At 72.7% G+C, this 112553-nt stretch carries 101 protein-coding genes, 1 tRNA gene, 7 pseudogenes and 1 riboswitch (1 of these 110 running past the window's edge); of the genes and pseudogenes, 59 read left to right on the forward strand and 50 right to left on the reverse strand.

Annotated elements, in window-relative coordinates; translation table 11 throughout:
* Positions 1-94: 94 nt before the first annotated feature.
* Positions 95-1690, reverse strand: coding sequence for an RNA polymerase sigma factor (locus tag ACZ573_RS05175; RefSeq protein WP_471299219.1), 1596 nt, complete (start codon positions 1688-1690; stop codon positions 95-97).
* A gap of 215 nt (positions 1691-1905) precedes the next feature.
* Positions 1906-2667: a methyltransferase domain-containing protein gene (locus ACZ573_RS05180; RefSeq protein ID WP_471299224.1), complete on the reverse strand. Its 762-nt coding sequence runs from the start codon at positions 2665-2667 to the stop codon at positions 1906-1908.
* 57 nt (positions 2668-2724) lie between these two features.
* Positions 2725-2827, forward strand: a riboswitch (ZMP/ZTP riboswitch).
* An 84-nt stretch (positions 2828-2911) separates the two neighbouring features.
* On the opposite strand from ACZ573_RS05180, the gene ACZ573_RS05185 reads away from it, so the two are divergent.
* Positions 2912-3757 carry a bifunctional 5,10-methylenetetrahydrofolate dehydrogenase/5,10-methenyltetrahydrofolate cyclohydrolase gene (locus tag ACZ573_RS05185; protein ID WP_471300591.1) on the forward strand — a complete coding sequence of 282 codons (846 nt, stop codon included), beginning with the start codon at positions 2912-2914 and terminating at the stop codon, positions 3755-3757.
* A gap of 112 nt (positions 3758-3869) precedes the next feature.
* Here ACZ573_RS05185 and ACZ573_RS05190 read toward each other — a convergent pair whose 3' ends face one another.
* Genes ACZ573_RS05190 through ACZ573_RS05205 form a run of 4 tightly spaced genes read right to left on the reverse strand, consistent with a single transcriptional unit; the run spans position 3870 to position 8269 of the window.
* Positions 3870-5078, reverse strand: coding sequence for an MAB_1171c family putative transporter (locus ACZ573_RS05190; RefSeq protein WP_471299226.1), 1209 nt, complete (start codon positions 5076-5078; stop codon positions 3870-3872).
* Positions 5075-6595, reverse strand: coding sequence for an NAD(P)/FAD-dependent oxidoreductase (locus ACZ573_RS05195; protein WP_471299229.1), 1521 nt, complete (start codon positions 6593-6595; stop codon positions 5075-5077). The genes ACZ573_RS05190 and ACZ573_RS05195 overlap by 4 nt, the downstream gene beginning before the upstream one ends.
* A 16-nt stretch (positions 6596-6611) precedes the next feature.
* Positions 6612-7247, reverse strand: a complete 636-nt coding sequence (locus tag ACZ573_RS05200; protein ID WP_471299231.1) for a toxin-antitoxin system, toxin component — start codon at positions 7245-7247, stop codon at positions 6612-6614.
* Positions 7244-8269: a hypothetical protein gene (locus tag ACZ573_RS05205; protein ID WP_471299234.1), complete on the reverse strand. Its 1026-nt coding sequence runs from the start codon at positions 8267-8269 to the stop codon at positions 7244-7246. The genes ACZ573_RS05200 and ACZ573_RS05205 overlap by 4 nt, the downstream gene beginning before the upstream one ends.
* A gap of 244 nt (positions 8270-8513) precedes the next feature.
* Between ACZ573_RS05205 and ACZ573_RS05210 the strand changes: the two genes are divergently transcribed.
* Together ACZ573_RS05210 and ACZ573_RS05215 are read left to right on the forward strand one after the other, a co-directional pair.
* Complete coding sequence (locus tag ACZ573_RS05210; protein WP_471299237.1) at positions 8514-8984, forward strand: hypothetical protein; 471 nt, start codon at positions 8514-8516, stop codon at positions 8982-8984.
* Between the two features lie 114 nt (positions 8985-9098).
* Complete coding sequence (locus ACZ573_RS05215) at positions 9099-9521, forward strand: hypothetical protein (RefSeq protein ID WP_471299240.1); 423 nt, start codon at positions 9099-9101, stop codon at positions 9519-9521.
* On the opposite strand, the gene ACZ573_RS05220 is transcribed toward ACZ573_RS05215, so the two are convergent.
* Together ACZ573_RS05220 and ACZ573_RS05225 are read right to left on the reverse strand one after the other, a co-directional pair.
* Positions 9507-10295 carry a helix-turn-helix domain-containing protein gene (locus tag ACZ573_RS05220; protein ID WP_471299243.1) on the reverse strand — a complete coding sequence of 263 codons (789 nt, stop codon included), beginning with the start codon at positions 10293-10295 and terminating at the stop codon, positions 9507-9509. The genes ACZ573_RS05215 and ACZ573_RS05220 overlap by 15 nt on opposite strands.
* A 24-nt stretch (positions 10296-10319) precedes the next feature.
* On the reverse strand, positions 10320-12110 hold the full coding sequence (locus ACZ573_RS05225; RefSeq protein ID WP_471299245.1) for a hydroxysqualene dehydroxylase: 1791 nt from the start codon (positions 12108-12110) through the stop codon (positions 10320-10322).
* Between the two features lie 173 nt (positions 12111-12283).
* Between ACZ573_RS05225 and ACZ573_RS05230 the strand changes: the two genes are divergently transcribed.
* Both ACZ573_RS05230 and ACZ573_RS05235 read left to right on the forward strand, forming a co-directional pair.
* The gene (locus ACZ573_RS05230; RefSeq protein ID WP_301364906.1) at positions 12284-12589 is read left to right on the forward strand and encodes a 4a-hydroxytetrahydrobiopterin dehydratase; all 306 of its coding nucleotides are present in this window, start codon (positions 12284-12286) and stop codon (positions 12587-12589) included.
* The gene (locus tag ACZ573_RS05235) at positions 12589-13353 is read left to right on the forward strand and encodes a class I SAM-dependent methyltransferase (protein WP_471299249.1); all 765 of its coding nucleotides are present in this window, start codon (positions 12589-12591) and stop codon (positions 13351-13353) included. Before ACZ573_RS05230 ends, ACZ573_RS05235 begins: the two co-directional genes overlap by 1 nt.
* Before the next feature lie 123 nt (positions 13354-13476).
* Here ACZ573_RS05235 and ACZ573_RS05240 read toward each other — a convergent pair whose 3' ends face one another.
* The 7 genes and pseudogenes from ACZ573_RS05240 to ACZ573_RS05270 all read right to left on the reverse strand — a co-directional run.
* Entirely contained in the window at positions 13477-14325 is an 849-nt protein-coding gene (locus ACZ573_RS05240) for an aldo/keto reductase (RefSeq protein WP_471299252.1), read from the reverse strand.
* 140 nt (positions 14326-14465) lie between these two features.
* Positions 14466-14684 (reverse strand): ABC transporter ATP-binding protein C-terminal domain-containing protein, encoded by a 219-nt coding sequence (locus tag ACZ573_RS05245; RefSeq protein ID WP_471300595.1) that lies wholly within the window; start codon positions 14682-14684, stop codon positions 14466-14468.
* A gap of 18 nt (positions 14685-14702) precedes the next feature.
* Positions 14703-15242 (reverse strand): annotated as a pseudogene (locus tag ACZ573_RS05250) (ATP-binding cassette domain-containing protein); the annotation flags it as partial.
* Positions 15239-17965, reverse strand: coding sequence for an ABC transporter permease subunit (locus ACZ573_RS05255; RefSeq protein ID WP_471299255.1), 2727 nt, complete (start codon positions 17963-17965; stop codon positions 15239-15241). The pseudogene ACZ573_RS05250 and the gene ACZ573_RS05255, both read right to left, overlap by 4 nt.
* Before the next feature lie 9 nt (positions 17966-17974).
* Entirely contained in the window at positions 17975-19243 is a 1269-nt protein-coding gene (locus ACZ573_RS05260; protein ID WP_471299258.1) for an ABC transporter substrate-binding protein, read from the reverse strand.
* 167 nt (positions 19244-19410) lie between these two features.
* On the reverse strand, positions 19411-21234 hold the full coding sequence (locus ACZ573_RS05265) for an AMP-dependent synthetase/ligase (protein ID WP_471299261.1): 1824 nt from the start codon (positions 21232-21234) through the stop codon (positions 19411-19413).
* A 103-nt stretch (positions 21235-21337) separates the two neighbouring features.
* Positions 21338-22016 (reverse strand): annotated as a pseudogene (locus tag ACZ573_RS05270) (LysR substrate-binding domain-containing protein); the annotation flags it as partial.
* Positions 22017-22018: 2 nt separating this feature from the next.
* On the opposite strand from ACZ573_RS05270, the pseudogene ACZ573_RS05275 reads away from it, so the two are divergent.
* Positions 22019-22237: pseudogene (locus ACZ573_RS05275) on the forward strand (bile acid:sodium symporter); the annotation flags it as partial.
* Between the two features lie 9 nt (positions 22238-22246).
* Positions 22247-22684, forward strand: coding sequence for a (2Fe-2S) ferredoxin domain-containing protein (locus ACZ573_RS05280; protein ID WP_471299264.1), 438 nt, complete (start codon positions 22247-22249; stop codon positions 22682-22684).
* Positions 22685-23143: 459 nt separating this feature from the next.
* Here the strand turns inward: ACZ573_RS05280 and fdhD are convergent, their stop codons facing one another.
* Positions 23144-23971 carry a formate dehydrogenase accessory sulfurtransferase FdhD gene (gene fdhD / locus ACZ573_RS05285; RefSeq protein WP_471299267.1) on the reverse strand — a complete coding sequence of 276 codons (828 nt, stop codon included), beginning with the start codon at positions 23969-23971 and terminating at the stop codon, positions 23144-23146.
* A 205-nt stretch (positions 23972-24176) separates the two neighbouring features.
* Between fdhD and ACZ573_RS05290 the strand changes: the two genes are divergently transcribed.
* Both ACZ573_RS05290 and ACZ573_RS05295 read left to right on the forward strand, forming a co-directional pair.
* A complete protein-coding gene (locus tag ACZ573_RS05290) occupies positions 24177-25118 on the forward strand; it encodes a beta-ketoacyl-ACP synthase III (protein ID WP_382541216.1) in 942 nt (313 codons plus the stop codon).
* 438 nt (positions 25119-25556) lie between these two features.
* A tRNA-Leu gene (locus ACZ573_RS05295) sits at positions 25557-25641 on the forward strand.
* Between the two features lie 401 nt (positions 25642-26042).
* Here the strand turns inward: ACZ573_RS05295 and ACZ573_RS05300 are convergent.
* Positions 26043-26762, reverse strand: a pseudogene (locus ACZ573_RS05300) (IclR family transcriptional regulator domain-containing protein); the annotation flags it as partial.
* A gap of 806 nt (positions 26763-27568) precedes the next feature.
* Positions 27569-28144 carry a sigma factor-like helix-turn-helix DNA-binding protein gene (locus ACZ573_RS05305; RefSeq protein WP_471299270.1) on the reverse strand — a complete coding sequence of 192 codons (576 nt, stop codon included), beginning with the start codon at positions 28142-28144 and terminating at the stop codon, positions 27569-27571.
* 508 nt (positions 28145-28652) lie between these two features.
* Between ACZ573_RS05305 and metG the strand changes: the two genes are divergently transcribed.
* The 3 genes from metG (at position 28653) to ACZ573_RS05320 (ending at position 34450) form a co-directional block, all read left to right on the forward strand.
* Positions 28653-30368: a methionine--tRNA ligase gene (metG, locus tag ACZ573_RS05310; RefSeq protein ID WP_471299272.1), complete on the forward strand. Its 1716-nt coding sequence runs from the start codon at positions 28653-28655 to the stop codon at positions 30366-30368.
* A gap of 214 nt (positions 30369-30582) precedes the next feature.
* Positions 30583-31842, forward strand: a complete 1260-nt coding sequence (locus ACZ573_RS05315) for a glycosyltransferase 87 family protein (RefSeq protein WP_471299275.1) — start codon at positions 30583-30585, stop codon at positions 31840-31842.
* A 40-nt stretch (positions 31843-31882) separates the two neighbouring features.
* Entirely contained in the window at positions 31883-34450 is a 2568-nt protein-coding gene (locus ACZ573_RS05320) for an MFS transporter (RefSeq protein WP_471299278.1), read from the forward strand.
* A gap of 70 nt (positions 34451-34520) precedes the next feature.
* Here ACZ573_RS05320 and ACZ573_RS05325 read toward each other — a convergent pair whose 3' ends face one another.
* The 3 genes from ACZ573_RS05325 to ACZ573_RS05335 all read right to left on the reverse strand — a co-directional run bounded on the left by ACZ573_RS05325 (position 34521) and on the right by ACZ573_RS05335 (position 38422).
* Positions 34521-35177, reverse strand: a complete 657-nt coding sequence (locus ACZ573_RS05325) for a response regulator (protein WP_471299280.1) — start codon at positions 35175-35177, stop codon at positions 34521-34523.
* A complete protein-coding gene (locus tag ACZ573_RS05330) occupies positions 35165-36475 on the reverse strand; it encodes a sensor histidine kinase (protein ID WP_471299283.1) in 1311 nt (436 codons plus the stop codon). Before ACZ573_RS05330 ends, ACZ573_RS05325 begins: the two co-directional genes overlap by 13 nt.
* Before the next feature lie 225 nt (positions 36476-36700).
* Positions 36701-38422 carry a serine/threonine-protein kinase gene (locus tag ACZ573_RS05335; RefSeq protein WP_471299286.1) on the reverse strand — a complete coding sequence of 574 codons (1722 nt, stop codon included), beginning with the start codon at positions 38420-38422 and terminating at the stop codon, positions 36701-36703.
* 115 nt (positions 38423-38537) lie between these two features.
* On the opposite strand from ACZ573_RS05335, the gene ACZ573_RS05340 reads away from it, so the two are divergent.
* Both ACZ573_RS05340 and ACZ573_RS05345 read left to right on the forward strand, forming a co-directional pair.
* Entirely contained in the window at positions 38538-39134 is a 597-nt protein-coding gene (locus tag ACZ573_RS05340) for a hypothetical protein (protein ID WP_471299288.1), read from the forward strand.
* A 70-nt stretch (positions 39135-39204) separates the two neighbouring features.
* Positions 39205-39987 (forward strand): bestrophin-like domain, encoded by a 783-nt coding sequence (locus ACZ573_RS05345; protein ID WP_471299291.1) that lies wholly within the window; start codon positions 39205-39207, stop codon positions 39985-39987.
* A 76-nt stretch (positions 39988-40063) separates the two neighbouring features.
* Here the strand turns inward: ACZ573_RS05345 and ACZ573_RS05350 are convergent, their stop codons facing one another.
* The 3 genes from ACZ573_RS05350 to ACZ573_RS05360 form a co-directional block, all read right to left on the reverse strand.
* Entirely contained in the window at positions 40064-41233 is a 1170-nt protein-coding gene (locus tag ACZ573_RS05350) for an MAB_1171c family putative transporter (protein WP_471299294.1), read from the reverse strand.
* On the reverse strand, positions 41230-41787 hold the full coding sequence (locus ACZ573_RS05355) for a toxin-antitoxin system, toxin component (RefSeq protein ID WP_471299297.1): 558 nt from the start codon (positions 41785-41787) through the stop codon (positions 41230-41232). Before ACZ573_RS05355 ends, ACZ573_RS05350 begins: the two co-directional genes overlap by 4 nt.
* A gap of 64 nt (positions 41788-41851) precedes the next feature.
* Positions 41852-42520 carry a helix-turn-helix domain-containing protein gene (locus tag ACZ573_RS05360; protein ID WP_471299300.1) on the reverse strand — a complete coding sequence of 223 codons (669 nt, stop codon included), beginning with the start codon at positions 42518-42520 and terminating at the stop codon, positions 41852-41854.
* 334 nt (positions 42521-42854) lie between these two features.
* Between ACZ573_RS05360 and ACZ573_RS05365 the strand changes: the two genes are divergently transcribed.
* From ACZ573_RS05365 to ACZ573_RS05380, 4 genes are all read left to right on the forward strand, one after another.
* Positions 42855-43727 (forward strand): helix-turn-helix domain-containing protein, encoded by an 873-nt coding sequence (locus ACZ573_RS05365; protein WP_471299302.1) that lies wholly within the window; start codon positions 42855-42857, stop codon positions 43725-43727.
* 133 nt (positions 43728-43860) lie between these two features.
* Positions 43861-45228 carry a 6-phospho-beta-glucosidase gene (locus tag ACZ573_RS05370; protein WP_471299305.1) on the forward strand — a complete coding sequence of 456 codons (1368 nt, stop codon included), beginning with the start codon at positions 43861-43863 and terminating at the stop codon, positions 45226-45228.
* Positions 45229-45348: 120 nt separating this feature from the next.
* Complete coding sequence (locus tag ACZ573_RS05375) at positions 45349-47409, forward strand: MDR family MFS transporter (RefSeq protein ID WP_471299308.1); 2061 nt, start codon at positions 45349-45351, stop codon at positions 47407-47409.
* Between the two features lie 102 nt (positions 47410-47511).
* Positions 47512-48174: a GOLPH3/VPS74 family protein gene (locus ACZ573_RS05380; RefSeq protein WP_471299311.1), complete on the forward strand. Its 663-nt coding sequence runs from the start codon at positions 47512-47514 to the stop codon at positions 48172-48174.
* Between the two features lie 137 nt (positions 48175-48311).
* Here the strand turns inward: ACZ573_RS05380 and ACZ573_RS05385 are convergent, their stop codons facing one another.
* Both ACZ573_RS05385 and ACZ573_RS05390 read right to left on the reverse strand, forming a co-directional pair.
* Positions 48312-48809 carry a nucleotide triphosphate diphosphatase NUDT15 gene (locus ACZ573_RS05385; protein ID WP_471299315.1) on the reverse strand — a complete coding sequence of 166 codons (498 nt, stop codon included), beginning with the start codon at positions 48807-48809 and terminating at the stop codon, positions 48312-48314.
* A complete protein-coding gene (locus tag ACZ573_RS05390) occupies positions 48806-49423 on the reverse strand; it encodes a helix-turn-helix domain-containing protein (RefSeq protein WP_471299318.1) in 618 nt (205 codons plus the stop codon). The genes ACZ573_RS05385 and ACZ573_RS05390 overlap by 4 nt, the downstream gene beginning before the upstream one ends.
* A gap of 66 nt (positions 49424-49489) precedes the next feature.
* Here ACZ573_RS05390 and ACZ573_RS05395 point away from each other — a divergent pair, with 66 nt between their 5' ends.
* Positions 49490-50467: an NAD(P)/FAD-dependent oxidoreductase gene (locus ACZ573_RS05395; protein WP_471299321.1), complete on the forward strand. Its 978-nt coding sequence runs from the start codon at positions 49490-49492 to the stop codon at positions 50465-50467.
* A 160-nt stretch (positions 50468-50627) separates the two neighbouring features.
* Positions 50628-52028: an FAD-dependent oxidoreductase gene (locus tag ACZ573_RS05400; RefSeq protein WP_471299323.1), complete on the forward strand. Its 1401-nt coding sequence runs from the start codon at positions 50628-50630 to the stop codon at positions 52026-52028.
* Between the two features lie 54 nt (positions 52029-52082).
* On the opposite strand, the gene ACZ573_RS05405 is transcribed toward ACZ573_RS05400, so the two are convergent.
* The gene (locus ACZ573_RS05405; protein WP_471299326.1) at positions 52083-53180 is read right to left on the reverse strand and encodes an ATP-dependent DNA ligase; all 1098 of its coding nucleotides are present in this window, start codon (positions 53178-53180) and stop codon (positions 52083-52085) included.
* Between the two features lie 75 nt (positions 53181-53255).
* Here ACZ573_RS05405 and ligD point away from each other — a divergent pair, with 75 nt between their 5' ends.
* A complete protein-coding gene (gene ligD, locus ACZ573_RS05410) occupies positions 53256-54275 on the forward strand; it encodes a non-homologous end-joining DNA ligase (protein WP_471299328.1) in 1020 nt (339 codons plus the stop codon).
* A gap of 13 nt (positions 54276-54288) precedes the next feature.
* Here the strand turns inward: ligD and ACZ573_RS05415 are convergent, their stop codons facing one another.
* Both ACZ573_RS05415 and ACZ573_RS05420 read right to left on the reverse strand, forming a co-directional pair.
* Entirely contained in the window at positions 54289-54696 is a 408-nt protein-coding gene (locus tag ACZ573_RS05415) for a hypothetical protein (protein ID WP_471299332.1), read from the reverse strand.
* Positions 54693-55127: a MarR family winged helix-turn-helix transcriptional regulator gene (locus ACZ573_RS05420; protein ID WP_471299335.1), complete on the reverse strand. Its 435-nt coding sequence runs from the start codon at positions 55125-55127 to the stop codon at positions 54693-54695. Before ACZ573_RS05420 ends, ACZ573_RS05415 begins: the two co-directional genes overlap by 4 nt.
* Before the next feature lie 275 nt (positions 55128-55402).
* On the opposite strand from ACZ573_RS05420, the gene ACZ573_RS05425 reads away from it, so the two are divergent.
* A complete protein-coding gene (locus tag ACZ573_RS05425) occupies positions 55403-56281 on the forward strand; it encodes an alpha/beta fold hydrolase (RefSeq protein WP_471299337.1) in 879 nt (292 codons plus the stop codon).
* A gap of 9 nt (positions 56282-56290) precedes the next feature.
* On the opposite strand, the gene ACZ573_RS05430 is transcribed toward ACZ573_RS05425, so the two are convergent.
* Positions 56291-56953, reverse strand: a complete 663-nt coding sequence (locus tag ACZ573_RS05430; RefSeq protein WP_471299340.1) for a TetR/AcrR family transcriptional regulator — start codon at positions 56951-56953, stop codon at positions 56291-56293.
* Positions 56954-57018: 65 nt separating this feature from the next.
* On the opposite strand from ACZ573_RS05430, the gene ACZ573_RS05435 reads away from it, so the two are divergent.
* Positions 57019-57162, forward strand: a complete 144-nt coding sequence (locus tag ACZ573_RS05435; RefSeq protein ID WP_471299342.1) for a hypothetical protein — start codon at positions 57019-57021, stop codon at positions 57160-57162.
* A 57-nt stretch (positions 57163-57219) separates the two neighbouring features.
* The gene (locus ACZ573_RS05440; RefSeq protein ID WP_471299344.1) at positions 57220-57468 is read left to right on the forward strand and encodes a WhiB family transcriptional regulator; all 249 of its coding nucleotides are present in this window, start codon (positions 57220-57222) and stop codon (positions 57466-57468) included.
* Here ACZ573_RS05440 and ACZ573_RS05445 read toward each other — a convergent pair whose 3' ends face one another.
* The 8 genes from ACZ573_RS05445 to ssgD form a co-directional block, all read right to left on the reverse strand.
* Positions 57469-58050 carry a hypothetical protein gene (locus tag ACZ573_RS05445; RefSeq protein WP_471299347.1) on the reverse strand — a complete coding sequence of 194 codons (582 nt, stop codon included), beginning with the start codon at positions 58048-58050 and terminating at the stop codon, positions 57469-57471.
* The gene (locus ACZ573_RS05450; protein ID WP_471299350.1) at positions 58047-58667 is read right to left on the reverse strand and encodes a hypothetical protein; all 621 of its coding nucleotides are present in this window, start codon (positions 58665-58667) and stop codon (positions 58047-58049) included. The genes ACZ573_RS05445 and ACZ573_RS05450 overlap by 4 nt, the downstream gene beginning before the upstream one ends.
* The gene (locus ACZ573_RS05455) at positions 58664-59797 is read right to left on the reverse strand and encodes a hypothetical protein (RefSeq protein WP_471299352.1); all 1134 of its coding nucleotides are present in this window, start codon (positions 59795-59797) and stop codon (positions 58664-58666) included. The genes ACZ573_RS05450 and ACZ573_RS05455 overlap by 4 nt, the downstream gene beginning before the upstream one ends.
* A complete protein-coding gene (locus ACZ573_RS05460) occupies positions 59790-60092 on the reverse strand; it encodes a hypothetical protein (protein ID WP_471299355.1) in 303 nt (100 codons plus the stop codon). The genes ACZ573_RS05455 and ACZ573_RS05460 overlap by 8 nt, the downstream gene beginning before the upstream one ends.
* A gap of 72 nt (positions 60093-60164) precedes the next feature.
* Complete coding sequence (locus tag ACZ573_RS05465; RefSeq protein WP_471299358.1) at positions 60165-61136, reverse strand: acyl-ACP desaturase; 972 nt, start codon at positions 61134-61136, stop codon at positions 60165-60167.
* 254 nt (positions 61137-61390) lie between these two features.
* Positions 61391-61750, reverse strand: coding sequence for a hypothetical protein (locus ACZ573_RS05470; protein WP_471299364.1), 360 nt, complete (start codon positions 61748-61750; stop codon positions 61391-61393).
* Complete coding sequence (locus ACZ573_RS05475) at positions 61743-63386, reverse strand: ABC-F family ATP-binding cassette domain-containing protein (protein ID WP_471299367.1); 1644 nt, start codon at positions 63384-63386, stop codon at positions 61743-61745. Before ACZ573_RS05475 ends, ACZ573_RS05470 begins: the two co-directional genes overlap by 8 nt.
* A 178-nt stretch (positions 63387-63564) precedes the next feature.
* Positions 63565-63981 (reverse strand): spore wall synthesis regulator SsgD, encoded by a 417-nt coding sequence (ssgD, locus tag ACZ573_RS05480; RefSeq protein ID WP_471299370.1) that lies wholly within the window; start codon positions 63979-63981, stop codon positions 63565-63567.
* Positions 63982-64345: 364 nt separating this feature from the next.
* Here ssgD and ACZ573_RS05485 point away from each other — a divergent pair.
* A pseudogene (locus tag ACZ573_RS05485) lies at positions 64346-64650 on the forward strand (amidohydrolase); the annotation flags it as partial.
* Positions 64651-64809: 159 nt separating this feature from the next.
* Positions 64810-65892, forward strand: coding sequence for a WD40/YVTN/BNR-like repeat-containing protein (locus ACZ573_RS05490; protein WP_471300598.1), 1083 nt, complete (start codon positions 64810-64812; stop codon positions 65890-65892).
* Here ACZ573_RS05490 and ACZ573_RS05495 read toward each other — a convergent pair whose 3' ends face one another.
* Positions 65893-66420 carry a GNAT family N-acetyltransferase gene (locus ACZ573_RS05495; RefSeq protein ID WP_471299373.1) on the reverse strand — a complete coding sequence of 176 codons (528 nt, stop codon included), beginning with the start codon at positions 66418-66420 and terminating at the stop codon, positions 65893-65895. It lies immediately after the preceding gene.
* A 251-nt stretch (positions 66421-66671) separates the two neighbouring features.
* Positions 66672-66971, reverse strand: coding sequence for a YciI family protein (locus ACZ573_RS05500; RefSeq protein WP_471299376.1), 300 nt, complete (start codon positions 66969-66971; stop codon positions 66672-66674).
* Between the two features lie 26 nt (positions 66972-66997).
* Here ACZ573_RS05500 and ACZ573_RS05505 point away from each other — a divergent pair, with 26 nt between their 5' ends.
* Entirely contained in the window at positions 66998-67675 is a 678-nt protein-coding gene (locus ACZ573_RS05505) for an endonuclease V (protein ID WP_471299378.1), read from the forward strand.
* Between the two features lie 85 nt (positions 67676-67760).
* Here ACZ573_RS05505 and ACZ573_RS05510 read toward each other — a convergent pair whose 3' ends face one another.
* Positions 67761-68960 carry a saccharopine dehydrogenase family protein gene (locus ACZ573_RS05510; protein WP_471299381.1) on the reverse strand — a complete coding sequence of 400 codons (1200 nt, stop codon included), beginning with the start codon at positions 68958-68960 and terminating at the stop codon, positions 67761-67763.
* A 318-nt stretch (positions 68961-69278) separates the two neighbouring features.
* Between ACZ573_RS05510 and ACZ573_RS05515 the strand changes: the two genes are divergently transcribed.
* The 5 genes from ACZ573_RS05515 to ACZ573_RS05535 all read left to right on the forward strand — a co-directional run bounded on the left by ACZ573_RS05515 (position 69279) and on the right by ACZ573_RS05535 (position 76216).
* Complete coding sequence (locus ACZ573_RS05515; protein WP_471299386.1) at positions 69279-70436, forward strand: CaiB/BaiF CoA transferase family protein; 1158 nt, start codon at positions 69279-69281, stop codon at positions 70434-70436.
* Positions 70436-71461 carry an LLM class F420-dependent oxidoreductase gene (locus ACZ573_RS05520; protein ID WP_471299389.1) on the forward strand — a complete coding sequence of 342 codons (1026 nt, stop codon included), beginning with the start codon at positions 70436-70438 and terminating at the stop codon, positions 71459-71461. Before ACZ573_RS05515 ends, ACZ573_RS05520 begins: the two co-directional genes overlap by 1 nt.
* An 82-nt stretch (positions 71462-71543) precedes the next feature.
* Positions 71544-72686 (forward strand): acyl-CoA dehydrogenase family protein, encoded by a 1143-nt coding sequence (locus ACZ573_RS05525; protein ID WP_471299391.1) that lies wholly within the window; start codon positions 71544-71546, stop codon positions 72684-72686.
* A 92-nt stretch (positions 72687-72778) separates the two neighbouring features.
* Positions 72779-73993: an acetyl-CoA C-acetyltransferase gene (locus ACZ573_RS05530; RefSeq protein ID WP_471299394.1), complete on the forward strand. Its 1215-nt coding sequence runs from the start codon at positions 72779-72781 to the stop codon at positions 73991-73993.
* Between the two features lie 51 nt (positions 73994-74044).
* On the forward strand, positions 74045-76216 hold the full coding sequence (locus tag ACZ573_RS05535; protein ID WP_471299397.1) for a 3-hydroxyacyl-CoA dehydrogenase NAD-binding domain-containing protein: 2172 nt from the start codon (positions 74045-74047) through the stop codon (positions 76214-76216).
* A 61-nt stretch (positions 76217-76277) separates the two neighbouring features.
* Here ACZ573_RS05535 and ACZ573_RS05540 read toward each other — a convergent pair whose 3' ends face one another.
* Together ACZ573_RS05540 and ACZ573_RS05545 are read right to left on the reverse strand one after the other, a co-directional pair.
* Complete coding sequence (locus tag ACZ573_RS05540; RefSeq protein ID WP_471299400.1) at positions 76278-76508, reverse strand: hypothetical protein; 231 nt, start codon at positions 76506-76508, stop codon at positions 76278-76280.
* A 22-nt stretch (positions 76509-76530) separates the two neighbouring features.
* Positions 76531-77274 (reverse strand): MerR family transcriptional regulator, encoded by a 744-nt coding sequence (locus ACZ573_RS05545; RefSeq protein ID WP_301364828.1) that lies wholly within the window; start codon positions 77272-77274, stop codon positions 76531-76533.
* Between the two features lie 85 nt (positions 77275-77359).
* Here ACZ573_RS05545 and ACZ573_RS05550 point away from each other — a divergent pair, with 85 nt between their 5' ends.
* Positions 77360-79201: an AMP-dependent synthetase/ligase gene (locus ACZ573_RS05550; protein WP_471299403.1), complete on the forward strand. Its 1842-nt coding sequence runs from the start codon at positions 77360-77362 to the stop codon at positions 79199-79201.
* A gap of 217 nt (positions 79202-79418) precedes the next feature.
* A complete protein-coding gene (locus ACZ573_RS05555) occupies positions 79419-79997 on the forward strand; it encodes a hypothetical protein (RefSeq protein ID WP_471299406.1) in 579 nt (192 codons plus the stop codon).
* Positions 79998-80090: 93 nt separating this feature from the next.
* Here ACZ573_RS05555 and sph read toward each other — a convergent pair whose 3' ends face one another.
* Positions 80091-81080 (reverse strand): sphingomyelin phosphodiesterase, encoded by a 990-nt coding sequence (sph, locus tag ACZ573_RS05560; RefSeq protein ID WP_471299410.1) that lies wholly within the window; start codon positions 81078-81080, stop codon positions 80091-80093.
* A gap of 130 nt (positions 81081-81210) precedes the next feature.
* Here sph and ACZ573_RS05565 point away from each other — a divergent pair, with 130 nt between their 5' ends.
* On the forward strand, positions 81211-82107 hold the full coding sequence (locus tag ACZ573_RS05565; protein WP_471299413.1) for an oxygenase MpaB family protein: 897 nt from the start codon (positions 81211-81213) through the stop codon (positions 82105-82107).
* Between the two features lie 69 nt (positions 82108-82176).
* Here the strand turns inward: ACZ573_RS05565 and ACZ573_RS05570 are convergent, their stop codons facing one another.
* Positions 82177-83724, reverse strand: coding sequence for a M1 family metallopeptidase (locus ACZ573_RS05570; RefSeq protein WP_471299416.1), 1548 nt, complete (start codon positions 83722-83724; stop codon positions 82177-82179).
* A 569-nt stretch (positions 83725-84293) separates the two neighbouring features.
* Between ACZ573_RS05570 and ACZ573_RS05575 the strand changes: the two genes are divergently transcribed.
* The 6 genes from ACZ573_RS05575 (at position 84294) to ACZ573_RS05600 (ending at position 90933) form a co-directional block, all read left to right on the forward strand.
* Positions 84294-85157 carry an SCO6745 family protein gene (locus ACZ573_RS05575; protein ID WP_471299418.1) on the forward strand — a complete coding sequence of 288 codons (864 nt, stop codon included), beginning with the start codon at positions 84294-84296 and terminating at the stop codon, positions 85155-85157.
* A 92-nt stretch (positions 85158-85249) separates the two neighbouring features.
* A complete protein-coding gene (locus ACZ573_RS05580) occupies positions 85250-87703 on the forward strand; it encodes a Tex family protein (RefSeq protein ID WP_471299421.1) in 2454 nt (817 codons plus the stop codon).
* Positions 87704-87974: 271 nt separating this feature from the next.
* Entirely contained in the window at positions 87975-88478 is a 504-nt protein-coding gene (locus ACZ573_RS05585; RefSeq protein WP_471299424.1) for a hypothetical protein, read from the forward strand.
* A complete protein-coding gene (locus ACZ573_RS05590; protein WP_471299429.1) occupies positions 88468-89643 on the forward strand; it encodes an MAB_1171c family putative transporter in 1176 nt (391 codons plus the stop codon). Before ACZ573_RS05585 ends, ACZ573_RS05590 begins: the two co-directional genes overlap by 11 nt.
* A 7-nt stretch (positions 89644-89650) precedes the next feature.
* Complete coding sequence (locus ACZ573_RS05595; protein WP_471299432.1) at positions 89651-90430, forward strand: SDR family NAD(P)-dependent oxidoreductase; 780 nt, start codon at positions 89651-89653, stop codon at positions 90428-90430.
* Positions 90431-90531: 101 nt separating this feature from the next.
* Positions 90532-90933, forward strand: coding sequence for a hypothetical protein (locus tag ACZ573_RS05600; protein WP_471299435.1), 402 nt, complete (start codon positions 90532-90534; stop codon positions 90931-90933).
* Here the strand turns inward: ACZ573_RS05600 and ACZ573_RS05605 are convergent.
* Positions 90920-92557, reverse strand: coding sequence for an ABC-F family ATP-binding cassette domain-containing protein (locus tag ACZ573_RS05605; protein WP_471299438.1), 1638 nt, complete (start codon positions 92555-92557; stop codon positions 90920-90922). The two genes, ACZ573_RS05600 and ACZ573_RS05605, sit on opposite strands and share 14 nt — an antisense overlap.
* 100 nt (positions 92558-92657) lie before the next feature.
* Between ACZ573_RS05605 and ACZ573_RS05610 the strand changes: the two are divergent.
* A pseudogene (locus ACZ573_RS05610) lies at positions 92658-92921 on the forward strand (DJ-1/PfpI family protein); the annotation flags it as partial.
* A 168-nt stretch (positions 92922-93089) separates the two neighbouring features.
* Positions 93090-93725 carry a DJ-1/PfpI family protein gene (locus tag ACZ573_RS05615; protein WP_471299441.1) on the forward strand — a complete coding sequence of 212 codons (636 nt, stop codon included), beginning with the start codon at positions 93090-93092 and terminating at the stop codon, positions 93723-93725.
* A 10-nt stretch (positions 93726-93735) separates the two neighbouring features.
* On the opposite strand, the gene ACZ573_RS05620 is transcribed toward ACZ573_RS05615, so the two are convergent.
* On the reverse strand, positions 93736-94530 hold the full coding sequence (locus tag ACZ573_RS05620; protein WP_471299444.1) for an enoyl-CoA hydratase/isomerase family protein: 795 nt from the start codon (positions 94528-94530) through the stop codon (positions 93736-93738).
* 57 nt (positions 94531-94587) lie between these two features.
* Here ACZ573_RS05620 and ACZ573_RS05625 point away from each other — a divergent pair, with 57 nt between their 5' ends.
* On the forward strand, positions 94588-94875 hold the full coding sequence (locus ACZ573_RS05625) for a hypothetical protein (RefSeq protein ID WP_471299446.1): 288 nt from the start codon (positions 94588-94590) through the stop codon (positions 94873-94875).
* A 142-nt stretch (positions 94876-95017) separates the two neighbouring features.
* On the forward strand, positions 95018-95512 hold the full coding sequence (locus ACZ573_RS05630) for an ATP-binding protein (protein ID WP_390798506.1): 495 nt from the start codon (positions 95018-95020) through the stop codon (positions 95510-95512).
* 67 nt (positions 95513-95579) lie between these two features.
* Here the strand turns inward: ACZ573_RS05630 and idi are convergent, their stop codons facing one another.
* The 3 genes and pseudogenes from idi to ACZ573_RS05645 all read right to left on the reverse strand — a co-directional run bounded on the left by idi (position 95580) and on the right by ACZ573_RS05645 (position 97815).
* Complete coding sequence (gene idi / locus ACZ573_RS05635; RefSeq protein WP_471299449.1) at positions 95580-96179, reverse strand: isopentenyl-diphosphate Delta-isomerase; 600 nt, start codon at positions 96177-96179, stop codon at positions 95580-95582.
* A gap of 216 nt (positions 96180-96395) precedes the next feature.
* Positions 96396-97262 (reverse strand): annotated as a pseudogene (locus tag ACZ573_RS05640) (class I SAM-dependent methyltransferase); the annotation flags it as partial.
* Between the two features lie 409 nt (positions 97263-97671).
* Positions 97672-97815 carry a hypothetical protein gene (locus ACZ573_RS05645; RefSeq protein WP_471299452.1) on the reverse strand — a complete coding sequence of 48 codons (144 nt, stop codon included), beginning with the start codon at positions 97813-97815 and terminating at the stop codon, positions 97672-97674.
* Between ACZ573_RS05645 and ACZ573_RS05650 the strand changes: the two genes are divergently transcribed.
* The 14 genes from ACZ573_RS05650 to ACZ573_RS05715 form a co-directional block, all read left to right on the forward strand.
* Positions 97810-99426, forward strand: coding sequence for a DUF5941 domain-containing protein (locus ACZ573_RS05650; protein ID WP_471299455.1), 1617 nt, complete (start codon positions 97810-97812; stop codon positions 99424-99426). The genes ACZ573_RS05645 and ACZ573_RS05650 overlap by 6 nt on opposite strands.
* Positions 99423-100175 carry a phosphocholine cytidylyltransferase family protein gene (locus ACZ573_RS05655; RefSeq protein WP_471299458.1) on the forward strand — a complete coding sequence of 251 codons (753 nt, stop codon included), beginning with the start codon at positions 99423-99425 and terminating at the stop codon, positions 100173-100175. Before ACZ573_RS05650 ends, ACZ573_RS05655 begins: the two co-directional genes overlap by 4 nt.
* Positions 100163-101224: an iron-containing alcohol dehydrogenase family protein gene (locus ACZ573_RS05660; RefSeq protein WP_301364807.1), complete on the forward strand. Its 1062-nt coding sequence runs from the start codon at positions 100163-100165 to the stop codon at positions 101222-101224. The genes ACZ573_RS05655 and ACZ573_RS05660 overlap by 13 nt, the downstream gene beginning before the upstream one ends.
* Positions 101202-101981 carry a CDP-alcohol phosphatidyltransferase family protein gene (locus tag ACZ573_RS05665; protein WP_314246496.1) on the forward strand — a complete coding sequence of 260 codons (780 nt, stop codon included), beginning with the start codon at positions 101202-101204 and terminating at the stop codon, positions 101979-101981. Before ACZ573_RS05660 ends, ACZ573_RS05665 begins: the two co-directional genes overlap by 23 nt.
* On the forward strand, positions 101978-102862 hold the full coding sequence (locus ACZ573_RS05670; protein WP_471299462.1) for a glycosyltransferase family 2 protein: 885 nt from the start codon (positions 101978-101980) through the stop codon (positions 102860-102862). The genes ACZ573_RS05665 and ACZ573_RS05670 overlap by 4 nt, the downstream gene beginning before the upstream one ends.
* Positions 102863-102956: 94 nt before the next feature.
* Positions 102957-103886: an ABC transporter permease gene (locus ACZ573_RS05675; RefSeq protein ID WP_471299465.1), complete on the forward strand. Its 930-nt coding sequence runs from the start codon at positions 102957-102959 to the stop codon at positions 103884-103886.
* Complete coding sequence (locus ACZ573_RS05680) at positions 103879-104661, forward strand: ABC transporter ATP-binding protein (RefSeq protein ID WP_030010274.1); 783 nt, start codon at positions 103879-103881, stop codon at positions 104659-104661. The genes ACZ573_RS05675 and ACZ573_RS05680 overlap by 8 nt, the downstream gene beginning before the upstream one ends.
* A gap of 409 nt (positions 104662-105070) precedes the next feature.
* Positions 105071-105964, forward strand: a complete 894-nt coding sequence (gene hpnC, locus ACZ573_RS05685; protein ID WP_471299468.1) for a squalene synthase HpnC — start codon at positions 105071-105073, stop codon at positions 105962-105964.
* Positions 105961-106923: a presqualene diphosphate synthase HpnD gene (gene hpnD / locus ACZ573_RS05690; protein ID WP_471299471.1), complete on the forward strand. Its 963-nt coding sequence runs from the start codon at positions 105961-105963 to the stop codon at positions 106921-106923. The genes hpnC and hpnD overlap by 4 nt, the downstream gene beginning before the upstream one ends.
* Entirely contained in the window at positions 106923-107171 is a 249-nt protein-coding gene (locus ACZ573_RS05695) for a hypothetical protein (RefSeq protein ID WP_471299474.1), read from the forward strand. The genes hpnD and ACZ573_RS05695 overlap by 1 nt, the downstream gene beginning before the upstream one ends.
* Positions 107168-108547: a hydroxysqualene dehydroxylase HpnE gene (hpnE, locus tag ACZ573_RS05700; RefSeq protein ID WP_471299477.1), complete on the forward strand. Its 1380-nt coding sequence runs from the start codon at positions 107168-107170 to the stop codon at positions 108545-108547. Before ACZ573_RS05695 ends, hpnE begins: the two co-directional genes overlap by 4 nt.
* On the forward strand, positions 108544-109710 hold the full coding sequence (locus tag ACZ573_RS05705) for a polyprenyl synthetase family protein (RefSeq protein ID WP_471299480.1): 1167 nt from the start codon (positions 108544-108546) through the stop codon (positions 109708-109710). The genes hpnE and ACZ573_RS05705 overlap by 4 nt, the downstream gene beginning before the upstream one ends.
* A gap of 120 nt (positions 109711-109830) precedes the next feature.
* On the forward strand, positions 109831-112179 hold the full coding sequence (shc, locus tag ACZ573_RS05710) for a squalene--hopene cyclase (RefSeq protein WP_471299483.1): 2349 nt from the start codon (positions 109831-109833) through the stop codon (positions 112177-112179).
* Positions 112179-112553 carry the 5' portion of a phosphorylase family protein gene (locus ACZ573_RS05715; protein ID WP_471299486.1) on the forward strand. It continues 291 nt past the right edge of the window, so the window shows 375 of its 666 coding nt (coding positions 1-375); the start codon lies at positions 112179-112181; its stop codon lies off the right edge, out of view. Before shc ends, ACZ573_RS05715 begins: the two co-directional genes overlap by 1 nt.

The raw sequence follows: 112553 nt of genomic DNA on the forward strand, positions 1-112553 counted from the left end.
CTGACCTGGCCGGCCCCGTCCTGGCACGCGGCCGGATGCAGAACGCCCCCGACCCGCGCGTCCGCAGGTCAGGGGCGTGCTGGAGGAGATCGGCTCAGTCGAGGTAGTCGCGCAGCACCTGCGAACGCGACGGGTGGCGCAGCTTCGACATGGTCTTGGACTCGATCTGGCGGATGCGCTCACGGGTGACCCCGTACACGCGGCCGATCTCGTCCAGGGTCTTCGGCTGGCCGTCGTTGAGGCCGTAGCGCATGGAGACCACGCCCGCCTCGCGCTCCGAGAGCGTGCCCAGGATGGACTGGAGCTGCTCCTGGAGGAAGGTGAAGGAGACCGCGTCCGCCGGGACGACCGCCTCGGAGTCCTCGATGAGGTCACCGAACTCGCTGTCGCCCTCCTCACCCAGGGGGGTGTGCAGGGAGATCGGCTCGCGGCCGTACTTCTGGACCTCGATGACCTTCTCGGGGGTCATGTCGAGTTCCTTGCCCAGCTCCTCCGGGGTGGGCTCACGGCCCAGGTCCTGGAGCATCTGGCGCTGCACACGGGCGAGCTTGTTGATGATCTCGACCATGTGCACGGGGATGCGGATGGTGCGCGACTGGTCGGCCATGGCACGCGTGATCGCCTGGCGGATCCACCAGGTCGCATACGTGGAGAACTTGAAGCCCTTGGTGTAGTCGAACTTCTCGACCGCGCGGATCAGGCCGACGTTGCCCTCCTGGATCAGGTCCAGGAAGAGCATGCCGCGACCGGTGTAGCGCTTGGCGAGGGAGACCACGAGGCGGAGGTTGGCCTCCAGCAGGTGGTTCTTCGCGCGGCGGCCGTCCTCGACCAGGATCTCCAGCTCGCGCTTGAAGGCGGGCTTGTGGTCCTCCTCCTCTTCGAGCTTGTACTCGGAGAACAGACCCGCCTCGATGCGCTTGGCGAGCTCCACCTCCTGCTCGGCGTTGAGGAGCGGCACCTTGCCGATGAGCTTGAGGTAGTCCTTGACGGGGTCGGCGGTGGCACCGGCCACCATGACCGTCTGAGCCGGGGCGTCGTCCTCGTCGTCGTCGGACAGGACGAAGCCCTGGGTGCCGCCGGCCTTGGGCGCCTCGTCCTCGGCCTCGTCGGCGAGGTCCTCGGCAGCCCAGTCCTCGCCCTCGACGACGGGGGTCTCGCCCTCGTCGGCGTCCTTGGCGCTGGTCTTCTTCGCCGCGGTCTTCTTCACGGCAGTCTTCTTCACGGCGGTCTTCTTGACCGTGCGCTTCTTCGGCTCGGCGGCGGCCTCGGCCGACGCCTCGTCCCCGATGGCTGCGGCCGACGAAGCGGATATCGCCGTGGCGGTGGTGGTGACGGCCGTCGCCGCGGCGGTGGCCGCGGTCTTACGGGCGCCGATGGGGCGCGGCGCCGCGGTGGCCTTCTTGGCCACGGTGCGGGCCGGGGCGGCGGCAGCCTTGCGGGGCTTCTTGGCGGCAGCCTTGGTGGCGGGGGCCGCGCTGACGTGGAGGGCGACACCCTCCTCGTCCAGGACCTGGTTCAGGCTGCGCAGGACCCGCTTCCACTGGTCCACCGGGATGCGGCCGGCCTCGAAGGCCTGGCGCACGTCGTCACCGTTGATGTGACCCTGCTCGCGGCCGCGCTCGACGAGCGCGACAAGGGCCTCGGATTCGGCGATCTCCGGAGGGAACGTACGGGACGGGCTGAGCGACACAAGGAGCCTCTCGTTGCGAACAGATTAAGGGTGGGCGGGACATCATCGCGCGAACTCGGGAAACAGACCCGAGGGGGGTCTGTATTCCGGGCCGCGCGAGGACACCTGTCGGTTCATCGCATGCCCGAGTCGATTCGTTACGCGCTGAATTGAGTGACCTGCGCCACGCTGTGGCCACGCAACCCGATCCGGAGCAGATCCGTCCGCCCTTCAGATCAGCCCGTTTTACGGGCCTCGATGAGGAAGCGGGCGGTGTGAGCGACGAACGGACCTTCGCGTTCGATCCGTTCGTGGAGCTCACGCAACCGGTCCCGGTACTGCCCGACCGTGAAGCCGGGCACCATCCAGATCACCTTCCGTAGAAAGTAGATCACGGCTCCGATGTCGTGGAACTCCGTGCGCAGACGTTCGGAGCGCAGATCGAGGACTTCGAGGCCGGCCGCGGTGGCGTCGGCGACCGCGTCGTCGGGGTGCCGGGCCCGCCGGATCTCCTCCGGCTGCGGGCCGAGGAAGTACTCGACGAGCTCGAAGACGCTCGCCGGACCGACCTGCTGCGAGAGGTAGCTGCCGCCCGGCGTCAGCACCCGCGCGATCTCCTCCCACCAGATGGTCACCGGGTGCCGGCTGGTCACCAGCTCGAAGGCCGCGTCACCGAAGGGCAGCGGCGGCTCGTCGGCGTCGGCGACCACCACCGCGCCCAGCGGGTGCAGCAGCCGCGTCGCCTTCCCGACGTTGGGCGGCCAGGACTCGGTGGCCGCCGTCAGCGGCGGCAGCGGAGCACACCCGGCCAGGACCTCGCCGCCACCGGTCTGGATGTCCAGCGCGGACCGGACCTGGGCCAGGCGCTCGGCCATCAGCCGCTGGTACCCCCAGGAGGGACGCTGCTCGGTGGCCCGGCCGTCGAGCCAGGAGAAGTCCCAGCCGTCCACCGAGACGGACTCGGCCTCGGCGACAAGATGGTCGAAAGTACGCGTCATGCATTGATCGTCCCAGGTCGGGCGCCCGACAACCACCGGATATGTCGACTACAGTGGTCGGCGGGCCGTGACTGGCGTTCGGGTGGATCACCACCGGGGAGCGGCCCGGCGTACCTGTGGACCTCCGGTACGTCGGCTGCCGCGCGCCTGGGCGAACCGCGATCCGCAGCGACGTTCAGGAGACCCCGTGACGACTGCCCAGACTGCCTCTGCCACCGCTTCTGCCGCCGGCTCCGCCCAGCTGATGGACGGCACGGCCCTCGCCCGCCGCATCTCGGAGCAGACCGCCGCCTACGCCGCGAAGATCACCGAGCGCACCGGCACCGCGCCCTGCCTCGCGACCGTGCTGGTCGGCGAGGACCCGGCCTCCGTGACCTACGTCCGCATGAAGCAGAACCGCTGCGCCAAGGCGGGGATCACCTCCCGCCACGTGGAGCTGCCGGCCGAGACCACCACCGAGGAGCTGGTGGCCACCCTCACCGCGCTGTCCGAGGACCCGGAGATCAGCGGCATCCTGCTCCAGCACCCCGTCCCGCACCACATCGACGAGCGCGCCGCCTTCGAGGCCATCGCCCCGGGCAAGGACGTCGACGGGGTCACCATGCACTCCTTCGCCGCCATGGGCTTCGGGCTGCCGGGCTTCGTCTCCTGCACCCCCGGCGGCATCATGCGCCTGCTCGCCGCCTACGACGTGGACCTGACCGGCAAGCACGCCGTCGTCGTCGGCCGCAGCGCGATTCTGGGCAAGCCGGCCGGGATGCTGCTGCTGGAGCGGAACGCCACGGTCACCTACTGCCACTCGCGCACCCAGGACCTGCCCTCGATCGTGCGCCAGGCGGACGTGCTGGTCGCCGCCGTCGGCAAGGCCGAGTTCATCCGGGGCGAGGACATCAAGCCAGGCGCGGTGGTTCTGGACGCCGGTTACAACGAGGGCAACGTCGGCGACGTGCACTTCGAGTCGGCCGCCGCCCGCGCCTCGTTGATCACTCCGGTGCCGGGCGGTGTCGGCCCGATGACCATCGCCGTACTGCTGGAGCAGACCGTGCAGGCGGCCGCCGCGCAGGCCGGGCTGGACCTCGCGGAGCTCTGATCCCACCGCGCGGATCCCGCGTACGGCGTACGCACGCGCTCGCACACGCATGCCCGCACGCCCCGGCCGGCTCTCGGTCCGGGGCGTCGCGTTTTCCCCGGGGCCGTGTGCCTCAGACGCCGACCGGCTCGGGGTTCAGGTCCGGCGTGCCGGCGCCGGCCGCCTCACGGGCGGCGACGACGATGTCGGACGTACGGAACGCGTCGGCCAGGGCGGTCAGGGGCCGCCGGCCCAGACGGTAGGGCTCCGGGATCGCGGCCGGCCCGGGCAGGGATCCGCGCGCGGCGGCGGCCTTGCGGTGGCAGGCGGCCGCCAGGACGGCCGCGTCCGCGACCGTGGCGGCCCGCGCCTCGCCCATGCCCCGGCCCCGGGCCTCCTCGTACGCGGCGCTGCGCACCCGGGGGTCGAACCAGCCGGCCAGCGCCAGGATGCCGTCGTCGATGACCGACTCGCGGTGGACGAGCCGGATCCCCACCGGGGACCACCAGGCCAGCGGGACGGTCCGCCCCTGGGTCGCGGCGACTTCGTGCAGGGCCTTCCACAGCGGGCGCAGCCGCCGGTACTGGCTGAAGGCCAGCCATGTCGCCGACCCGCCGACCAGCGGCACGACGAATCCGGCACCGAGCAGCAGCCCGGCGGCCCCGGCCAGTGGCGGCGCCACGTCCGTGGACAGGAACACCAGGTCGTGGCCGGTCCAGCGGGCCACGACCGAGGCCCACTTGGCGGCCAGGTAGGCCAGGTCCATCAGCCCGGCGACCACGATCAGGGCCAGGCCCGTGCGCAGCGGGCGCAGTGCGCGGTCCGCGCGCGTCAGCCACTTGCCGCACAGCCAGGTCAGCGCCGAGGTGCCCATGGTGTGCGCCACGAGGAAGCAGACGATCATCTCGCGGATCCAGGGCGTGGTCGCGTAGTACGTGTCCAGGTCCTGGAGCCGTTCCACCGGCGCGTCGCCGATCACGAACAGGACGACGATGGCCGCGGTCGCGGTGCCGAACAGGGCCGTGGTCAGCCGGGTGGCCCGGCGCACGGCCGCGGGCCGCCCGCCGCGCCACTGCAGGACCAGGACGACGCACAGCCCGGAGAACACCGTGCACAGGCCGAACACCAGGGGCGCGGAGAAGTTGACCACGCCGGTGCGGCGGTTCACCGAGGCGATGGTCGACGGCGATGCGAGGAAGTTGATGGGTGCCCCGACGGCGAGCAGCGCGCACGCCGTCCGGTTCAGCGGCCGGTCCCGGTCCCGGCGCAGCTTCGGCAGCTTGATCAGCAGCGCCAGGACCATCAGGGAGGCGGGCAGGAGCGGCAGGATCCTGCCGCTCATCGGGCCTGTCCGACGGCGTCGGCGGGGCCGACCGGGTCCGCCGACGGGCCGGTGCCGGTGGCGGTGGCAGTGCCGGTGCCGGTGCCCGCGCTGGTGTGGGTACCGGGCTTCGTGCCGGGCGCCCGGTCGAGCCCGGCGACGGCCCGCTCGGCGGCGGTGAGCGGCGGTGCCTTCAGCGCACCCCGGTCCGAGGCGCGCAGGACGTGCCAGACCACCGACGGACGGAGCCAGTGGGTGGGCGCCATGCTCATGGTGAGGACGTTGAGCAGGGCGGCGGTGAGCGCCTCGTCGGTGGTGGCTCCCGTCATCAGCCGGTTGACGTACCCGTTGAGCAGACCGCTGCCGGCGCGCGGCGTCATCCCGGTGGCCCCCGGATACAGGATGTCCTGCGAGGTGGCGAGCTCCCAGGCGGTGCTGACCTGCGGCGCGATGGCGCGCTGCGCCTCGCGGCCGATCCCGGGGTGCTCCAGTCCCTTCGCCCGCAGCAGGGTGCGTACGGCCAGGATCCCCTGGGCCGCGACGCTCATACCCTGTCCGTACAGCGGGTTGAAGGTGGCGACGGAGTCGCCGACGGCGAAGAAGCCGTCGGGCAGTTCCGCCTTCTCGAAGTAGATCCGGCGGTTGGCGGTGCCCTGGGTGACGGCGACGTCCGTCAGGGGCTTGCGGCCCTCCAGGAGCTCACCGACGATCGGGTCGCGGACGGCCTTGGCGAACGGGATGAACGCGTCGGGGTCGCTGGTCGGCTGGCCGCCGCGGGTCCCGGAGAGGGTGGCCTGCCACTGGCCGTTCTCGATGGGCACGATCGTGGCCGTCCTGCCCGGGACGGGCACCCGGGGGTCGGACTGGACGTTGACGATGGGGAAGCCCATCTCGTGGGCTCCGGGCGGGGCTTCGAAGATCCGCGTCGCGTAGACGAGGCCCGAGTCGACCTCGGCCTGCCGGATCCCGGTGACGCCGAGCGCCTGGAGCCAGGTCCGGGCGCGCGAGCCGCGGCCGCTCGCGTCGATCACGAGGTCGGCCGTCAGCAGCCGGCCCACTTCCTCAGAGGTGTCGACCAGCACGCCGGTGACCCGGGACGCCGTGCCCTCCAGGGCGCGGACGCGGCTCCGCTGGAGCGTGGAGACCCCCTTCAGCCCGGTCACCCGGGCGCGGACCACCGAGTCGAGGAGATCGCGGCTGCAGGAGATGTTGAACTGCTTCTCCCCGCAGCGCGGGATCCATCCGTGGGCGGTCTTGCTGACCAGGTCGGTGGGCAGGCTGCGGCGGATGGCCCCCGCCCTCGTCCAGTCGTCGGTGAGGCCGGGCAGGATCCGCTCGATGGCACGGGCGCCGCCCGACCACAGGAGGTGGGTGTGCCGGGCCTGCGGGAGTCCACGGCGCGGGGCCGGACCCTCGGGCAGCGGGTCGGCGTCGATGACGGTGACCGTGGCGTGCTCGGCGAGGACGGCCGCCGCGAGGAGGCCGGCCAGACTGCCGCCTATGACGATCGCGTGGCGGGGCGGGGTGGACTGGTTCATCGTGGCGTGCTCTCTGTCAGGGCCGTGCTGAGGGCATCGGCGTGAGGGATGCCGCGACCGGCTGCTGCGGGTCGCGGCGTGGCACGGGGCTTCCCCAGCCGAGTGAGGACTTGATGCGCTCGATGGCCTCGGGGAGCTGCTGTTCCCGGGGCGAGGGCAGGTAGGAGCGCAGGGTGTTGCCGAGGTGCAGGCCGAAGGTCTCGGCCCGGATCTCCGCCGGATCCCCGTGGTCGGCGCGGGCGGCGGCCTGCCGGACCACGGCCTCCAGCCCGGAGCCGGAGGTCAGCAGGTCGGCGAGGCGGCCGGGGCGTCCGGCCAGCCGGGCGGCCACCAGCATGCCCGGACCGAGGCTCTCGCAGGTGCCCTCGTCCAGGTGCCACAACTCGTGGCAGGCGATGACGAGCTGGTGTTCGGGCCGGGTGTGCTGCTCGACGACGATCAGGTCGACGTCGTCCAGCTCCAGCCAGAGCCCGCTCGCGGTGTCGGGCGGGAAGGAGGTGAAATGGACATCGACCTTCCGCTCTCCGCCACGCCGCTCGGAGTAGGCGGCGCACAGCGCCCCGATGATCTCCCTGGCATCGGCCGGCGGCGTCAGCCGCGCGCCCTCCAGCAGCTCGGAGCCCAGCTTGCGCATGGCCCGTGTGGTCCTCATGGTGTTTCTCCCTCGGCGGCGGCGCCCTCGGCCGGCGCCCCGCCCTTCGTGCCCGGAACTCCGAGCTGCCCCTCGCGCGCGAGGAGGTCGTCCAAATGATCGGCCAGCGACTTCCAGCCCTGGGGCGACAGCCGCCCGGCCCGCGTGACGATGCTGCGTAGGTCGTGCGCCCGCAGCACCGCCAGCATCGGGTTCTCCCGGTCGCGCACCGCGGACTCCAACTCCCCCTCGATCAGGGCGAGGGCGCTGGAGAGCGCCTCGGTGTCGTCCGCCAGCAGGAAGCCGCCCTCGACGCCGTAGAAGCGCTGGATCCCGGCCGCCGCGGCGAGGTTCGGCAGGCCCTCGCCCTGGGCGAGGCGGGTCAGCGACTGCCCCGACGCGTCGAAGGACTTGGCGATGGCCGCCAGCGAGTGGGGCTGGCCGTCCTCCCGTACGCGGGTGCGGCGCAGGTGCTCGAACCGCAGGTGCACCTGCTCCTTGAGCGGGAGCCGGGGCGGCTTCCCCTCGAGGGTGAGCCGGATGGCCTGCGGGGTCATGCCGGTGAGGTACGACAGGTGCTCCAGGTCGTCCCGGCCGTCCGAGACGGTGGTGGCGGACAGGGCGAGGGCCCGTTCCACGGCGCTCTTGCTGTCGGCCAGGAGGAAACCGGCATGGACGCCGAAGAACCGCTGCACACCGGCCGCGTGACCCATCCGGGGCAGCCCGGTCCCGGCGTTGAGCGGCCCGAGGGAGGCGCCGGGGGCGCCGAAGTCGTCGGCGATGGCCGCCAGCGACCACTCCCGGCCGTGCTTGTCGCGCCGGGTCGCACGAAGCCGCAGGAACCGCTGGCGCACCCGCCGCTCCAGCGGCGCCTCGACGGCGGTGCCCGCCACCACCTGGGGTACGCGCCCGGGTTCGACCCCGGACAGATGACTCAGCCGCTCCACCGAGAGCACCTCGGCCGGATCCTGCCCGTGCTCCTGCGCCAGTGCCCAGGTGCGGCGCCAGACGGCGGCGAGATCGGGTCGGGCGGCGGCTCGCACCGGCGGTTTCTCCATATGTCGACAAGACGTTCGAGTGATTCGGGCTCCGTGAAGCCTAGCCTCCCGCCCCTGGCCGAACCAGAGGAACCCCCAACGTTTCCTGCCGTACAGCTCAAAAAGGGTTGGCATCCCCCACCCCCGCAGCCGCACGCCAAACTCCGCCGGGACAACAGGTGTTGGACGGGAGTCCGGCCCGATCGGCAAGGCGCCCGCTAGGATCGCGCCATGACCTCACACCAGGCGGATGCCGCGTAGATCCCCGCGCGCGCCGAGGGCCACTGCGCCCCACAGCCGGAGCGACAGCACGACGAGCACGCTGCTCATCAGCGCGTGCCCCGGGCCGCCGGCGTGCGCGGCCGTCCACACCTACCTCTTCGTCGACGGCCTCGACGTGGTGACGCGCAGCGACATCAGGATGGCCGGCCTCGGCCCGAGGCAGCTGCTCCGCCCGGGCGGGCCGCTCCATCCGACGGACACACCGCGCAGCGCGGCCGTGGCGACCCAGGAACCACCCGAATCAGGCCCGGACCGGCTGACCATCCGGATCCGGCTCCGCGGCGGGACGGTCATCTGGTCCGACCTCATGTACCCGGGCCCCGACGGCACCACCGTAGAAGAGGTCCGCTTCGACCTGGAGCAGTACCTTGGCGAGATCGAGCGAGCCTACGCGGCGCTGAAGCACCACTCCTGGGACGGCCCGTTACCTCCGGGGTAATCGACCCTCCCCGCAGGCCCCGGCACAGTGGACGCATCGGGTTCCGGGGCCGCGCACTCGGTCCCGGGATCCGTGTCCCACCTGGCCGTTCGACCTCGATGGAGGCTGATTCCCATGTCCGCGACCCCGCTCGCCGGCTTCGCCCGCAACCGCGTCCCGCAGACCGCGCTGCGCCGGTTCCTCGCCCTCGACTCCGTCGTCACCACCGCCAACGGGCTCGCGTACGTCGCCTTCTCCGCCCCGCTCGGCCGGCTGCTCGGGGTTGGGCAGCCGCTGCTGCTCGAACTCGGGGTCCTCCTCGTCGCGTACGGGGCCGCCGTCGGATGGCTCGGCTCGCGGCGGCAGCCGCCCGTCCTTCCCGTGAAGCTCGTCATCGAGACGAACTACGCCTGGGCCGCCCTCAGCCTGGCGTCACTGGCGCTCTGGTTCGAGCCCACCACCGCCGGGATGCTGTGGATCCCGGTGCAGGCCGTCACGGTGGCCGGCTTCGCCGTGCTCCAGCAGCTCGCCCTGCGTTCGGGCTCAGCCGCCCAGTGAGCGCAGGTACTTCACCGTCGCCGGGTCGGCCGGGAGCATCGTCTCGATGGCCAGCTCGGCGACGGTCACGTCCATCGGCGTGTTGAAGGTCGCGATGGACGACACGAAGGACAGCAGGTGCCCGTCGTGCTCGATGACCAGCGGCAGCGCGATGTACGCGGTGGGCTCCTCCGGGGCGCTGTCGCCCGGGCGCTCGGCGACCGGATAGGCCGACACCTCCTCGTACAGGGCGCGCAGCGGCTCGGAGCGGGCCAGCGCGATCTGCCGCTCCATCTGCGCCAGCAGGTGCCCGCGCCACTCCTTGAGGTTGTGGATCCGCGGAGCCAGGCCCTCGGGGTGCAAGGTGATGCGCATGGCGTTCAGCGGCGGGGTCAGCAGGTGCTCCGGCAGTCCGTCCAGCAGCATCGCGATGCCCTGGTTGGCGGCGACGACGTTGTACACGGCGTCCACGACCAGGGCCGGATAGGGCTCGTACCCCGTCAGCAGGCGGGCGATGCCCTCGCGCAGCGTCTCCATCGCCGGGTCGTCCAGCGCGGTGTGCGCGTAGCGCGGGGCGTAACCAGCCGCCAGCAGCAGGGAGTTGCGCTCCCGCATCGGCACGTCCAGATGGCCGGCGAGCCGCAGCACCATCTCTTCGCTCGGCCGGGACCGGCCCGTCTCGATGAAGCTGATGTGCCGGGACGAGGAGTCGGCGCGGCCCGCCAGCTCCAGCTGGCTGATGCCGCGCCGCTCCCGCCACGCGCGGAGCAGTGGGCCCACACTCGTCGTCGTCATGCGCACGACGTTAGCCGAGGAGGGTCAGCCCAGGTCGAAGACGTTCCGCAGGCCGAGACGGTAGCGCCACCGGTCGTGCCGTTTGGCGGGCTCCAGCTCCGGCGCCCGGTACATCGGACGGACCGTGCACCGCGGTGCGCCGGAACCGTCGCGGTCCAGAAGGGAGTTGACGGCCGCGCGCGCCGACGCGTTGGCCCCTTCCATCGTCGCGAGGTCGATGTCGACGGCGACGTAGTCCCCGCTGAGGAAGAAGTTCGGGATACGGGTGCCCGCGCTCGGCCGGTTGTACAGGGTGCCGACCGGGTGGATCAGCAGCTCGTCCTGGTTGGTGGGGTGCGGGGTGCCGAGCCCGTCCACGCCCGGGTCCAGGAACCACGAGTGCAGCGTGGAGTCGCTCAGCAGGGTCCGCCCGGTGTCGTTGAGGGAGGCCTTCAGCTGCGCCCACACCTCGCGCGCCACCTCCTCGCGCGTGCACTGCTTGGCCGTCTTCCCGTACAGGATCCCCGGCTTGTCCCACTCGGAGATGTCCACCGACAGGCAGTCGACCGCCGTGCCGTCGCCGTAGTCGGCCGGGAAGTCACGGGACGGCCAGTGCTCGGCCTGCTGGATCGCCGTCAACGACCAGGGGGAGTCGATGCAGTTGAGGTGGCCGTGCACCAGCTCGGCCCGCTCGGTCAGATAGAACTGGATGCCGGTCATCCAGTCCGTCTCCAGCCTGTCGCAGCGCCCCAGCATCGGATCGGCGGCCCGCAGGGCGGCGCTCCACGTGCGGCGGGCGTGCTCGACGGGCAGCGCGCTCACGTAGTGGTCGGCGGTGACGGTCTGCGCGGCGCCGTCCGGCCCCTCGACGGCGACCCCGCTCACCCGGCCGCCCGCGTACCGCACCTCCCGCACGGTCCAGCCGATCCTGAACTCCACACCGAGGGAGCGCAGATGGGCTTCCCAGGGGTCGATCCAGGCCTCGTTGGTCGGCAGGTCGAGGATCCGGTCGGGCGGCCCGTCCGCCCCGCGCCCCAGCAGGTTGAGGACGAAGGCCTCGCCGAGGGTGCCGACCGTACGGGTGGAGGCCTCCTCGGCCTTGGTCGCCACGATGTTGCGGGTGATGCCGACGGCGAGGATGCGCCGGTACTCGTTCGACATCCGCTCCGCGCGGACGAAGTCCCACCACGGCGTCCGCTCCCAGACCTCCTCGCGACGCTCGTCGCAGCTGGTGAGGAAGACCAGCACGCGGTCGACGAAGTACGCCGTCTCGTGCGGCGGGAGCCGGACCAGCGTCTGCAGGATGCCGGTGAGGGCCCGCCGGATCTCCTCGGGCGTCAGCTCGGCGGGGGAGTGCCCGGGCCAGGGGATGGGTCCGCGCAGGTCCTCGCGCCCGGCCGCCCGGGCGAACATCATCTCGCGTGGGGCGACGAGGTTGTCCCACACCCCGGCCGCGTTGCCGGGGAAGGGGATGCGCCGCATGGTGTCGGGCAGGTTGTGGTAGATGCCGGGGATGAAGCGGAAGCCGTGCTCGGCGGGCAGCGGCCGGCGCCCGCCGCGGGCACTGCCGGGCACGTCCATGCTGCGCGCCTTGCCGCCGAGGGCCCGGCGCTCGTACACGGTCACGGCGTAGCCGCGCTCGGCGAGTTCGTGCGCCGCCGTCAGGCCCGCCACACCGCCGCCGAGCACCGCGACACGCCGTCCGGCAGGCGGTGGTCCGGCCGCGTCGGCCGCCGCCGCCGGCGTCGCCCCGGCCCCGGCGAGGACCGCCCCGGCGGCGGCCGCCGCGCCCGCGCCCGCGATGAACGTACGCCTGGAACTTCCTGTGCCGGTCATGGCGAATGCCCCTCGTTACCGCTGGTAACAGTGCGTTCGGCGCAGGAGCATATGGGGGGTGCGGCGGACCTGGAAGGCGTAGAAGTACCCGGGCGCACTATGGCGCGAAAGGATTGGTCCGGCGTGCACTGTGGGAACCTTGACTACACGTCACGGGGAAAAGGAGCCGGTGCATGCCGAGTGAGCCGCTGTCACAGAAGGAGATCGAGGACCGGTTGCGGGAGCTCCCCGGCTGGTCCTTCGAGGACGACCGGATCTTCCGCACCTACCGGCTGGGCACGCACTTCGCCGCGAGCGCCCTCGTCGTCCATATCGCCACCGTCCAGGAGGAGTTGAACCACCACTCCGACCTGACCCTCGGCTACAACACGGTCCGGCTCTCCGTGAACAGCCATGACGCCGGCGGTGTGGTGACGGAGTCCGACTTCGCCCTCGCCGAACGCGTCGAGGCCCTCGCCCCGGCCCACGGCGCGAGCTGATGACCACGCACATACCGTCCGTGAGATCCCTGCTCGACTACGACGCCGAGGCCGAGGCCTACGACACCACCCGCGGTGGCATCCCGCGCGCCGAGGCGGCTGCCGCCGCAGTCCTCGAACTCCTCCCCGCGGACGCGCACACCCTCCTCGACCTCGGCTGCGGCACCGGCATCGTCACCAGCCGGATCAGCCGCCCCGCCCTGCGCGTCCTGGGTGCGGACGCCTCCCACGGCATGGCCGCGATCGCGGCACGGCGCGGCATCCCGGTGACCCTCGCCGACGCGGCCCGGCTGCCGGTCCGCTCGGCATCCCTGGACGCGGTCAGCGCGGTGTGGCTGCTGCACCTGCTGCGCGAGCCGGGACTGGTGCCGGCGGTGATCGCCGAGGCCGCCCGGGTGCTGCGGCCCGGCGGCGTCTTCCTCGCCACCGTGGACAAGGACTCGGCACACGATGTCGGCAGCGACATAGACGCCGTCTTCGCCGCGCACCTGACCCCGACCCCCTCGGACGCCTCCGGGGAGGTCGAGGCCTACGCGGCCCGGGCAGGCCTGCTGGCGGTCGGCGAGGCCCGGTTCACCGGCCACGGCCAGGGCCGCACCCCGCGCGGCTCCGCCGAGTCCCTGCTCGCGGGCCGCTACGCCTCCCGGATCGTCCCGCGCGGCATCACCGCGCAGGAGCTGGCGGCCCGGCTGGAACTGCTGCCGGACCAGGACGTCCCGCGCGCAGAGCCGACGTACCGCATACGGAGCTTCGTACGCGTCTGACCCGCGGGCAGGGCCGCCCGCACCCGGACCCGGACCCGGACCCGCACCCGGACCCGCACCCGGACCCGCACCCGGGCCCGCACCCGGGCCGGGATCCGTGCCGGGACCCCGCCCCGGATCCCGTCACACGTCGAATTCGGCCGGGTCCGGCCCGATCCGGCGGCCCGCCGCGCCCGCGCCCAGGGCGTCCAGCGCCGCCATGTCCGCGGCCGCCAGCTCGAAGCCGAACACGTCCAGGTTCTCCCGGATGCGCGTGGGCGTCACCGACTTCGGGATCACGATGTTGCCGTGCTGCAGGTGCCAGCGCAGCACCACCTGCGCGGCGCTGCGGCCGTACGCGGCCGCGATCGCCGTCACGGCCGGGAGCGTCAGCAGCTCCTTGCCCTGGCCCAGCGGGGACCACGCTTCGGTGGCGATCCCGCGCCGGGCGTGCACGGCGCGCAGCTCGGCCTGCGGGAAGAGCGGGTGCAGCTCGACCTGGTTCACGGCCGGGACCAGCTCGCTCTCGGCGGCGATCCGCTCCAGATCGGCCGGGCGGAAGTTCGACACGCCGACCGCCTTGGCACGCCCGCTCGCCGCGATCTCCTCGAAGGTCTTCCAGATGGCGAGGAAATCGTCGCGCATCGGACGCGGCCAGTGGATCAGGTACAGGTCGACATGGTCGAGGCGCAGCTTGGCGAGGGAGTCGTCGAAGGCGCGCAGCACCTGGTCCCGGCCCCACTTCTGCTTCCGGCCGTTCCACAGCTTGGTGGTGACGAACAGCTCCTCGCGCGCCAGCCCGGAAGCGGCGACGGCCTTGCCGGTGCCCGCCTCGTTGCCGTAGACGGCGGCCGTGTCGATGCTGCGGTAACCGGCCTCGAGGGCGGTCCCGACGGCGCGCTCCGCCTCCGCGTCCGGCACCTGCCAGACGCCGTAGCCGAGCTGGGGCATGAGCGTGCCGTTGTTGAGCTTGATGGCGGGGACCTGGTTCACGTCTGGTCGTTCCCTCGGTTCGTCGCTTCGTCGCTTCGTCGCTTCGTCGGTTGGTGGTGCGGCGGCGGTGGAGCGTCGCACGAGGGGCGATAACCGGCCCCTCGTGCGACGTATTCCCGCCATCCCTTCCGTACGCACCCTCACGCGGACCCGAGGTACGCCTCCCGCACCAGCGGGTTCGCCCGTACCTCGGCCGCGGTGCCCTCGGCCAGCACCGTCCCGAGGTCCAGTACGACGACCCGCGCGCACAGCTCCATCACGAAGGCCACGTTGTGCTCGACCAGCAGCACCGCGCAGCCCTCCCGCTCCGCCAGCCGCCGCACGACCTCCGCGAGCCGGTCGCGCTCGGGCGCGGACATGCCCGACGCGGGCTCGTCCAGCAGCAGCACCCGCGGCGGATCGGCCACCGCGCGGGCCAGCTCCACCATCCGGGCCTGCCCGACCGGCAGCCCGCCGGCGTACGAGGCCCCGAGCGCGCCGATCCCGCAGTCGGCCAGCACCCCCTCGCCGCGGGCCCGGCGCTCGCGCTCCCGGGCCCGCCGGGCCGGGAGGGCGAGGAGATCGGCGGTCGGCCCGCCCCCGCCGCCCCGCCACTCCTGCCCCACCAGCACGTTGTCGGCCACGCTCAGCTGCCCGAACAACTGCTGCCGCTGGAAGGTCCGGCGGATCCCGTGCCGGGCCCGCCAGACGGGGGAGCGGCGGGTGACGTCCGACCCGTCCAGCAGCAGCCGCCCCTGGTCGGGGCGGCGGATCCCGGACAGCACGTCGAACAGCGTGGTCTTGCCGGCGCCGTTCGGTCCGATCAGCCCGCACACCTCGCCCGCGCGGATCCCGAGATCCACCCCGGTCAGCGCCCGGACGCCGCCGAAGCGCACGCCGACCCCGCGGGCCTCCAGTACGTACCCGCCCTCGCTCATGTCGCCATCCCCAGGTAGGCCTCGGTGAGCCGGTCCGCCTCCACCTCGGCCCGGGGGCCGCACCAGGAGACCCGGCCCTGGGAGAGGCAGGCCACGGTGTCGGCGATCCCGAGGATCTCGGCCGCCTTCTCCTCCACCAGGAGCAGCGCCGTCCCGGCGTCGCGGAGTTCGGTGAGCAGCTCGTACACCTCCTCCACCACGCGCGGGGCGAGTCCGAGCGAGGGTTCGTCGGCGATCAGCACCGCGGGCGGCCGCTGGAGCAGCGGAGCCAGGGTCAGCATCTGCTGCTCCCCGCCCGAGAGGGCTCCGGCGGGGATCCCGCGCCGTTCGGCGAGCCGGGGGAAGCGCGCGTAGACGGCGGCCCGGGAGCCGGCGTCCCGGAGGTACAGGGCCAGGTTCTCCTCGATGGTGAGCGCGGGGAAGATCCCGCGCCCTTCGGGGGCGAGCAGCACCCCGGCCCGCGACCGGCGTACGGCCCCGTCCCGCGTCGCGTCCCGGCCGCCTACGTACACCGCCCCGCCCGTTGCGGGCAGCAGCCCGGCGGCGACCCGGCAGGCGGTGCTCTTCCCGGCGCCGTTCGGCCCGAGCACGGCGAGGATCTCGCCCGCGCGGACGGTGAGATCGACCCCGTGCAGCACGAGCCCCCCGTCGTACCCGGCGGTGACGCCCCGTAGTTCAAGCGCGTACGCGGCTTCACCGGGCGGATTCGGCCTCGCCGGCGATTGTGGCGCGGGGTCCGGGGCGGAGCCCCGGGGATCGGCGGCGCGCTGTCCTGCCGGCCCCGGCTGCGCCGGTATCCGTGACGGCGGCGGTTTCGCGGCGCGCTGCCGCGCGAGCCGGACCGGCACCGCCGCGCAGTACCCGTCCAGGTCATTGGCCAGGGCCAGCCCGGCCAGGCCGAAGAGGATCACCGGCAGGTGCGCGGACCCGGTCACGTAGTCGGACAGCAGCCGCGGGGCGACGGCGAACACCAGCCCCGCCACCACCGCGTACTGCGGCCTGCGCACGCCCGCCGCCACGACCACCGCCAGCCACACCAGCCCCGTCATCGCCGTGAAGTCCGTCGCCGTGATCCGGGTGTTGTACGACGCGTACAGTACGCCCCCGAACCCGGCCAGCCCCGCCGACAGCGTGAAGAGCAGCAGTTTCGTGCGCAGTACGGAGACCCCCGAGGCGACGGCCGCCGCCGGGGCCGACCGGACCGCCAGCATCGCCCGCCCCGACGGGGAGTTCCGCAGCGCGGTCAGCCCGGCCGCCACCAGCGCGACCAGGACCACCAGGGCCACCCCCAGCGCCCGGTCGTCGGAGAGGTCCACCGGTCCGAACACCGGCCGCGGGATGGACCACCCCGCGTCGCCGTTGCGCAGCCAGCGCAGCTGGAACAGCACCTGATCGGCCAGGAAGGCCAGCGCCAGCGTGGCCAGGGCCAGCGACCTGCCCCCCAGTCGCAGCGCCGGCAGCGCGACGAGCGCCCCCAGCACGGCCGCCACGCACGTGCCCACCGCCAGCGCGGCCACGAAGGGCCAGCCCCGGCTCATGAGCAGCCCGGCCACGAGCGCGGCGCCGGTCACGAAGGTGCCCTGCGCCAGCGACACCATCGCCCCGAGCCCGGTCACCACCGTGAAGGACATGAACACGAGCGCGATGGCCAGCCCCTGCGCCAGCAGGCCGCTCCAGAAGGGGGTGGTCACGGTGTAGAGCGCCACGCACAGCGCCGCCGCGCCCGCCGCCCACACCCCCCACCGCCGCCCCCACGAGGCCCCGGCCAGATGGTCGGCCGGCGGCGCGTCCACGGCCGCGACCCCCGCCGTCCGCGCCGTGCGGGTCAGCACCAGCAGCCCGCCGAACAGGATCAGGAAGGGTACGGCCGTCCGGAAGCCGGTGACCGACTCGGCGAAGGACGTGTACCCGGCCACCAGGTTCTGCAGCACCCCGAGACCGAGCCCGCCCGCGAAGGCGAGCGGCACGGAAGCGAACCGCCCGATGACCGCCGCCGTGGCCGACACGAACAGGAACAGGGTGAAGTCGTGCGCCGACAGCCCCAGCAGCGGGGTCGCCAGCACACCCGCGAGCCCCGCCAGGCCCGACGCGATCATCCAGGCCACCGACGACAGCCGGTCGGCGCTGATGCCGCGCAGCTCGGTCAGCGAGCGGTTGTCGACGGCGGCCCGCAGGTGCAGCCCCAGGCGGGTGTGGCGCATCAGCACCCACAGGGCCACCGCCACCAGCGCCGTCACCACCCAGGTGATCAGCTGGTCGGAGTCGATGCCGACGCCGTCCGTGAGCTGCCAGGACCTCGCCGGGCTGGGCCCCACTCCCGGCAGCCCGAACTGGTTCTCCGCGGGCTTCACCGGCGCGCCCGCCTCCGCCAGCAGTTCCACCGCCCACAGCCCGGCGGCCGGCAGCGCCACCAGCAGCCCGATGGCGGCGACGATCTGCGCGGTCTCGCCGACCCGGGCGAGCCGCCGGAACATCAGCCGGTCCAGCCCCCAGCCGAGACCGGGGGCCAGGACGAGGACCACCAGCAGGGCGGCCGGGACGGTGGGCCAGCCCAGCCCCGAGCGCAGCTCGTAGAAGGTGAGCGCGCACAGGTAGGCGGTGGCCCCGTGCGCGAAGTTGAACAGTCCGGACGCCGAGTACGACAGCACCAGCCCGGTGGCGAGCAGGGCGTACAGGGCGCCGGAGACCAGACCGCTCAGCATGAAGACGAGCAGATCCCCCATGCCGCGGCCCTACTTGAAGGGGACGGGTTCGTAGCACTTGAACGGCACGGAGACCTCGTACGCGCCGTTCTTCAGCTGTACGAGCGCCCCGCAGCCGAAGCTGTCCTTCTGCCCCTTGGGCAGCGCGCGGTCGCCGACGAGCGTGCCGGTGTCGGAGAAGCCCTGCGCGGCGGCCTGGAAGGACTCGACGGTCAGGTTCCTGCCGGCTTTCTGCGCGATGGACAGGAAGAGGTCGGCCGACATGTACCCGGTGAGCATATGCATGCTGAGCGGCACGTCCTGGCCGCCCGCGGCCGCTTTGATGTCGGCCTTGAACTGCGCCATCTTCGGGTCGGCCGACTCGAACGGCTGGAACTGCAGCAGCACGTGCACCCCGTCGAGGGCCTGCTTGGTGGCGTCCTTGGCGAGCAGCCCGGGGTCGTAGTCGGTCGGGTCGGAGAGCAGCCCCCGGTAGCCGCTGCGCTTGAGCGCGATGAACAGTCCGATGTTGCTCGGGGTCTGCATGACGGAGACCACGGCGTCCGGGGCCTTGCCGTCGTTGCCGGTGAGGATCTCCTTCACGTACGCGGACCAGTCGCTCGGGACGGCGGTGGCGGGCACGGAGGCCTTGGCGTAGGTGACCTTGAACCCGGCGCTGGTGAAGCCCTGCTGGAAGGTCCGGATGCCGAACTTGCCGGCGTCGCTGTCGTTGGCGATGAGCGCGACCGTTTTGCCCTGGGCCCCGCCGAGGATCCGGCCGATGCCCTCGGGCCAGGTCTGGTTGAGGGTGCCGCCGGGGGTGGGGACCAGACAGCCGTTGAAGCCGTAGATGTGCTGGGGGCCGCAGAAGGCGGGCAGGGTGCCCCAGCCGAAGGTGGGGACCTTCTCCTGCTCCAGGAAGTCCGCGCCGGAGAAGGTCACCGAGCTCATGGGGGAGACGGCGAAGACCTTGTCCTGCTGGACGAGTTTGCGGGCGGCCGACAGGTTCTTGGCCGGGTCCTGGCCGTCGTCCTCCGCGCCGAGGTAGTCGATCTTGCGCCCGTTGATCCCGCCCTCGGCGTTGGCCCGGAGATAGCGGGCCTTGGCGCCGAGATCGGTGTCCTTCTTGCTGTAGCCGCTGGCGCTGGTCATCGACACGATCCCGCCGACCTTGATCGAATCGGCGCTCACCCCGCGGGAGTTGCCCGGCGCGTCGCCGGGTTTGCCGGGGGAGGTCCCGTTGGTGGAGGCGGAGTTGCAGGCGGAGACGAGCGCGAGGGCCGCCGCCGCGGCGGCCAGGGTGCGGATCGGTCGCGACATGTCGGGGATCCCCTCCGGTTGGAATCCCCGCATTCTGTGCGTGACCTGACGGATCGTCAATATTGTCGGCGAATGGAAATGACGATCCGTCAGTTTCGTGTACGCGCACCCGGTGGACGGCCCGGACCTGCCGCGACGGCCCGACGGCCCGCACCGCCGGACCCGGCTCAGGAGGAGTACAGCGCCGCGACCTCCTTCGCGTACGCCTTCTCGATCGCCCGGCGCTTGAGCTTCAGCGAGGGGGTTAGCAGCCCCCGCTCCTCCGTGAACTGCTCACCCAGCACCCGGAAGGTGCGGATCGCCTCCGCCTGCGAGACCAGGGTGTTCGCGGCCACCACCGCCCGGCGCACCTCCGCCGTCAGCTCGGGGTCACCCACCAGCTGCGCGGCCGGCAGCTGCGGCCGGCCGCGCATCGACAGCCAGTGCGCTATCCCGTCCATGTCCAGGGTGAGCAGCGCCGCGATGTACGGCCGGTCGTTGCCCACCAGCACGCACTGCGACACCAGCGGATGCGAACGGACCCGCTCCTCCAGCGCGGCCGGCGCGACGCTCTTGCCGTTGGAGGTCACCAGGATGTCCTTCTTGCGCCCGGTGATGGTCAGGTACCCGTCGGCGTCCAGCCGGCCGAGGTCCCCGGTGGCCAGCCAGCCGCCGCGCAGGACCGCCTCCGTGGCGCGGGGGTCGTTGAGGTACCCGGAGAAGATGTGGCTGCCGTGCAGCCAGACCTCCCCGTCGTCCGCGATGTGCACCGTGCTGCCCGGGATCGGCCGCCCCACCGTGCCGTACTTGGTCGCACCGGGCGGGTTCGCGGTGGCCGCCGCGCACGACTCGGTCAGCCCGTACCCCTCGAACACCGTGATCCCGGCCCCGTCGAGGAACAGCCCCAGGCGGCGCGACATCGCCGACCCGCCCGACATGGCGTGCCGCACCCGGCCGCCCATCGCCTCGCGGACCTTGCCGTAGACGAGCCGGTCGAAGAGCTGGTGCTCCATGCGCAGCGCGGCCGAGGGCCCCGGCCCGGCGCCGAAGGCCTTGCGCTCGCGCGCCTCCGCGTACCGCACGGCCGTCTCCACCGCCCGGTCGAAGGGGCCCGTACGCCCCTCCGCCTCCGCCTTGCGGCGGGCGCCCGCGAAGATCTTCTCGAAGACGTACGGGACGCCCAGCACGAAGGTCGGCCGGAAGGCGGCGAGGTCCGGCAGCAACTCGGCCGCTGCCAGCACCGGTTGGTGGCCCAGCTTCACCCGCGCCCGGACGGCGGCCACCTCCACCATCCGCCCGAACACGTGCGCCAGCGGCAGGAAGAGCAGGGTGGACGGCTCCTCGCCCTGCCGGGCCTGGAAGACCGACTCCCAGCGGCTGACCAGGGTGTCGGTCTCGTACATGAAGTTGGCGTGCGTGAGCACGCACCCCTTCGGCCGGCCCGTCGTCCCGGAGGTGTAGATGACGGTGGCGGTCGCGTCGGGCGTCACGGCGCCCCGGTGGCGGTGCACGACGTCCTCGGCGACCCCGCGGCCGTCGGTGACGAGCCCGTCCACGGCCCCGGCGTCGAGCTGCCACAGCCGGCGCAGATGGGGGAGCCGGTCGATGACCGACCCCACCGTCATGGCCTGGTTCTCGTCCTCGACCACGCAGGCCGTGCAGTCGGAATCGAAGAGGATCCAGTGGACCTGATCGGCGGAGGACGTCGGATACACCGGGACGGGCTGGGCGCCGATCGCCCACAGGGCGAAGTCGAAGAGGGTCCACTCGTACCGGGTGCGGGACATGACGGCGACCCGGTCCCCGAAGCGCACCCCCTGGGCCAGCAGTCCCCGGGCGAGCGCGAGCACCTCGGCGGCCAGCTCCCGGGACGTCACGTCCCGCCAGAGCCCGTCGGTCTTCCGGCCCAGAACCACCCGGTCCGGCTCCTCGCGAGCGTGCTGGAAGACGATGTCGGCCAGGCCGCCGACGGGTGCGCCCGTGACGACGGGTGGGACGGTGATCTCGCGCAAGGCCCCGCTCCTCTCCGCGCGCCGCGGTGAACGTACCGCACGGTCAACAGGGGGTGACCGGCCTTCGGATACCTCCACAAGACCTCCCCAGTGATCACGGTGTTCACGCCGTTGACGTGCGACTGAGCCGGTCGGCGCCGAAGAGCACGGCCGCCGCCGGCGCCTCGGCCGCGGCCGACGGACGCGGCCCGCGGAGCAGGGCGAACTCCACCGGCCCGAGCTCCGGCAGCCCGCCGACCCGCACCAGCCCCGGCGGGATCAGCCCCCGGGCGTGCGCCATCACGCCGAGCCCGGCCCGGGCCGCCGCGATCAGGCCGCTCAGGCTGCCGCTCGTGCACGCGATCCGCCACGCCCGCCCCTCGCGCTCCAGCACCTCCAGCGCCCGGGCGCGGGTGATGCCCGGCGGCGGGAAGACAATTCAGCGGAACAGGGCGCTCCGGGTCCACCCGCAGCCCGTCCGCACCGATCCACACCATCCGGTCCCGCCGGACGAGCCGGCCCCGCTCGTCCCCGGGCCCCCGCCGTTTCGCCAGCACCAGGTCCGGACGGCCCGCCTCCAGCCGCTCGTGCAGGGTTCCGGAGAGCTCCACCGACAGCTCCAGATCCACCTCGGGGTGCTCGTGCCGGAACCCTTCGAGGATCTCCGGAAGGCGCGTCAGCACGAAGTCCTCCGAGGCCCCGAACCGCAGCCGCCCGCGCAGCCGCGTCCCCGCGAAGAAGGCCGCGGCCCGTTCGTTCGCCTCCAGGATCGTCCGCGCGAAGCCGAGCAGCGCCTCGCCGTCCTAAGAAGAGCCTGGCCGCCGGACTTCCCATGGCCGGCGTGCTGTTCGGGGCCCATGCAGCCCTCGCCGTGCTCCCGCTGATGCTCTTCCACCAGATGCAGCTGAGGGTCTGCGCGGTCATCGCCCGGCGCCGCGCCCGGGACCCGCTGCCCGAACTCACCGCCGACCGTGTGGCGGACGTCTCGCCCGCGCGCCAACGGCCCGCGCCCCGGGCCCGTTAACGTTCGGTGGTGACCTGGATACGCCCGCTCGCCGCCCACGCCGAACGCCCCTGCACGCTGGTGGTCTGCCGTGGCTGCTGCTGCGGTGACCCGCGCAAGAACCCCGGCTCCGACCACGCCGGCCAGCTCGCCCGGCTGCGCGAGGCCGCCGCCGCTTCCGGGGGCCGCCTGGCCGTCCGTACGAGCGAGTGCCTCGGCCCCTGCGCCCAGGCCAACGTCATCGTGGTCCAGCCCACCACCGAGGCCCGCCGCCGCGGCGCCCGCGCGACCTGGTTCGGCTGGGCCCTGGACGACACCGCGACCGACGAGATCATCGCCTGGGCCGAGTCCGGCGGCCCGGGCACCACCCCGCTCCCGCCCACCCTGGACCTGCACCGCATCGACCCGCCGACCCCGAAGGCCCCCTCGCCCTCCGTCGCCTCCCGGCGCGCCCGCCGGGGGCGCTGACGTGACCAACCTCGCCCGGGCGGCGACCATAGCGCTCAGCGTGCTGTTCGGTCTGCTCTTGCTAGTGGCCCTGGCCTTCGGCCGGCTGGGCGGATCCTCCGCGCTCCGCTGACGGAGGAGGACGTCCTCGGTACCTGGCACGGCGACCGCGGCGCCGGGTTGGAGGTGCTGGCCGACGGCCGGGCCCGCCTCTCGGACGCTTCGGGCTGGCAGTGCGCCCGGGGCGGGCAGCCCGGCATGTTCACCGGCGAGGGCAACTGGACGCTCGGCCAACCCTCCGACGAGAACCCGGGGATCCGGATCCGGTTCAGCCCCGAGGGAACGCCCGAGATCCAGCAGTGCAACGACTGGTTCACCTCAGCGGCACCGGCAAGGGGAGCACCGGGGGAGACGGCAGCAGCGTGTGGGCCACCTTCTTCGGCTACAAGCGGGGAGCCGAGGAGCGGTTCCGGCGCGCGCCTACAGGGTGATCCGCTCCTCGCCCGCGTAGATGTTCATGTCCGGCCCCCGCAGGAAGCCGACCAGGGTCATCCCCGACTCCAGCGCCAGGTCCACCGCCAGTGAGGACGGCGCCGAGACGGCCGCCAGCACCGGGATGCCCGCCATCACGGCCTTCTGCACGAGCTCGAACGAGGCCCGGCCCGACACCAGCAGGACCGCGCCCGCGAGGGGGAGCCGCCCGGCCTGGTACGCCCGGCCCACGATCTTGTCCACCGCGTTGTGCCGGCCCACGTCCTCCCGCAGGTCGAGCAGCTCGCCCTGCGCCGTGAACAGCCCGGCCGCGTGCAGCCCGCCCGTACGGTCGAAGACCTTCTGGGCCGCGCGCAGCCGGTCCGGCATCGCGCTGAGGACCTCCGCGGGTACCCGTACCGGATCGGCGGTGATCCCCGGGAAACGGGTCGCCGTACGGACCGCGTCCAGGCTGGCCTTGCCGCACAGGCCGCAGGAGGAAGTGGTGTAGACGTTCCGCTCCAGCGTGATGTCCGGCACCGGGACCCCGGCGGCCAGCTGCACGTTCACCACGTTGTAGGTGTTCGACCCGTCCTCCGTGGCCCCCTCGCAGTACGTGACGGCCTGCACGTCCGACGCGGCCGCGAGCACCCCCTCGCTGACCAGGAAGCCCACCGCAAGCGCGAAGTCGTCGCCCGGCGTCCGCATCGTGATGGCCAGCGGTTTGCCGTTGAGCCGTATCTCCAGCGGCTCCTCGGCCACCAGCGTGTCCGGCCGGACACCCGCCGCGCCGTTCCGGATCCGGACGACGCGACGACGCTCGGTGACCCGTCCCATGGTGATCAGCACACCCCTTCTGTTCCCGCCCGTTTCCGACAAGCTCATTGTCGCGGTTCCGCTTCCCGTGACGCCCCCGGCAGGTGGATCCTCGGGAAGCTCCAAAATCCGGGGCGGGAATCCTGTCGGGTCACACGCACCCGTACCCACCAGTAGCAGGCAAAGCTGGGTGATCCTGACTTCCGTACAAGGGGGGACCCTGCCCATGACCGGTTCACGCGTGGTGGCTCTAGGGCACTACCAGCCCGCGAAAGTGCTCACCAACGAGGACCTCGCGGCCATGGTCGACACCACCGACGAGTGGATCCGTTCCCGCGTCGGCATCCGCACGCGCCACATGGCAGGCCCGGACGAACCGGTGGACGAGCTGGCCTACCAGGCGGCGGGCAAGGCGCTGGCCGGCGCCGGCCTGACCCCGGACGACATCGACCTGGTGCTGGTCGCCACGTCCACCGCGATCGACCGTTCACCCAACATGGCCGCCCGCGTCGCCGCCAAGCTGGGCATGGGCGGCGGCCCCGCCGTGATGGACATCAACGTCGTCTGCTCGGGCTTCACCCACGCTCTGGCCACCGCCGACCACGCCATCCGGGCCGGCTCCGCCACCCGCGCCCTGGTCATCGGTGCCGACAAGATGACCGAGATCACCGACTGGAGCGACCGCACCACCTGCGTGCTCACCGGCGACGGAGCGGGTGCGGCCGTCGTCGAGGCCTGCGAGGAGCCGGGCATCGGCCCGGTCCTGTGGGGTTCGGTCCCGGAGATGGGCAACGCGGTCCGGATCGAGGGCTCGCCGCCGGTCTTCGCCCAGGAGGGTCAGTCCGTCTACCGCTGGACCACCAGCCAGCTCCCGCCGCTCGCCCGCAAGGTGTGCGAGAAGGCCGGCGTCACCCCGGAGGAACTGGCCGCGGTCGTCCTCCACCAGGCGAACCTGCGGATCATCGAGCCGCTCGCCGCGAAGATCGGCGCCGTCAACGCCGTCGTCGCCCGCGACGTCATCGAGTCCGGCAACACCTCGGCCGCCAGCATCCCGATGGCCCTGTCGAAGCTGGTCCAGCGCGGCGAGATCCCCTCCGGCGCCCCGGTCCTCCTCTTCGGCTTCGGCGGCAACCTCTCCTACGCGGGCCAGGTCATCCACTGCCCGTAGGCGTCGCGCTGCAGCCCGGGGTCCAGCGGACCTCGGCTCCCAGCGGCCGGCCCGTCGAAGAACCCGGCGGCCAGCACCGGCACAGCGCGCACAGCATGGTGGGGAACGCGAACCAGAGCACTCCGAACCCGTGCGCCTGCGTGCAGGGCGCTGTGCACGAGGACCACGAACACCTACCCCAGGCCGAAGGCGATCCCGCCGGCGCCCAACGCGGTCGGCACGGCCGGCGCGCACACCAGGAACGCCCCCATGGCCAGCCCTGCGGACCGGCCCGCCCCCGACGGTGGCGAGACGGTCCGTCCCGCTACGGCCTTCGGTGCATGCGTGCAGGTCAGCCCGGCGTGGCGAAGGATCACCGCCCGGATAAGTGGTCGGAGCCACGCCGATCCTTTGCTATTGTTGTCCATGTCGCCGCGGGAAACCGGGGCCGACCACCTGGTCCGGGTGGCGGAATGGCAGACGCGCTAGCTTGAGGTGCTAGTGCCCTTTATCGGGCGTGGGGGTTCAAGTCCCCCCTCGGACACATGAAGCAGGAGCCCCACACATCGTGTGGGGCTCCTGCTGTTTTCCCGGACCGGCCGGGCAGGACAGGGGCGGTCACGGACCCAGGACCACCAGACCCGTCGGAGTGGTGAGGCTGCCGGGGACGACAGACGTGAACGTGTGGGGCATCGACAGGCGGGGCTGGTCGGAGTCCGGGGCGGCGTCGAAGAGATACGCCGCGCCGGCGGCGGTGTCACTGACCAGGTGCGGGCCGACCGCCGCGGCCGTGCTCCCGGTCAGCGGGGTACGGAAGAGCCGCCGCAGGTGCCGCAGGGTCTCCGGGGTGACCGGCGTGACCGGGGCCCGCATCGGCTCGGGCCGGTCGGCCGGAGTCTGCTCCGTGGCGGCCGGCGCCGGGGCGTCCGGGGGGATCGCACCGGTCAGGAGCAGGGCGAGGAGGACCGGTACGGCCTTGCGGCGCAGCGCCTCGGTGGCCGGGCGCAGCCGGTGGGCATGGGCCGCCGGCAGCGACAGCGCCAGGCTCCCCGCGGCGCCGCCCGTGGCGATGGGCACGGCCGAGCAGACGACCCCCGGGGAGTACTCGAGGAGGTCGAAGACGGGCGCGCCCGGAGCCACCGCGTCCAGCGCCGTGAACAGGGCCCGGCTGTCGGTGATGGTCTGCGGGGTGAGCCGGGCGGGCCGGTGCCGGGCCACGTGGTCGGCGCGGCGGTCGTGGTCGAGCTGCGTCAGCAGGCACTTGCCGACCGCGCTGGCATGCGCGGCGTCCCGGAAGTCGACCCACTCCCGGACCGGCGGGGTCGCCGGCCCGGCCGCCATCTGCGTGATGTGGACCTCACCCCCCGCGTACCGGCTGAGGTACACCGCGGCGCCCGCGCTGTCCCGGGCCAGGGACAGGGTGCGCTGGAGCTGCCCGGCCAGGCCGTGGCCGCCCGGGGCGGCGAGCCGGTCCAGGGCCGGGCCGCGCCCGTACACCCCCACCCCCGGCCGGTACGCATACTCCTCCTCGCACAGCATCGCCAGAAGGGGGCGCAGCTCCGCCTCCGCGAGGCCCGACTCCCGCGCGAGCCGACCGGTCCGTACGCCCAGCGGATGCCGCTCCAGGACGCGTACGACGGCCAGCGCGCGGCGGGCCTCCGCCAGCGCTTCGCCCGTACCGCCCTGTACGACGGTTCCACGGGCCGCGGCCGTCAGTGCCGGGTGGCGCAGCGGCCCGGCGGCCGGCCGGGCCGCCGGCCGCGGCACCGAGGCCGACGCCGTGACGGGCTGCGGCAGGAACGCGGCCAGCACCCCGGACAGCCCGGGCCTCGGCAGGGGCACCGGGCCCAGGTCGGGATCCTCGAGCTGGTCGACGTAGCGCAGCACGGCCGCCTGCGTGCACAGCCGGACCTCCCGCAGATCCCGCCGGCCGCCCGGCCGGAAGCCGCGCCGGCCCAGCTCGCGCGCCCAGTGCCGGGCGTCGTGGTGCTCGCCGCGCCGGGAGTGGTCGAGGAAGAGGCAGTACGCGGCCGCGGAGGTCCGCGGGCTGCCCGAACCGGCGGCGAACTGCCACCAGAACCGGGCCCCTTCGCGCAGACCGGCCAGGTGCAGCAGACAGCCGAAGACGACCGCCCCCGCCAGGTCGGTGTGTCCGTCGGTGAGGAACGAGTCGAGGTGCGCCCCGGCCTTGGGAGCGCACGCGGAGGCGAGGCAGACGGCCTTGAGGTCGCGCCGAGCCCGTTCGGCGTCGAGCGGGCAGTCCCGGGCGGGGTCGCTCCAGCCGTGCACCGACCGGCGCCGGGCGCGGTGCCCGGAGGCGGGCGGGTGCGGTGTGGCGCGCAGCAGCCGGGCCTCGGCGGCGCCGAGGTCGTAGTGCCGGTAGCGGTCGCGGACGCCCGCCCGGGCCAGGAACTCGGCGAGGGAGCGGGGGACCGGGTCGCCGTCCTGCAGCTCCTGCCGTTCGTAGTGCCTCATGATTCGGCTGATTCGGCTGATTCCGCTGATTCGGGCGATGCGGCGGAGGTGGCGGACGTGGCGAGCAAGCGGGCGAGCCGCCGGTGGGCCTGTCCGAGGTAGGAGCGGACCGTGGCCTCGTCGACGCCCATCACGGCTGCGGCCTCACCGGGGGTGCACTGGAGCCCGTACCGCAGCATTACGGAGTCGCGTTGCCGCTCGGCGAGCCGGGAGACGGCGGAGTAGAAGCGGATGGTGTCGGTCAGTACCTCGTACTGATCGGCGTGGGCCTCCTTGAGGGCGGCCTCGAAGGCGCTGATGTCCGTCGGCTCAGGCGGCTGCTGCCACGGATGGCGCCGGCGCTGCCGGTCGACCAGGCAGTGCTTGAGGACGGTCCAGGCGTAGGCGTCGAGGCGGTCCATGTGGAGCATCCGCAGCCACTCACCCATGATCGAGTCGAAGGCGGCGTCCACCGCCTCCTCCGCCGCCGCGTCGGAGCCCAGCTGCAGATACGCGAAGCGCATGTACGCGGGCCGCCGATTGGCGTGGAAGGCCCAGTACGACAGGCGCGCCGTCGGATCCCACTGGCTCATGGGAGTCGGCCGCCGACGCCGGCTCGGTAGTCCCACGGCCCCACCGGACTCCTCCGGTCCGCCATCGTTCACCGCTCCACCTCATCCCCTGTGCGCTGAACAGGAAAGCAGCGCGGGCGCACTCGGAGGGCGCAGAGAAGAAACCTGGAAGCAATGCGTCGCGGATGATCGACCCGTGATCGATCTCGATCGTGCACGGCTCCAGCCAGCACGTATGCATATGCCCGCAGCTGGTGCCATCGCAGGTGCCGCCGTCACCGCCGCCGTCACCGCCGCTGTCGCCGCTGCCGCTGTCGTCGCCCGGACACCGGTCGGGTGCGCCGCGGTCCGGCTGTAACATGGGCCCGATCGCGAGGGCCGTGACGGAGAGGTCACTGCCCTCGCTTTTGCTTTACGTCCACCCATGAACAAATGCGGCGCGTGGCTTCGCGGCGGTTCGATACGATGAACCGCATTCACAATCCGTTACGTCACGTTGTACCGCACATAGGAAATGGAGCATCCGAGGATGGCTCGACACCTGATCACCAGCGCGCTTCCGTACATCAACGGGATCAAGCACCTGGGCAACATGGTCGGGTCGATGCTTCCGGCGGATGTGTACTCCCGGTACCTCCGCCAGCGCGGCCACGACGTCCTGTACATCTGCGCCACCGACGAGCACGGCACCCCCGCCGAACTCGCCGCCAAGGAGGCCGGCATCTCGGTCGCCGAATTCTGCGCGCAGGCCCACGACGCCCAGAAGGCGGTCTACGACGGCTTCGAGCTGTCCTTCGACTACTTCGGCCGCAGCTCCTCCGCGCAGAACCGCGAGATCACCCAGCACTTCGCGCGGAAGCTGCAGGAGAACGGGTTCATCGAGGAGCGCGCGATCCGGCAGGTGTACTCGCCGGTCGACGGCCGCTTCCTGCCCGACCGCTACGTCGAGGGCACCTGCCCGCACTGCGGCTACGACAAGGCCCGCGGCGACCAGTGCGAGAACTGCACCCGCGTCCTGGACCCCACGGACCTGATCGAGCCCCGCTCGGCCATCTCCGGCTCCACCGAGCTGGAGGTCCGCGAGACCAAGCACCTCTTCCTCCTGCAGTCCAAGCTGCAGCACGAGGTCGAGGCCTGGGTCGCCGAGCACGAGGAGGAGTGGCCGCAGCTCGCCTCCTCCATCGCCCGCAAGTGGCTGACCGAGGGCCTGCACGACCGCGCGATCACCCGCGACCTCGACTGGGGTGTTCCGGTCCCGGCCGACACCTGGCCCGAGCTCGCCGCCGAGGGCAAGGTCTTCTACGTCTGGTTCGACGCCCCGATCGAGTACATCGGCTCCACCAAGGAGTGGTCCGACCTGGACCCGGCGAACCGCGACTACAAGTCGTGGTGGTACGAGGCCGAGGACGTCCGCTACACCCAGTTCATGGCCAAGGACAACGTCCCGTTCCACACGGTGATGTTCCCCGCCACCGAACTGGCCACCCGCGAGCCGTGGAAGAAGGTCGACTACGTCAAGGCCTTCAACTGGCTGACGTACTACGGCGGCAAGTTCTCCACCTCGCAGAAGCGCGGCGTCTTCACCGACCAGGCGCTGGAGATCCTCCCGGCCGACTTCTGGCGCTACTTCCTCATCGCCAACGCGCCCGAGTCCGACGACTCGTCCTTCACCTGGGAGCACTTCCAGGCCACGGTCAACAAGGACCTCGGCGGCACCCTCGGCAACTTCGTCAACCGAGTGCTGACCTTCTCCCGCAAGAAGTTCGGCGACGAGGCCCCCGCGGGCAGCCCCGCGGGCGAGGCCGAGGCCAAGCTCGGTGAGCAGATCGCCGAGCTGCTGGCCGAGTACGAGGGCCACATGGACTCCCTCCAGTACCGCAAGGCCGCGGCCGCGCTGCGCGCCCTGTGGTCGGCCGGAAACGCCTACCTCGACGAGAAGGCCCCCTGGACCGAGGTCAAGACCGACCTGGAGGGCGCCGCGCTCACCCTGCGCACGGCGATGAACCTCATCCACCTCTACTCGGTGGTCTCCGAGCCGTTCATCCCGGCCTCGGCGCGTACCATCCGCTCCTCCTTCGCGCTCGCCGACGACACCGCCACGTGGATCACGCCGGAGCAGGCCCGGTCCCTGGACGCTGTGCCGGCCGGCACCCCGTTCACCGTGCCGCCCGTCCTGTTCGCGCGCGTCACCGAGGAGGACCTGGAGTCCTACCGCGAGCGGTTCGGCGGTAACCCGGAGGCCTGAGCCCGAGGCCCGAGGCCCGCTCACGGCCCGGTGACATCTGGGTGAGGGGCACGACCCGACGGGGTCGTGCCCCTTTCGCATGCCCGGAGGGAGGCCGGAAGAAGGGAAAGGCGAAGAGGGGAAAGGCGAAGAGGGAAAAGGTAGGGGAAACCCCACCGCGGACCGTCCACCTGGCTGTGCAGACCCGGCGGGGCCGCGCGGCTGGAATGGGCCCATGACCCTTTCCCTTACCGCCCGGTGGGCCACCGGCTGGCTGCTCGCCGCCGCGTGGGCGCTGTCCTTCCCGCTGTTCTCCTCGCTCGCGCCGCACCGGCTGTGGGGATGGTGCGCCGCCGCCGGATACCTCGGGGCCGCCGCGGCCACCGCACTCGGCCGCCGTCGCGCGGCGCTCGCCACCGCCCTGGTGGGTGCCGTCGCCGTACCGCTCCTGTGGCTGGTGCTGACCGGACAGGGGCAGTCGGAGGTGACGGTCGTCGAACGGTCCGCGCGGCTCCTGCTGGAGTCCGGCCGGCTCTACGTCGACCGGCCCGCGCACGTCGGGGAGTACACCCCCTACCTGCCGGGCATGGCGCTGCTCGGCATACCGCGGGCGCTGCTCGGGGGCGGCGGCAGCGGTGACGGCTGGGCGGTGCGGCTGCTGGGGGACGCCCGGATCTGGTGCACGGCCGTGCTGTTCGGCTGCCTGTGGGCGGCCCGGCGGCTGCTGGGTGGCGGGCCGGGCCGTACACCCGGCGGTGCGCCGGGCCGGTTGCTGCCGGTCCTGGTGGCCTCGCCGGTGGTGGCGCTGCCCCTGGCGGTGAGCGGGGTGGACCTGCCGCTGGCCGGGCTCTGCTGCCTGGCGCTGGCGGCCGCGGCCGCCGGGCGGCCCGTCCTGGCCGGGGCGGCCCTCGCCGGGGCGTGCGCGCTGAAGTGGACGGCGCTGCCCGCGGTCGCGGTGGCCGTCGCCCTGCTCGCGGTCTGCCGGGGCGGGCGGCCGGCGGTGCGCTGCGCGCTGGTGGCGGCCGGCGGCACGGCCCTGCTGGTGCTGCCGGCGGCGCTGCTCCAGCCGGCGGAGCTGTGGCGCCAGGTGTTCGCCTTCCCCACCGGGCGGGCGGAGGTGCCGACCCCCGCGAGCAGCCCGCTGCCCGGGCACCTGCTGGCCGGACTGGGTCCCTGGGGCTGGTACCTGACGGTGGGCCTGCTGCTGATGGGAGGCCTCGCGGTGGCCCTCTCCCTGCTCGCCCGGCCGCCGCGTACGGTGGCGGCCGCCGCCGACCGCCTCGCCCTCGGCCTCACGCTGGCCTTCCTCCTGGCCCCTGCGGGCCGCTTCGGCTACCTGGCGCTGCCGGTCCTGCTGGTGGTCTGGGCCCGCTCGGTGGCCGTACCCGGTGTCTCGCGCGTGGTGACGGGCTCGTTCCGGCTCCGGCTCCGGCTCCGGCCGTCGGACGGGCGGCCGGAGGTACACGGCGAGCGGCCGGGAAGGCATTTCGCCTGATGGTCCCCGCATATTGGATAGTTGCCCTATCCTTCGGTCCGTGGATCAGCTGATCGCCGAAGACCCGAGCCGTATCGGACCGTACCGCCTGATCGCCCGGCTGGGCGCGGGTGGCATGGGACTGGTCTATCTGGGCCGCTCCGAGGGCGGCCGTACCGTTGCCGTGAAGGTGGTCCAGGCGGAGTTCGCCGGGAACCCGGAATTCCGCCGGAGGTTCGCCCGCGAGGTGGCCGCCGCGCGGCGGGTGGGCGGCAGCTGGACGGCGGCGGTGCTCGACGCCGACACCGAGGCCGCCGTGCCCTGGGTGGCGACCCAGTACATCCCGGGGCCCGACCTGCAGACCGTGGTCGCCCGGCAGTTCGGTCCGCTGCCCGAGGATTCGGTGCGGACCCTCGCCAACCGGCTCGCCCTCGCCCTGCGGGCCGTGCACGAGGCGGGCCTGATCCACCGCGACCTCAAGCCCTCCAACGTGCTCGTCACCGTCGACGGGCCCCGCGTCATCGACTTCGGCATCGCGCGGGCGATGGACAGCCTGACCGGGGACAGCCTGCACACCCGCACGGGCATGCTGATCGGGTCGCCGGGGTTCATGTCCCCGGAACAGGTCCGCGGTCTCGAACTGACCCCCGCCAGCGATGTCTTCTGCCTCGGTGCGGTCCTCGTGTACGCCGCCACAGGACGCATGCTCTTCGGCGCCAAGGACACCGGTCTGAACGCCCACCTCTTCCGGATCGCCGAGGAGGAGGCGGACCTGACCGGGGTTCCGGAGTCGCTGGCCGGCCTCGTCGGCGCGTGCCTGCACAAGGACCCGGCCCGGCGGCCCACCCCCGAGGAGGTGGCCGAGCGTACGGCGGAGGACGCCGCCGGGGAATGGCTCCCGGGCAAGGTGCTGGCCCAGCTGGGCCGGCATGCCGCGCAGTTGCTGGACTACGCCCCGGCGTCCCCCGTAGGAGCCGGAGCCGGCGGCGGGGCCCCGACCGAGGAGTCTCCCGCCGAGAAGGCGCCGGCCGAGAAGTCCCCCGTCGAGAAGACGCCGGATCCCCGCCTCGTGCCGTCGCAGTCCCGGCAGGACGCCTCCCCGTACGGGACACCGCCCCCGCCGCCCGCGTACGCCCCCACGGCCCCCGGCCACTTCGGTCCCGCGGACGGCTTCGGCCCGCCCCCGGGCCCCGTCCCCGGCGACCCGTCCGTCCCCGCGCCCCCGCACCCGAGGCGTTGGTGGGGCCTCGCGGTCCTCGCCCTGATCCAGCTGCTGGTGCTGGTCGAAGCAGCGCAGTTCAACCTGCTCGGACCGCGGATCCATGCCGAATTCGGCCTCGGCTACGACGGCCTCGGCCCGCTCTTCAGCGCCTACCTGGCCGCCCTCGGCGGACTGCTGCTGCTCGGCGGGCACCTCGTCGACCTGCTCGGGGCCCGGCGGATGCTGGTGACCGGCCTGATCGGATGCGCGGTGGCCGCCGTACTCGGCGGCGCGGCCGGCGGCTCCGGGCTGCTGATCACCTCCCGTGCCCTGCAGGGCGCCTTCGCCGCCCTGCTCGTCCCGGCCGCGCTGTCCCTGGTGGCCACCGGATTCACCGACCCGCGGGAACGCGGCCGGGCCTTCGGGATCTACGCGGCGGTCGCCGCGGGCGGCGGTGCACTCGGCGTGTTCACCGGCGGGTGGCTCACCGAGACCCTGGACTGGCGCTGGGCCCTGTGGTCGGTCGTTCCGCTCGCCGTGCTCGCCCTGATCGGCGCGCTCACCCTGCTGCCCGACCGCCCGGGCCGCACCGGAGCCCGGTTCGACGGACTCGGCGTACTCCTCGGCACGGCGGGATCCGCCGCCCTGACCTACGGCCTCGCCGAGGTCGAGACGGTCGGCTGGAGCGTCGCCCTGAGCCTGTTGCTGATCGTGGGCGGCATCGCGCTGCTCGCCGCCTTCCTGTGGTGGCAGACCAGGGCGTCCGGCCCGCTGCTCCCGGCGTACGTCCTCGCCGACCGCAGCCGCCTCGCCTCCCTCCTGGTCCTCCTCTGCACCGGGGTCGCCGTGGTCGCGCTCCTCCCGGCCCTGGGCTTCTTCGCCCAGCAGATCCGCGGCGAGGGCCCGGGCGTGTCCGGGACGGCCCACCTGCCCCTGGCCGCCGCGGCCCTCGTGGCCGCCACCCAGATCTCCGCGCGCCTGCTGCCCCGCCTCGCGCCTCGCGCCCTGCTCCTGGCGGGGCTGGCGGTCACGGCCCTCGGGCTGACCCTGCTGGCCGGTGTGGGTGGCGCCGCCACGTACGCGACCGGGGTGCTGCCCGGCATGCTGCTCACCGGCGCCGGCCTGGGCCTGGCCCTGGTCCCGCTCTACGCCGTCGCGACCGCCGGAGTGGCCCCGCAGCACGCGGGCGCGGCCTCGGCGGCCCTCGGCGCGGCCCACCACCTGGGCCAGTCGATCGGCGGGGCGGTGCTCGGCACCGTTCTGATGAACCGCATGAACCGGGTCTCGGACGACACCGACGTGTTCGCCCGGCTGCTCGACGCCTACACCACCACCCTCTGGTGCGGGGTCGGCGCCCTCCTGCTCGCGGCCCTGCCGGCCGCCCTGCTGATCAGAACCCCGCGGCGGGACCCGGGTGCGGCCGGCTAGGCCGGGGACTGCCTAGAGGTCCTGTCGTCAAAGTGGCGTCGCGGGCCCGACGGGACTTTGACGACAGGGCCTAGCCCTCCTGGCCCGAGAGGTGGGCCAGGACCGCCAGGACCCGGCGGTTGCCCTCGGTGGCGTCCAGGTCGAGCTTCATGAAGATGCTGGAGGCGTGTTTGACGACGGCGGCCTCGGTGATGAACAGCCGTGCCGCCAGGGCCTGGTTGTTGAGGCCCGAGGCCATCAGGGTCAGCACCTCCCGCTCGCGCGGGGTCAGCCGGGCCAGCGGCCGTTCCTCGGACTGCCGGCTGAGCAGGACCCGTACCACCTCCGGGTCGATGACCGTTCGGCCCTCGGCGACCTGCTGGAGGGCGTCGAGGAACTCGGCCACCTCGCCGACCCGGTCCTTGAGGAGATAGCCCAGCCCGGCCGCCGAGGCACCCGTGAGCAACTGGGTGGCGTAGGCCGTGGCCACGTACTGCGAGAGCACCAGCACGGGCAACGAGGCGTCCCGGGAGCGGAGTTCGAGTGCGGCCCGCAGACCCTCGTCGCGGAAGCCGGGCGGCATCCGCACATCCGTCACGACGGCGTCCGGCCGCTGCGCCTCCACCGCCCGCACGAGCTCCTCGGCGCTCCCGACGGCGGCGAGGACCTGGTGCCCGCCCCGGGTGAGGAGTTCCGTCAGCCCCGCGCGCAGCAGTACGGAGTCCTCGGCGAGGATCAGCCGGAGCACGGGACCTCCACCCGGAGTCGGGTCGGTCCGCCCACCGGACTGGACACCACCAGCCTGCCCTTCAACATCGCCACCCTGTCCGCGAGTCCTGCCAGGCCCGCTCCCGCGCCGGGATCGGCGCCGCCGCGGCCGTCGTCGGTGACGGTGAGAGTGAGCCGGTCACCCTCGACCTTACCGACGACGGCGACGCGCGAGGCGCCGCTGTGCTTGGCCGCGTTGGCGAGCGCCTCGGTGACGGTGAAGTACGCCGTGATCTCCACCGGTTCGGCCAGCCGGGGCACGTCGAGGTCCACGGTCACCGGTACGGGATGGCGCAGGGCCACCTCGGCGACGGCCGCCGCGAGCCCGTGGTCGGTCAGGACCTGCGGGTGGATACCCCGTACCAGGTCGCGCAGTTGCTCCAGGGCGACCTTGGCCTCTCCGCGTCCCCGGGCCACCAGGGCGGCGGCGCCGGCCGCCTGCGGGATACCGCGCAGTTCCAGCTCGGCGAGGCCCAGGGTCATGCTGAGGGCGACCAGCTGCTGCTGCGCGCCGTCGTGCAAATCCCGCTCGATGCGCCGCCGTTCGGCTTCGAAGGCGTCGACCAGGCGGACCCGGGAGCGGGTGAGCTCCAGGATCCGGTCGGCCTCCACACGCGGTCCGAGCAGCAGGCGGGCGGTCTTCACCTGGGCCCCGGCGAGCAGGGCACCCGCGTACGCCGCCACCACCATGCCGGCCAGGCCGACGGCCGTGCCGCCGAGGGCCTCCAGCGGCCCGGAGACCGCCCGGCCGGGGATCAGCATCACCGTGTCCGGGGCGATGGCCCAGACGATCGCCGGCGTCGCGACGAGGATCAGGGCGAAGGCCAGCAGCGTGACCACGGCGAACCCGGCCGCCCCGAAGACCGGCCCGAGCAGGGTGGCGTACGCGAGCTCCCGCCAGGTGGCCCGCTCCCGCAGCCGGGTCCGCAGCCAGGCCGCGGGCCCGGCCCCGGCGAGGGAGGCGTGGGGGTCCGGCACGGCCTCGGGCTCCACGCACCGCAGCCGCCACCGCTCCAGCGCCCCCAGCGGCACCACGGCGACGACTGCGCCCAGCAGGAGCAGCAGCCCGATCCCGACCACCGCCAGCGCCACCCCGAACCCGAGGAGCAGGACGAGGACGACCAGTACCGGATAGCCGATGAGGAATCCGCTGCCCAGGTACGCCCAGCACCGCCAGGGCCACCACGAGCCGAGGAACCGCAGCGGCCGGCGTATCGCGGCCAGGACGGCGACCGGTGGCGGGTCGGCGGGTTGGGGGAGGGGCGGGGACTCGGACATGTCTCCCCAGCCTAGGCGAGACGTCGGGCCGTGACCCTCGCGGGGCCGTGACGTACCGTCATATCCCTGCGCCCAGCGCCAGGAAGCCGCAGATCAGCACGAGGAGGATGGCCGGCAGGGCCGGACGAAGCGCAGGTACTTGTCGTGGCCGAGGGCCGGCATCACCGGCACCGGCGGACCGTAGAAGCCGAGGGTCCCGGATGAACCGGGGCGCGGTGGCGGGCGTCAGCCCGCGGTGCGTACGAAGGTCCGCACCGCGGTCTCGAAGTAGCCCCGGGCCTCGTCACCCTGGCGGACCGGTGAGGACACCCACACGTCGTAGAGGCGGCCGTCCTCCTCCCAGCACAGGTCGCGGGTGTGCCGCGGGCCCTCGGCCGTCGAGAAGCCGTCCCAGGTGAACAGCCACAGGGCGGCCTGCCGGCCGTTCTGCGAGGTGGTCACGACCTCGGCGTCACGGTAACCGGGGTTGGTCCCCGGCCCCTTGGCGTGGGCGCGCTGATGGACGGCGAGCGGGCCGCCCGACTCGGGTTCGGCCACCTTGATGCCGATGCGGAAGGTCTCACCGGGTGACATGTAGAAGATCCGCGGACCTTCCACCTTGCGGGTGAAGCCGAGCGGGACCGCGAGCGAGAAGCCCTCCGGGTCGGTGACGACGCGGTAGCCGGCGGGTGCGGGCTTGTCGTCGGACGAGGGGGAGACCGTGTCGATCTTCTCGCCGGTCGCGGCGGAGGTGGGTGCGTGCGGCAGTCCGGCGGCCCCGCTCGTGGACGTCTGCCCTCCGCGCTCGCCGTCGTTCATGAGCAGCGCGGCGGACACGCCCGCACCGGCGATCGCGGCCACCAGCAGACCGGCGATCAGCGCCGCCCGCGGCCGCCGCTTCCCGGGGGTGCGTACGGGCCCGGGCGCGGGGTCCGGTACGGGGGCCGATACGGGCGTCGGCGCGGACTCCGGGGCCGCGCCGGGCTGCGTCGTGCCGTGCGGGACCGGAGCGGGCGCGGCGGGCACCGGAGCGTGAGCCTGCGGGGCCGGGGCCGGAGTGGGCGCGGCCGGGGCCGGGTTCCGCGGGGCGGGGTCCTGCGGGGCCGGGGTGTACCGCGTCGGGGTGTACTGCGCCGCCGTCTCCGCGCAGTCCCGCAGCATCTGCTCGGCCCGCTCCGCGCCCAGCCGCCCGGCCGGATCGCGCTCCAGCAGCCCCCGCACCACCGGCAGCAGCGGGCCGCACGCCTCCGGGGGCCGGATCTCGTCGAAGACCACCGCGTGCAGGATCCCGCCGAGCGAGTCCCGCCGGAAGGGCGAGGCGCCGCTGAGGGCCGCGCACAGCAGGGCGCCCAGCGACCACAGGTCGGCCTCGGGCCCCGCCGGCGTCTGCCCCGACATCCGCTCGGGCGCGGTGTATTCGGGGGAACCGACGAAGGACCCGGTGGTGGTCAGCGTCGTGGCGCCCGACACCTGCGCGATGCCGAAGTCGGTGAGCACGGGCCGCCCGCCCGGCGCCTCCAGCAGGACGTTCGCCGGCTTGATGTCCCGGTGCAGCACCCCGGCCGCGTGCGCCGTGCGCAGCGCGCCGACCAGCGCGATCCCGATCCGGGCCGCCTCGGCGACGTCCACCGGGCCGGTCCGGGAGAGCCGGTCGGCGAGCGAGCCGCCCTCGACCAGTTCCATGACGATGTACGGGAGTTCGCCGTCCTCGACGATGTCGTGCACCACGATGATGTGGGGGTGCTTGAGCTGCGCGGCCGCCCGTGCCTCGCGGAGCGTGCGCTCACGCTGGTGCCGGGCCTCTTCCTCGGACAGCGCGGGGTCGAGCGCGACCTCCTTGACGGCGACGTTCCGGCCGAGCAACTGGTCGGTGGCGCGCCACACGATGCCCATGCCACCGCGCCCGAGCTTGGCGTCCAGCCGGTAGCGCCCTGCGATCAGCCGGGCGTTCGCCCCCTCGGTCCCCATGGCGACATCATGCCGCATCACGGATCAGCACCCGTCCGCGGCGTGTCGAAGCCGCCCCTTGATCGTTTCTTCAGCGGTAGCCCTTACTTCTGCTGCGGATTTCGGGAGGCGCGCGGTGACCGCTTGGCAGTACTTCGCCGGGGCGGGCCTGGTGGCGGCGCTCTGCCCGCTGCACGGCCATGTGGCGGTCGCGAGCGAGGACGACGGCGACGGCTACGGAGCCCGCGTCGACCTGTGCGTGCCGGCCGGGGAGCCGGAGAGGCCGGTCTTCCGGCCGCCGTCCGGGTGGCCCTCGGTACGGGTGGCCGTGCCCGGCGCCGAGCGGCCGACGGTGCGTCACCCGGGGCGGCCCGCGGAGTCCGCCACCCCCACGGGGCGGCCCCTGCGGCCGGCCGAGCCCGGGCGGCCGCGTCCGCCGGGCGCGGCCGTGGAGCGTTCCGCGGAGGCGAGGGCCGGGGGGTCGGAGCCGCCGCAGCCCGCGGCGGGTCCCGAGGTCCGGGAGGAACCGGCGCCGGCCGACGCACCCGCCCCGCCCGCGGCCAGGGCCGCCGCCGCACGGGTGAGCGCCTTCCACGTGCGTCCGTACCGCTCGGTGGCCCTGGAGCGGCGCGGCCCGGGCGGGATGTCCACCGTGATGCTCATGGTCGTCGTCACCACCCCGGCCGTCCTTGCCGCCGCCGCCCTGCGCCCCCGCTCCAAGAGCCGCAGCTGACCGCTGCAGCCCCTTCACACCCCCGTCCGCCCGATCCACCGATCCACCGATCCACACCGGGAGAATCCACGTGTCCGAATGGCTGGTCCTGGCCATCGCCATGGCGCTCGTCTGCGCCCTCGTCCTCGCCATCACAGCGATCCGGCACCGCCGGGCCGCCGACGACGAGGACACCAGCGAAACCCCCGATGTCATCGAGTACATGACGATGATGGTGGGCGTGGTCTACGCGATCGTGCTGGGCCTGGCCATCGCGGGCGTCTGGGAGGCGCGCGGCGCCGCCGAGGACAGCGTGCGCCGTGAGGCCCAGGCCCTGTACGAGGTCACCCAGCGCGCCGACGTCTACCCGGCGGCCGTCCGCGACCGGATCCGGGGCGAGGTGGACGCGTACGTCTCCCACACCGTCGCCGTGGACTGGCCGCGGCTGACCGCCGGCGACAGCGCCTCGGCCGAGGGCGCCGCGCTGCTCGGCAAGCTGCGCACCGACGTCACGCACCAGAGCCCGGCCAACGAGCTCCAGGCGCAGGCCTACCAGCCGCTGCTGGACCACATCGCGGCCGCCGACGACGCGCGGCACTCGCGGACGCAGAGCTCCGAGTCCACGCTGCCGGGCGTGGTGTGGTTCGGGCTGCTGGTCGGCGGGCTGGTCACGGTCGGGCTGATCTTCACCCTGCAGATCCGCCGCTCGGGACGGGAGCTGCTGCTCGCCGGACTGTTCAGCGCGCTGATCGTGTTCCTGCTCTTCATGGTGTGGAGTTTCGACGCGCCGTACGGGCGGGAGGGGATCGACTCGGCCGGACCGTTCCAGGACCTGTTCCCGGCCACGGCGGCGGCGTCCGTAGCCAGCCGCTGAGGGACGGCCGGCGGACGACCAGGAGGTGTCCTGCCGATCAGGCCGGGCCCGGTCGGCAGGACACCTCCGGTCGCCGCTACACGGTCACCTCTCGCCGGACCGCCTGCACCACCGGTGAGTGCCGCAGCGCGTCGGAGATCCGCAGCAGGTCGCGCGGACCGTCGGCGGTGTCGGGGACGGTTTCCTCGTCCTCCCCGATGGCCTTTCCGTCGGGGTCGGCGGAGCGGGCCCGTACGGCGGCCGCGACCATGGCGGCCTCGGCGACGGCGCGGGCCGTCTCCTCGTCGGCACCCCCGGCGACGGCGCTCTCGTAGGCGTCGTCGCCGAGGCCCTTGTCGAAGTACGGCCCGAGGTGCAGGAAGCCGTCGTGGATGTCCGACTCGCGCTGGATCACCCGCAGTTCCGCCGCGGACCACCAGGCCATGTGCACGGAGGGCGTGCCGCTGGGCGCGGAGATCTGCACCTCGTGCCAGAGCGGGCCGAGCCGGCGGTACGTCGCCCAGGTCTGCCAGTGGTCCGACAGGCGCTGGCAGACGAGCGGGACCACGAAGCCCATGGCGCTGATCAGCGCCCCGAGGGAGGCGAGCGGCGGAGCGGCGTAGGTGCTGAGGCCGTCCAGGTCGTGGCCGGACCAGCGGGCGACGACCGCGGTCATCTTGGTGGCGTCGTAGGAGAGGTTGAAGATGTAGCCGATGACGATGATCACCAGGCCGACCCGCAGCCAGCCGCGGACCTGGAGCGACCAGCGCCAGCACAGGACCACCATCACCACCGCGGCCACGAAGTGCGCCAGCAGGTAGAGGGCGATCATGTGGCCGATGTAGGGCGTGTTCGCGTAGTAGGTGTCGAAGTCGCGCAGCCGCTCCACCGGGGTCTCACCGAGGGCGAAGAGCGCGATCAGGGCGAGGACCACCACGCTGTAGCCCAGGATCCAGCGGCGCGAGACGCTTCGGGTCTCTTCGGGCGGGCCGCCCCGCCAGTTGACCATCAGGATCAGGCAGGAGGCGCTGAATGCGGTGATCAGGCAGTAGACCAGGGGGGCCGAGACGTTGACGATCCCGGTCCAGCGGTTGACCGCGGCGATCGTGGGCGGGGCGGCGAAGGTGAACACCGCTCCCGCCAGGGTCAGCAGGGCGACGACCGATCGCAGGAGCGGGTCGCGCCAGTTGTGCCGCAGGGCCGGCAGCTTGAAGGCGAGTGAGACCGCCATCGCGGCCGCCGGTATGTAGTAGTCCTTGCCGTTCAACGCTCGTTCCTGTGCCCCCGGTAGCCCAGCGAAGCCTCGATCCGGCCCGCCAATTGATCACGCTGGACCGGAGCGCGGTGGCCGGCCGATCCGGCGAGCCAGTTCCGACACCGACTACCCAGCAGTAAGCCGAAGGTTTCGGCCTCGGTCTCCTCCTGGACATCGGCGCGCGTGCGCGCGGCGACGCGGCGCACGGTCTCGCCGATGTCGGCCTCGTCGGTCAGCAGCCGCGCGGCGACGGCGGCGCCGTCGACGTGGTGACTGCAGTGCCCGGCCTTCATGTGCCACAGCTCGTGGCCCAGGATCACCAGTTGGTGGTCCGGCGCGGTGCGCTCCTCGATGACCACGAGATCGCGGTCCGCCATGTCGAGCCACAGGCCGCTGGCCGTCCGCGGCGGGAACGCGGCCATCCGGAAGTCCACCCGGCGGCCGCGGTGTCTGCTCATGCCCTCGCAGAGGGCAGCGTAGAGGTCCACGGGCTCCACGGGCGCGGTCAGCCGGATCCCGGCCACCAGCTCCCCGCACAACCGCCGCTGCTCTCTGCCTATGCTCACCGTTCTCCCCGTCGGCGCGGATCCGGATCAGGACTCAAGGATCAGACCCAGACTCTCGACTGGGTCAGGATTCGTTCGGTTTGACGCTTTCGAGGAGCATGTCCAGCCATTCGGTCACCTTGTCCCGGTGCTTGTCGCTGGGCAGTTGGGCGGCGCGCCAGGCGATGCCCCGTACACCGTGGTTCTGGAGGAGTCTTGCCAGTGGATCGCCCGCCGATGCGGCCGAGGCCGGTACGGTTTCCCGCGCCCGCCCCGCGAAGTCCTGGAGCAGCTGTTGCTCGGTCCGCTGGAGCGCGTCGGTGAGGGCGTCGGAGTCGTGCGCCGTGAGGAACCCCGCGTGCACTCCGAAGAACCGCTGGATCGCGTCGCAGTGTTCCATGGTGGGACGCCGGTCGCCGTTGATCAGTGCTCCGGCCTGCTGCCGGGACATGCCGGCGCCGTCCGCGATCTCCTGCTGCGTGTAGCGGCGGCCGTTCGGTTTGACACGTGTCCGCCGGAGAAGGTCGAGACGCTGGAGGAACCGGGTCTGCAGATCGGGTTCGCCGGCCGGCCTGCCGTCGAGCAGGTTCCTGACCACGTCCGTGGGTACGCCGGAGGCTTCGGAGAGCCGCCGCAGGTCGAAGACCTGGTTCAGGTCGCGGCCCATCTTGCCCGCGAGTTCGGCGACCCGCGCGATGGTGGCTGCCATGGGTGCGTCGGCCACCGCGACGGGAGCCGGGAAGCCGTCTGTCACCAGTGGTTCTCCTAGATCGCGCGAAGTCGGTATGGGCACATGGTCGGCTTCTGGAATCTAGCCGCTCTCGCCCGGAAGGGCTAGAACGTGCCACAGCTGTGGCGGGAATGAGCTGTCAAGAGGCTGGAATTGCCACAATAGTTGACACTCGAATGAAGTCGGTAGCAGGATCGCCACACGGAAATGAAGATCCAGACCGGAGGAGGGGGAGCTCTCAGTGCCACATCTCGCAGCGGTGGGCCCGTCCGATGGACTCGCCCGAGCCGGTGAAGAGCGTCTGGCGGGCGAGGAACCCGCCCGCGGCGCCGTGCGGTCGGAGCGACGCAAGGAGATTTTGCGCCAGCGCCGCGAGGAGCTGGGCCTGAGCCAGGAAGACCTCGCCGCCCGGCTGCGCATCAGCGTGCGCGCGTACGGGAACTGGGAAAGAGGTCTGGTCAAGGAGTGGACAGACCGCAAACTCCTCGCCCTGGCCGAGGCTTTGGAGATGAGCGAGCGCCAGTGCTTCTGGCTGTTCCGCGTCATGGTCGACCGCGATCCGCCGCCCACGTGGCGGGCCGCCGAGGAGAACCGGCTGCCCGAGGACCCGGCGCAGCGCGACTACCTGTGCGACTACGCGGCCCTCATGGAGTCCGTGCCGTACCCGAGCTTCCTGGTGGACCACCGCTGGGACGTCGCCCTGACCAACTCGGCCTTCGACCAGCTCTTCCAGTCGGTGAGACCGCACCCGACGGCCCTGCCGGACGACAACTTCCTGCGCTTCGTGCTGTTCCACCCGGACGCGGCCGCCGTGCTGGAGGACCACGAACCGGCCTGGTGCGTACCGCTGCTGGCCCAGTTCGCCACCGCGCTGACCGGGGCTCCCGAGGACGAGGGGCTGCGCAGCATCCGCCAGGAGGTGGCCCGTGACCCGTTCATGGAGGCGGCCTACCGGTACGGGGTGCCGCACTGGCTGAGCACGCACGGGACCGACGCCGCCGAGCTCGACGGGGCGGTGCGCACCGTGCGCCACCCCGACCCTCGGTGGGGGCTGGTGCGGTGCCGGATGGTGGCCGAGACCAGTCGGATGCTGGGCGAGATGGGGCTGACCCGGATCACCCTGATCCTGTCGACGCCCACGGGCGCACCGAGGGGCCCCCTCCTCGGCGGCGCCGGCTTCACACAGCAGCAGGGCGCCAGACTGCGCGCCGTGCCGTCGCCGGTGGAGTGACCGACCGGGGCAGACTGGTGCCGGCGGACGTGTGCCGTGGCCCTTCGTGTCACCGATCGTGTCATCGATCGTGGCACCGGCCGTCACGGTGGCGCGGGCAACGGGATCTGCACTGGCGAAAGGCGGTAGGGGCGTGCGGCTGACGATCCTCGGCGGGGGCGGCTTCCGGGTACCGCTCGTCTACGGAGCCCTGCTCGGCGACCGCGCCGAGGGCAGGGTGTCCCATGTGACGCTGTACGACGAGGACCCGGCGCGGCTCACCGCCATGGCCCGTGTGCTGCGCGATCAGGCCGCTGCCGCGTCGGCGGCCGATCCGGCGGTCGACGCCCCGGCCGTCACGGTCACCGGTGACCTCGACGAGGCCCTGCGCGGGGCCGATTTCGTGTTCTCCGCCATCCGCGTCGGCGGCCTGGACGGGCGTGCCGCGGACGAGCGGATCGCCTTGGCCGAGGGAGTCCTGGGCCAGGAGACGGTGGGCGCGGGCGGGATCGCGTACGGCCTGCGGACCGTGCCGGTGGCGCGCGCGATCGCCCGCAGGATCGCCCGTACCGCCCCTGAGGCGTGGGTCATCAACTTCACCAACCCGGCCGGGCTGGTCACCGAAGCCATGGCCGAGGAGCTCGGCGAGCGGGTGATCGGCATCTGCGATTCCCCCGTGGGCCTCGGCCGGCGCATCGCCCGGCTGCTGGGCGCCCGCCCGCAGGAGGCCTGGATCGACTATGTCGGCCTCAACCACCTGGGCTGGGTACGCGGGCTGCGCATCGGCGGCCGTGACGAGCTGCCCCGGCTGCTGGCCGACACCGAGGCCCTGGAGTCCTTCGAGGAGGGCCGGCTCTTCGGGGCCGAATGGCTGCGCTCGCTCGGTGCGATCCCCAACGAGTACCTGCACTACTACTACTTCAACCGTGACACGGTACGGGCGTACCAGGAGGCCAAGCAGACGCGCGGGGCCTTCTTGCGCGACCAGCAGCGCGGCTTCTACGCCGAGGCCGGCCGGGCCGGGGCACCGGCCGGAGCGGCGCTGGCCGCCTGGGACCGTACCCGGGCCGAGCGGGAGGCCACGTACATGGCCGAGAACCGCGAGGCGGCCGGTGCCCCGGAGCGCGAGGAGAGCGACCTCGAATCCGGGGGCTACGAGAAGGTCGCGCTCGCGCTCATGCGGGCCATCGCCCGGGACGAGCGGGCCACGCTGATCCTCAACGTCCGGAACCGCTCGACGCTGTCCGTCCTCGACGCCGAGGCCGTCATCGAGGTGCCCTGCCTGGTCGACGCGAACGGCGCCCACCCGGTGGGCGTCGCACAGCTGCCCCTGCACGCGGTGGGGCTGGTGACGGCGGTCAAGGCGGTGGAGCGGGAGATCCTGGCGGCGGCCGCGAGCGGTTCGCGGGCGGACGCGGTCAAGGCCTTCGCGCTCCATCCGCTGGTCGACTCGGTGGGGGTGGCCCGGCGGCTGCTCGACGGGTACGCGGCGGAGCACCCGGGCCTGGCCTACCTGCGCTGATCCCGGCGCACGCGGCCCGCCGGGCCGGGGCGGCGGGCGGCCTCTGTCCGGCGCGGCGCGCGTCCCCCGTTCGGCTCGGCGCCGCATGCGACCCGGCGGGCGCGCTGTGACAGTGCGAGGGTGACCACTGCCCCCGCCACGGCCCCCGCGCCCCCAGAGATAGACCGGCGGCGGCGCAACGTCATCTTCGGCACGATCATGCTCGGCGTGCTGCTGGCGGCGCTCGACCAGACGATCGTCGGTACCGCGCTGCCCACGATCGTGGGGGATCTGGGCGGCGGCGACCACATGTCGTGGGTGGTGACCTCCTACCTGCTCGCCGAGACCGTGGCGACGGTCCTGGTCGGCAAGTTCGGCGACCTCTTCGGCCGGAAACTGATCTTCCAGATCTCCGCCATCGTCTTCATCAGCGGCTCCTTCCTGTGCGGTCTGTCCGGCAACATGACCTTCCTGATCGTGTGGCGCGGCGTCCAGGGCATCGGGGCCGGCGGCCTCATGGTCACCGCGATGGCGCTGATCGCCGATGTGGTGCCGCTGCGCGAACGCGGCAAGTACCAGGGCATGATCGGCGCCGTCTTCGGGGTCGCCACCGTCATCGGCCCGCTGCTCGGCGGGTTCTTCACCGACCAGCTGAGCTGGCGCTGGTGCTTCTACGTCAACGTCCCGATCGCGATCCTCGTCGTCATCGCGGCGGCCAGGACGATCCCGGCCGTCCGGGCCTCGGGCAAGCCGGTGATCGACTACCTGGGCATCGCGCTGGTCGCCGCCGGCGCCGGCGCGCTGATCCTGGCCACCAGCTGGGGCGGGAACGAGTACGCCTGGACCTCGCAGGTCATCATCGGCCTGTTCGCGGGCGGCGCGGTCGCGCTCGCGCTGTTCTGCCTGGCCGAGACCCGCGCCGTGGAACCGATGCTGCCGATGCGGCTCTTCCGCAATCCGGTCTTCTCCGTGTGCTCCGTCCTGAGCTTCGTCGTCGGATTCGCGATGCTCGGCGCGATGACCTTCCTGCCGACCTACCTCCAGTACGTGGACGGGGACTCGGCCACGATCTCGGGCGTCCGGACCCTGCCCATGGTCATCGGCCTGCTGATCGCCTCGGTCTTCAGCGGCAACGTCGTGAGCAGGACCGGCCGGTACCGGATCTTCCCGATCGTCGGCAACGCGGTCATGGGCGTCGGCCTGTACCTGCTGTCGCGGATGGGACCGGGGACCGGCACCCTGCTCGAATCGCTGTACATGTTCGTGCTCGGTGTGGGCATCGGCCTGTCCATGCAGGTGCTGACCATCGCCGTGCAGAACACCGTCGACTACGCCGACCTGGGCACGGCCACCTCCGGCGTCACCTTCTTCCGTACGCTCGGCAGCGCCTTCGGGACGGCGGTCTTCGGCACGATCTACGCGAACCACCTGGGGCCCGCACTGGAGGCGGCGTACGCGGAGGCGGCACGGCTCTCCGGGCAGGATCCGCAGCAGCTGGCCAGGTCCGCGTCCACCCCCGAAGGGGTGCACCGGCTCGATCCGGCGGTCGCCGCCCCGGTGATCGACGCGTACGCGCAGGCCCTGCAGGCCGTGTTCCTGTACACCGTTCCGGTCGCCGTGTCCGGTTTCGTCGTGGCGCTCTTCCTCAAGCAGGTGCGGCTGCGCGACAGCGCCCGGGCCGGGTCCACGGACATGGGCGACGGGTTCGGCTCACCGGCCACGGCCTCGGGGGATTCGGCCAAGCTGCTGGAGCTGGCCGTCGGCAAGCTCGTACGGAACATGGGCGCGGACACGGCGCGGGGGATCGTCGCGGGCTCCGACACCCGGCTGGACATCGCGGGCGCCTGGGCGGTGATGCAGGTGGAGCTGATGACCCGGACCGTCGGCCACGCCAGCCTCGGACTGATCGCCGGCCGCCGGTCCCTGCCGCCGGAGGTGCTGATCCCGGTCTACGAGCGGATGGCGGACGAGGGCTTCGTCAGCCGCGAGGACGGCTTCGTCACCCTCACGGCGGCCGGGCGGCGGGAGGCCGACGTCATCTCGAAGGCGTGGGCCCGGTGGCTCGGGGACCAGCTGGAGAAGGACCGGGGACGGCCGCGGAGCGCCGAGCTGCGGGTGGCGGCGGACGCGATCGCCAAGCGGTTGCTCGCGGAGGACCTGGGGGAGGGCAACTTCGCGCCAAAGGTGGTGGTGCGGCGGTAGACCCGGACCCGGAAGGGAACCTCGCGGGTCGGTCGCTCGTCATCCCCTACGAGGCAGTAGGACAGCCGGACGGACCGGCAGACGGACGACGGGGGGCCGCTCGTGAGGATCACACTGGCCGAGGAGATCATGCTGCTGTCCCTGGACGACGAGTCCGGGGCGGCGCGGCAGCGGCAGTCGGCGGGCTGGGCCGTGGCGGGCGCGCTCCTGCTCGAACTCGTCATGGCGGAGCGGGTGTCGGTCTCCGGCAAGTACCTGGAGCTCAGGAACACCGAGTCCACCGGGGAAGAACTGCTCGACGGCCGGATCCGGTTGATGGAGACCTGGCTGCGGGGCCGCGGCAAGCGCCGGGTGACGGACTGGCTGACGAAGGACCAGCCCAAGGCGGTCAACGCGGCCTTGGAGAGACTGGGCGAGCGCGGGCTGGTGGTGGCGCAGGTCCACAAGGTGTTCGGGGTGTTCCCGCAGCGCCGCTACCCGGAGGCGGACGGCACGGTGGAGCGCGCCCTGCGCGAGCGGCTCCGCGACGTCGTCCTCGGCGGCGCCGAGCCGGACGAGCGCACGGCGGGCCTCATCGCCCTGATCCACTCGGCCAAGCTGCACCGGCTCGCCTTCCCCGGCAGGCGGTCCGACGAGGTGGCCGCGCGGATGGCGGAGATAGCCGACGGCCAGTGGGCGGCCGAGAGCGTCCGGGTGGCCATCCGGGACATGCAGGCCGCGATGGTGGCGGTGACCGCGGTGACGGTCCTGACAGCCACCAGCTAGGACATGGTCCAGCTAGGACATGTCCGTGGTGCCGGCCGCCCCGAAGGGCGGCCGGGCTTCGCGGACACGGCCTGGCGAGGCCGGAAAGGCCTGCCGGTCACGGCACCGGGCCGTCCGGGCGGGCGCGCGGCGGACGTTCAGGAGGTCGGCGCCGGTGCCGCGCCCGAGATCGGATAGTCGTACGAGGCGACGTGCGGCAGCGTGGTGAGGTCCGGGCGCCAGGCGCGCAGCACGGCCGCCGACGGGGCGTAGAGGGCCGAGGGGATCTCGGCGGGGGCGAACCACTGCCAGCGGGTGATCTTGTGGGGCTCGGTGACGGCCGGGACTCCCTCCGCCGAGATGGTGACGGCGGCTGCCGTCAGCCGGGTCAGGACGGACTGCGCCTCGATCTGCACGGACAGGACCCGGATCGCCTCGGGGGCCGCCCGCAGGTCCGTCTCCTCGGCGAGTTCCCGGGCGGCGGCCTGCTCGAAGCCCTCCCCGGGGTCGACCTTGCCGCCGGGCAGCTCCCAGCGGCCGTCGTGCGCCTGGCCGAGCAGCACCCGGCCGTCCGCCGCCAGGACGACCAGTCCGACGCCGACCACGGCATGGGGCTGAGGCGCGGCCCGCTCGGGGCGTTCGTGGGTGGTACTCATGGACGTCCTTCCGATGGAGGGGTGGGCCGGGCCCGGACATGGATCCGCTCGCCCTGGGGACCGAAGAGGCTGAGGAACTCCGCAGGCTGCGGACCCGCGTTGAAGAAGGCGTGCGGGGTGCGCGTGTCGAACTCGGCGGCCTCGCCGGGGCCGAGGACGAGGTCGTGCCCGCCGAGCAGCAGCCGGATGCGCCCGGAGAGCACGTACAGCCACTCGTAGCCCTCGTGGACCTGCAGCTCGGGCTCGGGCGGCGGACCTTCGAGGGGCGGGAGGATCTGCTTGAAGGCGTGCACCCCGCTGAACTTCCGCGTCAGCGGCACATAGGTGCTGCCGTGCCGGACGAAGGGGCGCGGGCGGATCCGCGGGTCCCCGGTCTCCGGGGCGCCGACCAGCTCGTCGAGCGCCACCCCGTGCGCCCTGGCCAGCGGAAGCAGCAGCTCCAGCGTCGGCCTGCGCTGCCCGGACTCCAGCCGGGAGAGGGTCGAGAGCGAGATGCCGGTGGTCTCGCTGAGCTGGGCCAGCGTGGTGCCGCGCTGCCGCCGCAGGGCGCGCAGCCGCGGGCCCACGGCGGTGAGCACGACGGCGAGTTCCTCGTCCTGCTCCTCGGTGGCCATGGATCCATTTGCCGCTTCGGCAAGAACATTTGTCAAGCGGGCCGCCGTGGGCGGACCCTCGCAGGTATGGACAACGCAAGCGACAGCTCCTTCGACGTGGTGGTCGTGGGCGGTGGGGCCGCCGGGCTGGCCGGGGCGCTCACCCTGGTCCGGGCCCGCCGCTCGGTACTGGTCATCGACTCCGGCAGCCCGCGCAACGCCCCGGCCGCGCACATGCACGGCTACCTGGGGCAGGACGGGGAGAGCCCCGCCGCACTGCTGGCCAAGGGGCGCGCGGAGGTGACCGGCTACGGCGGGGAGATCCGGCCGGGCACGGCCGTGGCCGCGGACCTGCTGCCCGACGGGAGCTTCCTGGTCCGCTGCGGGGACGGCAGGACCGTACGGGCGGGCCGGCTGCTGGTCGCCACCGGCCTGGTGGACGAGCTCCCCGCCGTGCCGGGCCTCGGGGCGCGCTGGGGGCGGGACGTGCTGCACTGCCCGTACTGCCACGGCTGGGAGGTCCGGGACCGGCCGATCGCGGTGCTGGCCGACGGGCCCCTCGCCGTGCACCAGGCCCAGCTCTGGCGGCAGTGGAGCGGGCGCACCACCCTGCTCGCGCACACCTGGCAGCTCACTGCCGAGGACCGGGAACTGCTGGCCGCCCTCGGTGTCCGGGTCGTCGAGGGCGAGGTGACCGGGCTCGCGGTCCAGGGCGACCGGCTGACCGGCGTGACCCTGGCGGGCGGCGCCGTGGTGGAGTGCCGGGCTCTGGTGGTCGCCCCGCGGTTCACCGCCCGTTCGGGTGTCCTGACCGGCCTCGGTCTGCCGACCACGGTGGCGGAGCGGGACGGCCGGGCGATCGGGACCTGCGTCGAGTCGGATCCGGACACCGGAGCCACCGCCCTGCACGGGGTCTGGGTCGCGGGCAACGTGACCTCCCCGCTGGAGAAGGTCCCGGGCGCGGCCGCCCAGGGGGTGCGGGCGGCTATGGCCATCAATGCCGATCTGATCGAGGGGGAGACCCGGCGGGCCCTTCAGGCCCACCGCGCGGGCGCCGGCGTCTGAGCGGGGACGGGGGCATCCGGGGCGTCGGGGGCGTCCGGGGCGTCGGGGGCGAGTGCTGGAGCGATTCTCGGACATCTGTGCGGGTTTCGGTCGGCTTCCGTTCGCGCAGGCTCTGTGCGGTGTGATCGTCGTACGGTCCAATGGCTCGGGGGGACGTTCCATGGCACATGTGCTGGTTATCGGCGGAGGTGTCGCGGGGGCCGCCACCGCGCTGCTCGCGGCGCGGCGCGGACACACGGCGGAGGTCTTCGAGCGCGATACGCGGGCCCCCGGCACGGCGCTCGACCGTGACTTCTTCGGCTGGCGGCGGCCGACCGTACCGCAGGCGGCCCAGCCGCACGTGCTGCTCGGAGCCGCCCGCAACGTCCTGCGCGGTGATCTGCCCGACGTCCACGCGGAGATGCTCCGCCTCGGCGCCCGCGAACGCCACGAGCTGGACTGGTTCGACGTACGTCCGCCCGCGCGGCCGGGCGACGAGGACCTCGTGATGCTGCAGGCACGGCGCATCGTGCTGGAGAGTGCGCTGGCCACGGCGCTGCGCGCGGAACCGGGGGTCGTCGTCCGGTACGGGGAGCCGGTCACCGGGCTGATCACGGCCCCGGAGGCGACCGAGGGCTCCGGGATCCAGGTGACGGGAGTGACCACCGAGAGCGGGAGCTACCCGGGGGACCTCGTCGTGGACGCCGGAGGGCGGCGCGGCGGCACCGAGCGCAGGCTGGCCGAAGCGGGCTGCCGGCCGCCCGTCGTGGAACGGCACCGCACCGGGCTCGCGTACTTCTGCCGCTGGTACCGGTTGCCCGCGGGCATGGACGAGGGGCCGCGCCGGCCGTGGGCGGTGACCGGAGGGCCCTTCGCCGGATGCGCCGTCTTCCCGGCCGACAACCGGGTGTTCGCCGTGACGCTGTTCGTGCACACCGCCGACTCCACGCGGTCGGCGCTGCGCGACCCCGCCGTCTTCGAGGCGGCGGCGCGCGCCTTCCCGCCCGGCGCGGCCTGGCTGGGACTGGCCGCCGAGCCGCTGTCGGGCGTCCTGGCGACGGCGAGCCTGGACAACCGGTGGAGCGCGCTGGTCGACGAAGCGGGCCCGGTGGTGAGCGGGCTGGTGCCGGTCGGGGACTCGATCACGCACACCAACCCGACCCTCGGGCAGGGCACCTCGCTCGCGCTGTGGGCGGCGCGCAGGGTGGCCCGTACGGCGCACCGGGACCCGGGGTCGGCGCGGTACGCCGCCGAACACCACGCCTGGGCGGAGCGCACCCTGAAGCCGTGGTTCGACTTCCAGGTCGTCGCGGACGCGGCCATCGGGGAGCGCTTCGCGACCCGGGCGGTGCGCGGCGGGACGGCGCGCGAGGTGTCCGCGCTGTTCGACTGCGCGCTGGAGGATCCGGAGGTGATGCGGGCGCGGGCGAGGGTCCGGCACCTGGCGGATCCGCCGGAGCGTGCGTACGCGGATCCGGAGATCCGCGCCAGGGTGGCGCGCTGGCTGGCGGCCCGGCCGCACTACGCGCCGAACGCGACGGGGCCGGACCGGGAGGAGTGGGAGAAGCTGACGGCGGGCTGAGTCGGGCTGAGTCGGGCTGAGGCGGGGTGGTGGCGGTCGGGTGGTGGTGGCCGCTCAGCCGCGGGTGCCGTCGGCGTCGGCGGCTCCGGCGGTGGGGCCGAGCACCTCGGCGAGGTCGTAGCCGACGACCTCCTCCAACTGGGCGTAGGTGCAGCTCTCGGGCGTCCGGTCGGTGCGCCAGCGGTGGAACTGGGCGGTGTGCCGGAAGCGGTCGCCCTCCATGTGGTCGTACTTCACCTCCACGACCCGCTCGGGGCGCAGCGGCACCCAGGACAGGTCCTTCTTGCCGGTCCAGCGGCTCTGCGCGCCGGGCAGCCGGGCACTCTCGTGGGCGGACTCCTCGGCCCAGGCGGCCCACGGGTGGCCGGCCGGGTCGGGCATCCGCAGGGGTTCGAGTTCCTCCACCAGCTCGGCGCGGCGCTTCATGGGGAAGGCGGCGCACACACCCACGTGCTGGAGCGTGCCGTGGGCGTCGTACAGGCCGAGCAGCAGCGATCCGACAATCGGACCGCTCTTGTGGAAACGGAAACCCGCGACGACGACGTCGGCGGTACGTTCGTGTTTGACCTTGAACATGAGGCGGGCATCGGGCCGGTAGGGGAGATCGAGGGGTTTGGCGATCACCCCGTCGAGCCCGGCGCCCTCGAACCGCTCGAACCACTCCTGCGCGAGCGCGGGATCGGTGGTCGCGGGCGCGAGATGGACGGGGGGCCGAGCGGTGGAGAGGGAACGGACGAGGGCGGCACGGCGGTCGGCGAGCGGGGTGTCGAGCAGCGCGTCGTCGCCCAGGGCGAGCAGGTCGAAGGCGACGAAGCTGGCGGGGGTCGTCTCGGCCAGCAGGGCGACGCGGGACTGTGCGGGATGGATCCGCTCGGTCAGCCGGTCGAAATCTAGGCGCCCGCCATGAACGATGACGATCTCACCGTCCACGACGCAACGGGCCGGAAGGTTGCTCTTGAGAGCCGTGACCAGCTCGGGAAAATACCTGCTCAGAGACTTACCCGTGCGGCTGCCGAGCTCGACCTCGTCGCCGTCACGATGCACGATGGCCCGGAAGCCGTCCCACTTGGCCTCGTACTGCATCCCCGGCGGGATCTTTGCGACGGACTTGGCGAGCATCGGTTTCACGGGCGGCATCACTGGCAGATCCATGCCTTCGATTCTGCGGTGGTACGTCCGGACCTGCCCGGTATGCGCGCATGACCGGGCCCGCCTACCGTGGCGCACATGGGTGCTGCCGGTAATGCGATCGAGCTGGACGCGGGCGGGCGGAAGGTGCGGCTGTCCAGCCCGGACAAGGTGTACTTCCCGGAGCGCGGCCTCACCAAGCGAGACGTGGCCGAGTACTACCTGGCGGTCGCGCCCGGCATCACGCGCGCCCTGCGCGACCGGCCGACGACGCTGGAGCGCTTCCCGGACGGGGTGGACGGCGAGTCGTTCTTCCAGAAGCGGGCACCTAAGAACCTTCCCGACTGGATCCCCACCGCCCACATCGCCTTCCCGAGCGGCCGTACGGCCGACGAGATCTGCCCCACCGAACCGGCCGCCGTCCTGTGGGCGGCCAACCTGGGGTGCCTCACCTTCCATCCCTGGCCGGTGCGGCGCGAGGACACCGACCGTCCCGACGAACTCCGGATCGACCTGGACCCGCAGCCGGGCACCGACTACCACCACGCGGTGGCGGCCGCCCATGAACTGCGGGCCCTGCTGGAGGAGTTGGGCCTGCGCGGCTGGCCCAAGACCTCGGGCGGCCGCGGACTGCACGTCTTCGTGCCGATCGAGCCGCGCTGGACCTTCACCGACGTCCGGCGGTGCGCCATCGCCCTCGGCCGGGAACTGGAACGCCGCATGCCCGGCAAGGTCACGACGGCCTGGTGGAAGGAGGAGCGCGGCGAGCGGATCTTCGTCGACTACAACCAGACGGCACGCGACCGCACGATCGCCTCCGCCTACTCCGTCCGCCCCCGCCCGCACGCGCCGGTATCGGCGCCGCTGCGCTGGGACGAGGTGGACGACGCGGAGCCCCGCGACTTCGACATCGTGACGATGCCGGCCCGCTTCGCCGAACTGGGCGATCTGCACGCGGACATGGACGAGCACGCCTTCGCCCTGGACGCCGTACTGGAACTCGCGGCCCGCGACGAACACGAGCACGGCCTGGGGGACATGCCCTACCCGCCGGACTACCCGAAGATGCCGGGCGAGCCCAAGCGCGTCCAGCCCAGCCGGGCGAAGCACGAGGAGTGACGGGGGCCGGCTGTCATGCGGCGGCGTCCTGCCCGGGGAAGGGGGCGAGGTCGGGTTCCACCCAGCCGTCCTTCGCCCGCGGGGCAGCCAGTGTGGCCGGACGGTAGTAGCGCGTCAGCAGGCGCTTGTCGAGTAGTGCGGGGTGGTGGTCGGCGAAGGCGGCGTAGTCGTCGTCGCCGGACTCGGCCGCGTGGTATCCGACGATCTCCACCCAGGCGCGGCTGACGGTCACGTGGTACTTCTGCGGCGCACCCGCGTAGCGGGCGGTCCGCTGGATGCCGTCGCTGACCAGGTCGATCGCCGCGGGTATGCCGCAGCGGCGCACGGCCAGCCAGGTCAGGTGGACATGCTCCCGGTGGCCGAACCGCTCGGCGGTCGCCATCACTTCGGCCATCAGTGTGTCAAACGTGGGTTCGGTCATCGGGTGACCTCGGTCAGAGCGTGCAGTGCCGCGCGTAGCCCGGCGACGGCCTCGGCGGACAGGCGGCCGAGCGCGCGGTGCTCCAGGTCGGTGATGGCCCGCCGGATCGTCGCGGCGGCCAGCTGCCCGGAGTCGGTGAGCTCGACGAGCACCGCCCGGCGGTCTCCGGGACGGGTGCCCCGGGTGATGTGCCCACGCCGCTCAAGGCGGTCCAGCACGCTGGTCAGCGTGCTGGGCCGGGTCCCCACGGCCGTTCCCAGCTCGGACACGGTACGCCCGTGGCCGTCGGCGAGATTGGCCAGCGCATTGATCTCGGAGGCGGTCAGCTCCAGGTCGACCAGCTCGGTGGCGAGCACCTGGAGGGTGGCATGGGTGGCCCGCTGGAGCGCCAGCAGGGCCGACCATTCGGATGGCACGGTTTCGGACTTCACACTTTCGAACTATACGATTTCGTTGTATCTGCCGCAAGCGGGCAGGTCTGGCGTCAGGCGACCCGCCGACGCTCGGGCGCCGCCCGCGTCTTCACCCCGCCGGCGGTGAGCGCCAGCCCCACGGCGAGAACGTCGGGGCGGGCCGTATGGGTGCCGCCCGGGGCGGAGAGGGTCCATGAAACAACACGAACGATCGTGCTAATATCCTCCCATTGGCTCGCCATCGGCATCTGGCTGCCCTGAGGAGAATTCCGGAGAACCCGCACATGCACCCCATGGCTTCACTCCTGAGCACCACCCTCAACACCACCAGCCGGCTCGCCCCGCGACTGGCCGGGCCCCGGGTCTTCGCGCTCTTCGTCCGCCCCCTCGGACGCGCGCGACTACGGCCCGAGGAAGCGGAGGTGATGGCGGGGGCGGAGAGCGGGCGGATGGTCGTGCACGGCACGGCCGTGACCACCTACCGCTGGGGAGACGGGGGCCGCCCCGTGTTGCTCGTGCACGGCTGGTCCTCGCGCGCCTCGCGGTTCGCCGGCTTCGTCGAGGCGCTGCGCGCCCAGGGCCGTACCGTGATCGCCTTCGACGCGCCGGGGCACGGCGAGTCGGACGGCCGGGCCTCCACGATCCGCGACTACCGCGCCATCATCGGCCGACTGCACGCCGAGCACGGGGACTTCTCGGCCGTCGTGGCCCATTCCTTCGGCGTGCTCGCCATCTTCTCCATGCTGCACGACGGCATGCGGGCCGACCGCGTCGTCGGCATCGGGGGCGTGGCCCACTTCGACTACCTGGTCGAGCGGTTCCGGGCCGGGCTGAACCTCGGCGAGGGAGTCGGGCGCGCCCTGCGCACCCATGTCGAACGACGCCTCTTCCCCGGCGACCCCGACGTCTGGCAGCGCCTCGACGCCCGCCGTCGCCTCCCCGGCACGCGGGCGCCGATCCTCCTCTTCCACGACACGGAGGATGATGTGATCGACCCCGCCCAGTCCCGCGCGATCGCCGCCGCCTACGGCCCGCAGGCCCGCCTGATCGAGACCACGGGCCTCGGCCACCGCCGCATCCTGGCCGACCCCGGCATCATCGCCGCGGCGGTCGATTTCGCGCTGTCCGAGCCCGCGACGGTGCCCGCGCCCGCGGCCGCGCGAAGGGCGTGAGGAGAGGGGTCAGGAAGGCGAGCTGAACGCAGGCGGTCGTTCCGGGAGTTCGTCCGGAGCGGCCGCCACCGCGCGCAGCCGGCGCAGGATCCCCCGGCCGGCCCGCTCGTACGCCAGAGGATCGCCGTGCAGGACGGAATGCGCGTTGGCCAGTTCCATCAGGGCCGTCAACTCGAAGGCGACCTGCGCTACCTCGTCCGCGTCGGACGCGTCCCGGAACCCGCCCGTCAGCCGCGCCTCGTCCAGCAGCCGCTCGATGTAACGCGTCCAGTCGGACCGCGCCTCGGCGATCTCGTCCCGTACAGGGCCGGGGCGGGCATCGAACTCCGCGGAGACGGAGTAGAAGAAGCATCCGCCGGGGAAGACCCGGCGCCCGGAGTAGTCGAGCCAGCGCTCGCACAGCTGCCACACCTTGGCGAGACCGTCGGGGTCCCGGTGCACGGGCCGCACCACCTCGTCCTTGAACACGTCCACGGCGGCACGGACGGTGGCGAGCTGCAGATCCTCCTTGGAGCCGAAGAGCGCGAACACCCCGCTCTTGCTCAGGCCGAGATCCGCAGCGATCTTCCCCAGGGACAGGCCTTCCAGACCGTCCACGGAAGCGATGTTCATCGTCCGGTCGAGAACGGCCCGCCGCGTCTGGTTGCCGCGTTCCACGCGTCCGTCAGCCATGGAGCCATCTTACCGAACGCACGGTCGTTCACTCGGTGGAGGAAGAGGGGCGCTGTCAGTGGCGGGTGCGATGCTCGTCGGACGAGGCGGGCGGCAAGGCGCGCCTCACCCCGGAGTCGATGGAGGGAGTCGGCCGGTTCGCCAAGCTGGCGGACCCCTTCGGGGCGCAGTTCGCGGTCATAGCCGGCGCGCCCGCACCCGGGTCATGACGAGCTGTTGATCAGTCGTTGATCGGACGTCCATCGGCGGCGGTCAGGATCTCCGGCATGTCGATTAACACCACTGCCGCAACCACTGACACCGCTTGGTACGACCTCGCCCTGTGCGCCCAGACGGGCCCCGGCTTCTTCTTCCCGGAGCCCGGCTCCTCGCTGCGCGACGCGAAGCGGCTCTGCGGGGCCTGCGAAGGGCGGGCGGCCTGCCTGGAGTACGCCCTGGCCAATGACGAGCGCTTCGGGGTCTGGGGCGGCCTCTCGGAGGCCGAGCGCCAGGCCTTGCGTTCCAGCCGTAGCTGATCAGGTGCGCGTCCCCTTCCCGCTCCCACGGACCAGCCCCACACGCCGCGCGAGGTCGAACCCCTCGCCGCCGCACTCCTCCCGGCGCGGCGTGTGGGGCACGACACGCACGGGGTAGTGCCCCCCGACGGGAGACACGACGCCACCGAAGCGGGGGTCTCCGGCGAACCAGATCCGGTCCGGGTGGCCGTCCTCCAGCGTTGCGAGCGGGACGGGGAACGGGATGATCCGGAACATGGCCGTGAAGTCCTCCCGGAACGGGATGGCAACGGTCGCGGGACTTCCGTTCACCCTGCGCTGGTGGCGGCACGGGAACTCGCGCCAGGGGTATGCCTGGAGCACGGCGGCGACGCGGCGCCGACGGAAGTAGGCGACGATCACCCAGGGCAAATAGGGGGTGTCGAGAATAAGCATGAGGCCGAAGAACCACGCCGCGTGCTGGACATGGCCGATGCAGGCGAAGGCGGCGAGCGGGGGGCTCCCGAGACAGAGCACCCAATTGAAGCGGCGGACGGCCAACCGTTTGTAGCCGGCCACCGTCGGAGGGTGGTCCCAGGCTGCCTTGGTGAGTGTGACGCTCATAGGAGTACCTCCAAGATGCGTGAGGTTCCGCTGGCCTTCGGCAAGATCGGGTCCGGGTCGGTGAACTGGAGGGTGTGCGCGACCGCTTCGAGGATGTCCGTAAAGGCGGATGCATGTTCGGTGCAGGCGCTCGTCAGATCGAGGACGAGCAAATGGAGTCCATCCGGATGCACCGTCGCGATCCTGGCCTGAAACAGGTGATGATCGATATCTGGAACGGAAATAATCCCGGCGACCAGACAGCACGGAAGAGCCGACGGCAGGTCTATGAACCTGCGGACTGAGCTGTCCCACAGCGTTGAGCGGGCGATGGCCAAAGCCGTACGTGCCACGGCGAGTCGGGGGTTGGGCTGCTCGACCTGCCGGATCGTCAGGGAGAACAGTGAGGTTGTGACCCCGACCGGCTCCTCAGGATGGAAGCCGAGGGCGGTGTGTACGACGTCGTGCCCCGCCAGTTGCTCAAGGCTGTCCATGAGCTCGGACAGTTCTCGTTGGGCGGCTGGGCTGTCCAAGGCTTGCGCGAACGCGTCCAAGAATGCTGCATCGCCAGGGGCGATGTCATGGAAGCCCGGGGGCAGACGGAACCAGACCGGCGGCAAGCTGCTGTTCTGCGTCATGGCCGCAGCGCCGACCAGACGTGGCTCGTTTTCCTGATGGCTGAAGGAGCATCGTCCAGGACCCCTCGGGTGCCGTCCACAGCCGTCGAGCTGTGCTCGACCGTCTCGTTGTCCGGGCCATAGTCGCCTGCGGCGGTCACCGCACCTGTAACCGCCACCGCCACGCCGACGCGTTCTCTGGCGTCTGGTGTCGATGACCGCATTGACCATCCGATGAGCGGGCTCTCCAGCTGGCGCAGGTCATCCGAGGTGCTCCATGCCGCCTGCCTGAAGGCGGTGGCTCCGGGAGCCAGCCCCACCACCGCGCTGCCTTCCGGAGCGGCGGCCATCGCCGCTCGGGCGGCTGCCGTGCCGGCCTTGGCGCCGGAGGCGACCGCTGCGACACCCGGTACCGCGCCGACCGTGTCTCCGAGGAGCGTCACGCTGCTCTTCCAGAAGTCCGCGTCGAACTGCCCCTTCGTGAAGCCGTCGGACAGGGACTTGCGGAACTTCGGGTCCGAGGTGTGCATCGCCAGAGCCGCCAAGGACAGGCCGCTCCCGACGAGCATGATCGCGAGTCCCGCCGGCGGGCAGACGAGGGCCACGCCCGCCCCGATCGCACCCAGGATCGCCGACGCGTTCGACATCGCGTCCGCCGGGTCGTCGACGATCTTGTTCCAGATGGAGGCCAGCAGGCCCGGTTCCTTCGGGGCCAGTCGGTCCGTCGCCGCGTTCAGGGTCTGGGCCACCCGGCGGGCGGCCGCGCCGTGCTCGGCGGCGAGTTCGTGGGCCAGGCGGCGGGCATCGGTGAGGGCTTCCTCCGTCTTCGCCGCCGCGGCCTGGGCCTCGTACCGGGTGGCCAGTGCGCGGTGGGAGACCAGGGTGTCGTGCCACCCCGTGAGCTGCCGGGCCGCCTCCGCGAGGGAGGTGTGGGCCGCGCCGAGGTAGCGGGGGAGATCCTGCGAGAGGGAGGCGCGGAAGGCGGTGGCGGCCTCGCCCTGCCAGGCCGAGCTGTGGGAGACGAGGTCCTTCACCACCCGCGAGGCCTCCCCGAGGGAGGTGGCCGAGGCGCTGAGCTTCTTGGCCAGGGCCAGAACCGTCGCGGGATTTCCTGGGGCCGGGTCGAAGCCCAGCGTCGCGTGTTCAGTCACGCGCGGCCGCCGCCCGGAGGAAGGCCGCACGGACGGCCTGATCGAGCTCCGCGTACTCGGCGGCGCTGCGGTCCACGCCTTCCCGTACGTCCTTGACGCGTTTGGTCAGCTCCTGCGTGCCGTAGGCCCAGCGTTCCTGGAAGCCGTCACACGCCGTGTCGAGCTCCGCGGTGCCCAGCTGGTCGGGCCGTACGTGGTCCAGTGCGCGCCGGGCCTCCCGCAGGGAGACCAGGGAGGAGTCCAGGACGCGTGTCAGACGGGTCAGCTGGTCGATGTCCACCTGGAGCGAGGTCATGACGCGAAACCCTGGCAGAGCGCGGCTCTGCCAGGGCAATCGGCTTCACTCGCCCGAGCGAGCGGAAATCGGTCAGGCCTTGCGGGCGGCGAGGCGGGCCGCGCGGGCGGCCAGCTTCTCGTCGAACTTGCGGGCCTCGGAGTCCAGGCCGTCCATGAACAGCCCGAGCTCCTCCTGGGCCTTCTGGCCCTCGGGGCCGAGGCCGTCGATGTCCATGATCTTGAGGAAGCGGATCACGGGGCTCAGGACGTCGTCGTGGTGGATCCGCAGGTTGTACACCCCGCCGATGGCCATCTGCGCGGCCATCCGCTCGAAGCCGGGCATGCCGTGTCCCGGCATCCGGAAGTTGACGACGACGTCCCGCACGGCCTGCATGGTCAGGTCCGGGGCGAGCTCGAAGGCCGCGCCCAGCAGGTTGCGGTAGAAGACCATGTGCAGGTTCTCGTCCTGCGCGATGCGGGCCAGCATCCGGTCGCAGACCGGGTCACCGGACTGGTGGCCGGTGTTGCGGTGCGAGATGCGGGTCGCGAGCTCCTGGAAGGCCACGTACGCCACCGAGTGCAGCATCGAGTGGCGGTTGTCGGACTCGAACCCCTCCGACATGTGCTGCATGCGGAAGGCTTCCAGCTTGTCCGGGTCCACGGCGCGCGAGGCCAGCAGGTAGTCGCGCATCACGATGCCGTGGCGGCCCTCCTCGGCGGTCCAGCGGTGCACCCACGTGCCCCAGGCGCCGTTGCGGCCGAAGAGCGTCGCGATCTCGTGGTGGTAGCTGGGGAGGTTGTCCTCGGTCAGCAGGTTCACGACCAGCGCGATCTTGCCGATGTCGGTGACCTTGGACTGCTGCGGGTCCCAGGCTTCGCCGTCCTCGAAGAAGCCCGGGAAGTTCCGGCCCTCGCTCCACGGGACGTACTCGTGGGGCATCCAGTCCTTGGTGACCTTCAGATGGCGGTTGAGCTCCTTTTCGACCACCTCTTCCAGCGCGAACAGCAACTTGGCGTCCGTCCACGCCTCCGAGCTGCCGAGGTGGGGAGAGGTGATCGTCACGGGTACTCCTGGGTGTAAAGCGAACTACCTACGGTTCCGTAGCCTACGGAGTCGTAGGTTAAGCGTGACATCAAGGCCAGCCAACCCCCGGCAGGTGTATGTCCGGTTACATCCAGTTATCTATGCAGTTTATGACCGGTGCGAGAGGGGTTTGAGGGGCCAAAATCACGCCAGCAGGTGGTTTGCCGGCCCCCGTTTTGACGGAAGAAATCGATTCCGCTTCGCCGGGCGCGCGCCGATCCGGCCCTCGCCGCTCACACGCAGGCAGGCCGATGTGGGTCGAGCGCGGGTGCGGGACCCAGCTCGAAGGAGCAGATCTCCATCCCCGCGAACGAGGTGTGCCCGCGGTCGAGCTGAAGCCGGACGAGCGGGGTGTCCCCGTCGTCGAGATGGATCCAGGCGCTGTCGGCGCGGTCCGAGGGTGCCGTATGGAGGTAGTTGCAGGTCCGGCCGCATGCGCACCAGCCGTGGAACCGCAACCGCGCCACCGCCTGCGCCAGGGCCGGCTCGCCCTCGGCCGCCAGCTCCGACGCGAGAAGCGACACCAGCGCGGGATAGACGTCCGCGAGCAGCGGCAGGGGTGCCCTCGCCCCCGCCGGCCCGGTCTCAGTCACTCGACCACAGCTCCTCCCGGACCTCCTCGGCCGTCGTCGGCCGCAGCTCGCCGTCCAGCAGGAGCCATCGGGTGATGCCGATCGACTCCAGGAACGGCACGTCGTGGCTCGCCACCACGAGTGCGCCCTCGTACGACTCGAGCGCGTCGGTCAGCTGCCGCACGCTCGACAGGTCCAGGTTGTTCGTCGGCTCGTCCAGCATGAGCAGCTGCGGAGCCGGCTCTGCCAGCAGCAGGGCCGCCAGTGCCGCCCGGAAGCGTTCGCCGCCCGACAGCGTGCCGGCCGGGCGGTCCGCGCGGGCGCCGCGGAACAGGAAGTGCGCGAGCCGGGCCCGGATCAGGTTGTTGGTGGCCTGCGGGGCGAACCGCGCCACGTTCTCCACCACCGAACGGCTCTCGTCCAGTACGTCGAGGCGCTGCGGCAGGAACCGCGTCGTCACATGCGCCACCACCGCCCCGGACACCGGCGGCAGCTGCCCCGCGATCGTGCGCAGCAGCGTGGTCTTGCCCGAGCCGTTGCGGCCCACCAGGGCGATCCGCTCCGGCCCCCGCAGCTCCCACTCGCCCCGTACGGCGGCTCCGTGGGCCAGGCGCAGATCGCTCAGGGTCAGGACCTGCCGCCCCGGCGGGACCTGGGTGGCGGGCAGCTGGATCCGGATCTCGTCGTCGTCGCGCACCGCCTCCACCGCCTGGTCCAGGCGTTCCTTCGCCTGCGCCAGCTTCTCGGTGTGCATGATCCGGTGCTTACCCGCGGACTCCTGGGCCGCGCGCTTGCGTGCACCCATCACGATCTTCGGCTCGCGCTTGTTGTCGTACATCTTCTGCCCGTACCGCTTGCGCCGCGCCAGTTTGACCTGGGCGTCCGCCAGTTCGCGCTTCTGACGCTGTACGTCGGCCTCCGCGACCCGGACCATCCGCTCGGCGGACTCCTGCTCGGCGGCGAGCATGTCCTCGTAGGCCGTGAAGTTGCCCCCGTACCAGCGGACTTCGCCGTCACGCAGGTCGGCGATCTGATCGACCCGCTCCAGCAGTTCCCGGTCGTGGCTGACCAGGAGCATCACCCCGGACCAGGACTCGACCGCCGCGTAGAGGCGGCTGCGGGCCCGCAGGTCCAGGTTGTTGGTGGGTTCGTCCAGCAGCAGGACGTCGGGGCGGGCGAGCAGCAGGGCGGCCAGCCGCAGCAGCACGGACTCGCCGCCCGAGAGCTCGCCGACGGTACGGTCCAGGCCGATCCGGGCGAGTCCGAGCTGGTCGAGCGTGGCCAGGGCCCGCTCCTCCACGTCCCAGTCGTCGCCGACGGCGGTGAAGTTCGCCTCGGTGGCCTCGCCCGCCTCGATGGCGTGCAGCGCGGCCCGGGTCGTGTGGATGCCGAGCGCCTCGTCCACGCGCAGCGCGGTGTCGAGAGTGACGTTCTGCGGGAGGTAGCCGACCGAGCCGGCGACGGAGGACTGGCCTTCGGTCGGGGTCAGTTCGCCGGCGATCAGCTTCAGCAGGGTGGACTTCCCGCAGCCGTTGAGCCCGATCAGGCCGGTGCGGCCGGGGCCGACGGCGAGTTGGAAACCGTCGAAGACGGGAGTGCCGTCGGGCCAGTCGAAGGACAGGGCGGAGCAGGTGATGAAAGAAGGGGCGTTACTCATGGAGGCCTCCAGGTTGCGTGAGTGGTGCGTGCAACGCGGGGAGACAGCCGACGGCTCAGCCGTGGGGCGTGGTGGTCGGTGTCTCGAACCTCAGACGAGCAATGTCCTGCTCCGTTTCGACGGTGATGGGCCGTCTTCGAAGCTACGGGCGGCCGCAGCCGCCCGCAAACCAATTAACTCAGCAGGTGTCGCGCATCAGCTCGGCCAGGCTGTGGTCCATGTCCAGGTAGAGGTGTTCGAGGCCGGGCGGCGCCACGGTCGCCGTCCGCTCCAGGAATCGGTGCAGCTCGGCCGTCAGCATCAGCACGATCGCGACGCCCTCCGTCGCGTGGAACTCGATGGTGGTCCGGTCGCCGTCGTACGGGCGTACGCGTACGTCGCCGCAGCCCGACGGGCGGTCCAGCCCGGACTCCAGCAGCTCGCGCGAGAAGGTCCACGAGACCTCGACGCCCTCCAGCGTGGCCGGGGCGGGGAACGCCATGCGCACGGCGAACGGATCCGCGCGGTCGTAGCAGAGGGTGACGGGCACGGTCTCGACCTTCGGCGCGGTGGCGACCAGACGGGCCTGTGCGGCCTGCTCGATGACAGTGATCAAGGCTCACTCCCTTGCGGCGGATCTGCTGCCGGACAGTGGGGTGGGCCCGGCAACCCGATAGACGCCGGAATCGGCAATTCCGTGCATGGGCCGTTGAGTGAGCTGTGTCACCGATTGGCTTGAACCAATCCGTGTGATCGCACAGAGTGACCGGACGGCGGATGTGCCCGAAGGCGGCCCCGATCCGCGGCGGGTCCCGGGCGCCTCGGAGAAGGGCTGGTTACCGATCACTCCACAGGCGTAAGGGTGCGCATCAAGGCCGCACAGAGGCTGGCGGAGACGACCATGCCGACGAGCAGGGAGAGGTCGAGGCCGCCCAGGGCCGAGGCGATCGGCCCGGTGGAGAGCGTGTCGACGCAGAGGGGACGCGGCCGGCCGGCCCACCGGCCTGCTCCTGGAGGACGCCGCCTGCGCACTCGTCGAACGCGTCGCCCCGCGGCCCACCCGCGAGGAGCGCCGCGACCGGCCGGCGGCCGCCCTGCGCAGGATGGCCGGGCCGCCGGGCCGACCGGCGGCCACGCCATGGACGCGAACGGGGACAGCCTCGCCTTCTGCACCGAACTCGGCGCGGCGGGCCGACTGCCGCCGCGCCTGCGCGTCGCACCCTGGTGCCAGCCCGGCACGGGCACCGGCACCGGCACCGGCACCGACGCCGTACGCGCGCTCCTCACCGCCGTCGACGGCGGCGTGACCCATCGCGACGCGAGCCTGTGACCTGAGAACGAGGGCGGTGACAGGTGCAGCGGCAGGGCCGGAAGGCGCTCTGGACGGCGTATCCGGGGTGCGTTAGCTTCCGGCGCCATGAGACTTCTGGAACTCGGAATCGGCATGTGCGCGGCAGCCCTGGTCGTGGGCGTACTGGCCGCCCCCGCCCAGGCCGATGCGGCCCCGGCCCCCGACCCGGCGCCACTGGCGCAGGACTTACGCGGCGCCGGCTGGGCGCTGAAGGACACCGGGAAGGACGTACGCTTCCGCGGGCTCGCGGCGGTCGGCCGCAGCACGGCCTGGGTGGCCGGTTCCAAGGGGACCGTACTGCGCACGGTGGACGGCGGCCGCAGCTGGCGTGACGTTTCGCCGCCCGGCGCGGTCGCGGAGGCCCTGGAGTTCCGCGACATCGAGGCCTTCGACGCGCGGCGCGCGGTGGCCCTGTCCATCGGGGAGGGCGAGGCCTCCAGGGTGCTGCGCACCGAGGACGGCGGAGCCACCTGGACCGAGACCTTCCGCAACCCCGACCCGCGCGCCTTCTACGACTGCCTCACCTTCTTCGACGCCCGGCACGGCCTGGCGATGAGCGATCCGGTGGACGGGAAGTTCCGCATCCTGGCCACCGACGACGGCGGACGGAACTGGCGGGTCCTGCCGAACGCGGGCATGCCCGAGGCGCTGCCCGGCGAGGCGGGCTTCGCCGCCAGCGGCCAGTGCCTGGTCAGCTCCGGCCCGCGCGACGTCTGGCTGGCCACGGGCGGCGGGGCGCAGGCCCGCATCCTGCACTCCGCGGACCGCGGTCTGACCTGGAGGGTCGCCGAATCCACCGTCCCGGCGGGCGATCCGGCGCGCGGGGTCTTCGCCCTCGCCTTCCGGGACCGTACGAGGGGACTCGCGGTCGGCGGTGACTACCGCACCGGGCAGGCCTCCCCGCAGGCCGCGGCCGTGTCCGCCGACGGGGGACGCACCTGGCGCCAGGCGGCGACGCCGCCGCCGGCCTACCGATCGGGCGCGGCCTGGTTCCCGTACGGCGGGGGGACGGCGCTCGCGGTGGGGCCCACGGGCACCGATGTGACCACGGACGGCGGCCGCAGCTGGCGCTCCCTGGACGCGGGATCCTTCGACACGGTCGACTGCGCGGCGGACACGGGATGCTGGGCGGCGGGGGAGAAGGGACGGGTGGCGCGGCTGGAACGGCGGCGCTGATCAGCCCGTCGGAGCGGTTGCGGGAGCGGGCGGAGCGGGCGGAGCGGCCGGGGGCGCCGGGGCGGTGACGAGGTCCATGCCCGGGTAGCGCCCGGCGGTGAAGCCCGCAGCCCGGTAGACGGGCTCGCCGTCGGGGCTGGCATGCAGCTGGACGTAGTGGATGCCGATGCCGTCGAGCCAGGCGACCAGCGCGTCGACGATCCGGCGGCCGTGGCCGCGCCCGCGGGCGGGCGCGTCGGTGACGATCCCGTCGAGGTAGCCGCGCCGGCCGTCGGTCCACCGGGGGCCGGGCAGGTGGTAGGTGACCCAGGCCATGCCGGTGGCGAGCAGCGGTTCGCCGGGAGCCCCGCCGACGACCAGGCAGTGCATGTCGGGACGGTCGCCGACGCGTTCGAGGAACCAGGCGCGGGCGACCTGCCGCCAGGCGGCGTCGGCGGGCCCGGGGTCGACCCCGAGGGCGTCGAGGGCGATGGCGCGCAGGCGTATGAGCTCGGGGACATCGGCGGGAACGGCGAGGCGGGGCTGCATGGACACTCCGGCGGGCAGGGGCGGTCGAGCGGGTCGAGAGGGGTGCGGGCGGGCCGAGACGGGGGTGCGGGCGGCCCGAGCCCGCCGAACGGGCCGGACCACGGGCGGAGGAGAGCGGGCCGGCCGGGCGGCGATGGCGGCCAGGGCCGGCGCCGTCCCCGCGCGTCCGGTGCCGTCGCCGGAACGGCCGCCGGGTCGCGGCGTCCGGTGCGTCTTCCCGGCCGCCGCCGGGAGGGGCCCGGAGATACCCCCTAGGTGATGGGGTTCTCCCGCACCGTCGACAGGTCCGCCGAGGTCTTCGTGGCGAGGAACTCGGTGATGGTGTAGTCGCACACGCCCGCCACCGTGAAGGGGTCCTCGGCCGCGATCCGCTCGATCTCGGCCCGGGACACCCCGCCGGCCAGGATCACGCCCCCGTCGCGCGGGACCTTGCGCCCCGACGCGAGGAAGACGCCGGCGGCGTAGTAGCCGTCCAGCCAAGCGATGTGAGCGTCCATCTGTTCTTCGACGGACTCGACGGGGGCGGTGTAGGTGAGCTCCATGACGAACATGATCGCCAGGCTACTCTCGCTCCATCATGACGAGTGTGAAGACCCCCGCCGACGAGGCCGAGGCCCGGGCGATACAGGACGAACTGCGCCATCAGGTCGTGCTCACCGAGCCCGGCCCGCCACCCGGCCGCGGCCTCGTCGCGGGCGTGGACGTCGCCTACGACGACGCGCGCGACCTGGTCGCCGCCGCGGCCGTGGTGCTCGACGCCGCCACCCTGGAGGTCGTCGAGGAGGCCACCGCCGTCGGGCACGTCAGCTTTCCCTACGTGCCCGGGCTGCTCGCCTTCCGCGAGCTGCCGACCGTACTGGCCGCCCTCGACTCCCTGAAGGCAGAGCCCGGCCTCGTCGTCTGCGACGGCTACGGCCTCGCGCACCCCCGCGGCTTCGGCCTCGCCTGCCACCTCGGCGTGGTCACCGGGCTCCCGGCCATCGGCGTCGCGAAGAATCCGTTCACCTTCACCTACGAGGAACCGGGCGCCCGGCGGGGCGACGACGCCGCCCTGCTCGCGGCCGACGGGGCCGAGGTCGGGAGGGCGCTGCGCACGCAGGACGGGATCAAGCCGGTCTACGTCTCTGTCGGCCACCGGGTCTCGCTGGACAACGCCTGCGCGCACGCCCTGGCGCTGAGCCCGCGCTTCCGGATCCCCGAGACCACCCGCCACGCCGACTCCCTGTGCCGCAGGGCGTTGCGGGAGGCCTCCTGAGGCACCCGCCCGGCGGGCACCCGGCTTACGGGCACCCGCCTGGCGGGCACCCGGCCTACGGGCACCCGGCCGGCCCGCCCGCCCGTCAGCGGGCGTCCGCCACCCGGAAGGTGATCCCCGCCTTCTGGAGGCGGGCGATCAGGGCGTCGCCCATCGCCACGGCCGTCGTCAGCTGACCGGCCGCCTCCGGGAGGGCGTCGTGGGCCAGGCAGAGCGCCGACTCGGCCAGCATCTTCGCCGTCTCGCCGTAGCCGGGGTCGCCGCCCGCGACCTCCGTGAGCACGCGTCGGCCGCCGCCCTCGCCCACGAACCGCACGGTGAACCAGCTGCGCGCGCGGCGTTCCGCGTCCGGCCCCCGGCCCGGCTCCCAGCGGTTCATCAGCCACCGCCGGGCCGGCGGCACCTGGGCCAGGGCCACCGTCGCGCCCAGCGCCGCCGTACCGCCCACCGCGACGGGCAGGTGTTTGACGGAGGCGTAGTGCCGGTAGCGGAAGTCCGGCCCGTACCGCTCCAGCGCGGCCGCCGACCGCGCCACGATCCGCGGGTCCAGCGAGGGCAGCGGCAGCGCCCAGGTCCCGGTCTCCGGGCTGAACCGCGGTGCCCCCACCGGCCCGCGCGCCCGCCGCCCCAGCAGGCGGGGCTCGTGGAGCCGACGGGCGTGCGCGGCCGCCAGGGTCTGGGGGCCGCGGCTCAGCGCGGTCAGCGCGGAGGCCAGGGTGCCGCCGGAGAAGAAGGCGTTGGACCGCATGAACCCGTCGACCGCCAGCGGGACCCCCTGCGGCAGCTGCCGGACCGTGAAGTACGCCCCGAGGTCGGCCGGGATCGAGTCGAAGCCGCAGGCGTGCACGATCCGGGCCCCGGTCTCCCGGGCCCGTGCGTCGTGCTCGACGTACATGCGGTCCACGAACTCCGGCTCGCCGGTGAGGTCCACGTAGTCCGTGCCCGCCTCGGCGCAGGCGGCCACCAGCTCCGCCCCGTACCAGATGTACGGGCCCACCGTCGTGGCCAGCACCCGGGTGGACGCGGCCAGCTCGCCCACGGCCGCGGGGTCCTGGGCGTCGGCCCGCAGCAACGGCAGGCGCGCGCACGCCGGATCGATCGCGGCCAGCCGTTCGCGCAGCCGCTCCAGCTTCGCGGTGTCCCGGCCGGCGAGGGCCCACCGGCAGCCGGCGGGCGCGTGCGCGGCGAGGTACTCGGCGGTGAGCGCGCCCACGAACCCGGTGGCGCCGAACAGTACGACGTCGTAGGCGCGTTCCGGCCGGTCGTGCGGGACAGTTGCGTTCATGAACGGCTCCTCCCAGGGGGTTCGGTGGCCGAGGCTAGCGTGATGCCCGGCCGCCGGTGCGAGCGGGTGCGGCACGCCTGGCCGGGGAGCACGATGCCCCGGCGCCGGACACCCCGGCGCCGGACACCCCGGCGCCGGACACCCGCGGCCGGACACTCCGGGGCCGGGCGATCCGCCGGGAGCCCCGCACGGGGGCTTGTGTTCGATGGAACACGTTCCTAGCATCACTGGTGTTACATCAGTTGTGTCACATAGCCGCACACCACGCACACCGCGCACACCGCGCACACCGCGCACACCAGAGCCGCTGGGGGCCCGATGGCAGTGACAGGGAACGGGAACCGGGAAGCGAGCGGGCCCGGCCCGCTCGCCGGGGTGCGCGTCGTCGAACTGGCGGGCATCGGCCCCGGACCGTTCGCCGCCATGCTCCTCGCCGACCTGGGCGCAGACGTCGTACGGGTGGACCGGCCCGGCGGCGGCGGACTCGCGGTCGATCCGGCCTACGACCTCACCAATCGCGGCAAACGCTCCGTCCTGCTCGACCTCAAGTCCGCCGACGGGCCCGCCCGCGTCCTGGACCTGGTCGAGCGGGCCGACGTACTCGTCGAGGGCTTCCGGCCCGGGGTGGCCGAGCGCCTCGGCGTCGGACCGGCCGAGTGCCACGCCCGCAATCCGAAGCTCGTCTACGGCCGGATGACCGGCTGGGGCCAGGACGGCCCGCTCGCCCAGACCGCCGGGCACGACATCGCGTACATCGCCGTCACCGGCGCCCTCGGCATGATCGGGAAGCCGGGAGAGCCGCCGGCCGTCCCCGCCAACCTGGTCGGGGACTACGCGGGCGGCTCGCTCTACCTGGTCATCGGGGTCCTCGCCGCCCTGCACCACGCCCGCGCCACCGGCACCGGCCAGGTCGTCGACGCGGCCATCGTCGACGGCACCGCCCACCTCACCGCCATGATCCACGGAATGATGGCGGCGGGCGGCTGGCAGGACCGCCGCGGGGCCAACCTCCTCGACGGAGGCTGCCCCTTCTACGGCACCTACGAGACCTCCGACGGCCAGTACATGGCGGTCGGCGCGCTGGAACAACAGTTCTACGACACCTTCGTGGAGCTCCTCGGCATCCAGGACCAGGCCCCGGCCCGCAAGGACGTCGCCCGCTGGGGCGAGCTGCGGGAGGCCGTCGCCGCGCGCTTCAGGACCCGTACCCGCGCGCAGTGGACGGCCGTCTTCGAGGGGAGCGACGCCTGCGTGGCGCCCGTGCTCTCGCTGCGCGAGGCCCCCGGCCACCCGCACCTCGCCGCCCGCGGGACCTTCACCGACTTCGGCGGGATCGTCCAGCCCGCGCCCGCGCCGCGCTTCTCGGCGACGCCGGGCGCCGTCACCACGGGCCCGGCGCAGCCGGGAGCGCACGCCGAGTCGGTCGCGGCCGACTGGGACGTGCCGGCCCTGCTCGGGAAGGCGGAGGAGAACTGATGGAACTGTCCATGATGCTCGACTACGCCGGGGACCCGCGCCGGGCCGCCGAGCAGGCCGCCGCGCTGGAGTCGGCCGGGCTCGACGCCGTGTGGGTGGCCGAGGCCTGGGGGTTCGACTCCCCGACGATCATGGGCTATCTCGCCGCCCGCACCGAGCGGCTGAAGATCGGCTCGGCCATCCTCAACGTCTACTCGCGCACCCCCGGCCTCATCGCCCAGACGGCCGCCGGCCTGGACGCGCTCTCGGGCGGCCGGGCGCTGCTCGGTCTCGGCGCCTCCGGCCCGCAGGTCGTCGAGGGCTGGCACGGGATGCCCTACGACAAGCCGCTCGGCCGCACGCGCGAGACGGTCGAACTGTGCCGGCGCATCTGGCGCCGCGAGACGATCGACCACCACGGCATCACCGACATGCCGCTGCCGCCCGAGAAGGGCGGCCGGCACGGCAAGCCGCTGAAGATCCTCACCCGGCCGGTCCGGCCCGAGATCCCCGTCTACATCGCCTCGCTCGGCCCGGCCAACGTCCGGCTGACCGCCGAGATCGCGGACGGCTGGCTGCCCACGCTCTTCATCCCGGAGAAGGCCGCCGCCGTGTGGGGCGGCCCGCTCGCCGAGGGGACGGCCAGGCGCGCGCCGGAGCTCGGCCCGCTGCAGACCGTGGCGGGCGGCCTGCTCGCCATCGGCGACGACGCGGCCGCCGCACGGGACCTCGCGCGCCCGCAGATCGCCCTGTACGTCGGGGGGATGGGCGCGGTCGGCAAGAACTTCTACAACGACCTGGCCGTGGCCTACGGGTACGAGGAAGAGGCCCGCCGGATCCAGGAGCTGTACCTCGCCGGCCGCAAGCGCGACGCCGCCGCCGCCGTCCCGGACGAATTCTGCGAGCTGATGACGCTCTGCGGGCCCGAGGGCTACGTACGCGAGCGCGTCGAGGCCTTCCGCGAGGCCGGCGTCACCATGCTCAACGTCACCCCGGTCGGCCCCGACCCGGCCAAGCTGATCGAAACCGTCAAGAGCTGGCTCTGAGCGGGCCGGGCGCGCCCGGACGCCGACCCCGGCCCGCTCCCTCACCCACCCGGATCCACCCCGACCCGCTGAAGGGGCCCCGATGCAACGACGCATCTTCGACGCCGACCACGAGGCGTTCCGCGAGACCGTACGCACCTTCCTCAGCAAGGAGGTGCTGCCGCACTACGAGCAGTGGGAGAAGGACGGCATCGTCAGCCGCGAGGCCTGGCGGGCCGCGGGCCGGCAGGGGCTGCTGGGCCTCGCCGTGCCGGAGGAGTACGGCGGCGGTGGGAACCCCGACTTCCGCTACGCCGCCGTGATCGCCGAGGAGTTCACCCGCGCGGGCGCCCCCGGGCTGGCCATCGGCCTGCACAACGACATCATCGGGCCCTACCTGACCTCGCTCGCCACCGAGGAGCAGAAGCGCCGCTGGCTGCCCGGCTTCTGCTCCGGGGAGACCATCACCGCCATCGCGATGACCGAGCCGGGCGCGGGCTCCGACCTCCAGGGGATCCGGACCACCGCCGAGGACCACGGCGACCACTGGGTGCTGAACGGCTCCAAGACCTTCATCTCCAACGGCATCCTCGCCGACCTGGTGATCGTGGTCGCCAGGACCACCCCCGAGGGCGGGGCGCACGGCCTGTCGCTGCTGGTCGTCGAGCGCGGCGCGGAGGGCTTCGAGCGCGGCCGCAACCTCGACAAGATCGGCCAGAAGTCCCAGGACACCGCCGAGCTGTTCTTCAACGACGTCCGCGTCCCGAAGGAGAACCTGCTCGGCGAGCTGAACGGCGCCTTCGTCCACCTGATGACCAATCTCGCGCAGGAGCGGATGGGCATCGCGATGGCCGGCATCGCCGCCGCCGAGCACCTGCTGGAGATCACCACCCAGTACGTCAAGGAGCGCGAGGCCTTCGGCCGGCCGCTGGCCAAGCTGCAGCACATCCGGTTCGAGATGGCGGAGATGGCCACCGAGGTCGCCGTCACCCGGACCTTCCTCGACCGCTGCATCACGGACCACACGAACGGCGAACTGGACCACGTGCACGCCTCTATGGCCAAGTGGTGGGCCACCGAGCTGCAGAAGCGCGTCGCCGACCGCTGCCTGCAACTCCACGGCGGCTACGGCTACATGACCGAATACCGGGTCGCCCGGGCCTTCACCGACGGCCGCATCCAGACCATCTACGGCGGCACGACCGAGATCATGAAGGAGATCATCGGCCGTTCGCTGCTCGGCTGACCTCCCCCGGGACACCTCACCCGGGACACGTCCCCCGCGCCACCTCCCCCTCTGGACACCTTCCCCTTGGACACCTCCGAAAGGCTTGACCAGTGAGCACCGAAGCTTACGTATACGACGCGATCCGCACCCCGCGCGGCCGCGGCAAGGCCAATGGCGCCCTGCACGGCACCAAGCCGATCGACCTGGTCGTCGGACTCATCGACGCCCTGCGCGAGCGCAACCCCGGCCTGGACCCCGCCACCATCGACGACATCGTGCTCGGCGTCGTCGGCCCGGTCGGCGACCAGGGCTCCGACATCGCCCGTATCGCGGCCATCGCCGCCGGCCTCCCGGACACCGTGGCCGGCGTCCAGGAGAACCGCTTCTGCGCCTCGGGCCTGGAGGCCGTCAACCTGGCCGCCGCGAAGGTCCGCTCCGGCTGGGAGGACCTGGTCCTGGCGGGCGGCGTGGAGTCCATGTCCCGCGTCCCCATGGCCTCCGACGGCGGCGCCTGGTTCGCCGACCCGATGACCAACTGGGACACCGGCTTCATCCCGCAGGGCATCGGCGCCGACCTGATCGCCACCATCGAGGGCTTCTCCCGGCGCGACGTCGACGAGTACGCGGCCCTGTCCCAGGAGCGCGCCGCCGCGGCCATCAAGGACGGCCGCTTCGCGAAGTCCGTGGTCCCGGTCACCGACCGCAACGGCCTGATCGTCCTGGACCACGACGAGTTCGTCCGCCCCGGCACCACCGCCGACACCCTCGCCAAGCTGAAGCCCTCCTTCGCGGACATCGGCGAGCTCGGCGGCTTCGACGCGGTCGCGCTGCAGAAGTACCACTGGGTCGAGAAGATCGACCACGTCCACCACGCGGGCAACTCCTCCGGCATCGTCGACGGCGCCTCGCTCGTCGCCATCGGCTCCCGCGAGGCGGGGGAGCGCAACGGGCTGACCCCGCGCGCCCGGATCGTCGCGGCGGCCGTCTCCGGCTCCGAGCCCACCATCATGCTCACCGGCCCCGCCCCCGCCACCCGCAAGGCCCTCGCCAAGGCCGGGCTGACCATCGACGACATCGACCTCGTCGAGATCAACGAGGCCTTCGCCGGCGTCGTCCTGCGCTTCGTCAAGGACATGGGCCTGTCCCTCGACAAGGTCAACGTCAACGGCGGCGCCATCGCGCTCGGCCACCCGCTCGGCGCCACCGGCGCGATGATCCTCGGCACGATCGTCGACGAGCTCGAGCGCCAGGACAAGCGCTACGGGCTCGTCACCCTCTGCGTCGGCGGCGGCATGGGCGTCGCCACCATCGTCGAACGCCTCTGATCAGCCCTGTTCCCCCTGCCCACCGGACCTTCCGAAACGAAAGCAGTGACCATGAGCGAGTCCACCACGATCCGCTGGGAACAGGACGAGACCGGCGTCGTCACCCTGATCCTCGACGACCCCGACCAGTCCGCCAACACGATGAACCAGGCCTTCAAGGACTCTATCGCAGGCGTAGCGGACCGCGCCGAGGCCGAGAAGGACTCCATCCGCGGCATCATCTACACCTCCGCCAAGAAGACCTTCTTCGCGGGCGGCGACCTCAAGGACATGATCCGGCTCCGCCCCGAGCACGCGCAGATCGCCTTCGACACCGGCACCGAGATCAAGCGCTCCCTGCGCCGGATCGAGACCCTCGGCAAGCCCGTCGTCGCCGCCATCAACGGCGCGGCCCTCGGCGGCGGTTACGAGATCTGCCTCGCCTCCCACCACCGCGTCGCCCTCGACGCGCCCGGCTCCAAGATCGGCCTGCCCGAGGTCACCCTCGGCCTGCTCCCCGCCGGTGGCGGTGTCACCCGTACCGTGCGCCTGATGGGCATCGCCGACGCGCTGCTCAAGGTGCTGCTCCAGGGGACCCAGTACACCCCGCAGCGCGCCCTGGACAACGGCCTCGTGCACGAACTGGCCTCCACCCCCGAGGAGATGCTGGCCAAGGCCCGCGCCTTCATCGACGCGAACCCCGAGTCGAAGCAGCCCTGGGACGTACCCGGCTACAAGATCCCGGGCGGCACGCCGTCCAACCCGCGGTTCGCCGCCAACCTCCCGGCCTTCCCGGCCAACCTGAAGAAGCAGCTGAACGGGGCCCCGTACCCGGCCCCGCGCAACATCCTGGCCTGCGCCGTCGAGGGCTCGCAGGTGGACTTCGAGACCGCCCTGACCATCGAGGCCCGCTACTTCACCGAGCTGGTCACCGGCCAGACCGCCAAGAACATGATCCAGGCGTTCTTCTTCGACCTCCAGGCCGTCAACGCGGGCCGCAGCCGCCCGCAGGGCGTGGAGCCCCGCAAGGTGCGCAAGGTCGCCGTCCTCGGCGCCGGGATGATGGGCGCGGGCATCGCCTACTCCTGCGCCCGCGCGGGCATCGAGGTGGTCCTGAAGGACGTCACCGCCGAGGCCGCCGCCAAGGGCAAGGCGTACTCCGAGAAGCTGCTCGACAAGGCGCTCTCCCGGGGCCGGACCACCGAGGCCGAGCGCGCCGAGCTGCTCGCCCGGATCACCCCGACCGCCGACGCGGCCGACCTCGCGGGCTGCGACGCCGTCATCGAGGCCGTCTTCGAGGACACCTCCCTCAAGCACAAGGTGTTCCAGGAGATCCAGGACGTCATCGAGCCGGACGCGCTGCTGTGCTCCAACACCTCCACGCTGCCCATCACGGGCCTCGCGGAAGGGGTGTCGCGGCCGGCCGACTTCATCGGGCTGCACTTCTTCTCGCCCGTGGACAAGATGCCGCTCGTGGAGATCATCAAGGGGGAGCGGACCGGCGACGAGGCCATCGCCCGCGCCTTCGACCTCGTCCGCCAGATCAACAAGACCCCGATCGTGGTCAACGACTCGCGCGGCTTCTTCACCTCCCGCGTCATCGGCCAGTTCATCAACGAGGGCGTCGCGATGATCGGCGAGGGCGCCGAGCCCGCCTCGATCGAGCAGGCCGCCGCCCAGGCCGGTTACCCGGCCAAGGTGCTCTCGCTGATGGACGAGCTCACCCTCACCCTGCCGCGCAAGATCCGCAACGAGAGCCGCAAGGCCTTCGAGGCCGAGGGCAAGCCGTGGACCGAGCACCCCGCGGACGCGGTCATCGACCGCATGGTGGACGAGTTCGGCCGCCCCGGGCGCAGCGGCGGGGCCGGCTTCTACGAGTACGACGAGTCCGGCAAGCGCGCCCGCATCTGGCCGGGCCTGCGCGAGCACTTCGCCAAGCCGGGGTACGAGATCCCGTTCGAGGACATGAAGGAGCGGATGCTCTTCTCCGAGGCCCTGGACACCGTCCGCTGCCTCGACGAGGGCGTGCTGACCTCGATCGCCGACGCCAACATCGGCTCCATCATGGGCATCGGCTTCCCGGCCTGGACGGGCGGCGTGATCCAGTACATCAACGGCTACGAGGGCGGCCTGGCCGGCTTCGTGGCCCGTGCCCGCGAGCTCGCCGACACCTACGGCGCCCGCTTCACCCCGCCGGCCTCGCTGGTCGCGAAGGCGGAGCGCGGCGAAACCTACGCGGACTGATCCCGCCGATCCCGCGACGGCCCCGGGCCCGCCCGTGAACGGGCCCGGGGTGTCCGTCCTTTCAGTCCTCGAATGCGGCCGGGCGGGCGAACAGCCCGTGCTGGCGCGCGCCGTCCGGGGCGGACCAGCCCGCAAGGATCCGCCCGGGTACGCCGTCCCCGGCGGGGGCGGGACCGCCGCGCAGCACGCGGTACACGGTCAGGGCCGGCACCGGGCTTTGCCGCATGACCGGGCCCACGGTGACCAGGCTCGCGTCGGTGGTGTCGGTGACCACCATGAACTCGATGCCCACCTCACCCAGCTCCGCCCCCGGTTCATCCCCCGGGTTCCGGCTCCGGCTCCGAGGCGAACGCCGCCCGCAGTTCCTCCCGTAGCGACCGCTGGAAGGCCGTCACCAGCGCCTGGACCACCATCGGCTGCATGTGCGCCGACAGCGCCTTCATCGACTCCACCCGCTCCGGATCGCTCTCGCCCTCCGTGAACGGCCCCCACACCTCGTCCCGGAACAGCGCCGTCAGTTCGTGCGCCGCCGACCTGGCGTGCTCCATCAGCACCCTGCGCGCCGCCAGGATCGTCTCGTGGGCGATCGGCACGTCGAGCAGCGCGACCCCCAGCCGCAGCAGCCCCACGTCCACCCGGAACCCGTCCCCCGAGGCGGCGAGCACGTTCATCGCCGTCAGCCGCCGGACATCGGTGTCCGACAGGCTCCGCCCCGCCCGCTTCTCCAGCTCCTCCCGCGACGCCTCCTGGGCCGCGTCCGGTGCCCAACTCGCCACCATCGCACGGTGGATGGCCAGGTCGTGGGCGCTCAGATCGTCGGGCAGCGCGTCCAGATAGCGCTCGATGGCGGACAGGGTCATGCCCTGGTGCTGCAGCTCCTCGATCAGTGCCAGCCGGGACAGGTGTTCCGGCCCGTAGTGCCCCACCCGACGAGGGCCGATCACGGGAGGGGGCAAAAGCCCGCGGGTGCTGTAGAAACGAACGGTGCGCACGGTGACGCCCGCCCTGGCCGCCAGCTCGTCGACGGTGAGCATCGGCTCGGGTGCCTGGTCGGCCATCGTCTGCGCCTCGCTCTCTGCTCCACAGCTTGGGTTCAACAGTATTGCTGTCGCACCAACGATGTGAAACGGCCAGGAGCTGCCCATGACCACGAACCTGCGACTGCCCGGACGACCCGAAGAGATCACCCTGCCGGCCCTGCTGGCCCGCAACGCCGCCGAGTACGGGGAGCTCCCCGCCCTCTCCTGGCGGGCCGGCCGCGACGCCGCCGAGTGGACGACCCTCACCTGGAGCGAGGTGCGCCGCCAGGTCTCCGTCCTCGCCTCCGGATACACCGCCCTCGGCGTCGAGCGCGGCGAACACGTGCTGATGATGATGGGCAACCGCCCCGAGCACTGGCTCAGCGACCTCGCCCTCGTCCACCTCGGCGCCGTGCCCGTCACCGTGTACGGGACCTCCGCGCCCGAGCAGATCGCCCACATCGCCCGCCACAGCCGGGCCCGGATCGCCGTCGTCGAGGGCGCCCGCGAACTCCTGCGGTGGGAGCCGCTGCTGGCCGCCCCGGACGTGCCCCTGGAGCGTCTGGTCGTGGCCGAGGCCGCCGAGGCCGGCGGGCACTCCACCTACGGCTCCCTGTACGCCGGCGGGGCCCGGCTCCACCGCGCCGACGCCTTCGAGAAGGCCTGGCAGGAGACCCACCCCGAGGACCCGCTGACCGTCGTCTACACCTCGGGCACCACCGGTGACCCGAAGGGCGTACGGCTGACCCACCGCAACCTCATGCTCCAGGCGATCCGCCTGGACCGGCACGTGGACCTGCCCGAGCACGCCGAGCACATCTGCTACCTGCCCTTCGCGCACATAGCCGAGCGGGTCCTCGGGATCTACCTGCCCCTGCTGCGGGCCTCGCACGTCCGGCTCTGCGCCGACCCCGCCGCCGTGTCGGGGGCGGTCCGCGAGCTGCACCCGGTGCAGTTCTTCGGCGTACCCCGGGTCTGGGAGAAGCTCGCCGCCTCGGTACGCGCCGTCCTCGCGCAGCTCCCCGAGGCGCAGCGCGCAGCCATCGAGGCCGCGAACGACCTGGCCCGCGCCCGGGCCGGCCACCGAGAGCGCGGCGAGGAGGTGCCGGCCGCGCTCGAAGCCTCGTACGCCGGGGCCAAGGAGCAGGTGCTGGACCCGCTGCTGCGGCTCGCGGGCATGGACAAGCTGATGTGGACGGCCAGCGCCACCGCGCCGATGCCGATCGACGTGGTCCGCTTCTGGGCCGGCTGGGGCATCACCATCATGGACGCCTGGGGGCTCACCGAGACCTCGGGCGTGTGCACGGTCAACAGCCCGGACGCCTTCCGGCTCGGCTCGGTGGGCCGCCCGATCGAGGGGCTGGAGCTGAGGCTGGCCGAGGACGGGGAGATCCTCACCCGCGGGGCGACCGTCTTCGGCGGCTACCTGCGGCCGGACGGCTCGGTGGAGAGCGCCGCGGACACCGAGGGCTGGTTCCCGACGGGGGACATCGGCCGGGTCGACGAGGACGGTTTCCTCTGGCTGACCGACCGCAAGAAGGAACTGATCATCACCTCGAACGGCAAGAACGTCTCACCCGCCCTGGTGGAGAACACCGTCAAGGAGCATCCGCTGATCGGCCAGGCCCTGGTGCACGGCGACGGCCGCTCCTACCTCGTCGCCCTGCTGGTCCTGGACCCGGAACTGGCCCCGGTCTGGGCCGCCGCCCGGGGCATCGAGGCCGCCTCCCCGTCCGACCTCGCCGCGCACCCCGCCGTCCGGGAGGAGATCGCCCGCGCGGTGGCCGCGGCCAACGCCCGGCTCAACCGGACCGAGCAGATCAAGCGCTACCGGCTGCTGACGGAGGAGTGGGGCCCCGAGACCGGGGAACTCACCCCCTCGCTCAAGCTCCGCCGCCGCGTGGTCCGCGACAAGCACGGCGCCCTGATCGACGGCCTGTACGAGGAGCCGCACGAGTCCGCGTAGCCCGGGCGGTTCCGGTCCGGTGGGCGTCCGACCGCCCACCGGACCGGGGCATTCGGGAAGGCCGACAGTGCCCCGGCCGTCCGGCCCCGGGCCGCCTGCCGCGTAGTTGCGGCCTGCTCGCTCCCGTGCTGCCCTTGTAGACGAGGGACTCTGCGACGCGGGGCACCGAGACGGTGTCGCAACTGTCGATTGAAGGCTCACCATGCGTTGTTCGCGGATGCTGGCCACCATCGGTTCGACCGTACTCCTCGGGGCGACACTGACCGGTTGGAGCGGTGGAGCCGCCGATTCGAGTGCCCGAGCCGCGCTCCGGAGCACGGCTGCCGTGGCCGCCGCGCCGGGGGAGATGCTCACGGCGCAGGACGCGGAACGCGTTCTGGGGGACCCCGTGTCGGTGGACACGACCGAACCCGCCAAGGTGCCCGAGCTCCCGGGGTGTCCCGCATACGCGAAGGCGGCGCAGAACCCTGATCAGCGCGTGGCCTACTCCTCCGACACGGCGCAACTCTGGGAACTGGTCGTGGCCGAGGGAGCCGACACCCAGAACCTGGAGGACTTCCGCAGCTGTTCGAGGCACGTGGCGAAGGACGGCACGGCGATCGACGTCCGGTTCGTGCCCGCGCCCGGCGGTCCCGGCAACGTCGATGGGACCATCAGGGTCGCCGATCTGGAAGTCCGGATGCAGGCCAGGGTGGTCGACGGGGACAACGTCGAGATCATCGTGACCGGAGTCGACGAGAAGGCGGCCGACAAGGCCATGGCGCTCGCCGTGGCCCGGTACCGGGGCACGCCCTAGAGGGGCGCGGCAGGGCCCCTGGCCGAAGGGCGTGGGGCGTCCCCGGGCGCCGCGGTGGCGGGGCGGTACCCGGGGATGGCCGGTAGCGCCGGCCTAGCGTCCGATCAGCGGGTAGTGGTCGGAGAGGTTGGTGTAGGTGTAGGAGGTGCCCCAGCTGGAGACCGTCCAGGGCGCCGACTGCTCCTTGACCACGTTGTTCTCCCAGCCCGCCGGGCGGGCGTTGCCCTTGCGGTAGAGGACGTAGTCCAGGTCCTCGCGCGGGTCGGTCGGGTAGCGGTAGTTCGCTATCGAGTTGAGCGCGGTGTCGAAGGAGTACGGGTGCCCCGTGCGGCTGTCGGAGCCGGCGAGGTCGGCGTTCGCCAGCAGGCTCGCGTACTCGGGGGTGCGCGAGTCGACGTTGAGGTCGCCCGCCACGATGACCTGCTCGTTCGCCGGGATGTTCTTGCCGTCCAGGAAGGCGTCGATCGCGCGGAACTGACGGGCGCGCATGTCCGCCGCCTCGCCCGCGCCGCAGCCCGGGTCGGTGGACTGCGCGTGCGTGCCGACCACGTGCACCTTGGTGCCGTTCACGTTCAGGACGACGTAGGCGAAGCCCTTGTTGGACCACCAGTCGGCGCCGCAGGCGTCCTTGTAGACGACCTGCTCCTTGCGGACGATCGGCCACTTGCTGAGGATCGTGACCCCGCCGTCCTCCGGGGTGGTGGCGGAGTACGCGCCGCCCGTGGCGTCCCAGCCGCTCTTGCTGCGGCCGACGACCGGGGTCTGGTACGGGTACTGCGCGGCGGAGTTCGCCTTCAGCGCGTCCGAGGAGCTGTTGTCGAAGGCCTCCTGGAGCACGACCACGTCGTGGCCCTGGTAGAAGGACGCCTTGGGGATCTCGGCGGCCCGATGGTCCTGGCCCCAGTTCGGGTACAGGTTCTTGCTCATCAGGAACACGTTGTACGACAGGACGCTGAGCCGCGGGGCGGCGGCGGTCTCCGCGGCCGAGGCGGCAGGCGCGGTGGCGGCGGCCAGTGCGCCCGCGGCGACCGCGGCGACGGCCGTGGCGGCGGCGCGGCGCGAGCGGGGCGAGGAAAGCAGCATGAAGGTCTCCATCATTCCTGCGGGGGAAGATCGACGCCGTCATACAAGCAGCAGCAGTTACCTCTGGGTAACACCCGTGCAGAGACTTTCTGTCCGTGAGACGGCCGTCCGGTGCTCGCATACTTGTCATATGACCAAGACGGACTCAGCACACCCCGCCGGGCCTGCGGCCACGCGCCGCACCGACCCCGAGCCGCCCCCGCCCGGCGGCGTGCTGTGGACCATCGCCGGTGACGTCAGGGCCCTGCTGATGCTGCCCGCCGCCTTCACCATGCAGGTTGCCCACCCCGCGATCGCGGCCGGTGTCGACGAGTACTCCGTCTTCCGCACCGACCCCTGGGGCCGCGGCGAGCGCTCCCTGCGCTCGGTCCAGCTGTGGGTGTACGGCGGCGAGGAGGCGGCCGAGGAGGGCCGCCGGGTGCGCCGCCTGCACAAGGACATCCAGGGCACCGACACCCGGGGCCGCCGCTATCACTCCCTCGACCCCGCCTGCTACGCCTGGGTGCACGCCACCGGCTTCCCGGTCTACCTGTACGCCGGGCGCTACCTGCTGCGCCGCTTCACCCCCGCCCAGGAGCGGCAGCTCTACCAGGAGTGGCTCCAGGTGGGGCGGATCCTCGGCCTGCACGACCGGGACATGCCGCAGAGCATCGAGGAGTACTGGACCTACTGGGGCCGGATGCTGGCCGAGGAGATCGAGCCCACCGCCGTCGCCCGCGAGCTGATCTCCACCGAGGTACGGCTGCCCCGGCCGGAGGCCGGCTCGCCCGCCGTGCGCCTGCTGCTGAGGCTCACCTGGCCGGTGCTGCGGGCCGCGTTCCTGCGCCTGCGGGCCTTCGTCACCGTCGGATACATGCCGCCCGAGGCCCGCGCCGCGATCGGGCTGGAGTGGAGCCCGGCCCAGGAGCGCACGCTCCGGCGGTTCAGCACGGCCGTACGGATCCTCGTACCGCTGCTGCCGGAGCGGCTGCGGTACCTGCCCATCGCCTACCGGGCACGGGCCGCGTGGCATGCGGGAGGCCGCTGACGGCCCCGGGACACACGGGCCCCCGCCGGATGCGGGAGCCCGTGCGCGGTGCGCGGGGCCGGCGCGGACTCAGTGCCGGTGGCCGGGCCCGGAGCCGTGCTCGGTGTCGTGGATCGTGTTGGTCTCCGCGATCTTCTTCCAGGACCTCGGCTCCGCGGCGGGCTTCGCCGGGGCGGCGGACCGCGGCGAGCGGGCCGAGAGCCCCGCCGCCGACGGGTTGAGGGCCGAGGCCTCCGGCTTGCCCGGGGTGTAGAGCCAGGTCTCGAAGAGCTGCGCGAGGGGCTTCTTCGAAACCTTCTCGGCATACCGGACGAAGTCCCCGACCTTGGCGTTGCCGTAGGCCCGCTCGGTCGGCCAGCCCTTCAGGATCTCGAAGAACTTCTCGTCGCCGATCTCGTTGCGCAGCGCCTGCAGGGCGATGGCCCCGCGGTCGTAGACAGCGCCGTGGAACTGGTTCTCCGGACCCGGGTCACCCGGCTTGACCTGCCAGAACGCGTCCTCGGCCGGGCGCAGGGCGTAGGCCCAGTCGGCCAGCTCCTGCGCCGTGCCCTCGCCCTCCTTCTCCGACCACAGCCACTGGCTGTAGCGGGCGAAGCCCTCGTTGATCCAGATGTCCTTCCAGCCCTCGACGGACACGCTGTCGCCGTACCACTGGTGCGCCAGCTCGTGCACGACCACCGAGACGTTGGCTCCGCCCCGGAACTGCCCTGGTCCGTAGAACGGCCGCGTCTGGGTCTCCAGCGCGAATCCGGCGGTCACGTTCGGCACGTAGCCGCCCAGCGCGTTGAAGGGGTACGGCCCGAAGACACCCTCCAGCCACTCGGCGACCTCGCCGGTCCGCTCCACGCTCGCGCGGGCCGCGCCCGCGTTGTCGCCGAGGTCCTTGCTGTACGCGTTCAGGATCGGCAGCCCGCTCGCCGTCTTGTCGGTGGTGATGTCGAACTTGCCGACGGCGAGGGTGGCGAGGTAGGTCGCCTGCGGCTTGTTGGAACGCCAGTTGTACCGGGTCCAGCCGAGCCGCGAGGTCTGGGACTGCAGCACGCCGTTGCTGATCGCCTGGGTGCCGTCGGGCACGTTGACCGAGATGTCGAAGGTGGCCTTGTCCAGCGGGTGGTCGTTGCTCGGGAACCACCAGACCGCCGAGTCGGGCTCCTGCGCCGCGACACCGCCGTCGGGCGTGCGCTGCCAGGCCGTCCAGCCGTCCACCTTCAGCTCGGAGGGCTTCCCGGCGTACTTGACGACGACGGACAGCGGGGTGTTGCGCGCCAGCGGCTTCGCCGGGGTGACCTCCAGCTCGTGGGAGCCGGACGTGGCGAACTTCGCCTTGACCCCGTTGACGCGGATCTCGCTGACCTGGAGGCCGAAGTCCAGGTTGAAGCGGGACAGGTCCTGCTTGGCGGTGGCCAGCAAGGTGGCCGTGCCTTCCAGGAGGTCGGTCTTCGGCTGGTACTGCAGGCGCAGGTCGTAGTGCGACACGTCGTATCCGCCGTTGCCGCTGGCCGGGTAGTAGGGATCGCCGATACCCGGGGCGCCCGAACCCGAACCCGCCGCCGACGCCGGGATCACCAGCAGGAGGGAAGCGGCGAGCACGCTCGGGGCGATGACTTTGCGGTGCACGAATGGCTCCAAGTGGTAGGGGAGACAGATCGGTTCACAGAGTGGTCCAAGGCCTTGTGGCTCGACCGTATTCACCCGCGGCGGCTCAGGTCATGTCCATGGCCCCTGCTGTCACGCGATCGCCATGTGTCCGAAATCCGTGTCCGCCGGGTGCGGGCCGCGTCGGGAGCGGGTATCCCTGCCGCTGCATCAGATCCGCCCCGCACGGCCCGGGTACGTCCGTGAGACGTTCGCCGGACGAGCCGTGGTCCGCTTCCGCCCGGCCGCGGATTGGCGTGAGGCAGTCGGTCCGGGCCTCCTGCGCGAGCTCGACCGGCACTGCCGGGACCCGGGATGCCCGCGGCGAAAGGGCGCGGGGGCGGTGCGCTCCCGTGGCCCGCACGCCCACCGCGTACCCGGCCGCCTCCGCACCCTGCCGCGCGCCGGCCAGACCCTTGCCCGGAAGTCCACGAGCTGTGGCAGTGCCTTCCCCGCCGCTTCCTCCGGAGCCTTCCCCATCACCGGGTGAGACCCGGGCCACCCGGCTCCGCCCCTACCCGGCATACCGAACAGTCGGTAACCTGCCGTGCATGACGCTTCCCCTGCTCGCCGCCCGTCGCTGTTGGCATGCTGCGATCAACCCGCTGCACGCGACGATCTACTTCTCACCGGATCTCGGCAAGGAGCTCGCCACCCTCGGGATCAAGGACCCGGTCGCCGTCAACCTCGCGAGCCGTTCCGCCGCCATGGGCGCCGTCGGCCCCGGCACGGTGACCGCCACGTTCTACAACTACCGCCACGACCTGATCGCCCGGCACCTGCCGGCCGTGTGGGACACCGCCACGCCCGAGCAGGTCCTCGCCGCCCGGCTGCGGGCCGCCGACAGCACCCTGCGCCGGCTCCTCGGGCCCGAGGCCATCGGCTCGCCCGAGATCGCCGAGGCCGCCGACCTGGCCATGCTCGCCACCGAGGGCTGCACCCGGCACGCCCGCACGCTCTACGCCGCCCACGCCGACCTCCCCGTACCAGACGCACCGCACCTGCGCCTGTGGCACGCCACCACCCTGCTGCGCGAGCACCGCGGCGACGGCCACCTCGCCGCCCTGCTCCTCGCGGGCCTGGACCCGGTGGAGGCACTGATCAGCCACACCGCCACCGGCCGCGGCATGTCCGCGAAATGGATCAAGGCCATCCGCGGCTGGGAGCAGTCCGACCTGGACGCCGCGACCGAGCGGCTGCGCGAGCGCGGCATCCTCGACGCCGACGGCGAGCTCACCGACGAGGGCAAGGCCGTGCGCGAACGCCTGGAGACGGAAACCGACCGCCTCGACGCGGCCCCGTACGAGCACCTGGGCGAGGAGGGACTGGCCCGGCTCGCCGAACTCGGCGGTGCCTTCGTCGCGAAGGCGATAGGCGCCGGGGCCTTCCCGCGCGACCTCTTCGGCCGGGCCTGACCGGCGGGCGGGCAGGGTTCCCGCCGTCCGCCACCGCCACCTGCCACAATTGGCAGCCTTCCAGTGCAAACGAAGGCAGGCGGGACCCGATCGTGACGACGTCCATCGAAGGCAGGATCGCCGAGGAGCTCGGCGTACGGGAGCGGCAGGTCAAGGCCGCCGTCGAGCTGCTCGACGGCGGCTCCACCGTGCCGTTCATCGCGCGCTACCGCAAGGAAGCGACCGAGATGCTCGACGACGCCCAGCTGCGCACCCTCGAGGAGCGGCTGCGGTATCTGCGGGAGCTGGAGGACCGCCGCGCGGCGGTCCTGGACTCCGTACGGGAGCAGGGCAAGCTCACCGACGAACTGGCGGCGCGGATCGCCGCGGCCGACACCAAGGCCCGGCTGGAGGACATCTACCTGCCCTTCAAGCCCAAGCGGCGCACCAAGGCGCAGATCGCCCGCGAGGCCGGCCTGGAGCCGCTCGCCGAGGGCCTGCTGGCCGATCCGTCCGTGGAACCGGCCGCCGCCGCGGCCGCGTTCGTCGACGCCGACAAGGGCGTCGCCGACCCGGCGGCCGCCCTGGAGGGTGCCCGCGCCATCCTCACCGAGCGGTTCGGCGAGGACGCCGACCTGATCGGTGAGCTGCGCGAGCGCATGTGGGCCCGCGGCCGGCTCGCGGCGAAGGTCCGTGAGGGCAAGGAGGAGGCGGGCGCCAAGTTCGCCGACTACTTCGACTTCGCCGAGCCGTTCACCGCGCTGCCCTCGCACCGCGTCCTCGCCATGCTGCGCGGCGAGAAGGAAGACGTCCTCGACCTCACCCTGGAGCCGGAGGAGCCTGGCGAGGTCCCCGGCCCGTCCACGTACGAGGGCATGATCGCCCGCCGCTTCGGCGTCGGCGACCGCGGCCGTCCCGGCGACAAATGGCTGGCCGACACCGTCCGCTGGGCCTGGCGTACGAAGATCCAGGTGCACCTCGGCATCGACCTGCGGATGCGGCTGCGCCAGGCCGCCGAGGACGAGGCGGTACGGGTCTTCGCGTCGAACCTGCGCGACCTGCTGCTCGCGGCGCCCGCCGGCACCCGGGCGACGCTCGGCCTGGACCCGGGCTTCCGTACCGGCGTGAAGGTCGCCGTCGTGGACGCGACCGGCAAGGTCGTGGCCACGGACGTGATCTACCCGCACGTGCCCGCCAACAAGTGGGACGAGTCCCTCGCCAAGCTCGCCCGGCTGGCGAAGGAGCACGCCGTCGAGCTGGTCGCCATCGGCAACGGCACGGCCTCCCGCGAGACCGACAAGCTGGCCGGGGACCTCATCACGCGCCACCCGGAGCTGAAGCTCACCAAGGTGATGGTCTCGGAGGCGGGCGCCTCCGTGTACTCGGCCTCCGCCTTCGCCTCGCAGGAACTGCCGGACATGGACGTGTCGCTGCGCGGCGCGGTCTCCATCGCCCGCCGCCTGCAGGACCCGCTCGCCGAACTCGTCAAGATCGACCCCAAGTCGATCGGTGTCGGCCAGTACCAGCACGACCTCTCCGAGGTGAAGCTCTCGCGCTCGCTCGACGCGGTCGTCGAGGACTGCGTGAACGGCGTCGGAGTGGACGTCAACACCGCCTCCGCGCCCCTGCTTTCGCGGGTGTCGGGCATCAGCGGCGGCCTCGCCGAGAACATCGTGGCCCACCGCGACGCCAACGGCCCCTTCCGCAGCCGCAAGGGGCTCAAGGACGTGGCCCGGCTCGGCCCGAAGGCGTACGAGCAGTGCGCGGGCTTCCTGCGGATCCGCGGCGGGGACGACCCGCTGGACTTCTCCAGCGTGCACCCCGAGGCCTATCCGGTGGTCCGGGGCATGGCCAAGACGGCGGGCAGCGAGGTGGCGGCCCTGATCGGCAACTCGGGCGTGCTGCGCTCGCTGCGGCCCGAGCAGTTCGTCACCGAGGCCTTCGGTCTGCCCACCGTCACGGACATCCTGCGCGAGCTGGAGAAGCCCGGCCGTGACCCGCGCCCCGCCTTCAAGACCGCCACCTTCAAGGAGGGCGTCGAGAAGATCGGTGACCTGGCCCCCGGGATGATCCTGGAGGGCGTGGTCACCAACGTGGCCGCCTTCGGCGCCTTCATCGACATCGGCGTCCACCAGGACGGGCTGGCCCACGTCTCGGCGCTGTCGAAGAACTTCGTCAAGGACCCCCGGGACGTGGTCAAGCCGGGCGACATCGTCCGTGTGAAGGTCATGGACGTGGACATCCCGCGCAAGCGGATCTCGCTGACCCTGAGGCTGGAGGACGAGGCCGGGGCGGAGCGCGGAGCGGGCGCTCCCCGGCAGCGCGAGGACCGTCGGAGCGGCGGTGGTGGCGGCGGTGGCCGTCCGCCGCAGCAGCGCGGCGGGTCCGGTACCCGCGAGGGCGGCCGCAACCAGGGCCAGGGCGAACGCGGCCAGGGCGGTCAGGGCGAGCGCGGCCAGGGCCGCCGGCAGGGCGGCGGCAGCGCCCCCGCTCCCGCCAACAGCGCGATGGCCGACGCCCTGCGCCGTGCGGGCCTCACCGCCCCCGAGGAGCGCCGCAAGAAGTAGGAGCCGTCAAGGGTGTCTTGCAGCCACCCGGCGCGTGCCGGTCTTCGCGCGAAGTGGCCGAATAGCTTCCCCACCTGGGGACTTGCCTTGCCAACTCCCGTACAAGATCTGTAGGCATGGTGGAACGCCCGTTCGTCACTCGGCGGACGGGCTTCCGCGTTTTCCCCTCAGGACCGCATTCCCCGAGGCCGCCTCGAAGGCACAGGACGTCATGCCCATGCCCACACACGCCTACCACCGTTGCCCCGGAAAGGGTCCGAAGAGGGATCACATGCCCCACCGGCAACTCAGCATCCGCAAGAGGTGCGAGCAGATTCTCGGCCATCTGGATCTGACCCACCCCTTCTCCCTCGACGACCTGTGCCGCCGGATAGCCGAGCGCCGCGGCCGCCCCATCCGGCTCCATCCGCTCCCCAAGGAAGCGGCGGAATCCGGAGTCTGCGGACTGTGGGTGGGCACGGCCAGCGTCGACTACGTCTTCTACGAGGCACAGACCACCCCGCTCCACCGCGAGCACATCGTCCTCCACGAGCTGGGCCACATCCTCTTCGGCCACAACTCCCTCGAAGGGGAGGAGACCGACGGGAACGCCCCCGTGGTGCTCGGGCGCACCAACTACACCACCCGGCAGGAGCAGGAGGCGGAGATGCTCGCCAGCATGATCCGCATCCGCACGGCGAACGCCGGCCCCCGGTCCGCGAACGGCGCGAGCGGCGGCACGCTGGCCCGGCTGGAGTCCGCCATGGGATACGAGCGGGGCAACGATGGCAGCTGACCTGACCGCCTTCGGCAACTGGCTCGCCGTCCCCAGCGTGGTGTGCCTGTGGATCGCCGTCCTGCTCCGCGCCCCCGGAGCCCTGCGCTCCCCCCAGCAGCGCGGCCTGTGGCTGGCCGTCGCCACCGCCGCCGCCGCGATGACCCTCAACCTCCCGGACGTCGTCTCGTACGCGATGAGCCGCGGCCCGGGCTACGCCCACACCATCGGCCTCGTCCGCAACCTCATCGGGGTGCTGTCGGCCGGCGCCGTCCTCTACTTCGTGGCCGCCACCACCCGCGGCCGCCGGCTCCAGCTCACCGCCTGCGTCGCCACCGTGGCCTGGCTCGGCGCCCTCCTCGCCCTGGACGCGGCCGCGCCCGGCCACGGCACGCACACCATGCCGCCGGCCGGCGACCCGGTGCCCTCCCTCGCGTACTGGCTCGTGCTGATCTCCGCGCACGTGACCGCCAACATCGTCTGCGTGGCCCTGTGCTCGCGCTACAGCCGCCGTACCGAGAGCCGGGGCCTGGCCGCCGGGCTGCGGCTGTTCGGCCTCGGCACCGCGCTCGCCGGACTGTTCTGGCTGGCGTACCTGCTCAAGGCCCTGTTCGGCAGCACCTGGGCGATGCCCGCCCTCCCGCTGCTCATGAACCTGCACGGCCTGCTGCGCGCCGCCGCGATCCTCGTGCCCACCCTGTTCACCCTCCGGCGCACCTGCGCCGACATCGCCACCGCCTGGCGGCTGTGGCCGCTGTGGCGCGACCTGGTGGAAGCGGTGCCGCACGTGGCGCTCAACAAGCCGCGCGCCTGGCGGGTGATGGAGCTGCTGTGGCCGCCGGTCCCGCGCAACCTGCTCGTGTACCGCAAGGTCATCGAGACGCGCGACGCGATCCTGATCCTGGGCGAGTACGTGGCCCCGGGCGCCCTGGAACAGGCCCGCGGCCAGGTCACCGGACACGGGGTCCCCGAGCAGCAGGCCACCGCCACCGCGCTGGCCCGGGTACTGAAGGAGGCCCGGCAGGCCAAGCTCGACGGAGCGCCCGGGCAGCCGGGCGAGGCGGCCGCGCTGGAACTGCCCGCCGCGATCCACACCTCGCAGGAGGGCGGGGACCTGGCGCACGAGGCCCGGTTCCTCGTCGACGTCGCCCAGGCGTACGCCGCGCCCGCCACCACAAGGAAGTGAAAGAGTCTTGACCACCGTACTGATCACCGGCGCCAGTGCCGGACTGGGCGCGGCCTTCGCCCGCGGCTTCGCCGCCAAGGGCTGCGACCTGGTCCTCGTCGCCCGCGACAAGGACCGGCTCGACGCCGTCGCCGCCGGACTGGCCCGGGAGTACGGCACCGCGTCCGAGGTGCTGCCCGCCGACCTGCTGGACCCGGCGGACCGCGCGGCCGTCACCGAGCGGCTCGCCGACCCGGTCCGGCCCGTGGACATCCTCGTCAACAACGCGGGCTTCGGGCTGCCCGCGCCCTTCCCGTACAGCCCGGTCGAGGACGAGGAACGGATGCTCGACCTGCTGGTCAAGGTCCCCCTCCGGCTCACCCACGCCGTACTGCCGGGCCTGCGCGCCCGCCGCCGGGGCGCGGTCCTCAACGTCTCCTCGGTGGCCGGACTCCTGCCGACCGGGACCTACGGGGCCGCCAAGGCCTGGATCACCGCCTTCAGCGAGTCCCTGCGCGTGGACATGGCGCCGTACGGGGTACGGGTGCTGGCCGTGGTCCCCGGCTTCACCCGCACCGAGTTCCAGGAGCGCGCCGGGATGGACGTCAGTGCGCTGCGCGACGCGGTCTGGCTGGAACCGGAGGCCGTGGTCGCGCAGGCCCTGAAGGACCTCGCCCTGCGCCGCCCGGTCAGCGTCACCGGCCGCCGCTACCGCGCCTACGCCCTCGCCGCCCGCCACCTCCCGCGTACGTTCGTGGCCGCCCGCATGGCCCGCAAGCGCCGGCCGCCGGCGGACCGGGCGGCCTGAGCGGGCCCGGTCCGCGGGTACCGGGGCCGCCGCAAGGGCCCGGAACGGGCGATCTTGCGCGGGCCCACCCGCGCGGAGCGGCCGTGGGGGAGGATGCCAGGGTGATCTTCGACCCGCTCTTCGACGGCCTGGAGCGGTTCTGCACCGACAACGGGATCCCGTTGCGCTCGCGGCCCGACGTCTGGGGCGATCTGCTCGAACCGTTCCTCGACACCGAGTTCGACCGCAGTCACCGGGCGGCGACCCTGGACCGGCTGGCCGCCGCGGGGGTCGACGCCACCGAGGCGGCCGCGATCCGGGAGCGGGTCGGGCCGCTCATGGCGGCCTACAGCTCCGTGCACCGGGACTGGTTCCACCTCGGCCTCGCCGACCTCCTCGACGCGGCCCGCTCCGACCTCGTCCCCGAGGAACTCCGCATCCCTCCCGGGGACCTGCGGGCCTTCCCTGCCCGGGCCCCGGACATCGCGGCCCGGACCGGCGGGAGACGGCCTAGAGCTCGGTGACCCTGCCGTCCGAGACCTCCAGGCGGCGGGTCACGTGCACCGCGTCCAGCATCCGGCGGTCGTGCGTGACCAGCAGGAGGGTGCCCTCGTAGGCGTCGAGGGCGGCCTCCAGCTGCTCGATCGCGGGCAGGTCGAGGTGGTTGGTCGGCTCGTCCAGGACCAGCAGGTTCACCCCGCGGCCCTGGAGCAGGGCCAGCGCCGCACGGGTGCGCTCGCCGGGGGAGAGGGTGGCCGCCGGGCGCAGGACGTGGGCCGCCTTCAGGCCGAACTTGGCCAGCAGGGTGCGGACCTCGGCCGGCTCGGTCTCGGGGACCGCCGCGCAGAAGGCTTCGAGCAGCGGTTCGTCGCCGAGGAACAGGCCGCGGGCCTGGTCCACCTCGCCGACCAGGACGCCGGAGCCGAGGGTGGCGGAGCCGGAGTCCGGGGCCAGCCGGCCCAGCAGGACGGCGAGCAGGGTGGACTTGCCGGCGCCGTTGGCCCCGGTGATCGCCACCCGGTCCGCCCAGTCGATCTGCAGACTGGCCGGGCCGAAGGAGAAGTCCCCGCGCTTGACCGAGGCCTCGCGCAGGGTGGCCACCACCGCGCCGGAGCGCGGGGCCGCCGCGATCTCCATGCGCAGCTCCCACTCCTTGCGGGGCTCGTCGACGACCTCCAGCCGCTCGATCGCCCGCGCCGTCTGACGGGCCTTGGCGGCCTGCTTCTCGCTCGACTCGCCCCGCAGGTTCTTGCCGATCTTGTCGTTGTCGGAAGCCTTGCGGCGGGCGTTGCGCACGCCCTTGTCCATCCAGTTGCGCTGCATCTGGGCCCGGCCTTCGAGGGCCGACTTCTTGCCCGCGTACTCCTCGAACTCCTCGCGGGCGTGGTTGCGGGCGCGCTCGCGCTCCTCCAGGTAGGAGTCGTAGCCGCCGCCGTAGAGGTTGATCTGCTGCTGGGCGAGATCGAGTTCGAGGACCTTGGTGACCGTCCGGGTCAGGAACTCGCGGTCGTGGCTGATCACGACCGTGCCGGCCCGCAGCCCCTTGACGAACCGCTCCAGCCGCTCCAGACCGTCCAGGTCCAGGTCGTTGGTGGGCTCGTCGAGCAGGAAGACGTCGTAGCGGGAGAGGAGGAGCGAGGCGAGGCCCGCGCGGGCCGCCTGACCGCCGGAGAGCGCCGTCATGGGCAGGTCGAGACCGACGGCGAGGCCGAGCTCGTCGGCGACCTCCTGGGCCCGCTCGTCGAGGTCGGCGCCGCCGAGGTTCAGCCACAGGTCCAGCGCGGTCGCGTACGCGTCGTCCGCGCCCGGCGTTCCGTCCACCAGACCCTGCGTCGCCGCGTCGAGCTCGGCCTGCGCGGCCGCCACACCCGTACGGCGGGCCAGGAACTCCCGGACCGACTCCGCGGGCCGGCGCTCCGGCTCCTGCGGGAGGTGGCCGACGGCGGCGCCGGGCGGGGAGAGCCGCAGCTCCCCGGTCTCGGGGGTGTCCAGCCCGGCGAGCAGCCGCAGCAGGGTGGACTTCCCGGCGCCGTTCACGCCGACGAGGCCGATGACGTCGCCGGGGGCGACGACGAGGTCGAGATCGGCGAAGAGGGTGCGCTCACCGTGCGCGGCGGTGAGCTTCTTGGCGACGAGGGTTGCAGTCATGATGTGCCGATCCTATCCGCGCGCGGACCGCACCCGGCATGGCCGGATAGGTGGGAAGCGCGTCATTGCGGACATCACGGGGGCGGAACACCATGAAGCCATGTCGTCATCGCCGCGCACCGTCCTCGTCCTCCTCCACGACGGGGTCCAGAGCCTGGACGTGACCGGGCCGGTGGAGGTGTTCGCCGCGCTCGACCGCTTCCCGGGGCGCGCCGGATACGGGATCCGGACGGTTTCTCCCGCGGGAGAGCCCGTCCGCACCAGCAGCGGGCTGACGCTGGTGCCGGACGGGGAGCTGGCGAGCGCCCAGCCGGGACCCGGGACCACCGTCCTGGTGCCCGGAGGACGGTTCTCGGGGACCCGCTGCGGGACGTGCAGCAATGGATAGCCGAGCACCCGGGGGAGAAGCTGGGCGTCGAGCACTCGCCGCCCGGGCCCGGCTCTCGCCGCGGCAGGGCCAGCGGCGCTCCGAGAAGCAACAGCCGCCACACCGGGGGTGGAGTCCTGTTCCGGCCATCGCTCCGGAGGAGCCATGCAGATCGCCGTACTGCTCTACGACCACTTCACCGCCCTCGACGCCATCGGCCCCTTCGACACCCTCGGCCGGCTGACCGGCGCCGAGGTCGTCTTCGTCTCCGAGCGGCCGGGACCCGTACGGACCGACAACGGGGCGCTCGCGCTCGTCGCCGACAAGGGGCTCGACGAGGTCACCCGGCCCGACATCGTCATCGTGCCCGGCGGGCCCCATCCCGAGCGGGAGATGGCCAATCCCGTGGTCCTGGACTGGCTGCGCACGGTCGACGCCACCACCACCTGGACCACTTCGGTGTGCACCGGATCCCTGCTGCTGGCCGCCGCCGGGCTGCTCGACGGCCGGCGGGCCACCAGTCACTGGCTGTACCTGGACAAGCTTGCGAAGCACGGGGCCGAGCCCACCGGTGAGCGCGTGGTGTTCGACGGGAAGTACGTCACCGCCGCCGGGGTGTCCTCCGGGATCGACATGGGGCTCACCCTGCTCGGCCGGATCGCCGGGGACGACTTCGCCCGGGCCGTGCAGCTGATGACCGAGTACGACCCCCAGCCGCCCTACGACGCCGGCTCGCCCGACAAGGCCCCGGCCGCTCTCGTCGAGATGCTGCGGGGAACGGCGTTCCCGGCTGCCGGCTGACGGCCGGCCGTCACGGAGCCGGGGTCCACGTGAAGCGCGGAGCCCGGCGTTCCAGGAACGCGGCGACCCCCTCCGCGGTGTCCTCGCTCCCGGCGGCCTGCTCCTCCCAGTACGCGTCGCGGTCGGTCCGGCCGTCCGCGAACTCCTTGGCCGACGCCTGCGTCAGCTGGGAGCGCGAGGCCAGGATCCGGGTGAACTCGGCGACGCGCTTGTCCAGTTGACCGGCCGGCAGCAGCTCGTTCAGGAAGCCCGCGCGCAGCGCCGTCTGCGCGCCGATCAGCTCCGCGGAGAAGAGGAGGTACTTGGCCCAGGCCGGGCCGACCAGGGACGCGAGCCTGCGGGTCGAGGACGCCGGGTAGACGATGCCGAGCTTGGCGGGGGTCACCCCGAAGGAGGCCCCCTCCTCGGCGAAGCGCAGATCGCAGGCGGCCGCGAGCTGGCTGCCGCCACCCACGCAGAAGCCGCGGATCGCCGCCAGCGTGGGCTTGGGGAAGGCGGCCAGCGCCTCCTCGGCGGCCACGGCCAGGGCCCGCGGGTCCGCGGCCCCGGAAGCACCGGATTCCCCGGGCTCCGCCGCGTCCCCGGTCAGCGAGGAGATGTCGGCGCCCGCGCAGAAGGTCGCCCCGGCCCCGGTCAGCACGAGCACCCGTACCGCAGGGTCGTCCGCCAGGTCCGCCACCAGCTCCGGGAGCTCGCGCCACATGGCGGCGGTCATGGCGTTGCGCTTGGCGGGGTGCGAGATGACGATCGTGGCCACCCCGTCGGCGACCGTGTGCCGGAGGGTTGCGTCCGTGGCTGCGTCCATGCGCCGGATGCTATCCCGGGCGGTCATACCTATGATCAAGGGAGTCCGGCGCTCAGGGTGATCCTGCTGGTCGCCGGTCTGGCCGGTCCGGTCGTTCTGGTCTGCACGGGCGTGGCCACGCTCACCTCGATGTTCCTCTCCAGCTGGCCCGGCAGCAGTCTGTACGTGATCGGAACCCTCTTCTCCCTCGCCCTGCTGTTCGACGGGCCGAGCCTGGTGGCCATGGGCATGGGTTCCCGCCGCATCCTGGGGTTGGTCAGGGAGGACGAGGTTCCGGCGGCGGCGGCCGCGGGGGACGGGCCGGGCGAGGCGGCCGGGAAGCGTCCGGCAGAAGATCAGGAATAGTCGAACAACTGACTCTGTCATACGCCAGTGGTCAGAATGTGTCCGATAGGCGCTGACTTCTGGTCAGCGGTCCGGTCCGGACCAGCCCGTTCCCCACTCTTGTCGCGTGGAGACGATCGAGCGTGAAGACGGGGGACGCAACATGGACGTCAGCGGGAGTGTCCCGCAGGCCAAGGCGGGTGAGGCAGAGGCTCCGGCCGACCCCCTCGCCTACGAGGGTGTGTGGAGGTTCACCGCGCCCGCGGTTGAAGAATCCGTTCCGCAGGCCCGCCGTGCGGTCCGGGACCTGCTCGGACGCCAGGGGGTGCCGGCCCATCAGGACCTCGTGTACTCCCTGCTCCTGATCGTTTCCGAGCTGGTGACGAACTCGGTCCGGCACGCCGCTCTGCTCTCGCCGGAGGTCGCGGTCGAGGTCGCGATCGGCCGTGAGTGGGTGCGGGTGGCCGTCGAGGACAACCACCCCTACCGCCCCAAGGCGCTCGAGGCCGACTTCGGCCAGACCGGCGGCAGGGGCCTGCTTCTGGTCCGGGAAATCACCCTGGAGGCCGGCGGGGTCTGCGACGTCGAGCACACCTCGACCGGCGGCAAGGTGATCTGGGCGGCCCTGCCGCTCACCGCCCCGCCGACCGCCGGCTGAGCGGCGGTCGGCGGCCGGCGAGGCGGCGGCCGGCGCTCGGCCGGCGGTCGGCGGGGCGGTGAGCGGGCTACCAGCCCGCCGCGTCGCCGGTCAGCTCGCGGATCGCGGGCCGCGCCGCGTCCAGCACGGTCATGAACCAGGCCGAGAACGGCGCTTCGGCGTGCCGCTTCGCCAGTTCCGCGGCGGTGACGAAGGCTGTGTCCTCGACCTCCTCCGGATCCGGCCGCACGACCGTCTGCGCGAGTCCCACGAACAGGTGATTGAACTCCTGCTCCACCAGACCCGATGCGGGGTCCGGGTGGTTGTAGCGCACCGTCCCCGCCTGCGCGAGCAGCGAGGGTGACAGGCCCAGCTCCTCATGGGTCCGCCGGGCCGCGGCCGCGAAGGGCGACTCCCCGGGGTAGGGGTGACCGCAACAGGTGTTCGACCAGACGCCGGGGGAGTGGTACTTCCCGAGGGCCCGCTGCTGGAGCAGCAGACGGCCCTGCTCGTCGAAGAGGAACACGGAGAACGCCCGGTGCAACTGGCCGGGCGCCTGGTGGGCGGAGAGCTTCTCCGCCGTGCCGATGGTGTTGCCGGCCTCGTCGACCAGTTCGAGCATGATCGGTTCTTGAGTACCGGTGCCGTTGGACGCGCTGTTCGCGGCGGTGGCTGGTGTGGTCGGCATACCCATCCTTCGCTTCGGACTTCGGCCTTCAGTCTGCCGTACAAAAGAGGCTTGTCCCCACTTCGGAGATCCACGCATGTCCGCCCCCCGTCGCGTGCTACGCGACGAGGGGCGGATCACCTCACGTCTCACTCACGGGTCACTCAGATGACCTCGTGCACGCGTCAGACTCCGAACGGGGCCGGATACCTGATCGTTCCCGCCGGCACCCTCCCGGACGGCCGCCGCGTCGGCCGCGGCCTCCGGCCGGGCGGGCCAGGCGTCGCCGTCCCCGGCGCTCACCGGGCGCAGGACGTAGCCCGTGTACCCGTACTCGTGCCCGTGGCGGGCCCGTACGCCGAGCTCCTCGCGCGTCGCGGCCAGGGCCCGCGCCATCGCCGGGCCGCCGGCTCCGGACAGGGCACGGACCCGCTCGGCGAGCGGGCCGTAGTACTCGGCCCAGTCGGAGTCGGGCAGGTCGTGCACGCCGAGCACCTGGTACCCGGCGGCCTGGGCGGCCGCGAGGTTGCCCGCAGTGGTGCGCAGCGCGTAGTGCGGGTCCCAGAAGGCGCGGGCGCCCGCGGACGGATCCGGGACCGACCACTGGCACTCGGTCAGGACGAGGGTGCCGCCCGGGGCGAGCAGCCGCTTCCACCGGGCGAGCGCGGCGTCGAAGCCGAGGATGTAGGCGGAGCCCTCCGCCCAGACGAGGTCGAAGGAGCCGTCCTCGAAGTCCTCGCCGGTCAGCGCGCCCATGTCCGCCTCGATCGTGCGGACCCGGTCGGCGAGACCGCGGGACACGGCGGCCGTACGGAGCTCGCCGAGGAAGGGGGCGTGCAGGTCGACGGCGGTCACCGCGGCGCCCGTGCCCGCCGCGCCCGCCTCGGCGGCGAGCAGCAGCGCGCTGCGGCCCGGGCCGCAGCCCAGGTCGAGGACGCGCGGCCGCTCGGGCAGCGGTCCGCACAGGGACAACAGGTGGCGGGTGCTCGCGTCGGAGCCCGGAGCCTGCCGGGGCAGGCCGTGGTGCAGGGCGAAGAAGGCGTGCGTGAAGTCGTCGGCGCCCTCGGTATGGGAGGTGTCGTCGAAGGAATTGCTGTCGGTCAACGTGAACCCTTGGAACGGGGGCTCCGGCCGACGAGGCCCAGCTGTGTGATCAGGCCCGGCCGGATGCCCGGAAGGAAGGGGAGATGCACCGGAGTTCGCTGCGCATGGCTGCGACCACTACGACGGTCATCAACCCACCTCTTCCACTCGACACGTTCAGGGGCGTGCCCACCGTAACATCCGGGCCGTTTGTGGTACCGCGCCGTGATCGTCAATGATGATCGGAACCCGGCCCGGGGCCCGGATATTCGGCTTATCAGGGCGTAAACGGGTGGTGAACCCCTGCTTCCATTCATCCGATAGCCTCTGCCGACGTGCCGCCGCCCCATAAGGGCGCGCGTTCGGAATCCGTTACAAGGAGTGAGTTCGTCTGCCGACCGTCATCCTCACCGGCCTGCCGGTCCCCGGATCACCGCTCGCGGACGAGCTGCGCTCCCTCGGCTTCGACGTCCGCCCGGCCGCAGATCCCAAGGACGCCGCCGCCGCGCTGGCGGGCGTACCCGCCGACCAGCGGGTGGCCGTCGTGGACAGTGCCTTCGTCGGGCACGTGCACGCGCTGCGCCTCGCACTGACCGACCCGCGCTTCGACGCCTGCGCCGTCACCGGTGCCCTCGCCGTCCAGGCCGGGGCCCGCGGCGCCCTCGACAAGGCGGCCGCCGGCGCCGCCGCGGGCACCGACGGGGCCGGCCCGTACGCGGACCGGCTCGCCGCCGCCGTCGAGGCCGCCGGGACCGCCGTCCAGCGCCCCGAACTGGGCACGCTCGTCGCCGCGGTCCCCGCCGGCCCCGCCGAGCGCGACGCGGCGAGTGCCGCCGTCGCCGCCGTCGACGACGAGGCCGTACGCCTGCGGACCGCCGTGAAGTCCCGCGACGGCTTCTTCACCACCTTCTGCATCAGCCCCTACTCGCGCTACATCGCCCGCTGGTGCGCGCGCCGCGGCCTGACCCCGAACCAGGTCACCACCGCCTCGCTGATCACCGCGCTCATCGCGGCCGGCTGCGCGGCCACGGGCGAGCGCTGGGGCTACGTGGCGGCCGGGGTGCTGCTCCTGGTCTCCTTCGTGCTGGACTGCACCGACGGGCAGCTCGCCCGCTACTCGCTCCAGTACTCGACGATGGGCGCCTGGCTCGACGCCACCTTCGACCGCGCGAAGGAGTACGCCTTCTACGCGGGCCTCGCGCTCGGCGCGGCCAGGAACGGCGACGACGTCTGGGCCCTGGCCGTCGGCTCCATGATCCTCATGACCTGCCGGCACGTCGTGGACTTCTCCTTCAACGAGGCCAACCACGACGCCACCGCCAACACGAGTCCCACGGCGGCCCTCTCCGGCCGGCTCGACAGCGTCGGCTGGACCGTGTGGGTCCGCCGGATGATCATCCTCCCGATCGGTGAGCGCTGGGCGATGATCGCGGTCCTGACCGCCTTCACCACTCCCCGGATCGTCTTCTACGCCCTGCTGATCGGCTGCGCCTTCGGCGCGCTCTACACCACCGCCGGCCGGGTCCTGCGCTCCCTGACGCGCAAGGCCACCCGCACCGACCGGGCGGCCCAGGCGCTGGCCGACCTGGCCGACTCCGGCCCGCTCGCCGAGCTCCAGGCCCGCCTGCTGCGCGGCCGCGCCGGGTCCTTCGGCTCCGTGTACGTGGCGGCCCTCGGCACGCTGGTGATGATCGCGGGCGCCGTGTTCCTGCCCTTCGGCGACCCGCGGCTGATCGCCGTCGCGGTGATCTACGTCATGGCGGCCGGCCTCGCCGTCTCCGCGCCCCTGGGGGGCGCCCTGGACTGGCTGATCCCGCCGCTGTTCCGGGCTGCCGAGTACACCACCGTGCTGATCCTCGCGATGAAGGCGGACGTCCCCGGGGCCCTCCCGGCGGCATTCGGCCTGATCGCGGCGGTCGCCTACCATCACTACGACACGGTGTACCGCATCCGCGGGGGCACCGGCGCGCCCCCGCACTGGCTGGTGCGGACGATCGGCGGCCACGAAGGCCGGGTCCTGCTGATCACGGCCCTGGCGGCCGTCCTCGTATCGCGCGAAGCGGACTTCCCCGTCGCGCTCACGGCCGTGGCCGTGTTCGTGGCACTCGTGGTGCTCGTGGAGAGCATCCGATTCTGGGTCTCCTCCGGAGCACCCGCCGTACATGACGAAGGAGAACCAGCATGATCGGCCTTGTACTCGCTGCCGGTGCCGGACGCCGTCTGCGTCCCTACACCGACACCCTGCCCAAGGCGCTCGTGCCGGTCGGCCCCGAGGGTGACGAGGAGAGCCTGACGGTTCTCGACCTGACCCTGGGCAACTTCGCCGAGGTCGGCCTCACCGAGGTCGCGATCGTCGTCGGCTACCGCAAGGAAGCCGTGTACGCCCGCCGCGAGGTCCTGGAGGCCAAGTACGGCGTCAAGATCACGCTGATCGACAACGACAAGGCCGAGGAGTGGAACAACGCCTACTCCCTGTGGTGCGCGCGTGACGTCCTGAAGCAGGGCGTGATCCTCGCCAACGGCGACACCGTCCACCCGGTCTCCGTCGAGCGCACCCTGCTCTCCGCCCGCGGCAACGGCCAGAAGATCATCCTCGCCCTCGACACGGTCAAGCACCTGGCCGACGAGGAGATGAAGGTCGTCACCGCCGACGGGAAGGGCGTCCAGAAGATCACCAAGCTGATGGACCCCGCCGACGCCACCGGCGAGTACATCGGTGTCACCCTCATCGAGCCCGAGGCCGCCGAGCAGCTGGCCGAGGCCCTGAAGACCACCTTCGAGCGGGACCCCGACCTCTACTACGAGGACGGCTACCAGCAGCTCGTCAACGACGGCTTCACCATCGACGTGGCCCCCATCGGCGACGTGAAGTGGGTCGAGATCGACAACCACGACGACCTCGCCAAGGGCCGGACGATCGCATGCCAGTACTGACGAGGCTCATCCCCTCGCCCGTCGTCGTCGACATCAGTCGCGGGGCGATGGACGACCTGGCCGGCCTCCTGGCCGACCAGCGGATCTCCGCCTCCGGCAAGCTGGCCATCGCGATCAGCGGCGGCTCCGGCGTGGCGCTGCGCGCCAAACTGGAGCCCGTCCTGCCGCACGCCGACTGGTACGCGGTCGTCGACGGCACCATCGACTCCGCGGTCAAGCTGGCCGACGACATAAAGGGCCGCCGCTACGACGCCGTCGTGGGCCTGGGCGGCGGCAAGATCATCGACGTGGCCAAGTACGCCGCGGCGCGGGTCGGGCTGCCCATGGTGGCCGTCGCCACCAACCTCTCGCACGACGGCATCTGCTCGCCGGTGTCCATCCTGGACAACGACAACGGCCGCGGTTCCTACGGTGTGCCGACGCCGATCGCCATGGTGATCGACCTCGACGTGATCAAGGAAGCCCCGGTCCGGTTCATCCGCGCCGGCATCGGTGACGCGATCTCCAACATCTCGGCGATCGCCGACTGGGAGCTCTCGCACAAGATCAACGGTGAGCCCGTCGACGGCCTGGCCGCCGCCATGGCCCGTACCGCCGGCGAGTCCGTGCTGCGCCACCCCGGCGGATGCGGCGACGACGAGTTCCTTACCGTGCTCTCCGAGGCGCTGGTGCTCTCCGGCATCGCCATGTCGATCAGCGGGGACTCCCGCCCGTCGTCCGGCGCCTGCCACGAGATCAGCCACGCCTTCGACCTGCTCCACCCGGGACGCTCCGCGCTCCACGGCGAGCAGGTCGGCATCGGCGCCGCCTTCGCGATGCACCTGCGCGGGGCCACCGAGCAGTCCGGCCTCTTCGCCGAGGTGCTGCGCCGGCACGGCCTGCCGGTCGGGCCCGAGGAGATCGGCTTCAGCGTCGACGAGTTCGTCGCGGCCGTCGAGTACGCCCCCCAGACCCGCCCGGGACGCTTCACGATCCTGGAGCACCTCAACCTGTCCGCCGCCGAGATCAGGGACGCTTACGCCGACTATGTCAAGACCATCCGTAGCTGAACTGAGGCCCGTCGTCCACCCTGCGGGCGTCAAGGACCGGGTCAGCGGCGAGCACTGGGGCGGGCGCCTCTACATGCGCGAGATCTCCCTGCGCATCACCCGCTTCCTGGTCACCACCAAGGTCACGCCGAACCAGCTGACCTACCTGATGACCCTGGCCGGCGTCCTCGCCCTCCCGGCCCTGCTGGTGCCGGGCATCTGGGGCGCCGTCCTCGGCGTGATCGCGGTCCAGATGTACCTGCTGCTCGACTGCGTCGACGGCGAGGTCGCCCGCTGGAAGAAGCAGTTCTCGCTCTCCGGCGTGTACCTGGACCGGGTCGGCGCCTACCTGTGCGACGCCGCGGTCCTGGTCGGCTTCGGCCTGCGTGCCGCCGACCTGTGGGGCCCCGGCGGCGCCGACTGGCTGTGGGCCTTCCTGGGCACCCTGGCCGCGCTCGGCGCCATCCTGATCAAGGCCGAGACCGACCTGGTCGGCGTCGCCCGCCACCAGGCCGGCAAGCCCGTGGTCAAGGACGCGGCCGCCGAGCCGCGCGCGAAGGGCATGGCGCTCGCCCGCCGGGCCGCCGCCGCGCTCAAGTTCCACCGCCTGATCCTCGGCATCGAGGCCTCGCTGCTCATCCTGGTGCTGGCCGTCGTGGACCAGATGCAGGGCGACCTGTACTGGTCCCGGGTCGGGGTCGCCGTGCTGGCCGCCATCGCCATGCTCCAGACCGTGCTGCACCTGGTCTCCATCCTCGCCTCCAGCAGGCTCAAGTGAGTGCCCCGCTGCGGCTGGGCGCCGTGATCATCACCATGGGCAACCGGCCCGACGAGCTCAAGGCGCTCCTCGACTCGGTGGCCCGCCAGGACGGCGCCCCGATCGACGTGGTCGTCGTGGGCCAGGGCGTGCAGGTCACCGGCCTGCCCGAGGGCGTCCGCACCATCGACCTGCCCGAGAACCTGGGCATCCCGGGCGGGCGCAACGTCGGCATCGAGGCCTTCGGCCCCGGCGGCAGCGACGTGGACGTGCTGCTCTTCCTGGACGACGACGGTCTGCTGGAGCGCACCGACACCGCCGAGCTGTGCCGGCAGGCCTTCGCCGAGGACCCCGCGCTCGGGATCATCAGCTTCCGGATCGCCGATCCGGAGACCGGTGTGACCCAGCGCCGCCACGTGCCGCGGCTGCGCGCCTCCGACCCGATGCGCTCTTCGCGCGTGACCACCTTCCTCGGCGGCGCCAATGCCGTCCGCACGACGGTGTTCGAGCAGGTCGGAGCACTGCCGGGGGAGTTCTTCTACGCGCACGAGGAGACCGATCTGGCCTGGCGGGCGCTCGACGCAGGGTGGCTGATCGACTACCGGTCGGACATGGTGCTGCTGCACCCGACGACTGCCCCCTCCCGGCACGCGGTCTACCACCGTATGGTGGCTCGTAACCGGGTGTGGCTCGCCCGCCGCAACCTGCCCGCCCCGCTGGTCCCGGTCTACCTGGGCGTCTGGCTCCTGCTGACGCTCGTACGCAGGCCGTCGGCGCCGGCGCTCAAGGCCTGGTTCGGCGGTTTCCGGGAGGGGTGGACCACTCCCTGCGGGCCCCGCCGCCCGATGAGATGGCGAACGGTCTGGCGGTTGACCCGGCTGGGCCGACCTCCTGTCATCTGACCAGCCCGCGTCTGGGAACATGACGCGATCACGGGCCTCGAGCCACCAGCCTGATGCCCACCTGGCCGCATCTTGAAGACGAAAGTTTCAACTTGTGAGTGACACAACCCACGACGGCGCCCTCGCCACGAGCAGGCCGCTGTCCGACGACGCGGGGCTGAGCCCCGCGGAGCTCGCCAGGAAGTACGGCCTCTCGGTCAGCGGCGCCAGGCCCGGCCTCGGCGAGTACGTGCGGCAGCTCTGGGGCCGGCGCCACTTCATCATGGCCTTCTCCAGGGCCAAGCTGGTCGCGCAGTACAGCCAGGCGAAGCTCGGCCAGGTCTGGCAGGTGGCGACCCCGCTGCTGAACGCGGTCGTCTACTGGCTGATCTTCGGCCTGATCCTCAAAGCGGGCCGGGAGATGCCGAAGGACGTCTACATCCCGTTCCTGGTGATGGGCATCTTCGTCTTCACGTTCACCCAGAGCTCGCTGATGGCGGGCGTCCGGGCGATCTCCGGGAACCTCGGCCTGGTGCGGGCGCTGCACTTCCCGCGCGCCGCCCTGCCGGTGTCCTTCTCGCTGCAGCAGCTCCAGCAGCTGCTGTACTCGATGATCGTCGTCTTCGTGATCGCCATCTGCTTCGGCAACTACCCGCAGCTCTCCTGGCTGCTGGTGATCCCGACCCTGGCGCTCCAGTTCGTCTTCAACACCGGCCTCGCCATGATCTTCGCGCGGGCGGGTTCCAAGACCCCCGACCTCGCGCAGCTGATGCCGTTCGTGATGCGTACCTGGATGTACGCCTCCGGCGTCATGTTCCCGATCGGGATCTACCTCAAGGACCAGCCGCAGTGGATCAGCGACCTGCTGCTGTGGAACCCGGTCGCGATCTACATGGACCTCATCCGGTTCGCGCTGATCGACGACTACGCGGCGAGCAACCTGCCTCCGCACGTGTGGGCCTTCGCCGTGGGCTGGGCCGCGGTGATCGGCATCGGTGGCTTCGTGTACTTCTGGAAGTCTGAGGAGCGTTACGGCCGTGGCTGACAACACCCAGGGGCGCGTCCCCACCGTGATCGCGGACGGCGTCCACATCGTCTACCGCGTCAACACCGGCAGCAGCGGCAAGGGTGCGGCCACCGCCGCGCTCAGCAAGATAGTCCGCCGGAAGAAGGGCGACGCCCCGGGCGTCCGGCGGGTCCACGCCGTGCGCGGCGTCTCCTTCACCGCCTACCGCGGCGAGGCCATCGGCCTCATCGGGTCCAACGGCTCCGGCAAGTCCACCCTGCTGCGCGCCATCGCGGGCCTGCTGCCCTGCGAGGAGGGCAAGGTCTACACCGACGGCCAGCCCTCGCTGCTCGGTGTCAACGCGGCCCTGATGAACGACCTCACCGGCGAGCGGAACGTCGTTCTCGGCGGCCTCGCGATGGGTATGAGCCGCGAGCAGATCAAGCAGCGTTACCAGAGCATCGTCGACTTCTCGGGCATCAACGAGAAGGGCGACTTCATCTCCCTGCCGATGCGTACCTATTCCTCCGGCATGGCGGCGCGTCTGCGCTTCTCCATCGCGGCGGCCAAGGACCACGACGTCCTGATGATCGACGAGGCCCTGGCCACCGGCGACCGCAGCTTCCAGGTGCGTTCGGAGGACCGGATCCGTGAACTGCGGCAGAAGGCCGGCACGGTCTTCCTGGTGAGCCACAACAACAAGTCCATCCGCGACACCTGTGACCGGGTGCTGTGGCTGGAGAAGGGCGAGCTCCTGATGGACGGGCCCACCGAGGAAGTCGTCTCGGCATACGAGAAGGCCACCAACGGCTGACCTCCGGGTCGCGCGGTGCCCTCTTCCGGCGCTTTTCCGCTTCACCCGAAGGCCCCCGACGCTCAGCGCGGCGGGGGCCTCAATCGTGTTCTCGCATTTCGCGGCGACATTCGGTGGCGGAGCGAATACCCGAGAGGGCTCGGCGACGTTCTACAGCGTAAGCTGAGGCGGTCCTCAATCGCGGCAAGAGGGGACGATTCCCCGCAGGTGAAGGGCCTTGGGGCAGCCCGGGGAATCCCCCGGCGGCGTGTCCGAAATAGGATGTAATGGGTCGGCAGTGTAGAACGGGAGATGTGACGGCAATGGCTACGGGAATTCTCCGGCCCCCAGGCACGACGGCCGTCCCCGCCCCGGGCGGCGGGCGGTGAACCCGGGGCACGGCATCCGACCCCTGGCCGACACGGTCCACATGAGCGCCACCCTCGACAAGGCGGCGGCGGAGAACTTCCCCGTCGCCCCCGTGTTCCTGCCCCGCGCCTGGCGCGACGGGCTGACGGCCGTCTACGGGTACGCCCGCCTCGTCGACGACATCGGCGACGGCGACCTCGCCCCCGGCGGACACGACGCCGTACTCCTCGGCCTCGACCCCGCCGCGGTCGACGACCGGCTCGCCATGCTCGACGCCCTCGAGGCCGACCTGCACCGCGTCTTCAACGGTTCCGCCGGCCCCGCCGGCCCGCCGCGGCACCCGCTGCTGCAGGCCCTGCAGCCCGTCGTCCGCGCCCACGGCCTGACCCCCGAGCCGTTCCTCGGCCTGATCGAGGCCAACCGCCAGGACCAGCGGGTCGCGCGCTACGGGACGTACGCCGACCTGGTCGGCTACTGCGAGCTGTCCGCGAACCCGGTCGGCCGCCTCGTGCTCTCCCTCACCGGCACCAGCACCCCCGAACGGATCCGCCGCTCCGACGCCGTCTGCACCGCCCTGCAGATCGTCGAACACATCCAGGACGTCGCCGAGGACCTCGGCCGCGACCGGATCTACCTGCCCGCCGAGGACCTGCGCCGCTTCCACGTCACCGAGGCGGAGCTCGCGGCCCCGTCGGCCGGCGCGGCCGTACGCTCCCTGATCGCATTCGAAACCGAGCGCGCACGCGAACTGCTGAACGAGGGCACCCCGCTCGTGGGCAGCGTGCACGGCAGACTCCGGCTGCTGCTCGCGGGCTTCGTGGGAGGGGGGCGCGCGGCTCTGCGAGCCGTCACCGCCGCCGGTTTCGACGTGCTCCCCGGCCCGCCCAAGCCCACCAAGAGCGGCCTGCTCCGCGAGGTGGCCGCCGTCCTGCGCACAGCGCCGAGAAAGGGGTGAGCCCGACCGTGGAGGGCCCCACACACGTGTCCGCACCGGTCCAGGCCGCCTACAGCTACTGCGAGGCCGTCACCGGTTCACAGGCACGCAACTTCGCCTACGGCATCCGGCTGCTGCCGAACGACAAGCGGCAGGCGATGTCCGCGCTGTACGCCTTCTCGCGGCGGGTCGACGACATCGGCGACGGCACGCTGGCGCCCGAGGCCAAGTTCGCCCGGCTGGAGGAGACCCGTGCCCTGCTCGGGCGGATCCGCGCCGAGGAGATCGACGAGGACGACACCGACCCCGTCGCCGTCGCCCTCACGCACGCCGCGCGCCGCTTCCCGATCCCGCTCGGCGGCCTCGACGAGCTCATCGACGGGGTCCTGATGGACGTCCGCGGCGAGACGTACGAGACCTGGGACGACCTCAAGACCTACTGCCGCTGCGTGGCCGGGGCCATCGGGCGGCTCTCGCTCGGCGTGTTCGGCACGGTGAACGGCCCGGGCCTCGCAGCGGCCGACGCCGCGCGCGCCGGGGAGTACGCCGACACCCTCGGCCTCGCCCTGCAACTCACCAACATCCTCCGGGACGTCCGCGAGGACGCCGGCAACGGGCGTACCTACCTGCCCGCCGAGGACCTCGCCAAGTTCGGCTGCTCGGAAGGTTTCCACAGCGACCGGATGCCCGCCGGCGCCGACTTCGCCGGGCTCGTCCACCACGAAGTCCGGCGCGCCCGCGCCCTGTTCGCCGAGGGCTACCGGCTGCTGCCGATGCTCGACCGGCGCAGCGGCGCCTGCGTCGCCGCCATGGCCGGCATCTACCGGCGCCTGCTGGACCGCATCGAGCGGGAGCCGGAGGCGGTGCTGCGGGGCCGAGTGTCGCTGCCGCCGCACGAGAAGGCGTACGTCGCCGTGCGCGGCCTGTCCGGACTCGACGCGCGGACCGTCACCCGCCAGAACACCCGGAGGCGAGCCTGATGACCGCGATCACCCCGCCTCCGGCGGCGGCAGCCCGTCCGGCCGCCGTCGCCGCGGCGCGCACCCGCCCGCGCCCGTCGGGCCGTCCCGGCCGGGACGGCGCCCGGGCAACCGCCCCGGCGGCGGGTGCGTCTCTTCCGGCGGACCACGGCCACGCGGGCCGGGCCGCCGCACACCGGGCGGCCCGGCCCGCGCAGGACCGACCGGCCGGCCCGGAGGGCCACCGCACCACGGGGGAGGGCGCATGACCGGCTTCGAACAGCACGCCGTCGTCGTGGGCGGCGGACTCGCAGGGGTCACCACCGCCCTCGAACTCGCCGACGCCGGGCTCCGCGTCACCCTGCTGGAGGGCCGCCCCCGGCTCGGCGGGCTCGCCTTCTCCTTCAAGCGCGGCGACCTCGAGGTCGACAACGGCCAGCACGTCTACCTGCGCTGCTGCACCGGCTACCGGTGGTTCCTCGACCGCATCGACGGCGCCGCCCTCGCGCCCCTGCAGGACCGGCTCGACGTACCCGTCCTGGACGTCGCCCACCCCGGCGGACCGCGCCTGGGCCGGCTGCGCCGCAGCACCCTGCCCGTGCCCCTGCACCTGGCCGGATCGCTCGCCCGCTACCGGCACCTCTCCCTCGCCGAACGTCTGAGCGTCGGCCGCGCCGCCCTCGCGCTGCGCCGCCTGGACCCCACCGACCCGGCGCTGGACGGCCTGGACTTCGCGACCTGGCTCGGCCGCTACGGGCAGTCCGCCCGCACGATCGAGGCCCTGTGGGACCTGGTCGGCATCGCCACGCTGAACGCCACCGCCGAGCAGTCTTCGCTGGGCCTGGCCGCCATGGTCTTCAAGACCGGCCTGCTCTCCGAGAACGGCGCCGCCGACATCGGCTGGGCCCGGGTACCACTGGGCGAACTGCACGACACCCTCGCCCGCAAGGCGCTCGACGCGGCCGGCGTACGGACCGAGCTGCGCACCCGCGTCACGGACATCTCCCGTATGCCCGAGGGGGCGTGGCGGATCGACACCGAGGAAGAGGCCCTGGAGGCGGGCACCGTCGTCCTCGCCGTCCCGCAGCGCGAGGCGCACGGACTGCTGCCCGCCGGCGCCCTCCCCGACCCCGACAAGCTCCTGGACATCGGCACCGCGCCCATCCTCAACGTCCACGTGGTCTACGACCGCAAGGTGCTCAAGCAGCCCTTCTTCGCCGCCCTCGGCTCCCCGGTGCAGTGGGTCTTCGACCGCACCGAATCCTCCGGACTCCCCGACGGCGGCCAGTACCTGGCCCTGTCCCAGTCCGTCGCCCAGGACGACATCGACGAGCCCGTCTCGGTCCTGCGCGCCAAGTACCTGCCCGAGCTGGAGCGGCTGCTGCCCGCCGCGCGCGGCGCCAAGGTACGGGACTTCTTCGTCACCCGGGAGCGGACGGCCACCTTCGCCCCCACCCCGGGCGTCGGCCGGCTGCGCCCCGGGGCGCGCACCGACACGCCGGGGCTCTACCTCGCCGGTGCGTGGACTGCCACGGGCTGGCCCGCGACCATGGAGAGCGCCGTCCGGAGCGGACTGAGCGCGGCCCACGCCGCACTCGCCGCGCTCGGCCGCCACCGCGAACACCCTCTGCAGGAGGCGGCATGACGAGCACCATCAGCAGCACCGGCACCACCAGCACCGCAAGTACAGGAACAAGAGGAGAGCCAGTGAACCCGGGGAACCCGGCTGTCGAGAACACGGATGCCAGTGTGGGCACAGCCGGAGGGGGCGCGGAGAAGGCGGACACGATCGCGCTCCTGGAACGCGGCCGTACGCTCTCGACCCCCGCGCTCCGCGCCGCCGTCGACCGGCTCGCGGCGCCCATGGACACCGTCGCCGCCTACCACTTCGGCTGGATCGACGCCCAGGGCAACGTGGCGGACGGCGACGGCGGCAAGGCCGTGCGGCCCGCGCTCGCGCTGCTCTCCGCCGAGGCGGCGGGCGCCGCAGCCGAGGTCGGCATCCCCGGCGCCGTCGCGGTCGAGCTCGTGCACAACTTCTCGCTGCTGCACGACGACCTGATGGACGGCGACGAGCAGCGCCGCCACCGCGACACGGTGTGGAAGGTGCACGGACCGGCCCTCGCGATCCTGGTCGGCGACGCCCTGTTCGCCCTCGCCAACGAGGTGCTGCTGGAGCTCGGCACCGTGGAGGCGGGCCGCGCGACCCGCCGGCTGACCACCGCCAGCCGCAAGCTCATCGACGGCCAGGCGCAGGACATCTCCTACGAGCACCGCGAGCGCGTCAGCGTCGAGGAGTGCCTGGAGATGGAGGGCAACAAGACGGGTGCGCTCCTCGCCTGCGCGGTCTCCATCGGCGCGGTGCTCGGCGGCGCGGACGACCGTACCGCCGACAAGCTGGAGGAGTACGGCTACCACCTGGGCCTCGCCTTCCAGGCCGTCGACGACCTGCTCGGCATCTGGGGCGACCCGGAGGCGACCGGCAAGCAGACCTGGAGCGACCTGCGCCAGCGCAAGAAGTCCCTGCCGGTGGTCGCCGCCCTCGCCGCCGGCGGGGAGGCCTCCGAGCAGCTCGCCGAACTGCTCGCCGCCGACGCCAAGAGCAGCGACTTCGAGAACTTCTCGGAGGAGGAGTTCGCGGCCCGCGCGGACCTCATCGAGGCGGCCGGCGGCCGCCGGTGGACCGCCGACGAGGCACGCCGCCAGCACGCCGTCGCGATCCGGGCCCTGGACGACGTCGACATGCCGCAGCGCGTGCGCGACCAGCTCGTGGCCCTCGCGGACTTCGTCGTCGTGCGCAAGAGGTGATCGCCACCCGACAGCGGATATGAATCGCGAGTCGCCGGCCGGCGCCGCCACCTGAGCGTGGCGCGCACCGGCCGACGGCAGACCCCAGCACAGCAGAGGACACTGTTCTAAGGGGAAGCCATGACAGCGACGACCGACGGCAGCGCCGAGAGCGCCGGCGCCGGCAGCGAATCCACCCCGGGCGCCCAGGGCCTCCCGGCAGGACCCGGCGTGGGACGCGCCCGTGGCCCGGCCGCGGAACCGGGGCCGCCTGCCCCGTCCCGTGCGGGCCGGGCAGGCCCGCGGGCCGAGTACGGACCGCCGGGCACGCCCGGCGCGCAGGGCGCCCGCTGCGCCCCACCGGCGGCCGGACCGGGGCAGTTGGCCCCGCCCGCGGGTCGGCAGGGCGTGGCCACGATGCCGCCCGCGGCGAAGCCGGGCGGCCCGCCCGCGCCGGACACCGGCCGGGGCGGCGGCCGTGCCCTCACCGCGGACCCGTCCGCAGGACCGGCGGGGCCCGACCGGCCGGGACGGACCACGGCTGCCACGGACCTGCCCCGGCCGCCGGACGGCACCCGGCCGGAGGTGTACGAGGCCGCGGCGCGCGCCACCAGGAACCTGCTGGACCGCCAGGATCCCGAGGGCTGGTGGAAGGGCGACCTGGAGACCAACGTCACCATGGACGCGGAGGACCTGCTGCTGCGGCAGTTCCTCGGGATCCGGGACGAGGCCACCACCTTGGCCGCCGCCCTCTTCATCCGCGGCGAACAGCGCGAGGACGGCACCTGGGCCACCTTCCACGGCGGACCGCCCGAACTGTCCGCCACCATCGAGGCCTACGTCGCGCTGCGCCTCGCCGGTGACGCGCCGGACGCCCCGCACATGACCCGCGCCTCGGCCTGGATCCGGGCCCACGGCGGGATCGCCGCCGCCCGCGTCTTCACCCGGATCTGGCTGGCCCTCTTCGGCTGGTGGAACTGGGAACACCTGCCCGAACTCCCGCCCGAGCTGGTCTTCCTGCCGCCCTGGGTGCCCCTGAACATCTACGACTTCGGCTGCTGGGCCCGCCAGACGATCGTCCCGCTCACCGTGGTCTCCGCACTGCGCCCGGTCCGCCCCGCTCCCTTCGCCCTCGACGAGCTGCACGCCGACGCGCGCACGCCCAATCCTGCCCGCAGGCTCGCCCCGCTGACCAGCTGGGACGGGGCCTTCCAGCGGATGGACAAGGCCCTGCACGTCTACCGGCGGTTCGCCCCGCGCCGGCTGCGCAAGGCGGCGATGGCCACCGCCGGCCGCTGGATCGTCGAACGCCAGGAGAACGACGGCTGCTGGGGCGGGATCCAGCCGCCCGCCGTGTACTCGGTCATCGCCCTGCACCTGCTCGGCTACGACCTCGGGCATCCGGTGATGCGCGCCGGACTGGAGTCCCTGGAGCGGTTCGCGGTGTGGCGCGCGGACGGCGCCCGGATGATCGAGGCCTGCCAGTCCCCGGTGTGGGACACCTGCCTCGCCGCGATCGCCCTGGCCGACGCGGGCCTGCGCCCCGACCACCCCGCACTGGTCAGGGCGGCCGACTGGATGCTCGGCGAGGAGATCGTCCGCACGGGCGACTGGGCCGTGCGCCGGCCCGGGCTCGCCCCCGGCGGCTGGGCGTTCGAGTTCCACAACGACACCTACCCCGACATCGACGACACGGCCGAGGTGGTCCTCGCCCTGCGCCGGATCAAGCACCCGGACCCGGCCCGGGTCGAGGCGGCCATCGCCCGCGGGGTGTCGTGGAACCTCGGCATGCAGTCGAGGAACGGGGCGTGGGGCGCCTTCGACGCCGACAACACCAGCCCCCTTCCGAACAAGCTGCCCTTCTGCGACTTCGGAGAGGTCATCGACCCGCCCTCGGCCGACGTCACCGCCCACGTGGTGGAGATGCTCGCCTTCGAGGGCCGCGCGGGAGACGCCCGGACCCGGCGCGGCATCGCCTGGCTGCTGGCCGAACAGGAGCCGAGCGGCAGCTGGTTCGGCCGCTGGGGCACCAACTACGTCTACGGCACCGGCTCGGTGGTCCCGGCCCTCACCGCCGCCGGGATCTCCCCGGGGCATCCCGCGATCCGGCGGGCCGTGCGCTGGCTGGAATCCGTACAGAACGAGGACGGCGGCTGGGGCGAGGACCAGCGCTCCTACAAGGACCCGTCCTGGGCCGGGAAGGGCGCCTCCACCGCCTCGCAGACCGCCTGGGCGCTCATGGCTCTGCTGTCGGCCGGCGAACGCGAGGGCAAGGCCGTGGAGCGGGGCATCGCCCACCTGGTGGAGACCCAGAAGGAGGACGGCACCTGGGACGAGCCGTACTTCACCGGCACCGGCTTCCCCTGGGACTTCTCCATCAACTACCACCTGTACCGGCAGGTGTTCCCGCTCACCGCGCTCGGCCGCTACCTGTACGGGGAACCGTTCGCCCCGGCCGGAGCGCACCCGGCAGCGGCCGGGGAGGCGTGATGTCCGCCGCCGGCGGGGACCGGGCCCGCAGGCCCGACCCGCTGCTGGTGGCCTGCGCGCTGCGCATCGAGCAGGCGGCGCTGCGCAGCGCCTGCCGCGGCCCGGGGCGCGGACCGGCCGGCGGGCACGTCCTGCTGCGCACCGGGATGGGCCCGCGCGCTGCCGAGCGGGCCGTCGGCCGGGCACTGGACCGGCCGGGAATGGACCTCGCCGCCGTCCTCGCGACGGGGTTCTGCGCCGGGCTGGTCCCCGGCATGCACCCCGGAGACCTGGTCGTCGCCGAGGAGACCCGGGACCCGCAGGCAACCGTCACCTGCACCGGCAGCGCCCTGCTCGCCGAGGCGCTGGCCCGGGCCGCCCCGGGCCGGACCGTG

This window comes from Streptomyces sp. NPDC040545, assembly GCF_055595065.1.

Bases quoted from the DNA above. Each gene is read 5' to 3' on its own strand.
- ACZ573_RS05180 (WP_471299224.1), bottom strand. From the start codon at position 2,667: ATGACGCGTACTTTCGACCATCTTGTCGCCGAGGCCGAGTCCGTCTCG.
- ACZ573_RS05185 (WP_471300591.1), top strand. From the start codon at position 2,912: ATGGACGGCACGGCCCTCGCCCGCCGCATCTCGGAGCAGACCGCCGCC.
- ACZ573_RS05190 (WP_471299226.1), bottom strand. From the start codon at position 5,078: ATGAGCGGCAGGATCCTGCCGCTCCTGCCCGCCTCCCTGATGGTCCTG.
- ACZ573_RS05195 (WP_471299229.1), bottom strand. From the start codon at position 6,595: ATGAACCAGTCCACCCCGCCCCGCCACGCGATCGTCATAGGCGGCAGT.
- ACZ573_RS05200 (WP_471299231.1), bottom strand. From the start codon at position 7,247: ATGAGGACCACACGGGCCATGCGCAAGCTGGGCTCCGAGCTGCTGGAG.
- ACZ573_RS05210 (WP_471299237.1), top strand. From the start codon at position 8,514: ATGCCGCGTAGATCCCCGCGCGCGCCGAGGGCCACTGCGCCCCACAGC.
- ACZ573_RS05215 (WP_471299240.1), top strand. From the start codon at position 9,099: ATGTCCGCGACCCCGCTCGCCGGCTTCGCCCGCAACCGCGTCCCGCAG.
- ACZ573_RS05220 (WP_471299243.1), bottom strand. From the start codon at position 10,295: ATGACGACGACGAGTGTGGGCCCACTGCTCCGCGCGTGGCGGGAGCGG.
- ACZ573_RS05225 (WP_471299245.1), bottom strand. From the start codon at position 12,110: ATGACCGGCACAGGAAGTTCCAGGCGTACGTTCATCGCGGGCGCGGGC.
- ACZ573_RS05230 (WP_301364906.1), top strand. From the start codon at position 12,284: ATGCCGAGTGAGCCGCTGTCACAGAAGGAGATCGAGGACCGGTTGCGG.
- ACZ573_RS05235 (WP_471299249.1), top strand. From the start codon at position 12,589: ATGACCACGCACATACCGTCCGTGAGATCCCTGCTCGACTACGACGCC.
- ACZ573_RS05245 (WP_471300595.1), bottom strand. From the start codon at position 14,684: ATGTCCGCGCCCGAGCGCGACCGGCTCGCGGAGGTCGTGCGGCGGCTG.
- ACZ573_RS05255 (WP_471299255.1), bottom strand. From the start codon at position 17,965: ATGGGGGATCTGCTCGTCTTCATGCTGAGCGGTCTGGTCTCCGGCGCC.
- ACZ573_RS05260 (WP_471299258.1), bottom strand. From the start codon at position 19,243: ATGTCGCGACCGATCCGCACCCTGGCCGCCGCGGCGGCGGCCCTCGCG.
- fdhD (WP_471299267.1), bottom strand. From the start codon at position 23,971: ATGGGACGGGTCACCGAGCGTCGTCGCGTCGTCCGGATCCGGAACGGC.
- ACZ573_RS05290 (WP_382541216.1), top strand. From the start codon at position 24,177: ATGACCGGTTCACGCGTGGTGGCTCTAGGGCACTACCAGCCCGCGAAA.
- ACZ573_RS05305 (WP_471299270.1), bottom strand. From the start codon at position 28,144: ATGAGCCAGTGGGATCCGACGGCGCGCCTGTCGTACTGGGCCTTCCAC.
- metG (WP_471299272.1), top strand. From the start codon at position 28,653: ATGGCTCGACACCTGATCACCAGCGCGCTTCCGTACATCAACGGGATC.
- ACZ573_RS05315 (WP_471299275.1), top strand. From the start codon at position 30,583: ATGACCCTTTCCCTTACCGCCCGGTGGGCCACCGGCTGGCTGCTCGCC.
- ACZ573_RS05330 (WP_471299283.1), bottom strand. From the start codon at position 36,475: ATGTCCGAGTCCCCGCCCCTCCCCCAACCCGCCGACCCGCCACCGGTC.
- ACZ573_RS05335 (WP_471299286.1), bottom strand. From the start codon at position 38,422: ATGGGGACCGAGGGGGCGAACGCCCGGCTGATCGCAGGGCGCTACCGG.
- ACZ573_RS05385 (WP_471299315.1), bottom strand. From the start codon at position 48,809: ATGAGTACCACCCACGAACGCCCCGAGCGGGCCGCGCCTCAGCCCCAT.
- ACZ573_RS05390 (WP_471299318.1), bottom strand. From the start codon at position 49,423: ATGGCCACCGAGGAGCAGGACGAGGAACTCGCCGTCGTGCTCACCGCC.
- ACZ573_RS05395 (WP_471299321.1), top strand. From the start codon at position 49,490: ATGGACAACGCAAGCGACAGCTCCTTCGACGTGGTGGTCGTGGGCGGT.
- ACZ573_RS05400 (WP_471299323.1), top strand. From the start codon at position 50,628: ATGGCACATGTGCTGGTTATCGGCGGAGGTGTCGCGGGGGCCGCCACC.
- ACZ573_RS05405 (WP_471299326.1), bottom strand. From the start codon at position 53,180: ATGGATCTGCCAGTGATGCCGCCCGTGAAACCGATGCTCGCCAAGTCC.
- ligD (WP_471299328.1), top strand. From the start codon at position 53,256: ATGGGTGCTGCCGGTAATGCGATCGAGCTGGACGCGGGCGGGCGGAAG.
- ACZ573_RS05415 (WP_471299332.1), bottom strand. From the start codon at position 54,696: ATGACCGAACCCACGTTTGACACACTGATGGCCGAAGTGATGGCGACC.
- ACZ573_RS05425 (WP_471299337.1), top strand. From the start codon at position 55,403: ATGGCTTCACTCCTGAGCACCACCCTCAACACCACCAGCCGGCTCGCC.
- ACZ573_RS05430 (WP_471299340.1), bottom strand. From the start codon at position 56,953: ATGGCTGACGGACGCGTGGAACGCGGCAACCAGACGCGGCGGGCCGTT.
- ACZ573_RS05440 (WP_471299344.1), top strand. From the start codon at position 57,220: ATGTCGATTAACACCACTGCCGCAACCACTGACACCGCTTGGTACGAC.
- ACZ573_RS05445 (WP_471299347.1), bottom strand. From the start codon at position 58,050: ATGAGCGTCACACTCACCAAGGCAGCCTGGGACCACCCTCCGACGGTG.
- ACZ573_RS05450 (WP_471299350.1), bottom strand. From the start codon at position 58,667: ATGACGCAGAACAGCAGCTTGCCGCCGGTCTGGTTCCGTCTGCCCCCG.
- ACZ573_RS05460 (WP_471299355.1), bottom strand. From the start codon at position 60,092: ATGACCTCGCTCCAGGTGGACATCGACCAGCTGACCCGTCTGACACGC.
- ACZ573_RS05475 (WP_471299367.1), bottom strand. From the start codon at position 63,386: ATGAGTAACGCCCCTTCTTTCATCACCTGCTCCGCCCTGTCCTTCGAC.
- ACZ573_RS05490 (WP_471300598.1), top strand. From the start codon at position 64,810: ATGTGCGCGGCAGCCCTGGTCGTGGGCGTACTGGCCGCCCCCGCCCAG.
- ACZ573_RS05495 (WP_471299373.1), bottom strand. From the start codon at position 66,420: ATGCAGCCCCGCCTCGCCGTTCCCGCCGATGTCCCCGAGCTCATACGC.
- ACZ573_RS05500 (WP_471299376.1), bottom strand. From the start codon at position 66,971: ATGTTCGTCATGGAGCTCACCTACACCGCCCCCGTCGAGTCCGTCGAA.
- ACZ573_RS05505 (WP_471299378.1), top strand. From the start codon at position 66,998: ATGACGAGTGTGAAGACCCCCGCCGACGAGGCCGAGGCCCGGGCGATA.
- ACZ573_RS05510 (WP_471299381.1), bottom strand. From the start codon at position 68,960: ATGAACGCAACTGTCCCGCACGACCGGCCGGAACGCGCCTACGACGTC.
- ACZ573_RS05515 (WP_471299386.1), top strand. From the start codon at position 69,279: ATGGCAGTGACAGGGAACGGGAACCGGGAAGCGAGCGGGCCCGGCCCG.
- ACZ573_RS05520 (WP_471299389.1), top strand. From the start codon at position 70,436: ATGGAACTGTCCATGATGCTCGACTACGCCGGGGACCCGCGCCGGGCC.
- ACZ573_RS05525 (WP_471299391.1), top strand. From the start codon at position 71,544: ATGCAACGACGCATCTTCGACGCCGACCACGAGGCGTTCCGCGAGACC.
- ACZ573_RS05535 (WP_471299397.1), top strand. From the start codon at position 74,045: ATGAGCGAGTCCACCACGATCCGCTGGGAACAGGACGAGACCGGCGTC.
- ACZ573_RS05545 (WP_301364828.1), bottom strand. From the start codon at position 77,274: ATGGCCGACCAGGCACCCGAGCCGATGCTCACCGTCGACGAGCTGGCG.
- ACZ573_RS05550 (WP_471299403.1), top strand. From the start codon at position 77,360: ATGACCACGAACCTGCGACTGCCCGGACGACCCGAAGAGATCACCCTG.
- ACZ573_RS05555 (WP_471299406.1), top strand. From the start codon at position 79,419: ATGCTGGCCACCATCGGTTCGACCGTACTCCTCGGGGCGACACTGACC.
- sph (WP_471299410.1), bottom strand. From the start codon at position 81,080: ATGCTGCTTTCCTCGCCCCGCTCGCGCCGCGCCGCCGCCACGGCCGTC.
- ACZ573_RS05565 (WP_471299413.1), top strand. From the start codon at position 81,211: ATGACCAAGACGGACTCAGCACACCCCGCCGGGCCTGCGGCCACGCGC.
- ACZ573_RS05575 (WP_471299418.1), top strand. From the start codon at position 84,294: ATGACGCTTCCCCTGCTCGCCGCCCGTCGCTGTTGGCATGCTGCGATC.
- ACZ573_RS05585 (WP_471299424.1), top strand. From the start codon at position 87,975: ATGCCCCACCGGCAACTCAGCATCCGCAAGAGGTGCGAGCAGATTCTC.
- ACZ573_RS05590 (WP_471299429.1), top strand. From the start codon at position 88,468: ATGGCAGCTGACCTGACCGCCTTCGGCAACTGGCTCGCCGTCCCCAGC.
- ACZ573_RS05605 (WP_471299438.1), bottom strand. From the start codon at position 92,557: ATGACTGCAACCCTCGTCGCCAAGAAGCTCACCGCCGCGCACGGTGAG.
- ACZ573_RS05615 (WP_471299441.1), top strand. From the start codon at position 93,090: ATGCAGATCGCCGTACTGCTCTACGACCACTTCACCGCCCTCGACGCC.
- ACZ573_RS05620 (WP_471299444.1), bottom strand. From the start codon at position 94,530: ATGGACGCAGCCACGGACGCAACCCTCCGGCACACGGTCGCCGACGGG.
- ACZ573_RS05630 (WP_390798506.1), top strand. From the start codon at position 95,018: ATGGACGTCAGCGGGAGTGTCCCGCAGGCCAAGGCGGGTGAGGCAGAG.
- idi (WP_471299449.1), bottom strand. From the start codon at position 96,179: ATGCCGACCACACCAGCCACCGCCGCGAACAGCGCGTCCAACGGCACC.
- ACZ573_RS05655 (WP_471299458.1), top strand. From the start codon at position 99,423: ATGATCGGCCTTGTACTCGCTGCCGGTGCCGGACGCCGTCTGCGTCCC.
- ACZ573_RS05660 (WP_301364807.1), top strand. From the start codon at position 100,163: ATGCCAGTACTGACGAGGCTCATCCCCTCGCCCGTCGTCGTCGACATC.
- ACZ573_RS05665 (WP_314246496.1), top strand. From the start codon at position 101,202: ATGTCAAGACCATCCGTAGCTGAACTGAGGCCCGTCGTCCACCCTGCG.
- hpnC (WP_471299468.1), top strand. From the start codon at position 105,071: ATGAGCGCCACCCTCGACAAGGCGGCGGCGGAGAACTTCCCCGTCGCC.
- ACZ573_RS05695 (WP_471299474.1), top strand. From the start codon at position 106,923: ATGACCGCGATCACCCCGCCTCCGGCGGCGGCAGCCCGTCCGGCCGCC.
- hpnE (WP_471299477.1), top strand. From the start codon at position 107,168: ATGACCGGCTTCGAACAGCACGCCGTCGTCGTGGGCGGCGGACTCGCA.
- ACZ573_RS05705 (WP_471299480.1), top strand. From the start codon at position 108,544: ATGACGAGCACCATCAGCAGCACCGGCACCACCAGCACCGCAAGTACA.
- shc (WP_471299483.1), top strand. From the start codon at position 109,831: ATGACAGCGACGACCGACGGCAGCGCCGAGAGCGCCGGCGCCGGCAGC.